The organism is Rheinheimera nanhaiensis E407-8 (assembly GCF_000296695.1).
Classification (GTDB): Bacteria; Pseudomonadota; Gammaproteobacteria; order Enterobacterales; family Alteromonadaceae; genus Alishewanella; species Alishewanella nanhaiensis.
In genome coordinates this window covers 1-115,343 of sequence record NZ_BAFK01000005.1, presented here as the reverse complement: position 1 = coordinate 115,343, position 115,343 = coordinate 1, and the positions used below count along the sequence as shown (strand labels likewise).

General features: G+C 51.1%; 90 protein-coding genes and 1 riboswitch (1 of these 91 running past the window's edge). Of the genes, 66 read left to right on the top strand and 24 right to left on the bottom strand.

Going from position 1 to position 115,343, the window contains the following annotated elements:
- The 15 genes from mgtE to RNAN_RS05625 all read left to right on the top strand — a co-directional run.
- Positions 1 to 580, top strand: the end of a protein-coding gene (mgtE, locus tag RNAN_RS05690) for a magnesium transporter (RefSeq protein WP_008219701.1). Its footprint begins 764 nt before the window's first position; only the last 580 of its 1,344 coding nucleotides appear in the window; its start codon lies beyond the left edge, outside the window; the stop codon is at positions 578 to 580.
- Positions 581 to 784: 204 nt separating this feature from the next.
- Positions 785 to 7,936, top strand: coding sequence for a toxin TcdB middle/N-terminal domain-containing protein (locus RNAN_RS05685; protein WP_008219699.1), 7,152 nt, complete (start codon positions 785 to 787; stop codon positions 7,934 to 7,936).
- Positions 7,933 to 8,496, top strand: coding sequence for a hypothetical protein (locus tag RNAN_RS19075; protein WP_008219697.1), 564 nt, complete (start codon positions 7,933 to 7,935; stop codon positions 8,494 to 8,496). Before RNAN_RS05685 ends, RNAN_RS19075 begins: the two co-directional genes overlap by 4 nt.
- Before the next feature lie 59 nt (positions 8,497 to 8,555).
- Positions 8,556 to 8,882 (top strand): hypothetical protein, encoded by a 327-nt coding sequence (locus RNAN_RS05680; protein ID WP_008219696.1) that lies wholly within the window; start codon positions 8,556 to 8,558, stop codon positions 8,880 to 8,882.
- A gap of 78 nt (positions 8,883 to 8,960) precedes the next feature.
- Positions 8,961 to 9,245, top strand: a complete 285-nt coding sequence (locus tag RNAN_RS05675) for a hypothetical protein (protein ID WP_148275661.1) — start codon at positions 8,961 to 8,963, stop codon at positions 9,243 to 9,245.
- 33 nt (positions 9,246 to 9,278) lie between these two features.
- Positions 9,279 to 9,620: a hypothetical protein gene (locus tag RNAN_RS05670; RefSeq protein ID WP_040551800.1), complete on the top strand. Its 342-nt coding sequence runs from the start codon at positions 9,279 to 9,281 to the stop codon at positions 9,618 to 9,620.
- Positions 9,621 to 9,690: 70 nt separating this feature from the next.
- Positions 9,691 to 10,017, top strand: a complete 327-nt coding sequence (locus tag RNAN_RS05665) for a hypothetical protein (protein WP_008219694.1) — start codon at positions 9,691 to 9,693, stop codon at positions 10,015 to 10,017.
- A gap of 76 nt (positions 10,018 to 10,093) precedes the next feature.
- Positions 10,094 to 10,450 (top strand): hypothetical protein, encoded by a 357-nt coding sequence (locus tag RNAN_RS05660; RefSeq protein WP_008219693.1) that lies wholly within the window; start codon positions 10,094 to 10,096, stop codon positions 10,448 to 10,450.
- A 158-nt stretch (positions 10,451 to 10,608) separates the two neighbouring features.
- On the top strand, positions 10,609 to 10,944 hold the full coding sequence (locus tag RNAN_RS18870; protein WP_081502270.1) for a hypothetical protein: 336 nt from the start codon (positions 10,609 to 10,611) through the stop codon (positions 10,942 to 10,944).
- Between the two features lie 106 nt (positions 10,945 to 11,050).
- Positions 11,051 to 11,413 (top strand): hypothetical protein, encoded by a 363-nt coding sequence (locus RNAN_RS05655; protein WP_008219692.1) that lies wholly within the window; start codon positions 11,051 to 11,053, stop codon positions 11,411 to 11,413.
- A 27-nt stretch (positions 11,414 to 11,440) separates the two neighbouring features.
- Positions 11,441 to 11,791 carry a hypothetical protein gene (locus tag RNAN_RS05650; RefSeq protein ID WP_040551799.1) on the top strand — a complete coding sequence of 117 codons (351 nt, stop codon included), beginning with the start codon at positions 11,441 to 11,443 and terminating at the stop codon, positions 11,789 to 11,791.
- Positions 11,792 to 11,804: 13 nt separating this feature from the next.
- On the top strand, positions 11,805 to 12,167 hold the full coding sequence (locus tag RNAN_RS05645; RefSeq protein ID WP_008219689.1) for a hypothetical protein: 363 nt from the start codon (positions 11,805 to 11,807) through the stop codon (positions 12,165 to 12,167).
- An 87-nt stretch (positions 12,168 to 12,254) separates the two neighbouring features.
- Entirely contained in the window at positions 12,255 to 12,575 is a 321-nt protein-coding gene (locus RNAN_RS05640) for a hypothetical protein (RefSeq protein WP_148275660.1), read from the top strand.
- Positions 12,576 to 13,006: 431 nt separating this feature from the next.
- Entirely contained in the window at positions 13,007 to 13,324 is a 318-nt protein-coding gene (locus tag RNAN_RS05630; protein ID WP_008219685.1) for a hypothetical protein, read from the top strand.
- A gap of 5 nt (positions 13,325 to 13,329) precedes the next feature.
- A complete protein-coding gene (locus RNAN_RS05625) occupies positions 13,330 to 13,647 on the top strand; it encodes a hypothetical protein (RefSeq protein ID WP_040551797.1) in 318 nt (105 codons plus the stop codon).
- A 98-nt stretch (positions 13,648 to 13,745) separates the two neighbouring features.
- Here RNAN_RS05625 and RNAN_RS05620 read toward each other — a convergent pair whose 3' ends face one another.
- The 7 genes from RNAN_RS05620 to RNAN_RS05590 all read right to left on the bottom strand — a co-directional run bounded on the left by RNAN_RS05620 (position 13,746) and on the right by RNAN_RS05590 (position 21,710).
- Positions 13,746 to 14,795, bottom strand: coding sequence for an HlyD family secretion protein (locus RNAN_RS05620; protein WP_008219682.1), 1,050 nt, complete (start codon positions 14,793 to 14,795; stop codon positions 13,746 to 13,748).
- Positions 14,795 to 16,123 (bottom strand): glycosyltransferase family 2 protein, encoded by a 1,329-nt coding sequence (locus RNAN_RS05615; RefSeq protein ID WP_008219679.1) that lies wholly within the window; start codon positions 16,121 to 16,123, stop codon positions 14,795 to 14,797. Before RNAN_RS05615 ends, RNAN_RS05620 begins: the two co-directional genes overlap by 1 nt.
- The gene (locus RNAN_RS05610) at positions 16,120 to 17,508 is read right to left on the bottom strand and encodes a TackOD1 domain-containing metal-binding protein (protein WP_008219677.1); all 1,389 of its coding nucleotides are present in this window, start codon (positions 17,506 to 17,508) and stop codon (positions 16,120 to 16,122) included. The genes RNAN_RS05615 and RNAN_RS05610 overlap by 4 nt, the downstream gene beginning before the upstream one ends.
- A 269-nt stretch (positions 17,509 to 17,777) precedes the next feature.
- The gene (locus tag RNAN_RS05605) at positions 17,778 to 18,647 is read right to left on the bottom strand and encodes a cation diffusion facilitator family transporter (RefSeq protein WP_008219676.1); all 870 of its coding nucleotides are present in this window, start codon (positions 18,645 to 18,647) and stop codon (positions 17,778 to 17,780) included.
- Positions 18,648 to 18,703: 56 nt separating this feature from the next.
- Positions 18,704 to 19,906, bottom strand: coding sequence for an organoarsenical effux MFS transporter ArsJ (gene arsJ / locus RNAN_RS05600; RefSeq protein ID WP_008219674.1), 1,203 nt, complete (start codon positions 19,904 to 19,906; stop codon positions 18,704 to 18,706).
- 2 nt (positions 19,907 to 19,908) lie between these two features.
- Positions 19,909 to 20,919 carry an ArsJ-associated glyceraldehyde-3-phosphate dehydrogenase gene (locus tag RNAN_RS05595; protein WP_008219672.1) on the bottom strand — a complete coding sequence of 337 codons (1,011 nt, stop codon included), beginning with the start codon at positions 20,917 to 20,919 and terminating at the stop codon, positions 19,909 to 19,911.
- 11 nt (positions 20,920 to 20,930) lie between these two features.
- Positions 20,931 to 21,710, bottom strand: a complete 780-nt coding sequence (locus RNAN_RS05590) for a metalloregulator ArsR/SmtB family transcription factor (protein WP_008219670.1) — start codon at positions 21,708 to 21,710, stop codon at positions 20,931 to 20,933.
- A gap of 137 nt (positions 21,711 to 21,847) precedes the next feature.
- On the opposite strand from RNAN_RS05590, the gene RNAN_RS05585 reads away from it, so the two are divergent.
- The 5 genes from RNAN_RS05585 to RNAN_RS05565 all read left to right on the top strand — a co-directional run bounded on the left by RNAN_RS05585 (position 21,848) and on the right by RNAN_RS05565 (position 27,517).
- Positions 21,848 to 23,482 carry a methyl-accepting chemotaxis protein gene (locus tag RNAN_RS05585; protein ID WP_008219669.1) on the top strand — a complete coding sequence of 545 codons (1,635 nt, stop codon included), beginning with the start codon at positions 21,848 to 21,850 and terminating at the stop codon, positions 23,480 to 23,482.
- Between the two features lie 91 nt (positions 23,483 to 23,573).
- A riboswitch (TPP riboswitch) is annotated at positions 23,574 to 23,670 on the top strand.
- A 38-nt stretch (positions 23,671 to 23,708) separates the two neighbouring features.
- Positions 23,709 to 25,796, top strand: a complete 2,088-nt coding sequence (locus tag RNAN_RS05580) for a TonB-dependent receptor (RefSeq protein ID WP_008219666.1) — start codon at positions 23,709 to 23,711, stop codon at positions 25,794 to 25,796.
- A 10-nt stretch (positions 25,797 to 25,806) separates the two neighbouring features.
- Positions 25,807 to 26,055: a YkoF family thiamine/hydroxymethylpyrimidine-binding protein gene (locus tag RNAN_RS05575; protein ID WP_008219664.1), complete on the top strand. Its 249-nt coding sequence runs from the start codon at positions 25,807 to 25,809 to the stop codon at positions 26,053 to 26,055.
- The gene (gene pnuC / locus RNAN_RS05570; RefSeq protein WP_008219661.1) at positions 26,052 to 26,681 is read left to right on the top strand and encodes a nicotinamide riboside transporter PnuC; all 630 of its coding nucleotides are present in this window, start codon (positions 26,052 to 26,054) and stop codon (positions 26,679 to 26,681) included. Before RNAN_RS05575 ends, pnuC begins: the two co-directional genes overlap by 4 nt.
- Positions 26,633 to 27,517 (top strand): phosphotransferase, encoded by an 885-nt coding sequence (locus RNAN_RS05565; RefSeq protein WP_008219659.1) that lies wholly within the window; start codon positions 26,633 to 26,635, stop codon positions 27,515 to 27,517. Before pnuC ends, RNAN_RS05565 begins: the two co-directional genes overlap by 49 nt.
- Here RNAN_RS05565 and RNAN_RS05560 read toward each other — a convergent pair.
- Positions 27,512 to 27,694, bottom strand: a complete 183-nt coding sequence (locus RNAN_RS05560) for a MerR family transcriptional regulator (protein ID WP_008219658.1) — start codon at positions 27,692 to 27,694, stop codon at positions 27,512 to 27,514. The two genes, RNAN_RS05565 and RNAN_RS05560, sit on opposite strands and share 6 nt — an antisense overlap.
- 199 nt (positions 27,695 to 27,893) lie before the next feature.
- Between RNAN_RS05560 and RNAN_RS05555 the strand changes: the two genes are divergently transcribed.
- The 3 genes from RNAN_RS05555 to RNAN_RS05545 all read left to right on the top strand — a co-directional run bounded on the left by RNAN_RS05555 (position 27,894) and on the right by RNAN_RS05545 (position 32,331).
- The gene (locus RNAN_RS05555; RefSeq protein ID WP_008219656.1) at positions 27,894 to 30,014 is read left to right on the top strand and encodes a S9 family peptidase; all 2,121 of its coding nucleotides are present in this window, start codon (positions 27,894 to 27,896) and stop codon (positions 30,012 to 30,014) included.
- Positions 30,015 to 30,195: 181 nt separating this feature from the next.
- Positions 30,196 to 31,293 carry an AI-2E family transporter gene (locus RNAN_RS05550; protein WP_008219655.1) on the top strand — a complete coding sequence of 366 codons (1,098 nt, stop codon included), beginning with the start codon at positions 30,196 to 30,198 and terminating at the stop codon, positions 31,291 to 31,293.
- Positions 31,294 to 31,332: 39 nt separating this feature from the next.
- Positions 31,333 to 32,331 carry a TerC family protein gene (locus RNAN_RS05545; protein WP_008219653.1) on the top strand — a complete coding sequence of 333 codons (999 nt, stop codon included), beginning with the start codon at positions 31,333 to 31,335 and terminating at the stop codon, positions 32,329 to 32,331.
- Positions 32,332 to 32,507: 176 nt separating this feature from the next.
- On the opposite strand, the gene RNAN_RS05540 is transcribed toward RNAN_RS05545, so the two are convergent.
- A complete protein-coding gene (locus RNAN_RS05540; RefSeq protein WP_008219651.1) occupies positions 32,508 to 34,010 on the bottom strand; it encodes a S10 family peptidase in 1,503 nt (500 codons plus the stop codon).
- A 254-nt stretch (positions 34,011 to 34,264) separates the two neighbouring features.
- On the opposite strand from RNAN_RS05540, the gene bfr (RNAN_RS05535) reads away from it, so the two are divergent.
- From bfr (RNAN_RS05535) to RNAN_RS05515, 5 genes are all read left to right on the top strand, one after another.
- Positions 34,265 to 34,738, top strand: a complete 474-nt coding sequence (bfr, locus tag RNAN_RS05535; RefSeq protein WP_008219647.1) for a bacterioferritin — start codon at positions 34,265 to 34,267, stop codon at positions 34,736 to 34,738.
- Complete coding sequence (gene bfr, locus RNAN_RS05530; protein ID WP_008219646.1) at positions 34,739 to 35,206, top strand: bacterioferritin; 468 nt, start codon at positions 34,739 to 34,741, stop codon at positions 35,204 to 35,206.
- A gap of 166 nt (positions 35,207 to 35,372) precedes the next feature.
- Positions 35,373 to 38,252, top strand: coding sequence for an insulinase family protein (locus tag RNAN_RS05525; protein ID WP_040551812.1), 2,880 nt, complete (start codon positions 35,373 to 35,375; stop codon positions 38,250 to 38,252).
- A 438-nt stretch (positions 38,253 to 38,690) separates the two neighbouring features.
- Entirely contained in the window at positions 38,691 to 39,740 is a 1,050-nt protein-coding gene (locus tag RNAN_RS05520) for a hypothetical protein (RefSeq protein ID WP_008219642.1), read from the top strand.
- Positions 39,741 to 39,850: 110 nt separating this feature from the next.
- Positions 39,851 to 40,789 (top strand): DUF4785 family immunoglobulin-like domain-containing protein, encoded by a 939-nt coding sequence (locus RNAN_RS05515; RefSeq protein WP_237739894.1) that lies wholly within the window; start codon positions 39,851 to 39,853, stop codon positions 40,787 to 40,789.
- Between the two features lie 22 nt (positions 40,790 to 40,811).
- On the opposite strand, the gene RNAN_RS05510 is transcribed toward RNAN_RS05515, so the two are convergent.
- Together RNAN_RS05510 and RNAN_RS05505 are read right to left on the bottom strand one after the other, a co-directional pair.
- A complete protein-coding gene (locus RNAN_RS05510) occupies positions 40,812 to 41,381 on the bottom strand; it encodes a DUF1826 domain-containing protein (RefSeq protein WP_008219638.1) in 570 nt (189 codons plus the stop codon).
- Positions 41,378 to 41,743: a MerC domain-containing protein gene (locus RNAN_RS05505; RefSeq protein ID WP_008219636.1), complete on the bottom strand. Its 366-nt coding sequence runs from the start codon at positions 41,741 to 41,743 to the stop codon at positions 41,378 to 41,380. Before RNAN_RS05505 ends, RNAN_RS05510 begins: the two co-directional genes overlap by 4 nt.
- A gap of 202 nt (positions 41,744 to 41,945) precedes the next feature.
- On the opposite strand from RNAN_RS05505, the gene RNAN_RS05500 reads away from it, so the two are divergent.
- From RNAN_RS05500 to RNAN_RS05480, 5 genes are all read left to right on the top strand, one after another.
- Entirely contained in the window at positions 41,946 to 44,360 is a 2,415-nt protein-coding gene (locus RNAN_RS05500; protein WP_008219634.1) for a TonB-dependent receptor, read from the top strand.
- A gap of 64 nt (positions 44,361 to 44,424) precedes the next feature.
- The gene (locus RNAN_RS05495) at positions 44,425 to 45,804 is read left to right on the top strand and encodes a hypothetical protein (RefSeq protein ID WP_008219632.1); all 1,380 of its coding nucleotides are present in this window, start codon (positions 44,425 to 44,427) and stop codon (positions 45,802 to 45,804) included.
- A gap of 147 nt (positions 45,805 to 45,951) precedes the next feature.
- Complete coding sequence (locus tag RNAN_RS05490; protein WP_008219629.1) at positions 45,952 to 46,974, top strand: Fe(3+) ABC transporter substrate-binding protein; 1,023 nt, start codon at positions 45,952 to 45,954, stop codon at positions 46,972 to 46,974.
- Positions 46,975 to 47,012: 38 nt separating this feature from the next.
- Positions 47,013 to 48,653, top strand: coding sequence for an ABC transporter permease (locus tag RNAN_RS05485; RefSeq protein WP_008219627.1), 1,641 nt, complete (start codon positions 47,013 to 47,015; stop codon positions 48,651 to 48,653).
- Complete coding sequence (locus RNAN_RS05480) at positions 48,653 to 49,690, top strand: ABC transporter ATP-binding protein (RefSeq protein ID WP_008219626.1); 1,038 nt, start codon at positions 48,653 to 48,655, stop codon at positions 49,688 to 49,690. The genes RNAN_RS05485 and RNAN_RS05480 overlap by 1 nt, the downstream gene beginning before the upstream one ends.
- 5 nt (positions 49,691 to 49,695) lie before the next feature.
- On the opposite strand, the gene RNAN_RS05475 is transcribed toward RNAN_RS05480, so the two are convergent.
- The 4 genes from RNAN_RS05475 to RNAN_RS05460 form a co-directional block, all read right to left on the bottom strand.
- On the bottom strand, positions 49,696 to 50,448 hold the full coding sequence (locus RNAN_RS05475; protein ID WP_008219625.1) for a substrate-binding periplasmic protein: 753 nt from the start codon (positions 50,446 to 50,448) through the stop codon (positions 49,696 to 49,698).
- A 135-nt stretch (positions 50,449 to 50,583) separates the two neighbouring features.
- On the bottom strand, positions 50,584 to 52,464 hold the full coding sequence (locus RNAN_RS05470) for a hypothetical protein (RefSeq protein ID WP_008219623.1): 1,881 nt from the start codon (positions 52,462 to 52,464) through the stop codon (positions 50,584 to 50,586).
- A 178-nt stretch (positions 52,465 to 52,642) separates the two neighbouring features.
- Complete coding sequence (locus tag RNAN_RS05465) at positions 52,643 to 53,800, bottom strand: E22 family MetX-like putative esterase (RefSeq protein ID WP_008219622.1); 1,158 nt, start codon at positions 53,798 to 53,800, stop codon at positions 52,643 to 52,645.
- 9 nt (positions 53,801 to 53,809) lie between these two features.
- Complete coding sequence (locus RNAN_RS05460; protein ID WP_008219621.1) at positions 53,810 to 55,111, bottom strand: GntP family permease; 1,302 nt, start codon at positions 55,109 to 55,111, stop codon at positions 53,810 to 53,812.
- 157 nt (positions 55,112 to 55,268) lie between these two features.
- Here RNAN_RS05460 and RNAN_RS05455 point away from each other — a divergent pair, with 157 nt between their 5' ends.
- From RNAN_RS05455 to RNAN_RS05430, 6 genes are all read left to right on the top strand, one after another.
- Entirely contained in the window at positions 55,269 to 57,581 is a 2,313-nt protein-coding gene (locus RNAN_RS05455; protein WP_008219618.1) for a TonB-dependent receptor, read from the top strand.
- A 66-nt stretch (positions 57,582 to 57,647) separates the two neighbouring features.
- Positions 57,648 to 58,289, top strand: coding sequence for a response regulator (locus RNAN_RS05450; protein ID WP_008219617.1), 642 nt, complete (start codon positions 57,648 to 57,650; stop codon positions 58,287 to 58,289).
- Between the two features lie 181 nt (positions 58,290 to 58,470).
- Positions 58,471 to 58,824: a hypothetical protein gene (locus RNAN_RS05445; RefSeq protein ID WP_008219615.1), complete on the top strand. Its 354-nt coding sequence runs from the start codon at positions 58,471 to 58,473 to the stop codon at positions 58,822 to 58,824.
- A gap of 2 nt (positions 58,825 to 58,826) precedes the next feature.
- Positions 58,827 to 59,909 carry a TolB family protein gene (locus RNAN_RS05440; protein WP_008219612.1) on the top strand — a complete coding sequence of 361 codons (1,083 nt, stop codon included), beginning with the start codon at positions 58,827 to 58,829 and terminating at the stop codon, positions 59,907 to 59,909.
- Positions 59,899 to 61,731 carry a hypothetical protein gene (locus tag RNAN_RS05435; RefSeq protein WP_008219610.1) on the top strand — a complete coding sequence of 611 codons (1,833 nt, stop codon included), beginning with the start codon at positions 59,899 to 59,901 and terminating at the stop codon, positions 61,729 to 61,731. The genes RNAN_RS05440 and RNAN_RS05435 overlap by 11 nt, the downstream gene beginning before the upstream one ends.
- A 29-nt stretch (positions 61,732 to 61,760) precedes the next feature.
- Positions 61,761 to 62,360, top strand: a complete 600-nt coding sequence (locus RNAN_RS05430) for a hypothetical protein (RefSeq protein ID WP_008219607.1) — start codon at positions 61,761 to 61,763, stop codon at positions 62,358 to 62,360.
- Positions 62,361 to 62,366: 6 nt separating this feature from the next.
- On the opposite strand, the gene RNAN_RS05425 is transcribed toward RNAN_RS05430, so the two are convergent.
- Together RNAN_RS05425 and RNAN_RS05420 are read right to left on the bottom strand one after the other, a co-directional pair.
- Positions 62,367 to 65,816: a hybrid sensor histidine kinase/response regulator gene (locus tag RNAN_RS05425; RefSeq protein ID WP_040551794.1), complete on the bottom strand. Its 3,450-nt coding sequence runs from the start codon at positions 65,814 to 65,816 to the stop codon at positions 62,367 to 62,369.
- Positions 65,817 to 65,861: 45 nt separating this feature from the next.
- Positions 65,862 to 66,611, bottom strand: a complete 750-nt coding sequence (locus RNAN_RS05420; RefSeq protein ID WP_008219602.1) for a 3-hydroxybutyrate dehydrogenase — start codon at positions 66,609 to 66,611, stop codon at positions 65,862 to 65,864.
- Positions 66,612 to 66,961: 350 nt separating this feature from the next.
- Between RNAN_RS05420 and RNAN_RS05415 the strand changes: the two genes are divergently transcribed.
- The gene (locus RNAN_RS05415) at positions 66,962 to 68,560 is read left to right on the top strand and encodes an AbgT family transporter (protein WP_008219600.1); all 1,599 of its coding nucleotides are present in this window, start codon (positions 66,962 to 66,964) and stop codon (positions 68,558 to 68,560) included.
- A gap of 89 nt (positions 68,561 to 68,649) precedes the next feature.
- On the opposite strand, the gene RNAN_RS05410 is transcribed toward RNAN_RS05415, so the two are convergent.
- The gene (locus tag RNAN_RS05410) at positions 68,650 to 69,675 is read right to left on the bottom strand and encodes a LacI family DNA-binding transcriptional regulator (protein WP_008219598.1); all 1,026 of its coding nucleotides are present in this window, start codon (positions 69,673 to 69,675) and stop codon (positions 68,650 to 68,652) included.
- 410 nt (positions 69,676 to 70,085) lie between these two features.
- On the opposite strand from RNAN_RS05410, the gene RNAN_RS05405 reads away from it, so the two are divergent.
- Both RNAN_RS05405 and RNAN_RS05400 read left to right on the top strand, forming a co-directional pair.
- Positions 70,086 to 72,761, top strand: coding sequence for a TonB-dependent receptor (locus tag RNAN_RS05405; RefSeq protein WP_040551792.1), 2,676 nt, complete (start codon positions 70,086 to 70,088; stop codon positions 72,759 to 72,761).
- 79 nt (positions 72,762 to 72,840) lie between these two features.
- Positions 72,841 to 73,854 (top strand): cupin-like domain-containing protein, encoded by a 1,014-nt coding sequence (locus tag RNAN_RS05400; RefSeq protein ID WP_040551790.1) that lies wholly within the window; start codon positions 72,841 to 72,843, stop codon positions 73,852 to 73,854.
- Here RNAN_RS05400 and RNAN_RS05395 read toward each other — a convergent pair whose 3' ends face one another.
- Positions 73,855 to 74,913: a sulfite exporter TauE/SafE family protein gene (locus RNAN_RS05395; protein WP_008219589.1), complete on the bottom strand. Its 1,059-nt coding sequence runs from the start codon at positions 74,911 to 74,913 to the stop codon at positions 73,855 to 73,857. It lies immediately after the preceding gene.
- Between the two features lie 259 nt (positions 74,914 to 75,172).
- Between RNAN_RS05395 and RNAN_RS05390 the strand changes: the two genes are divergently transcribed.
- Positions 75,173 to 75,880, top strand: a complete 708-nt coding sequence (locus tag RNAN_RS05390) for a SapC family protein (RefSeq protein WP_008219585.1) — start codon at positions 75,173 to 75,175, stop codon at positions 75,878 to 75,880.
- A 58-nt stretch (positions 75,881 to 75,938) separates the two neighbouring features.
- Here the strand turns inward: RNAN_RS05390 and RNAN_RS05385 are convergent, their stop codons facing one another.
- Positions 75,939 to 78,500: a family 20 glycosylhydrolase gene (locus tag RNAN_RS05385; RefSeq protein ID WP_008219583.1), complete on the bottom strand. Its 2,562-nt coding sequence runs from the start codon at positions 78,498 to 78,500 to the stop codon at positions 75,939 to 75,941.
- Between the two features lie 182 nt (positions 78,501 to 78,682).
- Between RNAN_RS05385 and nagK the strand changes: the two genes are divergently transcribed.
- The 4 genes from nagK to nagP are packed head-to-tail and all read left to right on the top strand — an operon-like array spanning position 78,683 to position 83,067.
- The gene (gene nagK, locus RNAN_RS05380; RefSeq protein WP_008219581.1) at positions 78,683 to 79,597 is read left to right on the top strand and encodes an N-acetylglucosamine kinase; all 915 of its coding nucleotides are present in this window, start codon (positions 78,683 to 78,685) and stop codon (positions 79,595 to 79,597) included.
- 12 nt (positions 79,598 to 79,609) lie between these two features.
- Positions 79,610 to 80,608: a glucosamine-6-phosphate deaminase NagB-II gene (gene nagB-II, locus RNAN_RS05375; protein WP_008219579.1), complete on the top strand. Its 999-nt coding sequence runs from the start codon at positions 79,610 to 79,612 to the stop codon at positions 80,606 to 80,608.
- Between the two features lie 15 nt (positions 80,609 to 80,623).
- Positions 80,624 to 81,745, top strand: coding sequence for an N-acetylglucosamine-6-phosphate deacetylase (gene nagA, locus RNAN_RS05370; protein WP_008219577.1), 1,122 nt, complete (start codon positions 80,624 to 80,626; stop codon positions 81,743 to 81,745).
- 26 nt (positions 81,746 to 81,771) lie between these two features.
- Positions 81,772 to 83,067: an N-acetylglucosamine MFS transporter NagP gene (gene nagP, locus RNAN_RS05365; protein WP_008219575.1), complete on the top strand. Its 1,296-nt coding sequence runs from the start codon at positions 81,772 to 81,774 to the stop codon at positions 83,065 to 83,067.
- Positions 83,068 to 83,093: 26 nt separating this feature from the next.
- Here the strand turns inward: nagP and coaD are convergent, their stop codons facing one another.
- Positions 83,094 to 83,576 (bottom strand): pantetheine-phosphate adenylyltransferase, encoded by a 483-nt coding sequence (coaD, locus tag RNAN_RS05360; RefSeq protein WP_008219573.1) that lies wholly within the window; start codon positions 83,574 to 83,576, stop codon positions 83,094 to 83,096.
- Between the two features lie 117 nt (positions 83,577 to 83,693).
- Here coaD and RNAN_RS05355 point away from each other — a divergent pair, with 117 nt between their 5' ends.
- The 5 genes from RNAN_RS05355 (at position 83,694) to RNAN_RS05335 (ending at position 90,856) form a co-directional block, all read left to right on the top strand.
- Positions 83,694 to 84,341 (top strand): TetR/AcrR family transcriptional regulator, encoded by a 648-nt coding sequence (locus tag RNAN_RS05355; RefSeq protein ID WP_008219571.1) that lies wholly within the window; start codon positions 83,694 to 83,696, stop codon positions 84,339 to 84,341.
- Between the two features lie 140 nt (positions 84,342 to 84,481).
- Positions 84,482 to 85,678 (top strand): glycine C-acetyltransferase, encoded by a 1,197-nt coding sequence (locus tag RNAN_RS05350; protein WP_040551784.1) that lies wholly within the window; start codon positions 84,482 to 84,484, stop codon positions 85,676 to 85,678.
- Positions 85,679 to 85,693: 15 nt separating this feature from the next.
- Positions 85,694 to 86,719 (top strand): L-threonine 3-dehydrogenase, encoded by a 1,026-nt coding sequence (gene tdh, locus RNAN_RS05345; RefSeq protein ID WP_008219567.1) that lies wholly within the window; start codon positions 85,694 to 85,696, stop codon positions 86,717 to 86,719.
- 211 nt (positions 86,720 to 86,930) lie between these two features.
- Complete coding sequence (locus RNAN_RS05340; protein WP_008219565.1) at positions 86,931 to 87,422, top strand: PEP-CTERM sorting domain-containing protein; 492 nt, start codon at positions 86,931 to 86,933, stop codon at positions 87,420 to 87,422.
- Between the two features lie 332 nt (positions 87,423 to 87,754).
- The gene (locus tag RNAN_RS05335) at positions 87,755 to 90,856 is read left to right on the top strand and encodes a S8 family serine peptidase (protein ID WP_008219562.1); all 3,102 of its coding nucleotides are present in this window, start codon (positions 87,755 to 87,757) and stop codon (positions 90,854 to 90,856) included.
- A gap of 256 nt (positions 90,857 to 91,112) precedes the next feature.
- Here the strand turns inward: RNAN_RS05335 and RNAN_RS05330 are convergent, their stop codons facing one another.
- Positions 91,113 to 93,689 carry a S8 family serine peptidase gene (locus tag RNAN_RS05330; RefSeq protein WP_008219561.1) on the bottom strand — a complete coding sequence of 859 codons (2,577 nt, stop codon included), beginning with the start codon at positions 93,687 to 93,689 and terminating at the stop codon, positions 91,113 to 91,115.
- A 455-nt stretch (positions 93,690 to 94,144) separates the two neighbouring features.
- Here RNAN_RS05330 and RNAN_RS05320 point away from each other — a divergent pair, with 455 nt between their 5' ends.
- The 11 genes from RNAN_RS05320 (at position 94,145) to RNAN_RS05270 (ending at position 106,453) form a co-directional block, all read left to right on the top strand.
- On the top strand, positions 94,145 to 95,680 hold the full coding sequence (locus RNAN_RS05320) for a GGDEF domain-containing protein (RefSeq protein WP_158467506.1): 1,536 nt from the start codon (positions 94,145 to 94,147) through the stop codon (positions 95,678 to 95,680).
- A gap of 105 nt (positions 95,681 to 95,785) precedes the next feature.
- Complete coding sequence (locus tag RNAN_RS05315; RefSeq protein ID WP_008219555.1) at positions 95,786 to 96,817, top strand: substrate-binding domain-containing protein; 1,032 nt, start codon at positions 95,786 to 95,788, stop codon at positions 96,815 to 96,817.
- A 142-nt stretch (positions 96,818 to 96,959) separates the two neighbouring features.
- A complete protein-coding gene (gene pstC, locus RNAN_RS05310; protein ID WP_008219551.1) occupies positions 96,960 to 98,339 on the top strand; it encodes a phosphate ABC transporter permease subunit PstC in 1,380 nt (459 codons plus the stop codon).
- A gap of 3 nt (positions 98,340 to 98,342) precedes the next feature.
- Entirely contained in the window at positions 98,343 to 99,713 is a 1,371-nt protein-coding gene (pstA, locus tag RNAN_RS05305; RefSeq protein ID WP_008219550.1) for a phosphate ABC transporter permease PstA, read from the top strand.
- Between the two features lie 57 nt (positions 99,714 to 99,770).
- Entirely contained in the window at positions 99,771 to 100,541 is a 771-nt protein-coding gene (gene pstB / locus RNAN_RS05300; protein WP_008219547.1) for a phosphate ABC transporter ATP-binding protein PstB, read from the top strand.
- A gap of 35 nt (positions 100,542 to 100,576) precedes the next feature.
- Positions 100,577 to 101,302 carry a phosphate signaling complex protein PhoU gene (phoU, locus tag RNAN_RS05295; protein WP_008219545.1) on the top strand — a complete coding sequence of 242 codons (726 nt, stop codon included), beginning with the start codon at positions 100,577 to 100,579 and terminating at the stop codon, positions 101,300 to 101,302.
- Between the two features lie 225 nt (positions 101,303 to 101,527).
- Entirely contained in the window at positions 101,528 to 102,634 is a 1,107-nt protein-coding gene (locus tag RNAN_RS05290) for an OprO/OprP family phosphate-selective porin (RefSeq protein WP_052027258.1), read from the top strand.
- Between the two features lie 103 nt (positions 102,635 to 102,737).
- Entirely contained in the window at positions 102,738 to 104,330 is a 1,593-nt protein-coding gene (locus tag RNAN_RS05285; protein ID WP_040551778.1) for a sensor histidine kinase, read from the top strand.
- Complete coding sequence (locus tag RNAN_RS05280; RefSeq protein WP_040551776.1) at positions 104,327 to 105,016, top strand: response regulator transcription factor; 690 nt, start codon at positions 104,327 to 104,329, stop codon at positions 105,014 to 105,016. The genes RNAN_RS05285 and RNAN_RS05280 overlap by 4 nt, the downstream gene beginning before the upstream one ends.
- A 119-nt stretch (positions 105,017 to 105,135) precedes the next feature.
- On the top strand, positions 105,136 to 105,696 hold the full coding sequence (locus RNAN_RS05275; protein ID WP_008219540.1) for a metal-independent carbonic anhydrase family protein: 561 nt from the start codon (positions 105,136 to 105,138) through the stop codon (positions 105,694 to 105,696).
- Between the two features lie 52 nt (positions 105,697 to 105,748).
- Positions 105,749 to 106,453, top strand: coding sequence for an OmpW/AlkL family protein (locus tag RNAN_RS05270; protein WP_008219539.1), 705 nt, complete (start codon positions 105,749 to 105,751; stop codon positions 106,451 to 106,453).
- Between the two features lie 105 nt (positions 106,454 to 106,558).
- On the opposite strand, the gene RNAN_RS05265 is transcribed toward RNAN_RS05270, so the two are convergent.
- Together RNAN_RS05265 and RNAN_RS05260 are read right to left on the bottom strand one after the other, a co-directional pair.
- Positions 106,559 to 109,219 carry a TonB-dependent receptor domain-containing protein gene (locus tag RNAN_RS05265; protein WP_008219538.1) on the bottom strand — a complete coding sequence of 887 codons (2,661 nt, stop codon included), beginning with the start codon at positions 109,217 to 109,219 and terminating at the stop codon, positions 106,559 to 106,561.
- Positions 109,220 to 109,340: 121 nt separating this feature from the next.
- Positions 109,341 to 112,022, bottom strand: coding sequence for a beta-helix domain-containing protein (locus RNAN_RS05260; protein ID WP_008219535.1), 2,682 nt, complete (start codon positions 112,020 to 112,022; stop codon positions 109,341 to 109,343).
- A 366-nt stretch (positions 112,023 to 112,388) separates the two neighbouring features.
- On the opposite strand from RNAN_RS05260, the gene phoB reads away from it, so the two are divergent.
- From phoB to RNAN_RS05245, 3 genes are all read left to right on the top strand, one after another.
- Positions 112,389 to 113,075, top strand: coding sequence for a phosphate regulon transcriptional regulator PhoB (gene phoB, locus RNAN_RS05255; RefSeq protein WP_008219534.1), 687 nt, complete (start codon positions 112,389 to 112,391; stop codon positions 113,073 to 113,075).
- Between the two features lie 17 nt (positions 113,076 to 113,092).
- The gene (gene phoR / locus RNAN_RS05250; RefSeq protein WP_008219533.1) at positions 113,093 to 114,418 is read left to right on the top strand and encodes a phosphate regulon sensor histidine kinase PhoR; all 1,326 of its coding nucleotides are present in this window, start codon (positions 113,093 to 113,095) and stop codon (positions 114,416 to 114,418) included.
- 190 nt (positions 114,419 to 114,608) lie between these two features.
- Complete coding sequence (locus RNAN_RS05245; RefSeq protein ID WP_008219532.1) at positions 114,609 to 115,331, top strand: Tle-like phospholipase domain-containing protein; 723 nt, start codon at positions 114,609 to 114,611, stop codon at positions 115,329 to 115,331.
- The last annotated feature ends 12 nt before the right edge of the window (positions 115,332 to 115,343 follow it).

The following is a 115,343-nucleotide window of genomic DNA, read 5'->3' as shown; positions in this document are numbered from 1 at the left end:
CGAAGACTTTCACAAAACCGCCACCATCGGCAAACTGGAAACCAGCGTTAAAGAGGCCGGCATAGGCTTGCTGTACCGTAAACGTGTGCTGTGGCTGGTGATTCTGGTGTTTGGCAATATCTTCTCTGGCGCTGGCATTGCCTACTTTGAAGGCACTATATCCAGCCATATTGCGCTATTGTTTTTTTTACCCTTGCTGATTGGCAGCAGCGGTAATGCCGGCGCCCAATCCGGCACCCTGATGGTGCGCGCCCTGGCCACCGGCGAAATTAAACTGCGCGACTGGGGCTATTTACTCGGTAAAGAGTGCCTGGTCGCCGGCTTGCTTGGCCTGACCATGGCCGCGGCGGTAGTAGGCTTAGGCTGGTGGCGCGGCGGTTATGATATTGCCGTAGTGGTCGCCCTTACCATGATGCTGGTGGTACTGGCCGGCAGTTTAATCGGCTTGTCGCTACCCTTTTTACTCAGCCGCTTTAAGCTCGACCCCGCTACCGCCAGCGGCCCGCTGATTACCTCTATCGCCGACGTCGCCGGCGTGGTGCTGTATTTTTCTATCGCCACCTGGTATTTGGGGTTATAGCCGGATTCCGGCTGCCTAATTGTATCTTTATTGTCATCAATCCGCGCTTTTTGTAATTAGTGGTTAATTTTATTTGTTGCAAAATTAACCACTATGAGTAAAATCTGCCAGTTTTTATTTTGTAACGATATTGTTCTCTTGTTTTATCGCGGAGAAACAATAAGTTTGCCTGCCAGATAATAAAAAGGCTTAAAAGGATTGCCCATGCTTGCTGTTGTTCGCTGTTTGTTGTTAACCGTTTTGGTGCTGGTTGGTTTTTCTGCCAAGGCTAATAGTGGTGGTTACGAGCTATTTAGTGACTATGCCGGGGATATATATCTAGCCGCGCCCAAACAATTTGTGCTGATACATGCTGAGGTTAGCGTGCCACTGGCGCTGACACCGGCAAATGGATTAATGCGGTTATTTCAGGGCGCAACGGGCTGGCAAGTTGAGTATCTGACGGAAGAGCAATGGCGGGCGTTACAGCTGCAGCAGGGGCATAGCAGTGTGCGCCAGCTTAGTTATGCCGATTACACCGGTAATGGTGTTGGCGATTTAAGGATCTTGTTTCACGAAGCCAATCTGCCTGTTATTACCTTGTCGAATCTTGACACTGAAGCCACGGTGTCAGCCGTTGGTGGCAACGTATATGACCCAATAGAACCCTTACCCACGTCTATAGTGGCAGGCTCGGTGGTTGGATTAACTGCCGGCGAGTTCCGCGTAGATGAGTCTGGTGCGGCAACTTATCAAATTCCGCTATCACTGCCTGCAGGTATCGCTGGCGTGCAGCCACAGTTAGCGTTCAGTTACAACAGCTCAGGTGGCGATGGTTATATGGGCGTGGGTTGGAGTTTTTCAGGCGCTTCAGCGGTAACCCGCTGTCCAAAAAATATTGCCGTTGACGGCGTGCAAGGCAATGTGGCTTTTAGCGCATCAGACAGATTATGTCTGGATGGACAACGACTGGTAACAAATGGTAAAGAGAATGATATTGGTGTTGCCGATAGCGCTTACTGGAACAACAGCACCTTATTGCATACCGAGATTGACAGTTTCAGTACTGTACGCCGACATGGTTCTGCTGCCCAAGGGCCTTTAGCCTTTACGGTAGAAACCAAGTCAGGTGAAATCCATTATTACGGTGATGTGTCTGCTGTAAGCGGTAGCGATACTATGGGTAATCCGCTGGCAATCAGTTTGCGCAATGCCGCAGGAGGTAGCGAAACCGGTACTGATGCCTTTTTTGATACCGCCAGTAATTCTGGTACAGCCAGGCTTTGGGCGTTAAAAGCCATCAAGGATGCAAAGGGCAACTATATTGTTTACAAATACCAGAAAGACCTTGCCAAAGGTGAACACTATTTAACTGAAGTGCATTATACCGGTAGAGCGGGTGGTGCAGCCCCGTTTGCCAAGGTGCAGTTAAATTACGCCAACAACCCAAAACGCGCTGCCGGATGGCAAGCGGGTTCCCGCGTGATGATGTCAAAATTATTATCGAACGTGTCGGTTTATCTGGATGGCAGCGCAGATAGTAATATTGTGCGGCATTATCAGCTCAATTATGTTTCATCAAATGTGCTGGAAGAAAAAAATCATCTGATTTCTGTGCAGGAATGTGCCGATAAGGGATTGCAACAATGTCTTCCCGCTACCCAGTTTGACTGGCAGAAACCAGCAGCAAAAACGACAACTTATCAAACTCGCTGTGAAACAGAACCTGGTGTACCACAGTTCTGTTGGCAAGAACCTGTTACCGAAAATTACGTACCTTTTTCCACAGCATCCGAGCTTAAGGGGAGTTCTTTTGATCGCTACAATCAGCAGTTTATCGATATAAATGGTGACGGTTATGTCGACATGCTGTATGTGCGCTCCAACCAGTGGAAACTGCGTTTGGGCGGTGGTCAGGTTACTTACCAGCAACGTTGTCAGAATATTCCTGGCGAACCAACATTTTGTTGGGAAGAGCCGGTAACCAACAATTACGTTAATGAAATTGGCTTGACGAATGTTGGTATCAACAAGAAACAGTTTGCCCAATCGATCGACTATAACGGTGATGGCCAGCGTGATCTACTGGTAGCTAACTCAGCGACCAGTAACTGGCATATCATTGCCTATACCCCGTCAACCACCAGTGCAACTCGATGTGAGCCGGAACCCTATGGCAGGCAGTTATGCGAAACCTATGATATCCAGTTAAACCACACGCTTATCAATACCAATCGGGTTGCCTATGGTCTCGAGGGGGGCGCTTTTGTCGCTGATATCGACGGCGATGGTCTGGAGGATATTGTCTATGTTCGCGATGGCCGCTTTCGCTGGTATCAAAATTTAGGCAGCGTGATAAATGGCAGCCCGTTTAGCAGCGAAAAAGATTTAGGCCCTATTGGGGAGAGTTCGGGAGGCGTATTTGATATGTACCCGGACCGCTTCACGGCAGATATGAAATCTGCATCAATGCTGGATATTAACGGTGATGGTAAAACGGATCTGATTGTTAAAGTAAGTCAAACAGTGTGGGAGCCTGATCCAGGCTCGGGATGCCAGATCCAAATTCAATCCGAGCCTGCATACAGCACACAAAGTGTTCAAACCAGTCCGACATCGGCATGCGGCCAATGGGTAACGACAAACAGTGTGAAGTTGTTTACATCGACCGGCAGCAGTCTGGTTGAACGACAAAACTTAGGCAATATTGCTGACGTGCGCGCAGTGGACTTAAATGGTGACGGTTACACCGACCTGATGTACCGCAGCAATACTCGCTGGTATTACCGGATGTCTAATGGCAACCTATTGTTAGCGGCACGCCAGGCGAGTTTGCCGGCGGTGTCTAATAGCTTGTTAGGGTTAACCTATTTTATTGATATTAATGGCGATGGCAGAACAGATGTATTGCTGCCTACCAGTAGCAGTAACTGGAGCATTTATTTATCCCGGCCAACCGATACTACCGAGCAGGTGTTGTTTGAACAGCGCGGCAGCAGAACCTTCGATAGTAACGCTGCAATTCAGTTTGCTGATATTAATGCTGATGGGAAATTAGACTTACTTACGGCAACCAATGATAACGGCTGGAAAATTTTTCATAGCTTACGGCCGCATATTAATGAATATGCCATTAACAAAATTACTAATGGCTGGGGAGTGGTCACCGACATTGAATATAAAAATATCACCAATAAGTCGGTCTATTTCCGTGATGCGTCAAGCAATAACACCAGTAGTGACTTCTTCTCGCCCCGTGCCGGCATGTATGTGGTGTCTAAGGTTAGTTCAGAGGTTAACCCGACGAAAAAGGTCAGTGTAACTTATCAGTACGGCGGTTTGCTGGTGCATAAAAAAGGCCGCGGTATGCTGGGTTTTGAAGTGCTTCGCACCAAAGACCAGCAAACTAACGTCGTTACTGAAACGGTTTACAACCAGCTGTGGCCCTATACTGGCATTCCTAAAACTACCACTCAGGTTATTACGGTAAATGGCACAGAACATCTATTATCCTTTGCCAAAAATACCGTTGCTAAACGTGCCACAAGCCAAGGTGGTGTGTATCCCTACATCAGCGCCAGTGAAGAGCACAGTTACCAGCTTGGCAGCAATAACCAGCATTATGCGCTGGCAAAAACCAGCAGCAGTTTTAGTTACGATACTTATGGCAACCTGTTAACCAATACAGTAGTGCAGAGCGACGCCAATACTACGAGCCAAAAGTTAACCACAACAACAGTAAACAGCTATGGCACTTCAGTGGTTCACCAGCGTTATGGCCGTCTGGCTACAACTAAGGTAACAAAAACACAAGGTAGTAAGAGTCTGGTTCGGGAAAGTCAGTTTGATTACTACGACAAAACCGGTGGCTTACTACTAAAAACAGAGATCCTGGCACCCAATAACAGCGCGCTGCGTACCAGCACGCAATACAGCTATGATGCAGCGGGTAATATTAGCCGTAAAGCCGTTACAGCGGGGACTAATGCAACTGGCAGTGTTACCGCCACCCGTGCAAGCGACAGCGTATATGACAGCCGTCTTCGCTATCTGAAAGAAAGTATTAACCCCTTGGGTTATAAAACGGTCTATACCTACAACGGCCTAAGCGCCGATACGGTTACCGGCCGGGTAAATTACATCAACACTGTTGATGCCAATAATCAAACCAGCCGGCAGTACTTAACGGCGCTGGGGCAAAGTTATCGCAGTTATATTAAAGGCCATAGCAGTAGCGATCCGGTAATTAACAGCTACACCGAGCGGCTTTATTGCAGCCAGATATCTGGTGGCTGTGGCGTGACAGGTGCTTATGCCCGTATCCGGCAGTATGCCGATGGCGGTGGTGAGCAGCTGCAGTTTTTAGATAAGTATGGCCGTGATATAGAAAGCCGCACTAAGTTGCTTACCGGTAGCTGGTCGGTTAGCCGCACAACTTATGATGCGCAGGGGCGGCCAGAGTATAGTTACGAGCCAGGCATAGGTGCAGCGTCAGGCCATGCCAGCCGCGTAGAGTATGACAGCCTGGGCCGGGCTTATAAAACTCACCTGGCCAGTGGCGGCGTTAGCGAAATCAGCTATCGTGGTTTCTTAACCATTACCACTGACCCAGAAGGTAAAACACAGCAAACATTAACCAATTACCTGGGCCAGACACAGCAGGTAAAAGATCACTTAAATAATATTCTCGATTACAGTTACGACCCGTTCGGTAACCTGGAAACGGTGCACGCCCAAAGTGTTACCGGGGTGCGCAGCTTACGTACGCAAAACTTCTATGACGCCTATGGCCGTAAGTACCGCATGAACGATCAGGACAAAGGTGTCTGGAACTATAGCTATAACGCCTTTGGTGAACTACTCAGCCAGACTGATGCGAAAAACCAAACCACAGCGTTTGACTATGACAGTATAGGGCGCATGACACGCCGTTATGACCCATCTGGCACCAGCTGCTGGGACTATGGTAACAGTGTAGCCAGCTACAACCGTGGTCAGTTAACCCGGGTGCGCAGCTTTGGCACTAACCAGCCATGTACTACCACCGCAACACCAGACTATGAAGAGCTGTACAGCTACAATAGCCGGGCACTACCAGCCAGTAAGCTTACCCGCACGGCCGGCAGCAGTTTTAGCGTTAGCAGCAGCTACGACAGCTTTAACCGTCTGCATTTACTGACTTACCCCAGCTGGACACTGAACCCGGCCGATGATCTGGTGATTAAACATGAGTATCAACATGGCAGCCTGGTTAAGCTGACCGATAACAAGTCAAACCGGGTATACCAGCATATTCAGGCCGTAAACGCGCGCGGCCAGGCCACTAAGGTGGTGTATGCCAATGGGGTAACCGAAGATCGCAGTTTTTACGGTGCCAGTGGCTGGTTAGATACCTTAACGGTGAAACGCGGTGCTACCCATGTACATAACATGGACTACAACTACGACTATGTGGGCAACGTTACCCAGCGCCAGCTGAACTTTGGCAATGTCGGTAGCCAGGCCGGTTTTACCGAAATATTTGGCTATGATGATTTACACCGCGTTACCTCGCGTACCATCAGTGCGGTAAGCGGCAGTGCTGGCTACAGCAGCCTGCCGGCGGCGCTTAAGATGAATGAAAGCTACCGCTTCGATCATTTTGGCAATATGACCTTTAAAACCAATGTTGGTAATTATTGCTATGACAGCAGTAAAACCAACCGTTTAACCGGCGTATGGTCAGGTAGCAATTGCACTGGCACCCGCCATTACAACTTTAGTTATGATAATAACGGCAATGTCACCAACGACGGTAAGCGCAGCTTGACCTATACCGCCTTTGATAAACCTGCCAGAGTAACCCAGGGCGCTAACCGCACCGATTTTGCTTACGGCCCCAACCGCGAGCTGTATCGCCGTACTGATGTGCGTGATAACAAAACCACCGATACCTTATATATTGGCGGCTTATACGAGCGGGTAAGTTTACCCACAGCGGTCACCGAGCATAAGTTTTATGTCGGCAATGCGGTAATTACCAAGCGCAGCAATAACGCGCATGACGAATATTACCTGCACAAAGACGGCCAGGGTTCTACCACCAGCATAACCAATGCTACTGGCAGCTTGTTGCAACAGTTTATCTACGACCCCTGGGGCAAGCAGTACAGCGTAAGCACTAACAGCGTGTTTACCACCTACAGCAACCCAGGTGACAGTAAAGGTTACACCGGCCATAAGATGATTAACGACTTTGACGTTATTCATATGGGCGGTCGGATCTACGATCCAACCTTGGGCCGATTCCTACAGGCCGATCCGTTCATTCAGGCACCGGAGAATAGTCAAAATTATAACCGCTACAGTTATGTAATAAATAATCCTCTTAGATATGTAGACCCAAGCGGCTATAACTTCTTAGAAAAGATAGCTAAGCCATTCAAAAAGCTAGGGCGAAGTATCCTTAAGGCGTTGGGGCCTAAGGTAAGTGGTTGGTTGGTTTCTATTGGTTCTGCTTGGTGCGGTCCATATTATGCCGCTTGTGTAGCCGCTGGAAACTATGAAATTGCCCGCTCTCAGGGAGCAAATTCCACAGGAGCATTGCGAGGAGCATTTACGGCAGGTGCAATGGCATATGTTGGGCAGCAGGCAAATACACAATGGGGACAAGGTTCATGGCAATCCGTAGCGACTCAGGCAACCGCAGGAGGAATTGCTGCTGACTTAAATGGAGGTAAATTTGGTCATGGCTTCTGGGCAGCAGGCTTTAATGCGTTCCAACAAGGGCCAAATTCTGGAGCTGGATACGGGCAAGATCTAAATAGTTGGGGCGACTATGCTAGTTCCTTTGGTAACTATATGGTTAGCTCATATACCAGAGATGAAATGGCAAGGTTTGCAAGAAAGAATGGAATGACGCTAACTGAACTAAATATTCTTTTAACTTTAAATTCTTTCGCAGGGAATTATATTGCAGGCTCCAGATATGACGCTAAAACGAATGAAATGACTGGTTTTACATCTCGTGAAGCGGGCGTATGGGGAGTACTTTGGGATGTAAATGACACATTATTGGGTTATCAAGGCTATTTAGATGCGTCCGGCTTCGACTATATTAATAGTGCAAATGCTGGTAGTCATATTTCATATTGCCATAGTTTAGGTACACTCACCTGTAACACACTAGTTGCAAAAGGTTTTGCACCTTCTGCGAGCCTAAACTCTTTGCCTTTTGGAAACGTGGCATATGGTGCAAACCAAAGAATGACTCAGTTAGGCAAATGGGACATTGTAAACGGATTTATATTCGGAAGAATGTTTAACTGGGGGGCAACTTCTACCAACTGTAGAAGTATTGACGATGCATTATGTCATGGCGGGAGTAACTATCGATGATTAAGTATATTTTAAAATTAACGGCTGTACTCTCTTTAAGTGCTTGCGCTTTCTCATCAAGTCTGGACTACACTGGAAGTTATACGGGAGATTGCTATCAGTTATTAAAACCAAGCGTGTTGTATAAAGGTTGGTGCGCAAACTTATCTTCATCAATATCGACAGCAGGCAGTTGCTTAGGTGTACAGTCTTTACCCATTCAGGCGTATGATAAAGAAAAAAGTATTTTGAATTCTTTTGCTCAATATCAAAGTGACAAAGAGTTTTGGAATGAAAAGTTATTTGGTACTTCATTATCCTCATCTAAATATGCCTTGGTAGATAAAATTTCTGCAAATACACAATTACAAATAACTAATGTAATAAAAAAACAATGGGGAACTGACGGCTATTTTTGGGCAGTTAGAGCCAAACTTTTAACTGGGGAATATAAGGGGAGTGTGGTTACATTACCAACGTATAAGTTTCACTTAGGGAATGCGTGGACAAAAAGGCCATCAACTGAAAACTTTTATTTAGATAGCTTTTATGTAAAGAGTTGTGATGCTGTGGTAGAGTAATTGATTTTATATTCAATGTGGTCAGGTCTTGCTTTTTGCAATATAGATAAAGGATTAAAATGAAAGCGTTTTTGGTTGCTTTCATAATATTATTCGCTAACGGTGTGCAGGCTGATACCACTGCCAAGATTGATAAGATACTAATGTATGAAGGCGGTAACCTGGTCTATATCTACCCGGTGGGTGGTGTACAGAATAAGCCTGCTTGCCATGGCTCTAACGGTGATTATTTATCATTTAGCATGGCCCGCCCAATGGCGAAAGACTATTTAAGCGTTTTGATGATGGCTTTTGCTATGCAAAAAACAGTGAGTTTTAGAACCTACCGGGATTGCGTGGACCAGCCAATGTCAGACACTGTTATGTATTTTACCGTACATGGTTAAAAGAGTTTTAGTTAATCTATTTGGGGTATAACAATAATGCAGGATGCGCTGAGAAAGTATATGAAAAGTTTGCTGGTTATGTTGGGGCTACTTCTGCCTGTGACTGCTATTGCCAATATTACTGTACATGGTGAAGTGGCGCGTATTTACCCATCAGGCAATGCCGTGCACTTTAAGTTAAAAAATGACCAGTGCGGTAATACCGGCCAATATTACTATTTTATGCTTGGCACTGAGGTAGAAAAAGCCTGGTATGCCCTGCTGCTGGCTGCGGCTAATACAGGTAAGCCGGTACGTGTATCGATACCAGTATGCCCGACAACGTCTTATGTACAGGTGAATTATATTTATCAGGATTATTAATCACACAAGTTACTTTAGCGAAGGAATAATTACATGCGTATTGTTTTAATATTTGTATTCTTGTTTGGCTTTGCATCTTCTGTGAGCGCTAATGGGCTGGAGGAATTAGCACATACAAAAGTCAGCGCCATTCAGGGGTATGCGGATTATGGTAACGGCGACTTTATTTTCACTGTTGAAGCTGTCGGGCAAGTTTGTAAAGGATATTGGTTGGCTAAATCCAGCCCTGGTACGGCTAATTTGATTGCGTTGATTATCGCGGCACAGAAGGCGAAGTCAACTATAAGCATCTGGGGGCACACAGACGCCGGCAATAAGTGGGCTGGCGCCAGCAAACATTACTGTAAAGTATATTCGGTTCTCGATGCAGGCTAAAAAAAGCTTTGGGGTCAAAAAAAGCTTTGTGGTCAGGTCTTGCCTTTTTCCTTATTGATAAAGGATTAAAATGAAAACGGTTTTAGTGGCTCTAATAATGCTATTCGCTATTGGTGTGCAGGCCGATACCACTGCCAAGATTGATAAGATACTAATGTATGAAGGCTGTAACCTGGTTTATATCTACCTGGTGGGTGGCGTGCAAAATAAACCGGCTTGTCATGGTTCTAACTGTGATTATTTATCATTTAGCATGGCCCGCCCCATGGCGAAAGACTATTTAAGCGTGTTGATGATGGCATTTGCTATGCAAAAAACGGTGAGTTTTAGAACCTACCGGGATTGTGTTGACCAGCCAATGTCAGACACTGTTATGTACTTTACCGTGCATGGTTAAAACAACTTAATATCAATTGACTTCTGGTGTAGCAAAAATATTAATCACCAATTGTTGTTTTGCATTGGAGTCTTAAATGGTTAAACGATTATCCGTTTTTGTGTTGGTTTTATTTATATCTGCCCCGGTTGCAGTTGCTGAGATTGTTACCGGCAAGGTGACCTCTTTACAGGTACCAACCAATGCTGATGTAACAACAATTTATTTTAAGATTGACCCTATGCCACAAGCCGTTAAAGAGTGGTTTTTTATCCGGGCGGGGTCTGGTGAATCTGCGGGGTGCAGTCTGACAGGAAACGAGAAAACGACAGACAGAGCTTATTCTGCACTGTTAACGGCGCAGGCGTCAGGTAAAACAGTTACTTTGGCATATTGCCCAGACACAAATGGCTATGGCTTGGTTAACGAGTTTGTAAGGATTAACAATCAGTAATTTACAGGCTTATTTATTGAAACTAGTTCAACTTAATGGTTCATAAACAGTGTTTTGGGGCGAGACCACAAAGCGGTTTTGAGTCGTGACAGTCTATAAAAATAAAGCTTAGTAAAGCACCTCTGCACATACTTTTAAATCGGGGATTTATAACAACGATGAGTCTTAAACAACGTTTGATCTGCCTAGCCTTCTTAGCACTGTCATCACCCAATGTTGTGGCATGGGACGGTATGACTACCGGGCATATTCGCACTATTGATGTTACAGGTGGTAATAATTATGGGTTTCGTGTCAGTCTGGAAGGGGGGCCGCTTCTTTGCGGCAATTCACATACTTGGGCATACATAAATGAAGCAGATAGTAACTACCAAACCTATGTAGCTGTTTTGCTCGCAGCGAAGGCCGCAAAACAAAGCGTAACCCTTTACACAAATAGACAAAATAATGCCTCTGATGGCTATTGCCATATAGGTTACATATCTGTGAATTAAGGATTGTCTGGGTTAAATGCTAGGTGTGTAGTTGGCTGTTTTTGTAGGTAAAAATCGTATTCCTGGCTGTTTAACCTGTTTATTAAACTGAAAGGAAATATAGGGCATGTTAAAAATAAAAAACCTAGCGGCAGGTTTGTTTTTGCTGCTGTTTAGCCTGCCAACATTACAAGCCGCAGAGTACTTTAGAGACCGTACCATTATCGGCGCTGGGGTATTTGCCTCTGCCGGTAAAAGCATTCTGCTGATTGATATTAGCGGTGATAAAAGCACAATGCCTGCTTGTGCGACTACAGGCCGCTTTGCTATCGACAGCAGCTCGCCTGCATTTAAAGATGTGGTCGCACTGGTTATGACAGCGTACGCCAAAGGTGAGACTAATGTTGATATCAATGCTACCTCTAGCTGCACCAGTTGGGCTAATGCACAGGATTTTATTGGCATTAAAGTGGGTACCATGCCGTGGTAGCTATCAGTTACTTAATAGGAAAACACGATGCTTGAAAATTTCATAAAATGCTGTTGTGTTGCGGCGGCATTATTCATTGCTGTCCCGGCCAGTGCAAACATCTGGTGCAGCGGCAAATTGGCTGGCGTGTATATCAACTCGTCTGGTGATGTGATTATAAACGGCAGTTGGCGCAACGACTGGACGCGTATTTGTAATCTGAACGAGGCAACGCCGGGCACGGTGACGTGTTCGTTATGGGCATCTTTTGCCACGACAGCCTGGCAGGGCAATCGTAGCGTGCGCTTAATGTATGGTGGGCAGGGTAGTTGCAGTGAAATTCCAAGTTATAACGGCGCGCCAACCCCGGCTTACGTTATGCTGGAAGGCCAGTCGTAAATAAGGATGTAAGATGAAAAAGCTAATAGTAGGAGCGCTGATGGCATGCAGCATTAGTGCTAACTCTGCTGAGCTGGTATGCAGTGGCACTGTAGATATGTTGGCATACCATGCTAACAACAAGTTGATGATTAAACTTAGCAATATGAATACAGCGGTGTTTTTTTGCAGCCCTGACAGCGAGTGGGTAGTAAGCGGCACGCCCTATAAAACCGGGCCGCAAACCTGCCAAACCATGTACAGCACCTTTTTAGCCGCTAAGTTAGCCGGCAAAACGCTAAGCAGCGTTTACTTCGATGGTGATCAAGTTCCTTCCAGTTGCAGTAGTTGGGGTAGCTGGTCGGTAGCCAATATTCGACATTTTGTCATTAATTAAAGTCTCATTCGCGTCAGAATTACCGAGTAAGTTCAGTTGTAATCAACTATGTCAATCTGCAAAAGCTCGAATAAAGAGGTAATAAAATTGAAAGGAATCATTTGCTTTTTTACATTATTGTTTGGCTTGCCGGTACAAGCGGCTGAGACATTGAGTGGTTTAACTGAGATAACCAAATTGTATCCAACCCAAGGCGGTTTAATATTTAATACCGTGTATAAAAATACCGAGTTAAGTAGTTGTGAGGGGGGGAGCCGGTTCGTTTTGGATATAAATGCCGCAGATTATAACACCCAAGTGTCAGTGTTGATCGCTGCGTTTATGGCTGGAAAGCGCGTTGAGCTGATTATCGAAAACCGACCTGTTACATGCTCTGCTGTGGTTAACCGCTTTAGAGTAGCTCGTTAAAGCTCGCTTCGTGGGCAATAACTTATGTGATTTGCATAACGGTATTGAAACCTTAACCCGGTTGGAAATGAAGTAAATGAATAAAGTTTTAATTATACTAGGCCTGTTGATTAGTTTTACAAGCCAAGCTGCCTATAACGCTAATATGCGCGGTGAGATACAAGGTATTTACGTATACACAGATGCAGACCATATCTACGTTATATTGAAGAACCAACCATCCAATCACCCTACTTGTAACCCCAATTATTTTGTCATACCTGCGAGTGTGCCCTACGAGCGCCGACAAATGCTGCTATCCCGTTTACTTACAGCATACGCGTCCAAAGAGGTTGTTAATATTGGTTATGATGCCACGGGTAGCTGTGCAAACGGTTATATTCAGATTCACCGGGTTGGGTAAATAAGTCTAAATAGAAAGGGAAGCCATTGTGAAAAAATCATCCTATTTAATGCTGGCAGTTGGTACCTTTGTCAGCTTTTCTGCACTAGCCAGAAAAGATTGCCCACCAGCAGTGGTGCAGAATATTCAGATCGAATCAAACCATGTGTTGTATCTGCAAAAGGGCTATCCCTGGCGTCGGCTGGGTGTGTTGGATGAGCCTGGTACGCGCGAGCGTTTGTCTGCATTACTTGCTGCGCAGATGGCCGGGAAGCGTGTCAGTATGGCCTATAAAGATGCAGCATATGACTGCTCCAGTACCAATTACAGTGTGAGCGCTTATCTACTCAGGACCTATAGCGATTAAAAGATATGAGAATTTTACCTGTTTTTAGCTTTATTTTATTGTCTGTAAGTGTTCAGAGTGAAGCTGCACGCTATTGGCCGGCAACCACTCTGTCTGATTGGTCTTTGTCTTTAAATAATGGCGTAGCATATATCGGTTCGCCGCAAATGGCGCCGCACTGTTCATATGCCAGAGCGCAAATTAATATGTCTGGTACTGAGTTCGATAAAGCGTTATATGCCTATGCGTTGTCAGCGAAAGCTAGGGGTAAAAAGTTACGCTATGTAGTAGATAACAGCCATACCACCTGCATTATTTCGGGGCTGTCAGAGGTTGATGAATAACAGTCCTGCTTACATGTACTAAAAATCACGCGGCTAGCGATGTGAGTTAAAGAGTATTAAGGCCTGATAATTCAGGCCTTTTTTGTCTTTAGTGTTTATCACAACCAATCAAAGCTGATTTCAACCGGCACCCCTTCAATGTCGGTAATCGGTTGCTCAGGCGTTAAGGTGAGTTTAAGTACTGCCTGTTCGCCATCGAACGGGCCGGCTAATTTCGCCGGCAGGCGCTCCAGCAGCTGGGCGGGCTCGGTAATAGTAGCGCGCACTTTATCACCGTTGGGCAGCCGTACCGTTGCGTTGCCGCCTACCTTGGCATAATCGAGGTACTTTGGCTCAAGATAGCCGAAAATCACCGGTGCAGGCCGGTTGGATAGCAGCAAAAGCGGCTGGTTTTGCTGGACAAATTCGCCGGCTTTTACCTGAATATCAATCACCCGGCCGGCCGATAAAGCGGTAATTGCCAGCTGCTGTTGTTGTGCTTGCAGCTGCGCCAGGGCTTGTTGTAGCTGGCGGCGGGCCTGGGCCACGCTGCCGGCCAGTTGTTGCATTTGTTGCTGCTGGCTGAGCTGCAAGGTATCGGTTTTAGCCTGCTCTAACGCCAGTTTGGCGTTGGTCAGCGTTTGCTGCACGGCGGCCATTTCATGGGTTAGCACTAAGCCCGAGCGCTTAAAATTCTGGTAGCTGCTCAGGTACTCGCTTTGCTGGGTAACGGCCTGCTCGGCAATGCTAATGCTGGCCTGCCGCTGCTGTAATATTGCCTGATCGGATACCGCTACCGGTTGCGCCAGTTGTGCCAGCTGCTGTTGCAGCTCAGTTATTTGCGCATCCAGTTGCGGGTCTTGCAACTGCAGTAGCAGGCTGCCGCTGTCTATGTTTTGGCCTTTGGTAACGGCAATACTGACTAAACGGGCATTGGCCGGCGAGCGCAGCTCCAGCGGCTCGGTGCTGATAAGGCCGGGCGCCAGGATCAGCAGTTGTGGCCTAAGCAGTACCCACAGTACCAGTAGCACTGGCAAGAGCACTAACGCCAGCAGCATATACCAACGCGCTTTATAGGCACCGCGTTTGGCTGCCGCGTAGTCGACTTTCAGCCCCTGCTCCACGGTGGGCTGGCTGGCTTTGCTGCTTGGCTGATAATTAATTTTCATTAAAACTTTCTTCCCCGTTTCAGCACCCACCAGGGCGCCATAGAACTTTCTTCGTGCGAGCGGCGCACCACTTCATTTAATAAGGCAAACATGCAGACCAAACGCATAAAAAAGGCGTAGAACGGGTACAGCGGTAAAAAGGGCAATAAGCGGATGTCCTGCCTGATCCGCTCGGAAATGGCGATAAGCACCAGCAAATAAAAGAAGCCCAGCGCTGCCAGATACAGCAAATAAATGGTTACGCCGATAGAGACTAAAAACTGCCACGGAAAGCTCAGTGCCAGGCCAACGCTATAACCGACAATCACAAAGGGCATTAACACGTTTTGCATAAAACCGTACAGCAGGGTAAAGACAAAGGTACTCATGCCAAGCAGGCGCGGGCTAAAGGCCGGCCAGTGCTTACGAAAGTATAAAAACAGCAGGTCGCCATCCCAGCGCAGCCGCTGCAGCACCAGCGTTTTTAAATCGGCCGGCGCATCGGTATGGCCAATGGCCAGGGTGGCAAAGGGTATGCGTAAATTAGGATGACGGCCAAAGTATTGCTTAATGCGTACCGTTAAATCTAAGTCTTCGGCGGTGTGGGTATCCCAGCCGCCAATTTGTTGCAAAAAGCTGCGGCGAAAGGCGCCGAAGGCGCCGCTGATGTTATTGAGCAAATTCCACTGCGCCAGACCGGTTTTGCCGCCCTGCATCGAGATCAGATATTCTATTGCCTGCATCCGGGTGAGCAGGCTGTCGCCGACATTACGCACCCGTAACGCACCGCCCAGCGCCGGTACATTGGGGTCGGCAAAGTAGGGCACCACTTCGCTTATCATATTGTTATCAAAGGAGGTGTCGGCATCGGCGTTCATCACAATCTCGCCGCTGGCTATACTTAAACCGGCATTAAGCGTTGATACCCGGCCGCCACGCTGCCATTTGGGTAACACGATGATGCGCCGGTTGGGTAAGTTACAGGCCGCTGCAGCGGCTTTCGCCGCCTGATAGGTATGGCTGTTTTGCACGGCGCCATCGACCACAGCAATAATTTCCACCTTGCCATCATAGGTTTGCTCGGCCAATGAGCTGATGGTGGCTGTTACCGCGTCACCTTCGCCATAGCAGGTAATAATGCAGCTGACATCGGGCAGGTACAGCGACTGGCGCGGTATCGTCATATAACGCTGCTGGTAAAACCGTACTATGCCGCTAACCACCAGCAGCATCAGCGGCAGCTCGTACAGCAGTACCAGTGGCAGCAGCCACACCAGTAACGGCAAATGCGTGCTGATGGCATGCCACATATCCAGCAGGATATAGCTTAGCGTATTGAACTGGCTCATGTCAGCGGCGTAGCCTTTACCAGCTCGTCGGTGAGCCAGTCGGCCACATTGTCACCAATGTTTGCCGGTAAGCTTACCACTTTAATGCAGAGTTCTAGTGCGGTGCCGGCTTGCTTCTGTTGCAGCTCTAACAGCTTGGCGTGCACCGGCTTAATTTGCTTAATGTCAGTCAGCGGCAACAGCATCAGTAAGCCGTCGCGGCTGTAGTTGCTGCAGGCATCGGTAACCCTTATCACATTGCGCAGCCGCTCTTGCAGCGCATCCAGCTGTGCCAGCCCTTTGCTTTCGCCGACACTGGCCAAAAACGGGTTTAAGTTAAGGATCTGCACCGACAAAATGCTGTGGGTTTGTTTGTGCCGTTTCGCCAGCTTATTTTGCCAGTCGATCAGCCAGTAAAACTGCGCTACCGGCATTTGTTCGCCCGGTGTCAGGCTAAATAACGAGTGCAGCCGGCCCTGACGCAGCAGAGTACGGCCAGCGGTGGCCAGTTTGTAGCTGTAAACATTGCGCACCTGCAAGTCTGACACCGCCGTGTGGCTGTGACAGTGCAGACACTCGGCCTGTACCAATGCATCGGTAAACAGCGTATCACAGCTGTTGCAGTGCTGGTTTTCTATCGGTCTGTCGTAGTCGACACCGATATGGCGTAGCTGCTGCAGGCAGTTCGGGCAGCTTAGGGTGGATAGCTTACGAAAGCTGCTCTGCTCGCCAACATGGCCACAGCTAAAACAGTGCAGGCTGCTTTGTGGCTGAGTGTCGATACTGTGACAACTGGGGCAGACATCAATATAGTTCAAATGGCCCGAGCGGCAGGACGGGCAAAACCTGACGCGATTGTGCAGTTTGTTGTCGTCCAGATAGCCCTGCTGTTTTAAGCCGGTTAACCAGCTAAAGCTGTCTTCTGCCGTCAGGCCCCAGGCTTTTAGCAGCGGGTACTGGTATAAAAAGGCTTTGGCCGGCACAGCATGCGGCAGCAGTATTTCGTCATGCAGCCATAAATAGGCCAGCAATTTATGGCTGACGTCATCCTGATAATCCAGCTTCAGTTGCTGTTTGCGTGCCTGATAAAACTGTACTTTTTCTTTGTAATTGCTGCTCCAGACACCGTTGGCTAAATAGGGCGACAGCGCGCTTTCATGCAGCACCAGGATCAGGCAATGTGAGGTAAGCGCACAGCGGCGCAGGTTTTGCAGCAGCGTATCCTGCTCTTCAGACTGCACCGCAAGCACAATCAGTTCGGGTGCCTTACCCGCCGCAGCAATGTCTTCGGCGCAGTTAACACTGTCAAACCACGGGTGCCAGGGTAGAGGATCGCGCTGGCCAATCCATAAATAATAAGGGTGGGGTAAACTAACAGTGTGGGAATGCGATGACACTTCAGACATGCTACAACCTGATCAACAACGGGTGAAGGGTTTACGTCCATTGTGGTTAACCGGGCGGCGTCATTGCATGCCTTGCTATATAAATGTTAATAAATAAAGCTTATAAATATAATTTAATAACATTATTAATTTATATTTAATTATTAAAGCCTTATTTACCTTTTTATATAGACATTGCGTATTATAACGGCAGTTTGCTGGTTTTTTAAGTTATTCTTTGGCGCGAAAGTGTAAAGATAGCTTCTTATTGAAAATAATGAGCAGCCAGATTATTTGCTGCAGGTTGTTTGCGGTTCAATATGCAGTACCAGTTCTACCCCCAGTTGCTTAACGGCCAGCTCTACCTTATCGGCCAACTGATGCGCCTGCGCTACACTCCAGTGGCCGGGGACCAACATTTTCGCTTCGGCAAACTTGAGTGTGGCTGCGGCGCGGCTGCGCAGCTCAGTAAACTGGATATGGTTGTTGCTAAAGCCGGCCAGCGTGTGCTCAATCTGTTGTAAGGTGGCATCGGGTAGGGCTTTATCCATCAGGCCATTAACAGCGCGGTATAAAATACCACCGCCTTCATGCAGTATGTGCAGCGCTACGGCAATGGCGACTAACGGGTCAAGCCAGCTGTAACCGCTCACAGCGGCCAGTGTTACGCCCAGCACGACGCCTGCCGTGGTCCAGACATCGGTCATTAAATGTTTGCCATCGCCTTCCAGCGCAGGGGAGCCATGCTGCTTACCGCCGCGTAGCAGCAACAGCGCTATGCTAAGGTTAATCAGGCTGGCCAGCACAGTAAGGGCGGTGCCTACACCTAGTGTGGCGATAGGTTGCGGGTTAATTAGCCGCTCTGTGGCGGTAATAAAAATGGCGATGGCAGCGATAAAAATAAGCCCACCTTCAAAGGCGGCTGAGAGGTATTCTGCTTTGCTGTGGCCATAAGGGTGGCTGTCATCAGCCGGGCGTCTTGCCAGGCTTACCATTGCCAGGGCAAAACCAGCACCGGCGACATTCACCAGTGATTCTATTGCATCAGACAAAAACCCCCCCGAGCCGGTAAGGTACCAGGCCAGGGTTTTTAGCGCCATGGTGATAAAGGCTGCCAGTAACGATAATAGCAACAGCTGACGCGGGCGCAGGTTAAGCATGGGTTTACCTTAAAAGCACGGCAACCACTGCAGTGTAGAGCATGCTTAACTGCTTGTCATGCCTGCTGTTTTGGCAATAAAGCCGAGACCAGCACGGTGGCGACTAACAAGGCGCTGGAAATCCATAAACAGGCGGCTAAACCGGCCTGCTGATACACCCAGCCAGACAACACGGTGCCAAGCAGCCGGCCCATCGCATTGGCCATATAGTAAAAGCCGACATCGAGCGAGACGCCATCGCTATTGGCAAAGCGCACTATCATATAGCTGTGCAAGGACGAGTTAACCGCAAACACCGCACCAAATAGCAACAAGCCAGCGAGCAATACAAGTTCGCTGTGCCAGTTTTGTTGCAAGGCTATCGCGATAGCGGCCGGTATGGCGCACAGCAGCAGTGCCCATAGGGTTAGGGTTCGGCCATCGGGCAGGCGGTTTTTGCTGCTAAGTGCCGGCGCGATACTTTGTACCGCGCCATAACCGATAACCCACAGCGCAAGAAAGCTACCCACTGCCCAGTGGCTCCAGCCAAACTGACTGGCCAGCGTGAGCGGCAGCGCAATAACAAACCAGACATCGCGGGCGGCAAATAGCAGCAGGCGGGCGCCAGAGAGCACATTAATGGCGCGGCTTTTTGACAGCAAATCCTTAAATTTGGCTTTGTGCTTCGCTTTGCCTAAATCCGTTTTTAGCCGCCACAGGCTAATGAGCCAGACGGCCAACAGCATCAGCAGCATCAGTAAAATTGCCCGTTGAAAACCGTACACACTTAGCAGCAAACCGCCAACAAAAAAGCCGATGCCTTTTAGTGCATTTTTCGAGCCGGTAAGCATCGCTACCCACTTAAACAGGGTGCTTTGGGCGCTGTCCGCCACCAACAGCTTGATGCTGCTTTTGGCGCTCATTTTATTTAAGTCTTTGGCAATGCCCGATAGCGCCTGGGCTGCCATTACCCAGGGTACAATTAAGTACTCGGCCGGTAGCAGCAACATACCCAGTGCCAGTATTTGCAGCAATAAGCCGATATTCATGGTGTTATTCAGGCCAATGCGGGCGCCTAACCAGCCGCCGACCAAATTGGTAATAACGCCAAAGATTTCATAAAACAAAAACAGCATAGCAATGGCCAGGCCACTGTAGCCCAGGCTGTAAAAATGCAGCACCACCAGCATGCGCAGTGCACCATCGGTTAAGGTAAAGGCCCAGTAGTTGCCCGTTACCAGCAGATACTGCCGCACCGGTGCGCTTAGGTTAGCAAGCATGTTTAGGCTTTATCCTGCAAACCAACCAGTTTGGCCAGCTCTACCGTGCGGTTGGCGTAACCCCATTCGTTATCGTACCAGGCATAAATTTTCACCTGGGTACCGTTAACTACCAGGGTCGAGAGCGCATCGATAATACTGGAGCGTGGATCGGTTTTATAATCCACCGACACCAGCGGCCGCGCTTCATAGCCGAGAATACCTTTAAGCTCCCCCTCTGCGGCCGCTTGCAGCAGGGCGTTAACTTCCCCGGCAGTGGTGGCGCGCTCAACTTCAAATACGCAGTCGGTTAGCGAGGCATTGGCCAGCGGTACCCGCACGGCATGGCCATTTAAACGGCCTTTTAACTCAGGGAAAATCTCGGTAATGGCGGTAGCCGAACCTGTGGTGGTCGGGATCAGGCTGCTGCCGCAAGCGCGGGCGCGGCGTAAGTCTTTGTGTGGCGTATCCAGAATGCTTTGGGTATTGGTTAAATCGTGAATAGTGGTAATGCTGCCATGCTTAATGCCCAGCTTTTCATGGATCACTTTTACTACCGGCGCCAAACAATTCGTGGTGCAGCTGGCGGCGGTGACTATGGGGTGTAACTCTTTGTTATACAGCTGCTGGTTCACGCCCATCACCACGTTTAATACACCGGGCTCTTTTACCGGTGCTGTTACTACCACCCGTTTTACGCCTTGCGCTAAGTAAGCCTGCAATACCGCCTGGCTTTTCATCTTGCCAGAGGCTTCAATGACTACGTCACAGCCCGACCAGTCGGTATCAGCAATGGTCTTGTTTTGGCTAACGCTAATACGTTTGCCGTTAACGAGTATGCTGTCGCCATCACTGGTGGCGTTATGGCGCCAGATGCCATGTACCGAGTCGAAGTTCAGTAAATGGGCAAAGGTCGCAGCATCGGCGGCCGGGTCGTTAATCTTAACAAAGTCAAACTCTGGCCAGTCAAAAGCTGCACGCAGTGCCAGCCGGCCAATACGGCCAAAGCCATTAATACCTATTTTAATTGTCATCTGAAGATCCTTTAATTAGCGTTACAGAGTGCGGCCCGTTGTGGCCGGTCGCCCATTTGGTTCAGTGCGCTGAGATTGGCGCTTATCAGTTGCGCGTTGCTCTGCGCGGTAAGGCGCAGTACCTCAACAGCCCAGGCTGGCAAGTTGTCGGCCAGGCGGTAGAACACCCATTGACCGTGACGGCGGTCTTGCAGGATGGCGGCTTTGCGTAGCTGGGCTAAATGACGCGAGATTTTCGGTTGCGTTTCGTTTAATGCCGTAGTCAGTTCACAGACACAGAGTTCCTGCTGTTGCTGAATAAGCAGCAGGGTTTTTAGCCGCGTATCGTCGGCCAGCGCTTTATAAAAGCTGAGCGCATCAGTTAATTGTTCGGTTGGGTTGCGGTACTTTTGGCTGAATAATAAAAAGTACTTAATTCTTTCACTTAGCTCGTTAAGTACTACATCAAAAGCTTTGACGCCGGCTGTCGGTTTAGGGTCAGCAAAGTCCCAGGCCAGGACCTGTGCGGCCTTTACCTGCGTTATACAGCTCTGACGCGCTTTATCGCACAGCGTAATCGCATAGTCAAAATACTTATCGCTCAGACTTGCCAGCTCCTTACTGTGCAGGCCATTGGTGCTGATGTGCCGGGCGGCCAGTACCTCAAATACCCGCGGGTCGACCGGTTCAGGGGCTGTGCCGGCACTGTATACATCAAAGCTATTACCGGCCATGTGTTTGAACAAGGCTTCCGCCAGCTGCGAGCGGGCTGAATTGCCGGTACAGATAAAGATCAGCGAAGGTGTGCTCATGGTTATGTGCCTGTTTGAATATGTGAAATATCATATATGCTAAGTTGGGTATGTCAATGGTTGATGTGAATTGTCATATAAATGTCATCTGCTCTGGCTAGACTGCGCAGCATCACTTCTTGCCAAACGGGCCTGTTATGTTGTCCAGGTTGTCTATCTCGTCACGTGTGTTACTACTGGGTATTATTCCGCTGCTGGTATTAGCGCTGGTGCTGGGGGCAGCGTTTTTCAGCATCCAACAAAAAGACAAATTGTTTAACAAGCTGTATGACGATCATCTGGCCATACTGTCGGATGTGATGGCGGTGCAGCAAATTCTGCAGCAAAGTGCACTGCAGGATATCCGCAAATACCGCACTGGCTGGGCATCAGCTGAGGCGACCGAGCAGGCAATTAAACAGCAGCTGGCTACCGCGCAGCAGCATTGGCAGGCCTTTATCGCAGCGCGTCCCTCTCACGCTGACGAGGCTTACTACGCAGAGCTGGATAGCGCTTTTAGTAAGGCAGCTAAGCATTATGAAGAGTGGATCAGTTATGCCGGCAGTGACGCCTTGCTGGTACGGATCCTGAATGAGTCTACGGTAAATAATGAAGTAGAGCTGCGCATTACCGGCTTTACCAAATTAGCTGAGGCTTTTATTCAACAACAGCTCGCCGCAGGCGCGACAGTGCGTGATGAGGCCAGCCACTTTACCGGGTTGCTGGTGCAGGGTTTTGTGGTGTCGGCACTGGGGTTATTTCTGCTAATAAGTTTGCTGATCTGGCGGGTACAGCGCTCTGTTTGCCGGCCGCTTTGGGCACTGCGTGACCTGCTACAGGCAGTGCAGCAACATTCAGATCTAAGCCTGCGCGCTAATGCGCAGGGCAGCGATGAAATTGCACAAGCGGCGCAGGCGCTAAACCAGATGATCAGTCACTTTGAACAGTTGGTAGCCAAGTTAGGCAGCAGTGCCAGTGCGTTAAATGAACAGGCATCAGCGGTATTTCAAAGTAGTGACACCGTAAGCCACAGCGCTGCAAATCAGGCCGGGCAGGCCGCGCAGCTGGCCACAGCAGTAGAGCAAATGAGTGCCAGCGTGCGGGATGTTACCGATAACGCCCGCGCAGCGGCGCAGGCGGCACAGCACGCCGAGCAGTTATGCTCATCCGGTCGTAGCGTTGCAGCAGACAGTGCCGGCGGCATTACGGCTTTAGCACAGCAACTGACACAAAGTGCGGCTGTGGTGCAAAAGCTGCAGCAGGAGTCTGGCCAAATCTCTGCGGTGGTGGATGTGATCCGCAAAATCTCTGAACAAACTAACTTGCTGGCGCTTAATGCGGCGATAGAGGCAGCACGGGCCGGCGAAGCAGGGCGTGGTTTCTCCGTAGTCGCCGATGAAGTGCGTACTTTATCAGCCAATACGCAGCAGGCGACAGAATCCATCAATACCATGGTGACCTTGCTGCAACAGCAGGCTGCCAGCGCGGTGCAGGTGATCCAGCAGGCACACCAGCAAGCCGACCATAGCGTTCAGCTGGCACAGGATACCGGCCAGCGTTTTGCACAGCTGGCCTCTGCCGTTGAGGGCATTCACAGTGCCAATCAGAGTATTTGTAGTGCTACGCTGCAGCAACAAGCGGTTACTGATGATATTGCCGATAATATTCACCGCTTAAACGACAATATCAGCCAGTTAAGTCATAGCGCCGGCATTGCTACCGGTGCCAGTGAGCAGTTAACGCAACTTGCCAATCAGCTTAACGCTGACTGGCAGGTGTTTGCCAGCCGATAATCCAGCCTTTTAAACCTCAAGCTTATGGACAAACACCCTGTTGCTACGGTGTTTGTCCATTGCATGTACAAATAAAACACTTTACACTTGCCGCGCAACCAAGGGGTGCAATAGCTGAGATGCCTTAAGGCGAACCCTTAGAACCTGATCCGGATTATACCGGCGGAGGGATGGTGCTAACTCCTCAAGCTGGTGTGATCTCTGAAGTTTGGAGATTCATACAACAATGCGTGTTTTACCTTCAATTTTATCCTTAGCCGTATGTAGCAGTTTTGCTGCGCTTGCCAGTTCGTCTGAAACCGCTATTGAACGCCTAACCGTGCAGGGCGATTTACGCCAGCAGTCGGTGCAGCAGCTGGCGGGTAGTATAGCGGTGGTGAGTGAGCAGGACGTCAAGCGCACCTCGGCGCAGCATCTGGATGATTTACTCAGCCAGTTTGCTAACGTCAATTTTGCTGCCGGCGCCTCGCGTGGCCGTTACATTCAAATTCGCGGTATTGGCGAGCGTAGTGAGTTTGTCGATACGATAAACCCTTCAGTCGGCATTTTAATCGACGGCATTGATTACTCCGGGTTAGGCATCAGCGGCATTAGCGATATTGCCCAGCTCGAGGTATTTCGCGGCCCGGAAGCCAGCCGTTTTGGCGCTAATGCGCTCGCTGGCATGCTAAATTTAACCAGCAAAGGCCCCACAGCAACCGCTGAGGGTAAAGTCAGTGCGACGCTGGCTAATTATGCTAGTCGTCAGTTGGCAGCGCAGTATAGCAACAGCCTCAATAGCAAGCTGGGTTACAGTCTGTCTTTAGAGCAGCAAAGCTCAGACGGCTTTATCGATAACGCCTTTTTAAACCGCGACGACACCAATAACATTGACGAGTTTACCGGCCGCGCTAAGTTGGCGTATCAGGCCACCGATGCGCTGGCGCTGACGTTAATTACTCATATTACCGATCAGGATAACGGCTATGATGCCTTTTCGCTGGACCGTAACCGCACCACCTTATCGGACGAGCCGGGTCAGGATCAAATTCGCAGCAAAGCGCTGGCAGTAAAAGCCGATTACAGCGGCCTGCCCTTTGCCACCTTTCAGGGCCAGCTAAGCTGGCTCAGTGCCGATGGCGATTATGGCTTTGATGAAGACTGGAGCTATGTCGGCATTCACCCGGATGAATACTCCACCACCGACCGTTACCTGCGCGCTCGTGACCAACTAACACTGGATTACCGTTTTGTTTCTACACCCGAAGGTAAACTTGACCAGAGTGACTGGGTGTTGGGGCTTTATGTTGCCAACAAAAGCTTTGATTTAACCCGTCAATTCTGGAACTGGGATTTATGGCAGGCCGACAGCTTTGTCAGCAGCCTAAACCGCACTAATGCTGCAGTGTATGGCGAGTTAACCACCCCGCTTAACAGTGGCTGGAGCCTGGTGTCTGGCCTGCGGCTGGAGCGCTATGACGATGACTACAGCGACAGCAGCGCCAATGCCATTAAAAACCATGACACCATGTGGGGCGCCAATATTAGCCTGAATTACCAGGTGAATAATCAGGCACTTATTTATTTGCTGGCCTCACGTGGTTACAAAGCTGGTGGCGTAAATGGCGATGCGCTGGCGAAAGCCGCCGACGGCAATTTAGCCGAGCTGAACAGCAAAGCCAGTTTTAAGCCGGAAACCCTGTATAACGCCGAGTTTGGTGTAAAGGGCAGTGCGCTGGATCAAAGCATCACCGCCCGGGTAGCAGCGTTTTATATGTGGCGCGACGATATGCAGGTAAAAGGCTGGCTAAACCCGGATAGCGGCCCGCAATTTGCCGGCTTTATTGATAATGCCGGCAGCGGCCGTAACTACGGTATTGAGATGGAAAACCGCCTGCAGCTGCACCCGCAACTGGCGCTGTTTGTATCGGCCAGCTGGCTTAAAACCAAATTAGGCCGCTATGTCACACTGGACGGTGATAACTTTAGCGGCCGCGAGCAGGCCCAGGCACCGCGCTTTCAATACAGCCTGGCCACCGACTGGTATATCACCGAGGCGCTAACCTTTAACCTGAGTTTACAGGGTAAAGACAGCTTCTTTTACTCTGATGGCCATAATGCCCGCTCCAGCCGCTATGAGCTGTTAGGTGCCCGCTTAAGTTACCAGCTGGCCAACTGGGAGCTGGCGCTGTGGACACGTAATGCACTGGATCAGGATATTGGTGTACGCGGTTTCTACTTTGGTAATGACCCGCGTGACGGCTACCAGCCGCATGTATACGAGCAATTCGCCGAGCCGCGCCGTTTTGGTGCCAGTGCCAGTTATCAATTCTAAGGAGACGCTAATGCAACTGTCTGTTGAAATTAGTAAGTACCCACTGGCAGAAGACTACATTACCCCGATTAAAGGCTTTATTGAGCAGCTAAACCAGTACCCGGATATTAAGGTGCTCACCAACACCATGAGTACCCAGCTGTTTGGTGAGTACGACAGCGTGATGCAGGCCCTGCAGGCTTGTATTAAGTGGTCGTTCGAGCGCTATGGCAAGGTGGTCTTTGTCGTGAAGTTTATTCATGGTGATTTGCGGCCATGAATCAGCTGTTAAGCCAGGCTATAGCGCAGTGGCAGCTGATGCACAGCATCGAGCTTATTGCGACTGTGCTGGCGCTGGCTTATGTGGTGCTGGCACTCAGGCAAAGCCTGTGGTGCTGGCCGGCAGCGCTGTTAAGCACCATTTTATTTACCCATGTGATGTGGCAGTCGGCCTTATTGTCTGACGCCTTGTTGCAGCTTTATTACGCCGCTATGGCGCTGTATGGCTGGTGGCGCTGGCGACAGCTGCAACAGTGCAGCGCAGCCGAGCGGGGCCCGGTGTATGAGTGGCGCTGGCAGCGCCATGCGGTGCTCATTGGTCTGACGGCCTTGGCGGGCCTGGCTTTGGGTGCCTTTATGGCGGGTTATACGCAGGCTGACTTTGCTTATATTGATGCGCAAACCACCATGTTCAGCGTGATGGCCACCTGGCTGGTAGCACGTAAACTGGTGTCGAACTGGTTGTACTGGGTGGTAATAGATGCGGTGTCGATTTATGTTTATGCGCAAAAACACCTGTATTTCTTAACCGGCTTGTTTATGCTGTATACCATTATTGCAATTGTTGGGTACTTTATTTGGCGCAGTCACTATCAGCAGCAACCGGCAGTGAGCTTGAGCACTTAAGGCGGCTGTGTCAGCAGCTGGAGTTTTTTGTTGACCAGCCCGTGCTGAAATTTGCCGCCTTATCGCATGGCGAGAGTAACCAAAGTTACTATGTAAAAACCGCCAGAGGCCACTATGTGCTGCGCTGCTATCCGGCCGACTCGGTTATCTGTCGCCAGCAGGAGCTGCGCTGTCAACATGCCGCCGCAGCCAGAGGTTTAGCACCGGCGCCGCTGTGTTTAAATAATCATTATCAGCTGATGTTAAGCGACTATATCGCTGATGGTGTGCCCTTTGATTATCAGCAGCATGGCCGCAGCGCTTTAGTGCGGGCCCTGGCGGCTTACCATCAGTTAGCGGTACAAAGTGCCGAGCTCGATTGTGGCCAATACCTGCAGCAACTGGTGCAGGCATTACCAGCAGCAGTAACGCCAGAGCCGGGCTTGGTGCGCCAGTTGCAGCAGGCGGCTGTGCAGTTACACCAGCTAAGCGCTGATACGGTATTGTGTCATCTGGATTTGCACGCCGGTAACTTACTGTATGCCAACCACAGACTGTGGTTGCTCGACTTTGAGTACAGTCAGCGCGCGGACAGCAGCCTGGATTTAGCCGCCATCAGTTTGCATTTCACGTTAACTGAGGTGGAGGCACAGGCACTGCTAGAAGAGTATGTAGCACAGCGCGGTGTACCGGAGCTTTTGCCAATGCTCGAGCAAAAACTGCCCTGGGCCAGGCAGTTATACAGTGGGTTTTGTTGGTTATGGTACCTGTCGCGGCCAGATACCACAGCGCAGGCGCTGCATTGGCAGCGCTGTTTAACCACGCTGATGCAGGCCAACGCAGCAAGGCCGTTATAAGCCGCCCAGCCGCTCTGCCAGGGTTTTGTAGCGCTTTACGTCCTCAGCATCAAACATCGGTTTGCCATTGCTGTCTTTATCTGCCGGTACCAGCAAGTTCTCCCGCGCCAGCCGCTCAACCCGTATTGCCTGCACGCCTAAAAATTCTGCTACCTGATCCACTGTCATTAATGCCATCTTGTTTTCCTTTATAAACTTAGCCTGATAGTAATAGCCCAGTTTGCGCCATTTGTGAATAGTGCCCGCTAAACAAGCGGTTAAAACCCACTTTGCACACACCCGCTTACACTTTTTTCCGCTGCTTTGCTGCGGCCAACATAGTGACACTGTAAGCTTTATGTTAATTTTGGTAAGACGTTTTTAGGAGAACAGAACAATGCAAAAACACGCAATAGCGCTACTGCTTTGCAGCAGCCTGTTTGGCAGTGCCTTATTAGCCGCTGATCTTAGCGCCCCGCTGGCGGTGCAACAACCTTATACTGTGAAATCACCGCACGGCGACCGGCAAGACCCTTACTATTGGCTGCGTGACGACAGCCGCAGCTCGCCAACTGTACTGGATTACCTGCACCGCGAAAACGCCTATGCCGACCAGTATGCCGCTGGCTATCAGGCGCTGACCGACAAACTGACCAGCGAAATTATCGGCCGTATTAAGCAGGATGACAGCTCAGTACCTTATACCAAGGGCGATTACAGCTATTACAGCCGGGTCGAAGCAGGTAAAGAGTACCCAATCTACTTACGCAAAGCGTTAAAAGACGGCACTGAGCAAGTGCTGCTGGATGTTAACGAGCTGGCTAAAGGCAAAAGCTACTATGCCGTGGCTAACTGGCAGGTGAGCCCGGATCAAAATCTGGTAGCTTACATGGAGGATGACAGTGGCCGGCGGCAGTACACACTGAAAGTCCGTGATTTGCGTACCGGCCAGGATTTACCTGATGTATTAACCGGTTTATCTGCCAGTATCGCCTGGGCGAAAGACAGCAAAACCCTGTATGCGGTGAAGAACGATCCGGTTACGCTGCTTAGTACCCAGGTGCTGCAACATCAGTTGGGGCAAACCCCTGCCAGCGCCAAAACGGTGTATGAAGAAAAAGACAACAGTTTTTATATGGGCGTGGGCAACACCACTGACGGCAACTATGTGGTGATCTACAGCAGCAGCACGGTCTCAAGCGAAATGCAGGTGCAGGATGCCTCCAGGCCCGACAGCCAGTTCCGTGTGCTGGCGCCGCGTCAACGCGACATCAAGTACAGTGCTGACCATGTTAATGGCCGCTGGATCATTCAAACCGACTGGCAGGCCCCGAACTACCGCATGATGAGCGTAGCGGCAGACAAGATCGGCGATCGCAATAACTGGCAGCCGCTTATTGCTCACAGCGACAGCGTATTTATTGAAAGCTTTAAAGCCTTTAGCGATTATCTGGCCATTAACGAGCGTAGCGACGGCCTGCGTCGCATTAAAATAATGCCCTGGGCGGCGCCGGATAACGCTTCCTACGTGGCCTCAGATGAAGCTGCCTATGTGGCGGGCTTTGAGGTAAACGTTGAGCAAAACACCAACCTGCTGCGTTACACTTACACCTCACTGACCACGCCCGCCAGTGTGTATCAGCTGAATATGCAAACCGGCGAGAAAACCCTGTTAAAGCAAACGGAAGTGCCGGGCGGCTTTGACAAGAATAACTACGCCACTGACCGGGTATGGGCCACAGCGCGTGATGGCGTAAAAGTGCCGGTGTCCTTGTTGTACAAAAAAGACTTTAAGCGCGATGGCACAGCGCCGCTATACCAGTATGCCTATGGCTCTTATGGGTTTTCTATGGACCCGTTTTTCCGCTCTACCGTGCTGTCATTGGTTGACCGTGGCTTTGTGTTTGCCATTGCCCATATTCGTGGTGGCCAGGAAATGGGCCGGCACTGGTATGAAGACGGCAAGCTGCTGAAAAAAATCAATACCTTTACCGACTACATTGATGTGACAGACTATCTGGTTGCCAACAACTATGCGGCGAAAGATAAAGTGTTTGGTATGGGTGGCAGTGCCGGCGGCTTGTTAATGGGCGCAGTAGCCAATATGGCACCAGAGAAATACCGAGGCCTGGTGGCGCATGTACCTTTTGTTGATGTGGTGACCACTATGCTGGATGAAAGCATACCGCTTACCACCAACGAGTTTGACGAATGGGGTAACCCGAAGCAAAAGGCTTATTATGACTATATGCTGTCGTACTCGCCTTATGATCAGATAAGCAAGCAGAACTACCCGGCCATGCTGGTGACTACCGGCCTGCATGACTCGCAAGTACAGTATTTCGAACCGGCCAAATGGGTTGCCAAACTGCGCACCCACAAAACCGACAATAACCCACTGCTGTTTAAAACCACCATGGAAGCCGGCCACGGCGGTAAATCCGGTCGTTTTGCCCGTCAGGCACAAATTGCTGAGGAATATGCTTTTATTCTGAACCTACTTGGTATTAACCAATAAGGCCTAACAGCCGCGCAGACTAAACCGGGCATCAAGCCCGGTTTTTTATATCCAACACTCTTGGTGCTTCTGTACACCTTATAAAAAAATCTGTGGCAGGCCGGCTTGATTAAACCGAGCGATAATGCAACCCTAAGCCAGTCTTTAAGGGCTGTGCCGTGTCGGCAGGAGCTGGGGCTTTATGTCACAAATTTTCAGCAACGTTGCTATCAGCCGCACCTTACTGCTGCTGATCCTGGCCGCTGGCGTGTTCTTTTTTATCGGCTTTCTGGTGCCCGTGCTGGCGGCACTGATCATTTGCTTTGCCAGCTGGCCCTTGTATCAACGTTTGTTGCGTCGCTGTCATGGCAGCAATACCTGGGCTGCCAGCCTGGCACTACTCACCATTATTATTGTTCTGGTGATCCCGCTGACACTGGTGTTTTCCTATGCCATACAAGAGGTAAAGGCCTGGGTGCAGTGGTTGGTGTGGGCAAATCAGCACGGTGCTGCGGTACCGCAGTGGATAGCTGATTTACCCGGCGCGGGCAACTGGCTGGCTGAGCAGTGGCAACAACATTTGAGCAAACCGAATGAGCTTGGCCATATTATCAGCGTAGTCAGCGGTGAGCACTTAAGTGGTATCTCGCGCTGGGCGCTGATGCTGGGTTGGCACACCATGGGTTTTGTCCTGACGTTACTGTTTATGCTTATCACGCTGTTTTTTCTGTACAAAGACGGCGATATCCTGGCGGCGCAGCTGGACAGCGTCGGCGAGCGTATTCTACCCAGCCGCTGGCAGCGGTTTTCCCGCGTGGTGCCGGCCACGGTGAGTGCAACCGTGATGGGCATGACAGTTATCGCTATTGGTGAAGGCATAGTGCTGGGCGTAGCCTACTGGATTGCCGGTGTGCCCTCGCCAGTGGCATTTGGCGTGTTAACCGCTTTTATGGCGCTGATCCCCGGCGGCGCCCCCCTGGCCTTTACGCTGATTTCACTGTATCTGGTCGGCACCGGTGATTTAACCGCCGGTATCGGTTTGTTTATCTGGGGCAGCACTGAGTTGTTTATTGTCGATAAAACCATTCGGCCAGCGCTGGTAGGCGGGCCGATTAAACTGCCATTTTTACCGACCTTTTTCGGCTTAATTGGCGGCGTAAAAACCATGGGGCTGGTTGGTTTGTTCGTGGGCCCGGTGCTGATGGCATTGTTGGTGGCCATGTGGCGTGAATGGCTGCGAGAGGAAATACGACAAGCCGAGCCACCGCCATCTGTGGCAGTACAGCAGGAACAAGCATAAAGCGCCGGCGCTAACGCCATGATCTAAGGGGACAGTTAAATGGATATGTTGTGGGCCTGGCTGGGGTTCAACCTGTTTGTGTTGGCGCTATTGGCATTCGACCTGGGCGTGTTGCACCGCAGCGCAAAAGAAATTTCGGTGCAAGAGGCGCTCTGGCTTAGTCTGGCTTATGTGGTGCTGGCTATGCTGTTTGCCGCCGGCGTCTTTCATTTTATGGGCGCCGAGAGCGGCTATCAGTTTGTTACCGGTTATCTGATTGAAAAAAGCCTCAGTGTCGATAACATCTTTGTGTTTTTATTGGTGTTTATGCACTTCTCCGTACCGCCAAAATACCAGTACAAGGTATTGTTCTGGGGCATTATTGGTGCGCTTATTATGCGCGGCAGCCTGATCTTTGTCGGGGCCAGCCTGATTGAAGCCTTCCACTGGATCATTTATCTGTTTGGTGCCTTCTTAATTATTACCGGCGCGAAAATGCTGATTGCGGTTGGGCAAGAACCCGATATGGAGAATAACCGCATAGTGCTGTTTATGCGCCGCCGCTTTCGCGTCACAGAGGGGTTTGAAGGAGATCGGTTTTTTGTCCGCCGCCAGGGTTTGCTCTATATGACACCACTGTTTATTGTGCTGGTGTTGGTTGAGCTGACCGATTTGGTGTTTGCGCTGGATTCTATCCCGGCCATCTTCGCCATCACGACCGATCCTTTTATTGTCTACACCGCTAATGTGTTTGCCATTCTGGGGCTGCGCGCCTTGTATTTTGCTCTGGTGGGGATTATTCACCGCTTCCATTATCTGAAATACGGCTTATCGCTGGTGCTGATGGTGGTAGGCAGCAAGATGATTTTGAACGCCTATTTTGGCCAGAAAGTGATCCCAACTGAAATTGCGTTATTGATAACCGCGGTGTTAATTGGTGGTTCAATGGCAATATCACTACTTAAAACCCGCGGCACGTCAGCCGGGCAGGCACCGGCAGAAACCAAGGCCTGGTGGGTACCGGGTAGCCCGGCTAAAGATAAACAGCAAAAAGATTAGCCTGTACAAGATAGCCGGCAGTGGGGCTAACCCTGCTGGCATTGCCGGCCTTTGCCGGTAACTCTGTGCTGCGCTTGCTTTTGCGGGTGGTATAACGGCGGCGCTACTGAAACTGCGCCGGATGGCGGGTAAAAAAATCCCCGGCTTGTCCGGGGATTTTTATCGGTAAACCAGGCTTAATACTTTGCCGCCACGCCCGCTGCCGGCAGGGCGCCTAAGATAAATTCGCGCAAATCGTCATTCGATTTTTGCAAATCTTCTGCGCGCAGGTACATCATATGGCCGCTACGGTAGCCTTTAAAACTTAAGCGGTGTTTCATTTTACCGCTCGGGTCTAACTGCCACATATTGTATTTGCCATCGAAGTAGTTAGTGGCACCATCATAATAGCCCGACTGCGTAAGCACCTTTAAATAGGGGTTTTGCGCCATGGCCTGGCGCAGGTTTTCGCCGGTGTTGTCATCAGATCTGTCCCACGGGTGTACCGGGCCAAACATATTGTATTTAATGTCGGTTTTATAGTTCAGCTCGTTGCGGATATAGTGGTTAATCGCTGGCGTGAACGAGTGCAGCCAGGAGGTCAGCTCTGCGTTGTAGTCGGGCCGCTCCCCGGCGTCGCGCTTATCAATACCTAAATAGCGTGAGTCTAAGCGGCCTACTGTCTGGCCGCGGTCACGCAATAGCTCTTTCCAAAAGTAACTGGTGGGAATATCCAGGTTGTTTTGCAGTACCGCTTCCAGCGATAAACCGGCATAGCTGGCCACCTGCTTGGCGATACGCTGCTTTTCCTCGCTACTGATGGCATTACCTTTAGCCAGGGCAGGTAGGTACTGATTTAACGTAAAGTCTTCTACTTGAGGCAGAATGTCGTATAAATCTTTTTGCTGCAGCTCACTGGCCAGTTTGTTGTGGTACCAGGCGGTAGCCGCAAAATACGGCAGGCGGTTAGCCGCTTTTACCGGGCCATCGCGTGAGATGCCTAAGTCTGTGGGCGACACCAGTACCACGCCGTTTAAGTACATCCACTGCTGGTTTTGCAGCGCCAGCGCCAGGCCGGAGACACGGGTGGTACCATAACTTTCACCGATTAAAAACTTCGGCGATTGCCAGCGCTCATTGCGGGTTACAAAGGTATTAATCCATTCGGCCAGGTATTTCACATCGGCATTGACACCGAAAAACATTTTTTGCTGCTGATCTTTGCCCGGCATTTTGCCATCTTTGCCCGGCAGTACCCGTGAGTAACCGGTATTTACCGGGTTAACAAACACGATGTCGGCCACGTCCAGCACCGAGTAAGGGTTGGTTTTTACACCATAAGGCTGCAGCGGGTAGCCCTCGTCATCAACATTCAGTACTTTAGGGCCGGTGTAGGCGACATGCATCCACACTGAGGCTGAGCCTGGGCCACCATTAAAGGAGATCAGCAAGGGGCGTTTGGCGCGATCTTTAATATCAGTGCGCTGATAATAGGTATAAAACAGCGTGGCGGTAGGGTTACCTTCATCATCCCACACCGGCTGGGTGCCGGTGGTGGCGCTGTAACTAAAGCGTTTACCCTTGACTTCCGTTTTATGTTCGGTCACCACCTTGCTGTCAATTTCAATCTGCCGCTCTGTTGCCTGCACCAGCGTGCAGCCAAGCAGAAGCAACACCGCAAAAGCTGTGCTGAATTTCATTATTCCCCCGATCTGACGTTATTGTTATGCTCAGTGCTCTGTGTAACGTAAAAAGCACAAAAATACAAAAGGCTTGCGGTCAGCCGCCAGAAAAACGCTGCGGTTCATACAGTGGTTAAAAGCTGACGCGAAACAGGTTAATAATGCGAATTGTTATCAGTGTTATGGTGTTGAATTTAAACATAATTTTGTCATTATGGCGGTTTTGGTCTACACTTAATGCCATCTTTTCGCCGCAGCTATAAGGTAGCATTATGAAAGGCCAGCCACAGGTACTGTCAAAATTAAACGAAGTACTAACCGCAGAACTTACCTCGATAAATCAGTATTTTTTACACGCCCGCATTTATAAAAACTGGGGCTTAAAAGCACTGAATGATGTCTGCTACAAGAAGTCGATTAAAGATATGAAGCAGGCCGATGAGCTGATTGAGCGTATTTTAATGCTGGAAGGCCTGCCCAATTTGCAGGCACTGGGCAAATTGCGCATCGGTGAAGATACACCGGAAATGCTGCAATGTGATATGGATTTTCAGACCGACCAGTTACCCTTACTGCGTGAGGCTATTGCGCTGTGTGAAGTCCAGCAGGATTACGTCAGCCGTGACATCCTTACCGAAATACTGGAATACGAAGAAGAACATTTAGACTGGCTGGAAACCCAGCAGCATCAGATTGGTGTGATGGGGCTGGGTAATTATCTGCAGGCACAGCTGGAGAGCGAATAAATGAAAGGCAATAAAACCATTATCGATGCACTGAATGTGCTGCTGGCCAATGAACTGGCGGCGATGGATCAGTATTTTATTCACTCGCGCATGTACCACGACTGGGGCTTGCATAAGCTGTTTGAGCGCATTGACCACGAGTTTGACGATGAAAAAGGCCACGCTTCTGCCTTAATTGAGCGCATTATCTTTTTAGAAGGTGTGCCGGATATGACCAAGCGTGATGCGATACAGGTTGGTCATGATGTGCCGACTATGTTGCAAAACGACTTAAACGTAGAGTACGCGGTACAGAAACTGCTAAAGCAAACCATGGCACTGTGCGAGCGTGAGCAGGACTATGTCACCCGTGCCATGCTGCAGCAACTGCTGGACGATACCGAGCAGGATCACGCCCACTGGCTGGAGCAGCAACTTAATCTGATTAAATTGTTAGGCTTACCCAACTATCTGCAGTCGCAGATGTAACTGCTGCTTTGACGTTTCTGTATCACAGTAAGGTTTAGCCTTACTGTGATGTCTGCCGACACACTTTATTACAATCCTTCTAGCTGCATTGCTGGTCACCGGCTGGCGCTTTCATTACATTGTCGGTAATAAAAACACAGCAAATTTGTATCTGCAGGTAGTCAAAATGAAAAAACTCTTTGTAATTAGTGCGGTAGCCCTGGCGGTGCTAACCGGTTGTGCCGCTGAGCGCAGTGGCAGTGTTGATAGCCCGGTCAGCGCGCAGCAACTGCAGGGGCAGGTGCTAACCAGCCCGAACGATAACCGGGCTTATAAAACCCTGGTGTTGCCGAACAAACTGGAAGTGATGCTGGTGTCAGACCCGCTGGCGGAAAAATCGGCCGCGGCATTAAGTGTCGGTGTTGGCTTGCTGCAAGACCCGATGAGCCAGCAGGGCATGGCGCACTATTTAGAGCATATGCTGTTTTTAGGCACCGAGCGTTACCCGGATACCAACGAATACAGTGCCTTTATGACGGCCAATGGTGGCGCGCAAAACGCCTACACCTGGCTTGATATTACCAACTACATGTTCAAAGTGAACAACAATGCCTTTGATGAGGCGCTGGATAGGTTCTCTGACTTTTTTAAAGCGCCCAAGCTTTACCCCGAGTACACCGAAAAAGAGAAAAATGCGGTAAATGCCGAGTGGTCAATGCGCCGCGAAATGGACTTTTTCGGCCAGTACAACTTGTCGCGCAGCATGATGGGCAGCCACCCGGCCAATCGCTTTTTAATTGGTAACCTGGAAACCTTAGGCGATAAAGAGGGCAGCCAGTTACACGCTGAAACCGTGGCGTTTTATAACCGGTATTACTCAGCCAATATTATGAAGGCGGTGTTGCTAAGCAACTTGCCACTGGCTGAGATGGAACAGCTGGCGGTGAAACACTTTGCCAGTATTGAAAACAAAAACATCGCAAAACCGGCTGTGGCCGACACGCTGGATTTTAGCCAGCTAGGCGCCAAGCGCATTCATTATGTGCCAAACCAGGATGTAAAACAGTTAAAGCTGGATTTTACCATCAGCAATAACAGCGACCAGTTTGCGGTAAAACCAAACGAATTTATCAGCTATCTGCTCGGCTCAGAAATGCCCGGTACACCGGCCTACCAGCTAAAAGCCATGGGGTTAATTTCTAAACTGAATGCCAGCGCCGCGCCGGATTTATACGGCAACTACGGCTCGCTAAGTATTGATATTGAGCTGACCGATGCCGGCATGCAGGCGCGCGAGGGCATAGTCGCCACACTGATGCAGTACATCGAGCTGGTAAAACAGCAAGGTGTAGACAGTAAGTATTTTAGTGAAATACAAACCAGCTTAAACAACCAGTTCCGCTTTTTAGAAAAAAGCGATGAATTTGGCTATGTGTCAAACCTGGCCGATGCCATGCAAAAGGTGCCATCGGCTAATGCGATCAATGCGCCTTACTATTACCAGCGTTTTGACGCCGGGGCCATTAAGCAGGTGCTGGCACAGTTAACGCCAGAGCGCTTACGGGTGTGGTATATCAGCAAACAGGAACCGCATGATTCGGCACTGCATTTCTACGACGGTAAATACAAAATTACTAACATCAGCCTGGAAGAGCAGCAAAGCTGGCAACAAAGCCCGCAATTGGCACTGAGTTTACCGGCAGTAAACCGCATGCTGCCAGAGAATTTCGAACTTAAAGCGCCGCAAGCGCAGGCAAAGCCTGAGCTCGTGGTACAGCGCGACGGCATCAGTGCCTGGCTTTACCCCAGCCAGCAGTTTGCCAACCAGCCACGCGGCGTGCTGGAGATCTTAATTAACAGTGACAGCGCACAGCAACAGATTAAGGCCCGGGTAGCGCAGGCGCTATGGCGTGATTTATACAACCTGCAGCAAGGTGCCTTGGTTACCGAGGCTGACATTGCCGGTATGCAGTTAAGCCTGCGTGACAACAATGGCCTGGCGCTGATGGTGGCGGGGTTTACCGACAAGCAGCCACAGTTGCTACAGCAAGCTTTAGCCGGTTTACGTATTAGCACTGATGAGCAAGGTTTTGCTCAGGCGAAAGACCGCTTTATCCGCGGTGTACAAAACCAGAGTAAGCAGTTCCCGTTCCAGCAGGCGTTTATGGCTTACAACAATCTGGTACGCAGTGGCAACTATGAAGCCGATGCCTTGGTTGCCGCAGCGCAAAGCCTGACGCTGGGCGAGCTTAATGCGATGGTTGATAGCTTACTGGCCAATAACCAGTTGCGGATTTTTGCCTTTGGTAATTACGACAAAGCTGCATTGGAACAGGTGGTCAGCACTGTAGCAGGAAGTCTGCCGGCAACGCGCACTGAACTGCCTTACAGCCGCACGGCGTTCTGGCAGCCAACACCGGGTAAAACGCTGGTGCTACAAAAAGACATTGCTGTCGCCGATGTGGCGCTGGTGGATGTGCATGTGCATGCTGAGCCCGGCTATACCCAGTTAGCACGCGCTACCGTGCTGCGCAGCCACTTTAGCAATATCGCTTTTGACAAGCTGCGTACCGAAGAGCAACTGGCTTATGCGGTGGGTGGTACCTCGATGCAGCTGGACAACTATGTTGGCTTTGCCATGTATATTCAAACGCCGGTAAAAGGCGTGGCCGAAATGCAGGCGCGATTTGACAGCTTTAAACAGCAGTATGCTGCCGAGCTGGATAAACTGAGCGAAGAGGAGTTCGCTAAACTAAAAGCCAGCACCTTAATTACGCTAAAAGAGCCGGCGAAAAACCTCAATGATGAAGTGGCGCCTCTGATCACTGACTGGTATCGCGAGCGCTTTAGTTTTGACAGCAAGCAACAGCTGATCGCCGCGGTAGAGCAGGTTACGCTGGCTGATGTAAAAGCCTTTTACCGGGAAACCATGCTAAACGACAAGGCTGCGCGTATTTCAGTGCAAATGCGTGGCACGAAATTTACCGAGCAGCCATTTGCCGAGCTGCCAGGCCAGACTAAGGTCACTGACGTTGCCGCCTTTCACCGTCAGATGAAACGGCAATAGCCTTATCTAAGATGGATAAAACGCAGCTTCGGCTGCGTTTTTTTATGCTGCTGAAAAATTCTGAAAATAGTTCGAGTAATCACTTTAAACGTCACTCCCAACGCGCCGGGCTGGTCAATTTGCCAGCAGGCGTCTAATTGCCGTCCATTGCTGCTTTTACATTTTTTGCACTATTAGGAAATTAAAACAGCCTGCTGGTTTTTTCGCCATTTTACAGCGATTTTGGGCTAAGCAGCTGTATTGCAATCAATTTGAAACGGGCTATTTTGTTGTTGGAGTTGTTTACCCGTCCTGCTTAACACTGTAGTAAAGGTGGACCAGTCAGTTGTCTGCAGCGCAAGTAGTTTGGGTACAGTCGCATGGAAGAGACAAACAATAATAATTAAAACATCTCAGCAAGAACCCTGATTCAGCAGAGAAAAAGACGAGGACAACCCAATGAAAAAATCTACCCTGCTGCTACTGGCAGGCCTGTTAAGCTTTGGTGCGCAGGCGGCTGTTGGCGGTTACCCTGTGGTACTGGTACATGGCTTTCAACCCGACAATTTGGCCAGCCGGCCTACCGGCAGCCAGGTGACAGCTAATGGTTCGGAATACTGGGCGCAGTACTGGCGCGACCGCGCCGATGTGCGTATTGACTGGCCTTCACAAGAGCGTGTCGCCGGCAAAATCGCCAGCGATTATGTTTGGCCCAAGCTGCAGCAAATGTCGCGCAATGGCACTTGTGCCAGTGGCTGTATTTTTGTTTCGCACTCTACCGGTGATTTAGTCACCCGCTACATTATTGACAACCAGGCGCTGTGGCTGCAAAACGCCGGTCTGCAACCGTTAAATATCGTCGCCAGTTTTGACTTTGCCGGCGCCGGTGGTGGGGTAGAGCTGGCCGACTTAGCCGTAAACGTGGCCGGAGGCTCAGGTTTAATTGACGCCACCTTACGCTTAGCCTTGTCGTTATGGCTGGGGCAAATTCCCTCGCCGTCTAACATTGGTGTATTAAACGACTTACGGGTTAACACCGCCCGCCAGCTCGCGGCTTTTCCCGATGAGCGGGTACCGCGTTTACGCTTTGTCGGTGCCGGGTCCGATTTCCTGGGGGCCACCGGCGCCTTTTTACCCGGCGAGGATGATGGCGTAGTAGCCAGTCACTCCAGCTGTGGCGCCTCCAGTGCCGCCAGCTTTAACAGCTGCTCACGCAGTGTCGCCTTTGACGGTAAGCTGACGTCGGTAAGTGGCCCGGCCAGCTTTATGCCGTATCATTATCCGATGTTAATGAGCGAGGGCTACAGCCACAGTGACGTGATAGCCAACAGCGCCGCCGATGAAATTACCTCGGCTAATAGCGGCGCCAATTACCTAAATGGTGATCGTTTGCAGTTTAGTACCTATGACGAAACCCGTGGCTGGTGGATCTTTAGCTCGCGCTACCGGGTGGTGCGTAACTCGAATAACACCAGTATGTCGGCGCTGGTGTATCAGGCGGCGAACTAACTTTGATGCGAAAAGTGTTGTTAATACTAAGCCTGTCAGCCTTGCTGGCAGGCTTATGGTTGCTCTGGCCCAGGCAGACGCCTGTTTTACCACCAAAGCCAGCACCTGCAGTGGTCGCACCTGAACCACAAGCAGCTAAGCCTAAGCCTGGCCTAGCTGCTAAGCCTGCTGTTAGCGTAACTGAGAAAATTCCCGAGCCGGTCACTGAAAGCTTTAAGCTACTGGCCCGTGCCTATGCCGCTGAGCTTGAATTACCGCCCTACTCGCGGCCACTGAGTGTTGATGACGAGCATTTGCTTAACCCCAACCGTTATATCCCCCAAGCTGTGCCGCTTGAGGGCGGGGCCAGTGCCAGCATAGTGCTGCCCAAGTACCGCTTTAGTTACCCCGAAACTGTACCGGTGACGCTGGAGATTAATGGCTTACAGGTGTTTGATGTCAGTGTGCAGCTAGTGGCAGAGGGCGCAGCCGGAAGCAGCGAAACGGCCGAAATGCGTGGTACACCACAGCGGTATACTGCCACACTGTCCCCAGAGCAAGGCTGGAATGGCGCCTTTGAAGTGCAGGTAAGTTTTAGCGCCAATGGCACGACACAGGTGCTAAAAACCGGTATTGAATACCATAACCCGGTGGCCACTATTGTTGGCGTTGCCGATAGCCGTGGCGTTGGCGCTGATATGCAGATCCCGGTGCAGCTAGAGGTGAAACAAGCCGGCTTTTACCGGCTGCGGGCGAATTTATACACCGAACAGCGCCAGCCACTGGCCTTACTAACGACAACAGAAAAACTGGGCAGCGGCAAGCAAGAGCTGACCCTGCGCGCCTTTAAAGCCGTGCTGCGTAACAACAGCGGGCCTTATCTTCTTGGCAGCTTTATCCTGGAAAAGCGCCCGGCGGTACCCGGCGAGCTAACCCGCTATGGTGACAGCGCACAAGCCGAATATAGGCTAGAGCCGTTTTCACTTGGCCAGTTAAGTGATGACCCCTGGCAACCGGATGAGCAGGAGCTACAGCGGCTGCAGTTTTTACAGCAGATGGCCGGGCAGTAATAGTGAGTTCACCTAGTTGGGTCTACATTGGATCAAGTGTCAGCAGTACTCTTGGCAGATCCGATGCGGGTGAGCGGTGTACTATTGCCTGCTGCTCGTTGCCTTCCCACCCCGAGCCTTTAAGCAAAGTAACGGCAAAGGGCGCGGCTCGAACTGTTATGCCTGTGCTATCGAGCCATTCAGTCGCTGGGCCCAAATAAGTGCAAACCAGCCGGCATACCAGATGATCAGTGTGAAATTTTGGGCACATTGGCTTGTGCAGCGTTTCCAGCCGCAGCCCCAGCTGCTGACAATCCATTAAGCAGGCAAACATCTGGCATTGCAGAGCAATATCGGCCAGTAACGCTGCTTTACCCGGCGCATCGGGTAGGGCAAAGCCAATATCCTGTTGCACTGTGTCGATGCCAACAATACGTTTTAGCGGCATGGTTAAACGTAGCGAGCGGCAATACTCAGTGATAGTAGCATCTTGCTGGCGTTGCCAACTGACCAAATTCACATCATCAGTAAAAATACTGGTAAGTACCCCGGCGTTATCCGCCTGCAACTGACGGCTTGCCAGGCGAAAGCCTGTAAAGGCTAACGCAGTCATGCCAGTTGCTCCTGCAACCGCGTTAGCAACTTACGGTTATACAAATGCGCGCTCACCAGCAGCAAGCCACCGCTAACGGATAGTGCCGTTTCGGCTTCATGCGGCGCAAACAGCGCCGCAACTAACAGCAGAAAACCGCTTAAGCCCAGTACAAAAGGCGCTTTACGCCGGTGTGCACACCAGCCGCCCGGCAAGCTCCACACCAGTAACACACTGATCGGTAACAGCATCAGATAATGAAACCACTCAGAGCTGGCAAGCCCAAGCAATACGCCGGAACTGCCCAATGCCAGTAGCAGCGGCGTGGTCAGACAATGCACAACACAGATACCGGACAAAACAGCCGCCAACAGATCTTTCATACAACCTCGCTTAGTACCGCACGGTGAGCAGCTATGCCGTTTATGTTATTCACCGCGCACAGTCGTTTTGTTGTCGTAAGCATTGCAGCTCACCATAAAAATGTTATAACATCACAATATTCAAAATATGTTATAACGTAACACTTGAGCCGTCAAATTGACTGATCAGGTTGTGACCGCAAATGGCTAACATGGAGTGACAATGTTTAAACCGACTCTGTTAACCGCAGCAGTGTTTGCTGCTTTAACGTCAACGGCCTATGCCGACAGTATTACTGGCACAGTAACCGACGCCGCCGGTAAACCGGTAGCGAATGCCCGGGTACAGCTGATGGGCGCCAGTGGTGAAACCCGCACTGATGATAATGGCCGCTTTGTGCTGGCTAACGTTAATGCCGGTGAAGCGGAGCTGCATATCGAAGCGAGCCGCTTTGCCCACCGTAATGTGCATGTTGATGTACCTGCAGCAGGGTTGGATAACCTCAGCGTAGTATTACTTGCTACTACTATTGAAACCATCGATGTAAAAGCCAGCCCATTTCATGCCTCAGCGACCGAATCTTCGCTGCCGGTGAATGTGCTGGCGGGTGATAAGCTGAAAATGCGCCAGGCCGCTACGCTTGGCGATACGCTAAAAAATGAAGTGGGTGTGCATTCTAACTTTTATGGCGGTGTGACCAGCAGCCCGATTATCCGTGGCTTAGATGGTCCGCGCGTGCTTATTACACAAAATGGCCTGGATGCCGGCGATGCGTCGCGCGTAGGACCGGATCACAGCGTGGCAAGCGAAGCCAGCACCGCAACCCAGATTGAAGTGCTGCGCGGCCCGGCTACCTTGTTTTATGGCAGTGGTGCCATTGGCGGTGTGGTGAATGTGGTGGATGAACGGGTGCCTACTGACAACAATACCCGTGTTGAATGGATATTGCAGCGTGAGTCGGTTAACAACGAAAAGCTGGCCGCGGGTTCTATCGTCACTGGTGCAGACAATATTGCCGTCTATGCTGATGCGTTCTGGCGTGACAATAACGACTACAGTATTAATGGTTTTGCCGAAGCAGAGCCGGAAGCCGATGCGTTAACAGGCAAGGTGGCTAACACCGCAGCTACTGCTAAAGGCTTTACGCTGGGCGGCAGCTACTTGCTGGATAATGGCTATGTTGGTGTATCTTATGGTCGCTTAGAGCGTGAATATGGTATTCCGGGGCACTCTCATGGCGGTCACGACGAACACGACGACCATGCTGACGAGCACAGCGCTGAAGAAGCGGTGTTTGCTGATCTGACTCAGCACCGGGTGCAGCTGTTAAGTGAACTGAATTTTTCCTCTGGGGTAATCCGCGCCATTAACAGCCGGTTTGCCTTTACCGACTATGAACATGCTGAGATTGAAGACGGTGTGGTCGGTACCACCTTCAGCAACCAAAGCACAGAGGCCCGCATCGAAATACTGCACCGGCCTTATCAGGAATGGCGCGGTGGTTTAAGCCTGCATTATAAGCACAGCGACTTTGATGCCATAGGCGAAGAAGCTTTTACGCCACCATCAGAAACCGAAAAACTGGCGCTGGCCTGGGTGGAGGAACGTCACTTTGGTCATTGGCTGGTACAGTTAGGTGCCCGCATCGAAAGAGTAACGATTGACGCCAGCGACGTATTGCTGCCGGATATCGGTGCCCACGGCGATGAAGCGGACGAGCATGACCATGAACACGAGCACAGCGAGGGAAGCGATTTTATCCGTGTGTTTGATGTCAGCCATAAGTTCACGCCTTACAGCTTATCAGCCGGCGCGGTATGGGATTTTGCCGAAGGTTATAACTTAGGGGTTTCACTGTCCCGTTCACAACGGGCACCCGCAGCCTCAGAGTTGCTATCCTTTGGCCCGCATATTGGTACTGCGTCTTATGAAGTCGGCGCGTTATTTACGCTGGATGATAACGAGTTTGTATTGAATACCCAACCGATAGAACTGGAAACCGCCAATAACCTGGATATTACGCTGCGTAAATTCAGTGGCAACACCGGTTTTGTGCTTAATGCCTTTTATAACCGGGTAGATAACTACTATTACCAGCAAAATACCGGTTTATACGCTGGCGATGGCCATGACCATGGCGATGAGCATAGCAACGGTGGTGAGGGGGCTGACGAGCATGCTGGCGAGTTGCCGGTGTATCTGTTTACCGCCGCCGATGTGACCTTGCATGGTTTTGAAGCCCAGTATGTCTGGCAGCTTAACGACCCGTTTAAATTAACGCTGCAGGGTGATTATATCCGTGCCCGCTTAAATGGCGGTGGTGATTTACCCCGCACGCCGCCGCTGCGCTTTGCCGCCGAACTGGCGTATGAGCAGGATGCTGTCAGTGCCGATCTGCGAGCCACCCGTTACATGAAACAAGATAGAACCGCTGAGCTGGAAACGGCCACCGCCGGCTACACCCTGCTTGATGCCAGTGTCAGCTATCGGTTTGATGTTGGCTCATCACAGCTAACGGCTTATCTGAAGGGGCAGAACCTGACGGACGAGCTGGTGCGGGTACATACCTCATTTTTAAAAGATATTGCGCCACTACCTGGCCGCTCTGTCGCATTGGGCGTGCGCGGCAGCTTCTGATTTTTTTGCCGCAGGTACGCCGGTTCCTGACCTGCGGCAACTTTTTATTTGATATGGAGATGTTATGTTACAAGCGCAAGTAAAAACAAAATTAAGCCTGGTGGCGCTGCTTATTGCCTCGTCGATGCTGGCGGCCTGTGGCGATAGTACCACTAATATCGTCGAGAAAGACCCGATCGCGGTCGATGATGACCATGATCACGATGATGATCACGACCACGATCATGGTGGTATCAGCACCGCCGGCCGGCTGGTGATCTCAGCCAAAGACTCCAACCTGGTATCAGTGTACGAGCTGCAAGATGGCAGCCTGCTAGACACCTTTGCTGTAGCCGATACCCCTTCTGCGCTAGCTGCCTCTGCCGGTAAGCGCTACGCGTTGGTGGTGCAGCGCACTACCGACAGAGTCGAATTTATCGACGGTGGTTTATTCCAGGAAGATCATGTTGATCATCTGCATGATTACCAGCAGGCGCCTGCGCTGAGTAGTTTTGTCTTGTCAGAAAGCCGGCCAACTCACATTAGCAGCAATGGCAGCCAGAGCGCCGTATTTTTTGACGGCGATGTGAATAGCAGCACACCAGCGGCAGTGGCGGTCATTACCGATGCGGATATTACTACCGACAGTAATGGCTTTCCGGTGCTGCATTACAGCATTCATATGCACGGTGCAGCCCAGCCGCGTGGCGAGTACTTAGTGTCTACCGTGCGCGATGCCGACAGTGCCACCACCTTGCCAGATAAGGTAGCCCTGTATCATGCGCATGGTGATCACTTTGATGAAGAGCTGGTATTTGCCGAAACTTGCCCGGGGTTACATGGCAGTGCGCAAAACGCGCACGTGATTGCCTTTGGTTGTACTGACGGTGTGTTAGTGATTACACAAGAAGGCGAAACTTTTACCGCCAGCAAAATTACCAACACCGACGATTTTACCGGCACCATGCGCATTGGTACCCTGGTGGGGGCTGAGCATGCCGAGCATCTGGTAGGCTTTGCCGGCAGCAGCATGTTTGCTATTCATGCTGAAGATGGCGAAATGGCGCTGGTAGACTGGCAGGGCGGCGAAGGCGCCGGCATTATTGGCTACGGCTTTGCCGATAAGGGCGAAAAATTTGTCCTGCTGGATAATCAGGGTTATTTAACCATTCTGAATTATCACGGCCATGAGCATGAAGGGGCAGCAGAAGAACCCGCCTTTGAGTTTGCCGCTAAAGTGCAACTAACCACCGCTGATATCAGCACTATGCCAAGTGGCAGCCGTTTTGAACTGGCGGTCTCGGCCAGTGATGACAAAGTTTATGTGACTAACCCCATCGACAGCACACTACTGACAATCGATATTGCTGATGCTGAAGTGGTGGCCACTAAGCAGCTGAACTTTATGCCGCACAAGCTGGTGTGGTTAGGTATAGCGCAAGCGGCTGACGCGCACGCTCACTAAAACGCTGCCCGCTTTTTACTGATCAAAGCCGTTAAGTAAGATTAACGGCTTTTTTATTTGTTTAAGCGAAATCTCGTTGAGAATTATTCGTATTTATGCTTAGATAGCCTATCTTTTGCGTTTCCCCTTTCCTTCAGGAGTTTGGTGATGAAATCAGTTAAGGCATTAAGTTTAGTGGGCGCAGCCGTGTTAACGGCATTGTTTAATCTGTCTACAGCGCAGGCCAGCGAAGTGAATATCTACTCAGCGCGGCAGGAAGAGCTGATAAAACCTCTGCTGGATAAATTCAGCAGCGAAACCGGTATTAAAGTTAATCTGATCACCGGTAAGCCGGATGAATTGATTAGCCGCATGGCAAGCGAAGGCCGTAACAGCCCAGCCGATGTACTAATTAGCACCGATGTCGGCCGGTTATACCGTGCCAAACAGCAAGGCGTGCTACAGGCCATTGAATCAGCGGTATTAACCGGCACCATTCCGGTGGAAATGCGCGACCCGGCAGGCCAATGGTTTGGTTTAACCATGCGGGCGCGGCCGATTTTATATGTGCCGGGAAAAGTCGACCCGAAACAGCTGTCAACCTACGAAGATTTAGCGAGCCCGAAGTGGAAGGGTAAAATTTGTGTGCGTTCATCAGACAATATTTATAACCAGTCAATGACCGCTAGCATGATAGCGCATGATGGTGCTGCGGCAGCAGAACAGTGGGCACGGGGTTTTGCAGCGAATTTTGCCATGCCACCCAAAGGCGGCGACCGTGACCAGATCAAAGCCGCTGCGGCCGGTGTCTGTGATCTTGCTATCGCCAATACCTATTACCTAGGCGGCATGCTGGCCGACCCTAAAGACAAAGCCGCAGCAGAAAAAGTAAAGGTGTTCTGGCCAAATCAGGCTGGCCGCGGTGCGCATATTAATATCTCCGGCGCCGGTGTGGCGAAATATGCGCCCAACAAAGCTGAAGCGGTTAAGCTGCTGGAGTATATGACGACCGCAGAAGCCCAGCAGTGGTATGCCGAAACTAACCACGAATATCCGGTGCGTGCGGGTGTGCAGGTAAGTACTATCTTACAGGGCTTTGGAGAATTTAAAGCAGACCAGTTACAATTGGGCAAATTGGGTGAATTAAACGCCGAGGCGATCCGTGTAATGGACCGCGCTGGCTGGAAGTAATATTTGAAATCAGTATGTTGTAACAAGGTAAGCACCAGATGTTGACAGGCTGGCGCGATATCTGGCGCTGGGCAGTGCTGCTGCCAGCGCTGCTGTTAGCCTTACCGCTGCTGGTGATTTTTGCCAGTCTGTTACAGCCAGAAACTGAGATTTGGCAGCATTTACGCCAGACGGTACTGGCCGACTATGTACTCAATTCGCTGTTGTTAGCCGGCGGAACCGGGCTGGGCGCTTTATTGCTCGGCACTGGCAGTGCCTGGCTTATCAGCCAGTATCAGTTTGTTGGCCGGCGGCTGTTGCAGTGGATGTTGCTGCTGCCACTGGCCATGCCGGCCTATATTATTGCTTATACCTACACCGGGCTGCTGGACTTTGCCGGCCCATTGCAAAGCTATATCCGTGAGTTGACCGGTTGGCGCTATGGCGACTACTGGTTTCCCGAGATCCGCTCGTTGGGCGGCGCCATTATTATGCTGTCACTGGTACTGTATCCTTATGTGTATATGCTGGCGCGCACCGCCTTTAGTGAACAGTCTGCCTCCCTGTTTGAAGCCAGCCGCACGCTGGGGTTAACACCCCGGCAGCACTTCTGGCGGGTGGCGTTGACACTGGCGCGGCCGGCTATTTTAACCGGCACCGCGCTGGCGATGATGGAGGCCTTCGCCGACTACGGCACTGTGCAATACTTTGGCGTAACAACCTTTACCACCGGTATTTTCCGCACCTGGTTTGGTATGGGTAGCCAGGCTGGCGCGGCGCAACTGGCCGCTTTGCTGACTGGCTTTGTGTTAGTGTTGCTGCTGCTGGAGCAGTGGTCGCGGCGTAAAATCCGCTATTATCATCAGGGCCAGCGCAGCCAACCGGTAAGCCTGAGAACCGTGAGTCTGAGCCGGCAAATGTTGTTATTACTGCTATGTTGCCTGCCGGTGTTGTTTGGCTTTGTGGTGCCGGCACTGCAGCTTAGCAGTTGGGCACTAAGTAACTATCAGGTTACCTTTAATCAGCAGTTTATTACTCTGGTGTGGAACAGCTTCTCGCTGGCGGCGCTGGCCGCTGTGGTAGCGGTACTGTTGGCACTGTTGTTTGCTTATGGCAAACGGCTAAGACGCGACGTACTGGTGCAGGCGCCGGTGCGTGTAGCGGCGCTGGGCTATGCTGTACCCGGCACTGTGATTGCCATTGGTGTAATGATACCGCTGGCTTATCTGGATGGGCGTATTGATGCGCTGGCCGAACACTGGTTTGGTGTACGCACCGGGCTGATTTTCTCCGGTACCTTATTTGCCTTAGTGCTGGCCTACAGTGTGCGCTTTTTAGCCGTGTCGCTGCACAGTGTTGAGGCCGGGCTGCAGCGGATTAAACCCAGTATGGATAATGCCGCCCGCTCGCTGGGTTTCAGCCCGCTTGGCGTGCTGAAAAAAGTGCATGTGCCACTGCTGCGTTCCAGCGTGCTAACGGCGCTGCTGCTGGTATTTGTGGACGTACTTAAAGAATTGCCGGCTACGCTGATCTTACGCCCGTTTAATTTTAATACGCTGGCGGTGCGTACTTACGAGCTGGCGTCAGACGAGCGGTTAGCGGATGCAGCCTTACCAGCGCTGGCGATAGTACTGGTCAGTTTGCTGCCGGTTATGCTGCTGGCCCGCTCGGTGAAAGCGGTAAATGGAGAGGCTTCCTAATGCTGGAATTACAACAGGTTGCCGTTGCCTACGGCGGCCACACCGTGGTTAAAGAGGTTAGCCTGTCGTTAGCGCAGGGCCAGATTGGCTGTTTAGTCGGGCCGTCCGGTTGCGGTAAAACTACCTTATTACGTGCTATTGCCGGCTTTGAACCGGTGGCTTCCGGCGTGATTAGCCTGCAGCGGCAGCCGGTCAGTAGCAGTGAGCTGCAATTAGCGCCGGAGCTGCGTCAGGTCGGCATGGTGTTTCAGGACTTTGCGCTGTTTCCGCATTTAAATGTGGCGGACAACATTGCTTTTGGGCTGGGCAAACTGAGCAAAGCCGACAAGGCGGCGCAGGTAAAGCAACTGCTGCAATTAGTCGGGTTGCCGGATCTGGGCCAGCGCTATATCCATCAGTTATCCGGCGGCCAGCAACAGCGGGTGGCGCTGGCACGGGCACTGGCACCCAAGCCGCGGGTGCTATTGTTGGACGAGCCATTCTCCAGCCTGGATACCGAGCTGCGTGAAGGTTTGGCGCGTGAGATCCGGCAGATTTTGCAACAGCTGCGCATCACCGCCATTATGGTTACGCACGATCAAAACGAAGCCTTTGCCATGGCCGATATGATAGGGGTGATGGAGTTTGGCCGTCTGCAGCAATGGGCCACGCCATACGAGCTGTACCATAAACCAGCTAACCGCTTCGTGGCCGACTTTATTGGCCGCGGCGTGCTGATCCCCGGCACTATGCTCGACAGCCAGCAGGTACAGACCAATCTGGGCACCTTTACCCAGCGTTATGTCAGCACCGTGCAGGCCGGCGATCAGGTGGATGTGCTGATCCGGCCCGACGACATTGTGCACGACGATGCCAGCGGTATTACCGCGCAGGTGGTAGACAAAGCCTTTCGCGGCTCGCATATTTTGTATCAGCTAAAGCTGCGCACTGGCGAGCTGGTGCAATGTCTGGCGTTAAGCCATCACAACCATGCGGTGGGTGAGCAAATCGGCATCCGGCTGGATTTAGATCACTTAGTGCTGTTTCCCCGCTGTTAACGGTGTCAAGGCTCGCTGTGCTGTGGTAGTAAGGCGTGCAATATGCGTTGATACTGGCCACTCTGTCTAAGCTCAGCCAGGCCCTGATTAAACTGTTGCATCAGCTGCTCCGAGCGTGGATCCCGCTTAGACAGCAGCAGATACATCGGCCTGAGTTCAAGCGCCGGCGTTAACCAATCCAGAGTATCAGCATACTGAGGCAATTTATGCTGTAACAGGTAAAGGCCATTCAGTTTGTCAGCAGGTACCAAATCAACCCGGCTGCGGGCCAGCATCTGAAAGGCTTGTTCGTCCAGTGCCACACTTACCATATTAGGTGTACTTTCAACCAAACCGGGCGGTTGTAAATAGCCCTGCACCAACGCCAGCCTTAGCCGCTGCCGGGCAATATCGGCATAATCGCTGTACTGAATTTGCATGCCTTTGCGTTTAAAAAACACAATATGATTAGCGTACAGTGGCTGTGAGTAATAAAAATGCTGTGCGCGTTCATCATCATACCAGGCGGCAATCAGGCCGATATAGTTAGCTTGCAGGCTTTCACGGTACGCGCGGGCAAAAGGCATAAAGGCTATTTCTATATCGATACCCTGCAATATAAACGCCTGACGCACCAGTTCACTCACGGCACCTTGCTTGGGTAAGTCTTCAGCATAATGCGGGTAATAATTGCTGCTGGCCAGTAATAAGGTTTCGCTTTGGCTATACAAAGGGGTAACGGCGAATAGCAACCATGCTAAGCTGAGCAATAACTTCATTTGTCCACCTGAATTAACTTTGTTGCTAACCAGTGTGGCATAGTGTTACTAAATTGCTAACTTTAACGGCGCAAAACACGTATTTAAAATGGGGTCAGAGAGCTCTGACCCCATTTTCGCGTTATTCTAAAGGCACTAGTCTTTACTTTGCTCGTGCGGCAGGTTGGTGCTGGCCTCGGCGTCTTGCTGCGGGCTGGCTAACGTGGCCTGATCGCCGGTCACCGGCATAGCGCGCGATTGCTGGTTAATCTGATAAATTTGCTCGGTGTTAGATAGATCCTGCGCGTTCTTAATATTGGCAATGGTTTCGCGCTCGGACAGGAAGCTTTGAATATCATCCAGTATCGCCTGCATCTCTTGCGGGTTGTCCTGCATTTCCAGAATATGCCGCGGGTGTTCCACGTTTTTCGCGCCGCTGTCGGCAAAGGTGCTGCTCATAATGCGTGAGCTGATGATCCAGGGCGTTAATGATGAGCGCATCACGTAGTTTTCGGACGAGGTAGAGTCGTAAATGCCTTTACCTGTGGTCAGTTTACTTTGGGTGTAGGTGCCTTCGCATTTTAAGTACACCAGTAAGGAGTCAAAATTCAGCTCGGCCCAAAAAGTGTGGCTGTAGTTTTCCAGCAAGCGGCCAAAGCTGTGACAAATAAACCAGCTAAAAATCAGGCTTAAAATAAACTGGCTTTCATTAAACATATTCACCACAAAGCCTTGTGTCAGCGCATCGCTGGGGCGTGCCAAGGCGGTGTATTCGCGAATAAGCGTTAGCATCGTCTGCGCTTCAAACAGCAGATAAAACAGAATAAAGGGGCCAATCAGCAGTAATAGCTGGCCGCAAATTGTGGCCCACAGCCGCAGCTGTTTAAACAGGGCACTATGTTGCAGCGGCGCATAAGCCGGCTGGGTTTCAATCATCACTTCGCCGCTAAAATCGCCTTTGCTTTCAGATTGTTCGTTCAGGCTGGGGTTAAGCTCGCGGTACACCCGGTTCGGGATCTCTTTATAACGGCGGTTTGCCATCACGATATTGTCGATATTAACAAACAGCTCACGCGGGTGAATATTCTCCTGCCAGTTGGCGCGGTACTCCGACACTTTGGTTTGCGCCTGCACCTGGGCAGTACGCTGTTTTAGCAGCAGGAAGATAAAGGCGCCGCTTAAGGCAGCAAACAGCAGTACTAACAACAATTGCGGTGTAACAGCAAAGCTTTGCAGCTCGGATTGTTGCAGCTCGGTGACAAACTGGCGCACCTCTGGTTGCTGCAGCAGATAATTAATGCCCAGCCCCAGCAGTACCGGTGCCAGAATAGCGAACGCCATAATTTTGGCCAGCTTCAGGTTGCCCTGGGTTTCAATGCTTTTCTCCGCCTGCCGGTACACGGTGCTGGCCGCGCGCCAGGTTAAAATAAGGTACACCACCAGCACAAAAGAAAAGAACGGCAGCAGGATATCGCCGGTGTCACCGGCCAGCCCTGTCAGGCAGACAAAGGCGGTTAATGCATAGGCCACCAGCGCTATCGCAGTGGCAATCAGCGCGCCGGCAAAGCGCTGCGCCAGGTTACGCAGTGGGTAGGGTAGAAAAATCAGCTTGGGCACCAGGGTGTGCACCAGGCGGGAGATAAAGCCTACCGGCTCGACAAAGGTTTTGTTTTTCCGCCCCATCAGCATCTCTTCTAAATCGATGCTTTTATAATGCGGTTGTTCCAGTTTAGCGCTTTCACGCTCAGACTTACTGTAATTAGGTGCCAGCGAGGTGGGTACGCTGCGGCCAACAAAAAAACGCAGCATCTGAAAAATACCGCCACCCAGCGCCCGCAGGCCACCGGCCAGCAACATAAAACCGACTGCGGCATAAATCCAGGCCAAGGTTTTATCCTGCTGCACCAGACTCACCACCTGCAGCAGTGGGTAAATACCCAGTAAGCTTACCAGCAGGCCGCGAATGGCGCGCAATAAGCCTTCAGCTTTAAACGGGTTACGGATGCCAAGCGATTCACTGCCGTAATCATAGGCCATGGTTACTTCCTTTTAAAAATCAGTTTGTTGTAAAACTGCTATCTTGCCTGACTGCCATGCTTTTGCAAGGCACTGCCCGATAGTTTTAGCGGATAATTAGCCGGTTAGCGAAATTTTTTATCGGCAAAGAAAAAAGGCGCCCAAAACCAGCAGCGCCTACCAGGAAATGGCACTGTCGTTATTTTAAAAAATCACTGATTTGGCTGGCCACAGTGCTGATGCCCAGTACGCCGTCTAAATGACCAAAGCTGCCGGGGATCTCGCCATATTGTGCGCTGTTACCGGCTGCCTGCATTACCTTGACGCTGTGCTGGCTTAATGCCGGTGGTAGCAGTAAATCACCGCTGGCGGGCAAAAACAGCGTTTTGGCTTTCACCCGGCCCAGTGCCTGCTGCCAGTTATCGCCCATGCCGGCTCGCCACAGCTGCGAGGCCCGCACTAAATACAAAATATGGTTGGCGTCTTGTTTTGCTGCCCGTTGCCGGGCTTGTGCCAGCAGTTGCTGCCAGGCTTGTGGCAGGGCGCGGATATCCTGATGTAAGGCTTTATCGGTGCTAAAGGCCGCATAGCGTGGGTTGAAGCCGTCCGGGTGCAAGGCATCCTGGGTAATGTAAGCCAGTGCCGTGCTTAAGCCCTGCCAGGGCTGGCCTTTATCGTAGTAGTCGCCGCCCTGCCAGGCCGGATCTTGTAAAATCGGGTAGGCCCAGCGCTGCAGTTTAATTGCACTGTAGTTGTCCATATAGGCGCTGCCAATCACTGGCAGCAGCCGTTCAACCTTGTCGGGGTAACGCACTGCCCATTCAATGGCCTGAAACGAGCCCATCGATGGCCCTATTACCGCATGCAGCTTGTCAATGCCTAAACTGTCGAGCAGCGCTTTTTGCACTTCAACAAAGTCACCAATGGTCACCACCGGAAAAGCTAAACCATAGGGTTTGCTTGTCGCCGGGTTAATCGTTGCCGGGCCCGTGGTAATCACCTTGGGGTCAAACACATTGGCGTTTACTAAGGTATCGCTGCTGATAACATAAAACTTATTGGTGTCTATCGCTTTATCCGGGCCGATAATGGCATCCCAATAGCCAGCGGCGGCATCCTCGGTGTGGTATTTACCGGCAGCATGGCTGCTGCCAGAGAAAAAATGGGTAATTAAGATCGCATTAGATTTATCGCTATTAAGTGTGCCATAGGCTTCCCAGCCGATATTAACCGGGGCAATAGTCTGGCCATTTTCGGTAGTAAACTTGTCCAGCGTAAAGCGCTGCTTTGCTACCAGTAAGGGGTCGGCCGATACAGCGACACTAAAGCAAAGTATGAGGGCGGTAAGCCAGCGCATTATCGCTCCTTAAAACCACTGAAATAATAAGATAGCCAGCGCTGTGCCAAGCACCGGTACTAATACGCTGACAACGGCGACCGGCCAATAGGCGTTTTGATGGCTTTCACCACAGATAGCACGGATAGTGGTCACCACATAGCCATTATGCGGCAGGGAATCCAGTGCACCGGACGAGATGGCCACCACGCGGTGCAGCTGCTCGGCATCGACACCACGCTCTAAATAGTGCGGTGCCAGCTCGGGCAGCGCAATCACCTGGCCGCCGGAAGCTGAGCCGGTAAGGCCAGCAATGGCACTTACCGCTACCGCAGCGCCTAAAAGCTCAGGCCCCGGCAAGTGTGTCATGGTGTTAACCACGCTGTTGAACGCCGGGGTAAGTTTCGCCACTGAGCCAAACCCCACCACGGCGGCAGTGTTGCCTATCGCCAACAGTGCCCCTAGCACGCCTTCATTGGTGGCTGCTGCCGGGTTACGTAAAAAACGAAAGTTAAGCAGGTACAGGCTGACCACACCACCGGAGAGCGCGACAATTAATGCTGCTTGTTGCAGACTGTCGTGCAGTAAAAAAGATAACAGCAGCACCACACCTAACGGAATTATGCCCGTCAGCGGGTGGGGTAAGGCGCGGTCGGTAATTTCCGGATCGCTGCTGCGCTGCACAAAGTGTTCGCCAGCAGCCTGCGCCCGTTTAATCATCCACATCAGCGCAGCGTAACCGGCAACGGCCATAAAGATGGCAACCACTATACTGACCTGCCAGCCGGCATAGGGCGTGGTGCCCAGATAAGGAATAGGGATCCAGTTTTGAATTTCCGGCGAGCCGGCCGAGGTCATGGTAAAGGTGACTGAGCCCAGCGCCAGTGCGGCCGGAATAAAACGCCGCGGCAGGTTAGCGCCTTTAAACAAGCTGACCGCCATTGGGTAGGCCGAGAATGCCACCACAAACACGCTGACACCGCCGTAAGTAAGCACGGCACAGGCCAGCACTACGGCTAACACCGCTTTGCCGTGACCAAGTTTTTTCACAATCGCCAGCGCCACCGCATCGGCCGCGCCAGTGTGCTCCATTAATTTGCCAAACAGCGAGCCTAATAAAAACATTAAAAACCAGGCGGCAACAAAGCCGGAAAAGCCGCTCATATAACCGTGGACAAAGTCGAGCTTGTCACTGACCTGCCAAAACGGAATGCCGTTGGTGATAGCCACCAGCAAAGCGCACAGTGGTGCCGTGATAAACAGGTTAAAGCCGCGCATCGTTAGCGTAATCAGCAAGCCGAGCCCGGCCAGCAACCCTATAAGACTCAACATCTTGTTATCCTTGTGCTCATTTTCGTTTAGTCTGATACAGGACAGCAGGCATCACCATAGTACTAAGGTACAGGTTAAAAAATCTGCGTTTGCGCCTACAGTAAGGCTACACAAATAACAACAAGATCATGTGAAATCAAACAGCAGGAGAGCCAAGATGGCCCATAACCATAATAAAGATGCACAGCACAAGTTTAGTCGTACCCTGTTAAAACCCAGCCTTATTGCTTTAGCCATCAGCAGTAGTTTTGCCCTGCCTGCGCTGGCGCAGGAAAGCGCAAAAGACGATGAAGAAGTTAAGCTGGAGCGGATTGAGGTGACCGCCCGGCGCACAGTGGAAAACCTGCAGGAAGTGCCGGTTGCCGTGACATCTATTGGTGCCGCCGATATTGCTGAGCGTGGCCTGGAGTCAGTGGTGGAAATTCAGCAGTTCTCACCTAATACCACCCTGCAGCAAAGCCGTGGTACTAACTCGACGCTGACGGCGTTTATCCGTGGTGTCGGCCAGGAAGACCCGTTATGGGGTTATGAGCCTGGCGTAGGTATTTACATTGACGATGTCTATGTCGCGCGGCCACAAGGCGCGGTGCTGGATATCCTCAACGTAGAACGCATTGAAGTACTGCGTGGCCCGCAAGGCACGCTTTATGGCAAAAACACCATTGGTGGCGCAGTGAAATACGTCACTAAAGAGATGAGCGGCGACACTGAATTTGCGGTAAACCTGACCGCCGGCAGCTATAAACAGGGCGATGTGAAATTAACCGGTCAGATCCCGCTGATTGACAACCAGCTGTATTTTGGCTTCGGTTATGCCAACTTACAGCGTGACGGTTATGGTAATTTTTTAACCTCAGCGTTGCCCAATCAGGATGGGGAAAACTACAACAAAGACTTACAAGCCTACCGTATGACGCTGGAATACCGCCCGACTGATGCGGTGTTTATGCGGCTGAACTATGACAAAACCGACGATAAATCGAATGCCAAAGGCGGCTTTCGTTTACTGCCAAGCCTACTGACTGATGCGCCGGTGCCTGACAGTGTATTCGACTCGTACACCAGCTTACCAACAAAAAATAAAGTGGAAACCGAAGGCTTAAGCCTGACGGTTAACTGGGACATCAACGATAACTGGACGTTAAAGTCGATTACCGCCCAGCGCGAGAGTTACTCGCCAACCAATATTGATTTTGATAATACCTCTTTGCCTATTTTTGACGTGCCTGCCATTTATGACGATGAGCAGTTCACGCAGGAGTTCCAGCTTAACTACCAGACTGATGGCTTTAAGATGGTATCAGGTGCTTACTATTACACAGCTGATTCCTGTGGTGTGTTCGATGCCATTCTGGGGGTATTGGGACAATCCTTGGGGGCGCCGGGGCTTACCCGTGAAGTGGGAGGTTGCAGTAACGGTGACAGCACTGCGCTATATGCTCAGGGGACTTACGATATTGATGATAAATGGTCGGTAACAGCAGGCTTACGCTACACCAAAGATGAAAAAGAAGCGGTGGTGCGCAATGGGCTGATTTTTGACATTGTGTATCCGGAGTCGGGTTGGATCCCAGGCTATGTGCGGCCAGATGGTTTAACCACGCCAGTGGTGCTGGATGACAGCGAAAGCTGGTCTAAGGTAACGCCAAAAATTGGTGTGGAATATCAGCACAGTAATGATCTGATGTTGTTTGCCAGTTACAGCCAGGGCTTTAAGTCCGGTACCTTTAACCCAAGGGCGACGGTGGCGGAGCCTGCCGCTGATCCTGAAGATGTTAACTCGTTTGAAATTGGTATGAAAAGCGACTGGAATGACCGGCTGCGCATTAATGCCACCTTATTCATGCTGGACCACAAGGACCGCCAATATATCGCCGTGATCCCTGATGAAAATGATGCAACGGCATTGAACCAGCGGTTAGGTAACGTTGGCCGTTCAGAAGCGACAGGCCTGGAGCTGGAAGTGACCTGGAAAGCCAGTCGTGAGCTGGAAATTTACGGTAATCTGGGCCTGATAGATGCCAGTTTTGAAGAGGCGCTAACCTTTGTGCCGGGCACCGGCGCGGTGGATATTTCCGATCGCTTCTCGGTAACCAATACACCGGAGACGACGGCGAATGTTGGCTTCAGTTACAACCTGCTGACAGACTTTGGTGATGTAATTGTTAATGGTAACTACAACTATCGCAGCAGCTACTCACTGGTAGAGCTGGACAACCTGTTGACACAAGACAGCTATGGGTTGTTAAACCTGGGGGTAACCTGGTTTAGTAATGATGGCCACTGGAGCATAGCACTGCATGGTAAAAACCTGACTGATGAAGAGTATCTGGTAGGTAACTATGCGTTTATTGCGCCGGACCCGGCTAACCCTGGCCAGTATATTCCAGGCCTGGGCGGTGACAATACGCTGATTGGTTATTACGGTGCGCCACGCACAGTAAGCCTGAGTGTCGGTTACCGTTTCTAAACACAAAACCCTTGCCGGGGCGCAAGCCCCGGTACATGATGGGCAAAAAAGCCCAGAAGTTAGCTTATGATTGCCTTAATTGCTGATGATCACCCACTGTTTCGGGTGGCCCTGTCCCAAGCCTGTGCCAATATTCTTGGCAGCGATGCATTACTGCTGCAAGCGGAAAATATGCAACAGGTGTGGCCTTTACTGCGAGCCCACCCCGACACCCACTTTATTTTTCTCGATTTAAAAATGCCAGGCAGTGAAGGCTTTACCGGCTTAACCGCGCTGCGCACCGAATACCCGGACGTGCCGGTGATTATGGTATCGGCGGAGGAAGACCCGGTCGTGATAAAGCAAGCGTTGGCACTTGGCGCTGCCGCCTATATTCCTAAGTCAGCGCCGCTTGAGCTACTGTCGCAAGCCATCAGTGCCGTGTTAAATGGCGACAGTTGGTTGCCGGCCGCGCTGGCGCAAGACGTGCACAACGCCAAGGCACTGATCGATGAAGACTTTGCCAGCCGGTTGGAGCAGCTGACACCACAGCAGTTTCGCGTGCTGAAGATGATTGCCGATGGCCTGCTCAATAAGCAAATTGCCTATGAAATGCAGGTGCAGGAAACCACGGTAAAACAACATGTCTCGGCCATACTGCGCAAGTTAAATGTCAATAACCGTACCCTGGCCGGCATCTTATTTGAAAAGCTAAGGCTGCCGTCCTAGCAATACCAGCGTCAGGCAGCTTTACAAAGCCTCCTCAGCGTGCGAAAGCAACCTATATTAATGTCAGATAAAACAGTACCTTCTAATGTTGGCTTGCACTATGCATTGTGCTGCACTGTAGTGCGTCCTGCATATTAAGGTGTGATGCGGGTTTCGACTTTTTTCAAAGGAGAAGCTAGCAATGGAAAACCTTGTTTCAATCAGGGGCCTTGGCACCCTATCTTTATATTTGCTCTGTTGTCTGAGTTTTGGCGCGCTGGCGGGGGCAAAAGCAGTACTGTCCGGGCCATCGCATGCTGCAGCCGGTGATATCGTCACCTTGCAAGGCCAGCATTTTAGCGCTGGCGAAAGTTACAGCATTAAGACCATTATGGGCAAGAAAAGTAGCCAACAGCTGGTGACGGCTGACGAGTCCGGCAGCTTGAGCTTTCAACTGGTTACCGGCAGTGCGGGCCAGTATCAGCTGCAGGTGCGTGACAGCAAAAAACGCCTGGTAGCAACCACTGCTGTGCTGGTACGGCCGGCAGGAGACTAGCGATGAACCTGCAACGATATGTTGTCACCGGTTTGGCGCTGGTGTTAGCCAGCTTTGGCCTGTGCGCTACACCGCAGCAGCAGGGGCTGGCCTTTGTCTCTATCCGTGATGGTCATGCCCATATCTACCTGCGTCAGGGCAGTAGCGAACAGGCGCTTACCAGCGGCAGCTCAGTGAATACCCAGCCAGCCTGGTCTGCCGATGGCAGTGAACTGGCATTTAGTTCAGTGCGCGACGGCCAGTCTGCTATCTATCTGATGCAAGCCGATGGCAGTCAGCTGCGCCGGTTAACACCAAGCCCGCTATGGCAAACGGCGCCAGCCTGGTCGCCGGATGGCACTGCCATTGCCTATCTGGCCAGAGATAACAGTAAAACGGGTGTGGAACTGCATCTGGTACAACTGGCCACTGGCGAGACCAAAGTGCTGGTAGCGGATGGCCTGGAGAAAGGGCCCGATGCGCCAGTGTGGTCGGCCGATGGTAAACAGTTAGTGTTTTTGGGCGCTAATGCCGATGGCAAGGCCGATGTCTGGCTGGTGCAGCGCGATGGTAGTGGCCTGAAAAATATCAGTGAGCAGACATCAAAACGTAATAAAGCGCACCCGGCTATTTCGCCAGATGGCCGTTATGTTGCCTATGTTGCTGACATGCGAGGGCATTTAGCACTGTTTCGCACCGACCTGCAAACCGGTGAGTCCGTTAACCTGACGGCCGATAAACCGGCGGCTTATGAAACGCCGCGCTGGTCTGCCGATGGCCGTCAGTTACTGTTTGCCAGTAGCCGGGATGATCCCGGTCTGACGCGGATGGATATTTTCGTGATGAATGCCGATGGTTCTGCGGTCACTAACCTAAGCCAGCACCCACACGAAGATTACAACCCACATTGGTCTGCCGATGGCAAGCAGGTGCTGTTTACCAGTTTACGCACCGGCACGGCACAAATTTACCGCTATGACATGGCTAAACAACGGGCCGAACGGCTTAGCGTGAACCAGTCACATGATATGGATCAGGTGCCACGTCCTGCCAATGGGCAGCATGCGGCGTCTGCGACAAAAGGAGACCTGTCGTATGAAAAATAGCACCAGCAGTTTTATATACCAAGCAGCATGGCGGCAGTTGGCGGTCGCTAGTCTGTGTTGTGTCAGCAGCCTGGCCTGGGCCGCCGGCAAAACCTACACCCTGGATGCCGATTTCGCCCTGGGCGTGCTTGACGGCGTCAATTATGACGCACCCAATAGTGATCAATTACAGCTAAATGCAGTAGGCACAACCTTTCCGGTGGCCTGGATAGCCAACGCCGGGGAAGATACCGTATCAAAGTTTGATACTAACCTGAACAAAGAAGTGGCGCGCTATCGTACCTGGTTTGGTCCGGCCGGCCAGCCCGGATATTTCAACCATTTGGGTAATGCCTATGCCGGGCCGGCGCCATCACGCACAGCTGTTGATATTAATGGTAACGCCTATGTACTTAACCGGCATTTTAGCCAGGGCACCAGTAGTGCCGGTGTGGTGCTAAAAATTCTGGCTGAGGGCTTTATCGACCGTAATGGTAATGGCGTGATGGACACCTCCGCTGACAGTGATGATGATGGCATCATCGATAACACTGAAATGATGCCGCTGGCAGATACCAACGGTAATGGCATTATTGACGAAAGTGAAATTCAGGATGAACGTATTGCCTGGGTTAAGCGCGTACCTGATGGCATAGCGGCGCCTTTGCGGCCAACAGGTGTATTAGGCCGTGCCATGTGCATTGGCACCGACGGCAACTTGTGGGTCGGGCTGTTCAATGACCGTACTTATTACAAGATCAGCTCAGCCGACGGTTCGACCATAACAGGCCCGGTATCGACAACACCTACTGCCGGCCAGCCTAATGCGGGGTCCTGGACACCCTATGGCTGTCTGATCGATGCCAGCGGCACGCTGTGGAGTGCGTCGTTATCTGGCGTATTGGGCAAAATTACTAATACGCAGAGCGACACTGGGCCTTATACCGTCTCATCTTTTGCTTCCAGTTTTAACTATGGTATCGCACTGGGCAACGGCAAAGTTTACCTGGGTAGTGCCAATCAACAGTTTGATCCGGCCACCAATACCTACAGTGCTATTCCGAATATGAATGTGGGTAGCTCCGGTATCGTTGTCGATGGTGGCGGCAATATTATTGCCGGCAGCTCAACAGTGCGTAAAGTGGCACCGGATGGCACCTTGTTATGGCAGGCACCGTTGCAGGCAGGTGGCAGCAGCTCGGTGGGGATACAGGTAGACGCCAACAATGACGTGTTGCAAATTGGCTTTACCAGTGCCGGTCGTATTCAAAAATACCGTGGTACAGACGGTGCACCGCTTGGCGTGTTCCCGGTAGGCAATATGCCTTATACCTACAGTGATGCCACCGGTCTGGTCGCACGTAATGTGACCAACCCCACCGGCACCTGGACAGTAGTGTATGACAGTGGCAACAGTGGCACTGCCTGGGACAATATTAACTGGAATGATCTGACTCCGGCAGATACCTCGGTTCAGGTGGCGTTCCGTGCGGCAGAAACCCAAGCCGGACTGGCATTAGTTAGTTATCAGCCAACCACTAAAGGCAGTGCATTGGCCAGCAGTGGCCGCTTTATTCAGGTGCAAAGCCGGTTAAATGGTAATGAGCAAGGCCAATCGCCAATACTGTTTGACCTGACCATTAATGCGGTCGATGCCGGTTGTGATGTGGATGGCAATGGCGCCACCGATTCGGTTGATGTTGCCCTGGTGCGGGCCGGCATTGGTCAGACACCGCTACCGGGTGATGTGCGTGACCAGAACGGCGATGGCAAAATTACCGTCAATGACGCCCGGTTATGCGCGCTGAAATGTAGCTTACCGCGCTGTGCAGTTGCGCCTTAAACAGGAAAGTTAATAAGAAGGATATTATTATGCGTATGTTATTGCTATGTGGTCTGCTTGCTTTGACGCTGATGTTTCCGGTAAAAGCGGCGGTGATCTATTTGTCGCCGGCGCAGCAACAGGTTGCAGTGTCTGACAGTGTAGCGGTTGATGTGTTCGTCACCGGATTAGCCGGCGAGGTAGTCTCTGGCTGGGACTTAAATTTGCTGTTTGATGACAGCATCTTACAATTCAGCGATGTATTTTTTGACCTGGCCAATTTTGCTGATGATCCTATGCTGGACGTGCTGTATGACAGCAGTGCAGTGGGCGGAAATATTAACAGTTTTCTGGTGTCTTTTTTAAGCGATGCTGACTTGCTATTAAAGCAGACAGAGCCGGTGCGGCTGATGTCGATCAGTTTTTTAGCACTAACCGATGGCATAAGCTTAATTAACTTTGGCACTGATCCGGATTATGAGCTGAATGTTACCGGGCTGGACGGCCTGAGCCTGCAACTGGCTGCCCGCGGTGCCTGTATTGGCGTTGGTCAGGGCCAGTGTGGTACTGATATACCCGCGCCGTCTACCCTGTGGCTGCTGGGGCTGGCGTTGTTATTACCACTGCAGCGCCGCTTCGCGCTACGTTGAAATAGCCTAGCGTAACAGGCGCTGAAACAGCCGTTTCAGCGCCGGCGCTTTTAGCGGTTTTAGCAAAAAGTAGTAGCCAGCGTTAAGGGCCTGTTCGCGGATATGCTCGCTGTGGTCGGCCGAGTGAATTATTACCGGCAGTTGCACGGCTAAGTGTGCTGCCAACTGGCTGGCGACTTCCACACCGGTGGCGCCGTTATCCAGGTGATAGTCAAACAGCAGTAGATCGGCTTTCAGGCCCTGTGCCAGTGCTTGTAGGGCCTCGGCCGGCTGGCCAACAGCCAGCACAGTAATGTGCCAGCTGCGTAATAGCTCTGCTACCGCACTGCGCAGCTGTGGCTCGTTATCCAGCAGCAGCACGGTTTTACCGGCAAAGCTGGCCGCAGCTTCGGTTACCTTTACCGGTGCGGCTGCGGCTGCAGTTACGCCACTTAGCGGAACCCTCAGGCTAAAACAACTGCCTCTGCCCGGTGTTGAACGCACCTTAAGCGGATGCGCCAGAATGGTGCTGATGCGCCTGGCTATCGCCAGCCCTAAGCCTAAACCTTTCTGGCTTTGTTGCTCGCCTTGCTGAAATTCGTCAAAGATGCGCTGCTGATCTTCAGCTTTAATGCCAATACCGGTATCCAGCACACAAATATCAATGTGCTGGCCACAGCGTTTTACCCCCAGCAGCACCTTGCCAGCTGGCGTGTAACGAATAGCATTGGCCAGCAGGTTTTGTATCACCCGCTTTAGCAATTTACGATCGCTGTAAATGCTGAGCTTACTGGCACGGTAGTGCAGCTGCAGGCCTTTTTCACTGGCCAGAATGGCGGCGTCGCGGGCAATATCGTCCAGTACACTGTTAAGGCTAACCGGCTGTGGATTGGCCGTTATCACACCTGAGTCGAGTTTAGTCAGCTCTAAAATAGCGCCTAACAGCTCTTCAGCGGAGTTAAGCGAACTGATTAAATTATGGCTGAGCTGCTTAAGTTCGGTATTAGGTTGTTTGTCGCGCAGCAAGCTGGCAAACAGCACCGCGGCGTTAAACGGCTGCATTAAATCATGGCTGGCGGCAGCGAAAAAACGGGTTTTTGCCTGGGTGCTTTGCTCCAGCTGTTGCTGGGCCAGCTGCAGTTGGCCATTTAGCTGCTGCAAGGCGGCAGTGCGCTCGGCGACCCGTTGCTCCAGCTGCTGTTGGGTATCGATAAAGGCGCTCACGTCACTGTAGGTTGTCACAAAGCCGCCGCCGGGCAAGGGGTTTCCTTGCATTTCCAGAACCCGGCCGTCCTGCTGGCGGCGCTGAAACTTGTAGGCGCTACCCTGACGCAGGTAACTTAAGCGCTTGTCGATTTCGCTTTGCACATCATCACTGTCAATTAAGCCGCGCTCAAGGTTAAAGCGAATAAGCTCGGCTACCGGTTTGCCGACTTCTACCAAGCCCGGCGGATAGTGAAACATGTCGATATAACGCTGGTTCCAGGCAATTAAGCGCAGGTCGGCGTCTACCACGCTGATGCCCTGGCTGATATTGTCGATGGTAGCGCGCAGCAGCGCCTGATTAAACTGAAATACCTGGCTGGCTTCATCAACAAAGCGGGCTACCGACTCCAACGGCAGGCTAGCATGGCGGCCACTGGCATCCATAATAAGCCGCATGGAGGCACCGCCCACCACGGCAGCCAGGCTACGCTCGGCAGCTTGCACCAGATTTGCCGGGGCTAATTGTTGCAGTTCGTGAGCTTGCTTTAAATTACGTTGCAGCAAGCGGCTGGCTTCTTTTTCGCCGGCAAACCGCTTTACCAGCAGGTAACAGTCCTGCACCGTTAAATGCAGTGGCCGCTTTAGCGGGCTGCTGAGCTGGGTGCGCAAAAAGCGGCCGCTTTCCAACCATTCACCGACCCGGGTGGTGCTTAGCCGGCTAACCAGCAAAATCAGTGCGCAGTTCAGGCTCAGGCTTACCAGTACGCCTATGCTTATCACATCCGCATTGATGCCAAACAGCTGCTGCGGTGCCAGCAGTTGCCAGCCAAACGGGCCTTCGCTAAGCCAGCGGTTGCCGATTAAACCGGCACGGCTTAACTCAGGCAGCAAAATAATATAAGCCCAGGCCAGGGCACCGCCACATAAGCCGGCAATGGCACCCTGGCGGTTAATGTTGCGGCTTAATAAGCCTAACATCAGCGCCGGTGCCAGCTGCGCCACCAGTGCAAAGGCCATCAAGCCCAGCTGGGCCAGACCGGTTTCGGTACCAATCCAGCGGTAATACAAATAGCCCAGCGCCATCACGCTTAGCATGGCAATACGGCGCAAGGTGGCCACTTTAATATGGCCTTTGTCGCTGGCTGTAGCGCTACGGTACAACAAAGGGGCCAGCAGCTCGTTGGTGATCATAATGCCCAGCACCACAGTCGCCACCACCACCATACTGGTCGCGGCAGAAAAGCCACCTAAGTACGCCAGCAGCGCCATATCGGTACGCTGTGCCGCCAGCGGCAGCTGCAGCACTACTAAATCAATATTGGCGTCGCTGCCCAGCAGCATCACGCCGGCCAGCGCCAGTGGCAGGGTAAACATGCCCATCAGCAGCAGGTAAAGCGGGAAGATCCAGCGGGCAGCGCGTAAATGGCCTAAATGCTGGTTCTCGACAAAGGTGACATGAAACTGCCGCGGTAAGCACAGGGTGGCAGCAAAGCCCAGTAATACATGCAGCCAGTAAGTATGAGATGGCAGGGCCTGCTGCTGCAGCTGGCTGACCGCCGGGCTTAGTGCCGCCAGCTGAAAAATCTGCCCTATGCCGTCATACATGCCCCAAAACACAAAGGCGCCAATGGCTAACAGGGCCAGCAGCTTAACCAGCGACTCAAAGGCGATGGCGGTCATCAGGCCGGGGTTGGGCTGGTGGGCTTTAGCGCCTTTACTGACAAACAACAGCGCAAATACCGCCATCCACAAGCTGACATATAAGCCGGTGTCGCTGTACCAGGCGCTGCCCGGCGCGGTGGCAACCAGGGTATTAATGCTGGTGGCTACCGCATGCAGTTGCAGCGCAACGTAGGGGATAACCGACATTAGCAAAATAAGCGTGGTAATAACCGCCAGGCTACGGGAATGGCCGAAGCGGGTGGCGATAAAGTCGGCAATAGAGGTAATGCGGTAGCGGCGGCAGGCAATAGCAATGCGGGCCACCAGTTTAAAGCCAAACCAAAACAAAATAAACGAGCCGATATAGGTGGGCGGCATCCACCAGCCGTTTACGGCGGCCTGCGCCGTGACGCCATAAAAGGCCCAGGAGGTGCAGTAAATAGACAAGGCAAAACTGAACACCCAGGGCGCCAGTGGGTGTTTGCTGTTAATGCGTTTGCCGAAATGGCCAACACTAAACAGCACCAGCAGGTAGAGCAACGAGAGGGCGGCAATGCTACCCAGGCCAATACTGCTGCCGTTTAGGATCATCTGTTCTGCTGTTGTCATCCACTTATCACAGAAGCCGATTGTGCCTGAGTTTTCACCGCCCGGCTAGCGGGCTGTCCAGCCGCCATCCAGCACCAGAGTTTGCGCGCTGATATGCTTCGCTGCCGGGCTGCATAAAAACAGCGCAGTTGCCGCAATTTCCTCTACACCAATAAAGGCTTTTTGTGGCATGGGCGCCAGCATAATTTGCTCTATCACCTGTTGCTCGGTCAGGTTATGCTCTTTGGCCTGAGCGGCAATTTGCTGCTCGACCAGCGGCGTTTTCACATAGGCCGGGCAAATGGTGTTAATGGTGAAGTTGATGTCGGCATTTTCCAGCGCCACCACCTTGCTAAAGCCCAGCAGGCCATGCTTAGCTGCCACATAGGCCGATTTAAACGGCGACGCCACCAGGGCGTGAATAGAGCCGATATTGATAATACGGCCAAAGTTACGCGCGCGCATGCCAGGCAGCACTGCGCGGCTTAGCATAGCCGGGCCGGTTAGCATCACGTTGAGCAGTTGCTGCCACTTTTGCGGTGGAAAATCCTCCAGCCGCGCCACATGTTGTATGCCGGCATTATTAATTAGCACGTCAATGTCAAACTGACTGGTGCAGCGGGCAATATCAGCTTCGTTAGTCACATCCAACTGGATGGCGCTGGCGTTAAAACCCTGCGCGGTTAACCGGGCGGCTTTTTGTTCTGCTTGCGCTAATTGTAAGTCGGCCAGAATGACACTGTGCCCCGCGCTGGCAAACTGACTGGCGATTTCAAAGCCGATACCACCGGTAGCGCCGGTAACCAGAACCTGCATAGCTGTTACTCCAAACTGTAGTGATGGCCTTATGCTAGAAGCGTAGCGGCCAGCCGGCAACGCTACTTTAGTGCTATGAGGTATCAGCTTGTGGGAAAAACGCAGTAGAGGTGGCTACACGGCTAAAATCAATAAATAGCGGGCAATATTTGGTGCTCAAAGCGCCTTGTGGTACATTCTGCCAGCTTAAATAAATAATAAACTTGCTGCAGCCGGCCGGTTTTATCAGAAAAATTATAATATTTCAGCGCTTTAGTGCTGTTTTACCCTGCAACGCAGTGTAAAGGCCTATTATCTTGTTGCGACCGGCGTAAAAAGCAGCCCAACCAAGACTTCACAGAGGACACCCTATGTCAGCGCCTGACAATACAGCCGTGGTAGACAGTGGCAAACGCGGCTGGTTTACCCGTTTTCTTGATACGGTAGAGTTTCTCGGTAACTTATTGCCGCACCCGGTAACCTTATTTGCCTGCTTCGCCCTGGCGGTAGTGCTGGGCAGTGGTATTGCTGCTTATTTTGATGTCAGCGCCATTGATCCGCGGCCAGAGGGCACGGCGGGGCGCGCCGCCGATGGCGTGATCCGGGTGGTCAACCTGGTTAGTGTCGAAGGTTTACAGCGCATAGTGTCGAACCTGGTGACGAATTTCACCAGTTTTCCACCGCTGGGTGTGGTGTTGGTGGCGCTGCTGGGCGTGAGTATTGCTGAGCACTCCGGGCTTATCTCTGCCGCGATGCGCGGTTTAGTGATGGGCGCCTCCAAGCGCATGGTTACCGTCACTATCGTGTTTGCCGGTATCGTGTCTAACACCGCATCGGAGCTGGGCTATGTGGTGCTGATTCCGATGGCGGCAGTGATCTTTCATTCGCTTGGCCGCCATCCACTGGCAGGGCTGGCGGCGGCTTTTGCCGGCGTGTCTGGTGGCTACAGTGCTAACTTGCTGATTGGCACTGTTGACCCTTTACTGGCGGGGTTTACCCAGTCGGCGGCCAACTTAATCGATCCGAATTACACCGTTAGCCCAGATGCAAACTGGTTTTTTATGTTTATCAGTACGTTTTTTATTGCCGGCTTAGGGGCTTTTGTTACCGAGAAAATCGTCGAGCCCAAGTTGGGTAAGTACGACCCAAATGAGGCCAGCATCGATTTGGGCAAACAGCAACTGGATAAATTAACTCAGCATGAAAAGCGCGGCCTGGCCTGGGCTGGCGTTGCGTTTGTGGCTATTGCTGTGTTACTGGCGTTGAGTGTGGTACCAGAGTGGGGGCCGCTGCGCCATCCGCAAACTGGTTTAATTGATGGCTCACCGTTTTTAAAAGGCATAGTCGTGTTTATCTTTATCGGTTTCGCCATACCGGGTTTTGTTTATGGCCGTATTGTTGGCAGCATGAAAACCGACCGTGATGTTATTAACGCCATGTCCAAAAGCATCAGCTCTATGGGCTTGTATATCGTACTGGTATTTTTCGCGGCCCAGTTTGTTGCCTTTTTTGGCTGGTCGAATTTAGGCTCCATTTTGGCGGTAAAAGGTGCAACCTTACTGCAGGATATTGGTTTAACCGGTCCTATGCTGTTTGTGTTCTTTATTGCCATGTGTGCGCTGGTGAATTTATCGCTGGGCTCGGCCTCGGCGCAGTGGGCCATTTTCGCACCGATATTTGTCCCCATGCTGATGATTGTCGGCTACTCGCCGGAAGTGATCCAGGCTGCCTACCGTATCGGTGACTCGGTAACGAACCTGATTACGCCGATGATGAGCTACTTTGGCTTAATACTGGCCGTGGCGGCACGCTACAAGAAAGATCTCGGTATCGGTACGCTGATTGCCACTATGTTGCCGTATACGCTGGTGTTTTTTGTCGGCTGGGTAACGCTGTTCTACCTGTGGGTATTTGTATTTGGCTTGCCGGTTGGCCCCGGCGCACCGACCTACTATCAGTTTGGTGGCTAGGCAGTTTAGCGGCTAGGTAGCGTGGTGTTCAGGCAGTTTGACTGCCGAGCTATAAAGAATAAAAAACCGCAGTTAACTGCGGTTTTTTATTAACTACTGACAGCGGTAGACTCGCGTACCAGCAATTCCGGAATAAACACCGGTTGCTTGTCTGGCAGGTTTTTACTGGCATTGGGTTTGGTATGGCGAAACAGCAATTCAGCGGCCTGTTGGGCAATGGTGACGTTGGGCTGGTGTGCTGTCGTCAACGGCGGCCAGGTCTGGCGCGAGAAGGGGCTGTTCTCAAAACCGGCGATAGCCAGTTGCTGCGGAATAGCAATATTCATTAGCCTGGCACTAAACAAAGCACCGGCGGCAATCTCATCGTTACAGGCAAAAATGGCGGTCGGCCTTTTGCTTAACTGCAGCAATTTCTCCGCCCCCTTTACGCCAGACTCAAATGAGTAGCTGCCCGGCACGATAAATTTCGGATTAGTTGCGATACCGCGTTTTGCCAGTGCGGCCTGATAGCCCGCTAAACGCTCACCGCTAGAGCTGTGCTCATCGTCACCACATAAAAAAGCAATCTCAGTATGGCCCAGCTCCAGCAGGTGATTAGTAATTTTAAAGGCGGCGGTAAAGTCATCTACCAACACACAATTGCTGAGTTTAGGTGAAGGGGTAGACCCCGAAATAATACGGATAAACGGCAGACCAATTTTTTCCAGTGCCTGGGCAATCTCGGGCATCTCGGAAAATGGCGGGGTCAGCACTAAACCTGCCAGGCGTGAATGCTGCACTAAATCTAACACTTCCTGCACTATACCGGCAGATTTGGCATTCGTCGGATGGATTATCAGCTCATAGCCATGTTTACGACAGGCATCCAACATACCTCTTTGCATGTCGATAACATAGTAGGCATTGGGGTTATCATAGATATAGCCAATGCTGAATGAACGGCTACTGGCCAGATTGCGGGCGGCAGCGTTTGGCTGATACTGCAGTTCGTTGATGGCCGCCATCACTTTATCATAGGTGTCTTTGCGAACGGAGGGTTCGTTGTTCATCACCCTGGACACCGTTTTTATTGAGACACCGGCCTGACGGGCGACATCATTTATGGTTACTTTCATGCTGAGATCCCGGCTCTTTATAGAGTTAATGACAGCGCTGGTCATTTATTAGATCAAATTGAACTAATGGATACCTCTTTTTTGCCGAAACGGCAAACATTTCTTGCTTATTTTTGCTACGACTTTTGGCAAGAATAAGAGAATTTTAAAAAATAAATGCTTAACATGCTGTATAAAAACAAAAAAATATTTTGGCTTGGTCTGTCATTTTCTTACTGTCTGTTGTCAGCCGCTAAGGTTGGTGTTGTTTTACCCTTGTTCAAACGCGCCAATAGCGTTTAAAAAATCATCGAATTCGGTTTGCAAAGGCGATTTTTTTTGTGTATGTTAAATTTCAATGACAGCGTTGTCATGGTTTGTCCGGGAAGTAAAACAGCAATACAACAAGAGAACAGGAACTGGAGAAGGTTATGCAGCACACAAAAATAACGAAATGTGCGATAGCAGTGAAGCTTGGATTAATGGTCGGCAGCGCCGCCTTAACAATGCCGGCATTTGCTGAAACTGAAGTCGCCAAAGAGCAGCAGGTAGAAGTGATTCAGGTGCGCGGTATCCGTGCATCGCAAGAAGCCAACTTAAATGCGAAACGGTTTTCAAACTCTATTGTCGATGTAGTGACAGCGGAAGACATTGGCAAATTTCCGGATAAGAACGTCGCAGAGTCGCTGTCACGTATTACCGGTGTGGGTGTAAGCCGTGAATTTGGTGAAGGCGAAAAGATTACCGTGCGCGGCGCCAGCTCTTCGACTAACCGTACCCTGTTAAATGGCCAGACGGTAGCCACAGCCGACTGGTTTATTCTGGATAACCCGGGTCGCAGTTTCAACTACACGATGTTGCCATCGGCGCTGGTGTCTGATTTAGAAGTGTACAAGTCACCTCAGGCCAGTATTGATGAAGGTTCTATCGGCGGTACGGTGATTCTGCGCACCCGTCAGCCATTAGCGATGGAGGCAAACAGCATTAACCTGTCACTGGAAGGGCAGTATTCTGATGCGGCTGAAAAGTGGGACCCGCAGGTGTCAGGCATGTATTCGTGGAAAAACGACGCAGAAAGTTTCGGTGTGCTGGTGTCGGCCATTAAGCAAGACCGTAAAGTAGTGCGCCAGGGGTTTGAAGTACTGGGCTGGCCAACCAATGCCGATTTAGATGCCAAGGTGCCAAGCCATATCGGTGTGCCACGCTTTGAGCAGGATCGTGAGCGCGAAACGCTGTTTTTATCGCTACAATCACGGCCAAATGCACAGTTAGACATGGTGCTGAACGTGCTGGACTCAAAAGTGGATGCCAATAACCACAACCAGAACTGGCTGATTTTTGTTAACAACAATGCTGATGTTTTAAGCAATACAGTGCTGCAAAATGGCAGTGTTGTGGCTGGCGAAGTGGCTGCCGCCGGCACTGCTGCCTATAACTTTATTAACCGGGTGTCGTCTACCGAAACCCGTGCTATCGACTTTGACCTGACCTATAGCGGCGAGACCTACGAGCTGCATACCCAGGTTGGCCATACCGAGGCTAAAGGCGGTACTTACCGCGAAACGTCGTGGGAGTATGTGCCGGCAGGGGGCACCGGCTACAGTTTTGATTTACGTGGCGGCACGCCATCGGCAAGCACAGATGTCGATGCGACTGATCCGACGCAGTTCCGTCCGGGCTGGATTTGGGGTGGTGATAAACCGACTACTGACGAAGAAAGCTATGCGCAGTTTGACTTCACCATCCCGGTACAAAAAGGCGCCTTTACTGCAATTAAAACCGGTGCCAAGTACCGTATGGCAGAACGCACACAAGACCGTACAGCTTACAGCTGGCATGGCCCACAAACTATGGCGGGTAACGAGGATATTGCCGGCGATTACTTAAGCCATATTTTCGCTACTTGTTATGATTGGGCGCAGTGTGGTTTGTTTAACGGCACTGTCAGTGTGGATGCGGTTGTAAACGGCAATATGACACAGCAAATGGCGCACAACCGTGCAGCGATGGAGCGTATAGCCTTTGAAGGGTTGGAAGGTGTGCCGGCTGATTTTGCCCGCTCAAAGAACCTGGCCGAAATCTGGGCGGTAGAAGAGGACATTCTGGCGTTATATGTGCAGGGCGAGTTTGAAGGCGAAGGCTTTCGCGGCAATATCGGTGTGCGCTATGTCGACACCCGGCAAACCTCAGGCGGTTATGAGTTCTCCGGTGATTCCTGGGGGCTTTGGACCATTGACCGTGAGTGGTTAACGCCGGAGGTGCTGGAGTGGGTAGAGACGGATAACGACTACAGCGAAGTGCTACCGAGTTTAAACATAGCCTTTGATTTAGATGATGATCAGATCCTGCGTTTTGGCGCTGCCCGCGTGATGGCGCGACAAGACTGGAATAATATTTCCTCGTCTATTACCTATGGGTCATTAAACGTAGCCCAACCTACCGGCAGTGCCAGTAATCCGCATCTGATGCCGCAAATTGCTGACCAGTTTGATCTGTCGTGGGAGTGGTATTTCGATGCATCATCGTTATTGGCAGTAACTTATTTCCACAAAGATATTAAGAGCTACCGCAGTTTCTCTACCTTTGTCGACCAGCGTTACTGGGAAGAAGGTGAAGAATGGGTAGATGTAACCTTTACCCGGCCAGAAAACGGCCCGGGTGGCAAAACTGACGGTATTGAGCTGAGCTATCAGCAGGCCTTTGGTGATTTTGGTGTCAGTGCCAACTACACCTACACCAATGCGCAGCGCGATGAAGAACGCGACTTAACCAAGCCGGGTTCAGGCCTGGTTGAGGGGACGTCGCGCCATATGATGAACGCCAGTGTGTATTATGAAACCGACAGCTTAAGTGCGCGTCTGATGTATAACTACCGCACCGAGTGGTACAAAGGCCTGCATTTCAATGGTGATGAGCTGTGGAACGACAGCTATGGGCAGTTAGACGCCAGCTTTGGCTATAACCTGACTGATAACATTACCCTGTCATTTGAAGCCATTAACCTGACCGATGAGGAAGTGGTGGAGTACAACACTGAGCCAGCCCGGTTGTTCTCCATTTACCAGAATGGTCGCCGTTTTGTTGCCGGGATCCGGATGAACTTCTGATTAAGGCGACAACGCTAACGACAAGGTTGATACTGTTCTGGCAGTATCAACCTTTGTGTTTTTCTGGCAGGGGCAAAATATGCAAAGTATAACCGAGTGGCATAACGTGGATGCCGACAGCTTTTTGCAACAGATACTGCCTTTGCAACAACCTGCGCTATTACGCCAGGCTGTGCGCCACTGGCCGGCAGTGCAGGCGGCGTTAACCTCAGATCGTGCACTACGCGACTATATTGCTGCGTTAGACAACAAGGCTGAGGTCAATACGGTACTGGCGCACCCTGATACCGGTGGCAGGCTAAGCTATAACGCAGATTTAAGCGGGCTTAATTTTGAGCGGCAAAAGGCGCCGTTGACGGCGGTATTTGACGAATTACAACGTATCGCAAACCAGCCGGACGCGTTACATATCGCCGTACAAAGTGCACGGGCAGATGCTTGCTTGCCGCAATTTAGCCGTTACAACGCCATGCCACTGTTAAATGCGGCAGCGGTGCCACGTATTTGGCTGGGCAACCGCATTGTGGTGCCGGCACATTTTGATGATGCGCACAACCTGGCTTGTGTCGTAGCGGGGCAGCGGCGCTTTACCTTATTTGCCCCTGAGCAGGTGGCCAATTTATATCCCGGACCGCTGGATTTTACCCCAGCCGGCGCGCCGGTCAGTCTGGTTGACGTCATGCAGCCTGATCTACAGCGTTACCCGAAGTTTGCTACGGCACTTAAGCAGGCGCAGTATGCTGAGCTGGAGCCGGGGGATGTGCTCTACATACCCGCCTTGTGGTGGCACCATGTGCAATCGTTGCAGCCGCTGAATATGTTAGTAAATTACTGGTGGGGCGGCTCTATTGCGGATGATGCCAGCCCGGTATCACCGTTTGACAGCTTGCTGCATAGTTTACTGACGCTGCAAAAGGTAACGCCAGCGCAGCGCCAGCACTGGCAGGCGCTATTTAACCATTGGGTGTTTCATGCTAATGGCGATCCGGCGGCGCATTTGCCTGCACAGGTTGATGGCAAACGCAGCCTGTTTAGCGGGAAACGCAAACCCCAGCTGTTGCAATGGCTGGCGAAACAATTGCAACTGATGTAATTAAGATGCGCTGAGCTCTTTTACCGCAGGTTGCGATGTCGTGGTGCTGGTGTGCACCAAGGCTGCGTTACGCTCGCCTACCAGTTTGGCACCCCAGCGCCTCAGGTGCTCAAAGCCTAGCAAGCATGCGCCTATGGCAAGCGTAGAGAGTAAGATACCCGTTACTCCCAGGCTGGCCTGTTCACAATGCATAGTCCAGACAAATTGCAGTACACACAACAGTGCAACGACTAACAAGGTCGGTTTGCGGCCAATCAGCGCGACAATAAACACGCCCAGCGGCGCGCCAAGCGCCACCACAGGTGCGGCTGCCAGCCAGTTTTCAAACACGCCGGGCTGCATACCGGTAGTGAGGTTTTTAACGATCACGCCCAGTACTGAGGTAAACGCCATAATAATCACAGAAGTGGGAATAGCGATTTTCAGATCTGTCCGGCACAGTAACACCAGTGCGGTATACAGCACCATATCAATACCGACACCGGTAACAGAGGCTACGGCCGCGCCGGACAGCAGGCCAATCCAGCAGCCGACTTTAAAATCCCAGCGCTCGTTAAATTCGGTCATGCCGGTATGGCCGGCGATTTCATTCAGCCGATACAGATGCAGCAAGCCGAAACTGGCCCAAACTACGGCAAACACTAATTTTATCCACAGGCCGGGAATATAGGGCGCAATAAACCAGATCCCCAGTGGCGTGCCAATTAAGCTGCCCAGCATAGCCCCCTTTAACATGGCCCAGGCCACTGGCTGGCGGCGGGCCAAAATAAAAATACTGGCGCTGGTCATGCCGATGGCCTGTACCGCAAAGCTAAAATCGCGCCCCAGCGTAGCGGGTAGCTCAAACAGTAATACTAAAACCGGAAAGCCGACTGTGCCGCCACCCATAGGGGTTGAGCCTGCGGCGTAGCTGCCAATCGCCATCGCCACCGCGATGGGCCAGTGTGCTTTGGCCTCTGGCCAGTACCCCAGGCCAATAACCAGATAAAGCCAGACGGCATAAAAGCCGGCTAACCAGAGTAGCCAAACCCAAAGATATTGCGTTAATTTTTGCTGCATAGTGTGCTGTTATTGAATGAGCGCTACCTTGTTATACTCTGATGCCGTTTGTTCCGCCAGTTGCAAACGTATGCAAGAAAAAATCTTATCGGGCTAACCAATTAGCCTGCTTTAAGCTGTTTGTCGCTGCGGCGCAGTTGATCGCAGTGCTAACTTAGCGCATGATAAGGCGGCACTGCTGGTAGCCTGCAGCGCTATGATGATAATAATTTTTGCTATCAGCACTTCTCAAATCCAAGAACAGACTAAAGAGTAGTTTATGACTTCAACACCAAAGATTGTGCCGTTAAATAAAGACCAGCACAGTGCAACCAAGATTAACAATACCAATGCGTTTTCTCATATCAGTGGCGAGCATATGCTGCCGGTGGTGGTGCATGAGTTTGTGGTGGCCGGCGCAGAATTCCCGATTGTTTTTGTTAAAGCCAATGACGGCTTTCAGCCGGTGGCGATGTTGGGTTTAGCCGCACAGCAAAACCTGTTTATGCAGGGTAATGAATGGCAGGCGCTGTACGTGCCGCGCGCCGTACGCAACTACCCGCTGGTGCTGGTGAAAGATAAGCCGGATGGCGATCGTTTAATGGTGGCATTAGATGAAGCCTCTGAGCGCGTAAGCCAGGCCGAAGGTAACCCGTTATTTAATGAAGATGGCAGCGAAAGCGAGTTTTTAACCCAGCGTAAACAACAAATGGCCGAATACCTGGATATGGGGGTTATTACGCGTAATTTCGTCGAGAAACTGCAAAGCCTGGAGCTGATTAAAGAGCAAACCCTGACGTTGAATATCAACGGCACTGAGCGGCGCATTAACGGCATTTTCTTAATTGATGAGAAAAAGCTGAATGAATTAAGCGATGAAACCTTCATTGAACTGCGTAAAAACGGTTATTTAACTGCGATTTATGCCCAGCTAATGTCACTGCAGCATACGCAAAAACTGGTTAAGCGCATCGCTGAAGCTGGCTAAGCCTGTTGCTTGTCAAAAGTGCAGGCAACAAGCACATTTGTTGCCTGCGTTTATCCTGCTATAACCCCTCTAGTTTTACCAACCGGCTCACCTGCTGCTGATGACGGCTACGCCACCATATATCCTTGTGGGTTGAAGACAATGGCTGCTGGTATTGCTGCCAGCTGGCACCCTGATCCAGACTGTACTCAATAACTAAGCCCGGCCAGGCCACATTCGCACTGATAACGCCTTGCTGCTGGTTAACCCCGGGCGGTGGCAGATAAAAGCCACTACCGTTCGCCGTAAGGCGTGTCAGCTCGACCTCGGCAACACGTTTGGCAAAAGCAGAAAAGTCTTGTTGGCGTGCTGCAGTATCGCCTGTGTGTTCCCAAGCGGCTTTATGCCAGGCGCGTTCGGCCAGTGCCAGTAACCTGGGGTAAATCATCTGCTCTAACTGGGCGCTGGTGCGTATGGTTTCGCTCCACACCTGGCCCTGAATACCAAGGATATTTTCCGGCCGTTGCAACTTAGGCAGTGCCCGGCCCAGCAGCTTTTCCAGATCGGCAATCGGCTCGCCACGGCGGGTGCTGTCGGCGTTGGCATACAAATTATCTGGCCTAAAACCAAAAACTTTGTCCAGGCTGCTAAAGCGGGTAGCCCAGTAATAGCCGCGCTCCTCTGGATGGGCTTCGTGTGGGTGGTCAAAATACAAATGGGTACCCGGCGACAACACCACCTGATAACCATTATTGGCCAGCCGGTAAGCGCGGTCGGCTACGCCCCATTCCCAGATATTGTCCCAGGCATTGGCTATTACTGCGCTGTTGGCAAATTGGCTGCGATCAAAGGTATTTTGCCGGTCATACATTAAACCGTCTTCCCAGCCGGCCAGTTGCAGGCCCCGTGCTGCGCTCAGTTTGGCCACCCGACGGACAAAATACGGTTTTAAATCGGCAACACCGGCGATACCATTATCTGGTTGGCTAAACAAGGCCTGACAGGCCGGTGACCCTAACCAGGCGCCGTCGGCGACTTCATCACCGCCCATATGAAATACCCGCAAACTGCTGCCTGCCTGGCGATACAATTGTTGCAGCTCGTACAGCACTTTATCGACAAAAGCATAGGTAGAGTCCAGGCAGACATTAGCGGCGTTGTCGGTGTAATTCTGCACGCTTAAATAACGTGAGCTGTCTTCTGGGTCGGACAATAAGTACTGCTTGGCTGCTTCGTTCCGGCCTGCCGCCATTAAGCGCTGATAGCGGGCTTGCATGGCCACAATAGCGGCGCGGGCATGGCCGGGCAGGTCAATCTCCGGGATCACTTCGATATGACGCGCTTTGGCGTATTGCAGTATTTCAACAAAATCTGCCGTGCTGTAATAGCCGTTACCCGAGCCATCAGCATGCGGGCCAGTTCCCAGTTGTGTAAGCAGGCAGCGCTGCTCGGTTAAATCAAAACAGCGGGTGGCACCGATGGCGGTAAGCTCTGGCAAGCCGGGTATTTGCAAACGCCAGCCTTCATCTTCGGTTAAATGCAGGTGCAGTTTGTTGAGTTTATAGCGCGCCATAGTGTCTATCAGGCGCAAGGTCACGTCTTGGCCGTGAAAATTGCGCCCCATATCATAATGCATACCGCGCCAGCCGGCGCGCGGCGCATCACTGATACTGGCTTTATTGAGCAATAAGCTGTTGTTATCACGCTGCGCCAGTGCCAGTAAGGTCTGAATGCCGTAAAACACACCGGCATTATCGGCGGCGACAATGCGAATGGCGTTATCACTGATGTTTAGCTGATAGCCTTCCGGCGATATGGCATTGTCAGCAGCGATACGCAGGCTAAGTTCAGCCGCTTTGTACTGTGCACCGTCTTTGTTGTTGGTTAACTGAACGCCGTAAGCCAATAATTGCGCCTGCAGATACTGCGCCTCGTTGCTTAAACGGCCATCAAAGCTCAGCTGCCATTGGCTATTAAGTTTTACCTGGCCTTTGTTAAAGCGCACTTGTTTTGGCGTTGGAATAACCCGTAAGTGGCTTGGTAGCTTAGCCGAGTCTGTTCGTAGCGTCTGGTTATGCGCAAAGCGGCTGGCTGCGTTCACCACCGGCACTAAATCGTCACCCTCGTCGAAATGGCGTTTCAGCTGCGCCGGCGCGGTTAACGGCAACACGAAGTCGGCGAGCTGTTCGCTATCGGTGTTGGCAATGATTTCAGCCGTTAAACCTTCGGCCACGATAAAAGCGCGCGGCATAAAGTCACTGTAGCTCACCATCCATGGCGCCGAGCTAAACGGCAGTACCAGCTGTTGCTGTGGCAGCAAGCCGGAAAAGCTACTGAGTGGGCGCACCCGGTGCAAATCGCCCTGCACATGCTCAATCAGCAGGCCTTGCTGCTCCAGCGTGTCGATACGGCGAATAAGATGAAAATACAGCTGCCAGTTGTGCTCGCCGGCAGGCAGGGCGATGTTGGAGCCATTGCGCAGCACCAGCGCCGCGTTAAAGCGCATGGGTTCAGGCAGTTGATTGCTTAGCAGCTGATAATGCAGGCTGCTGTTGGCGGCAAAGTCGGCCAGTTGCGACTGGGTAAAACCGGCGGCAGAGGGCAGGTAACAACAGAGCAAAACAAGCAGTAACTTACGCATTGGCATTCCCTTTAAGTGTATTTTTTAAACAAGGCACTTGTTATTTGTCAGATTTATTATATGCTGATTTGTAAAAATGACAACGCTGTCAATTTTATCGCGCAGTAACAAGTGTAAGGTAAAAAGCGGCAATAAGCGAAACGCGCAGCGTATTTCAGCAAAGAGTGCAAGGGGTGGACAGGATGAGTGTAGCGCACGGTGGTGATACGCCGTTATATCTGGGGATTGATGGTGGTGGCAGCAAATGCCGGGTGGTAATTGTCTCCGCCGATCAGCAGGTATTAGGAGAAGGGTTGTCCGGGCCGGCCAACCCGCTGCGCGGCATGAAAACGGCGACTGACTCCATTATCAGTGCCACCCAGCAGGCACTAACCTGTGCGGGACTGGCGTTTAATGACATGGCACGGCTAACGGTAGGCGCTGGCCTGGCCGGCTTAAATGTACCGCAGTACTTTAAAATGTTCAGCGACTGGCAGCACCCGTTTAAAGCTTTGCACCTGACCAGTGACTTGCACATTGCCTGTATGGGCGCGCATCAGGGCCAGGATGGCGCGGTAATTATTATTGGCACTGGTTCCTGTGGTTTGGCGGCCGTTAACGGCCAGCTGATTGAAGTAGGCGGCCACGGTTTTCCTTACGGTGATAATGGCAGCGGCGCCTGGTTTGGCATGCAGCTGCTGCATAAGGTGCTGCTGAGCCTGGATCAGCTGGCACCGGCCACACTGATGACCGAGTTGCTGCAGCAGCAGTTAGCGGTGCAGGATACGATGGCGCTGGTATCGCACTTTATGCATGCCACGCCTACCACTTATGCCCGTTTTGCCCCGCTGGTATTTACGGCAGCCGAAGCGGGCGATGACACTGCCCTGCAGCTAGTTACGCAAGGCGCTGGTTTTATCACTGCGATTGCCCGGCGACTGTTAAACGCCAGACCGCCGAGATTGTCATTAATTGGCGGCCTGGCGCCGAAGTTACTGCCTTATCTGCCCGCCGATATTCAACAACAGGTTACTCCGGCCCTGCAAACGCCGGAGCTTGGCGCTATCTGGTTTGCCCGGCAAAGCAGTTCGGCGCAGTCTATCGCACTCTCGTTATAGGTAAATAAAGTTATGTACAACAGTATCATGGCGCAGGAAGCCGCAGAAGCGCCAACGCGCATTGCAGAACAATTAACGGCTAACGCCGGTGTTGTCGCCGAGGTAGTGGCGCAAATTCAGGCACGTAAACCGCGTTTTGTGTACATGGTGGGTCGTGGCTCTTCTGATCATGCCGGTGTGTTTGCCAAATACCTGATTGAGATTGAGCTGGGCTTGCCGGTGGCTGCCGCCGCGCCGTCTATCGCCAGTGTGTATAACAAAGGGCTGCAACTGGCCGATGCGCTGGTGCTGGTGATCTCACAATCTGGCCGCAGCCCGGATATTCTAGCGCAGGTTGAGATGGCCAAACGCAGTGGCGCTATGGTGGTCGCGCTGGTCAATGACACCAGCTCGCCGCTGGCGGAGCAGGCGCACTTTGTGCTGCCGTTGCATGTCGGTGCAGAAAAAGCCGTCGCAGCAACCAAAAGTTACCTGGCAACCTTAAGTGCGATTTTGCAACTGGTGTCGGTGTGGTCGGCTAACCGTGAACTGCAGCAAGCCTTAGCGCAGTTGCCGCAAAGCCTGCAGGCGGCCATTGCACTGCCGTCACAGCTTAAAGCCGAGGCACTTGGTACTGTGGCGCATTTAGTGGTGCTGGGCCGTGGCCTGGGCTATGCCATTTCGCGTGAAATTGCGCTGAAGTTAAAAGAAGTGTGCGGTATTCATGCCGAGGCCTTTTCCAGCGCCGAGTTTTTACATGGCCCGGTTACGCTGGTAAAAAATCAGTTTGCTATTGTCGATGTGACTGTAGAAGATGAAAGCTTAAGCGCACACCAGGCACAAATTGCCGAGGTTACCCGGCGCGGCGCTGCTGTGGTGCAGCTGCATCATCGTGGTATTAGTGCTCACCCGCGCTTGTTGCCGCTGTTGGTGTTACAGCGGTTTTATCTTGATGTGGAAGTGGTCGCACACCGGCGCGGCATTAACCCGGATGCGCCGCCGGGGCTGAATAAAGTCACGAAAACGGTTTAAAGAAGGTTGTAAATTATGCAGCAACTGAATGTCAGCCGGCTGTTTGACGGCCATCACTGGCGGGAAAATGTTAGCGTTGTCATCGACAACGGCCTGGTGCAGGCCATCACCCCTGCCAGCGGCGACATCATATCCGGCATGCTGGTGCCGGGTTTTATCGACATCCAGGTTAACGGTGGCGGCGGGGTGCTGTTTAATAGCACGCCCAATCTACACAGCCTGCAGACGATGCTTAGCGCGCATGCCCGGTTTGGCACCACCGCCATGCTGCCGACTGTGATTACCGATAGCATCGAGGTGATGCACCAGGCAGCCGATGCGATAGCCGGGGCCATTGCAGCCAATGAGCCCGGCATTATCGGTGTGCATTTTGAAGGGCCGCATTTATCGCTGCCGAAAAAAGGCGTGCATCCGCCCCGGCATATCCGCGAGCTCAGTGAGCAGGAGTTGGCATTATATGGCCGTACCGATTTAGGCATTAAACTGCTTACGGTGGCGCCGGAGAACGTCAGTCCGGCCCAGATCAAACAGCTGACCGCGTTAAAGGTGATTGTCTGCCTGGGGCACTCCAACGCGGATGCGGCTACTGTGCAGGCGGCGTTAGACGCCGGTGCCACCGGTTTTACGCATTTATACAACGCTATGTCGCCGTTAACCTCGCGTGAGCCGGGTATGGTTGGCGTGGCGCTGGCCGATGCCGACAGCTGGTGCGGCGTGATTTTTGATGGCCACCATATGCACCCACTGGCCGCCAAAGTCGCGCTGGCGGCGAAGCCTAAAGGTAAGTTGCTGATAGTCACTGATGCGATGTCACCGGTAGGCACTGACGCGACAGAGTTTGACTTGTTCGACGGCAAGGTAATACGCCAGGGTAACCGGCTTACCGACGCAGAGGGCCGGCTGGCCGGCTCAGTGCTGGACATGGCCGGCGCGGTGCGTTATGCCATTGAGTCCCTGGGGGTTGTGCCGGATGAAGCGCTACGGATGGCCTCGTTGTATCCGGCACAATTTTTAGGCTTGTCTGCTGGCGGCCAAATCAGGGTAGGGGCCGCTGCCGATCTGGTGTTGCTCGACACTGACTTTCAGGTACAAGGCTGTTGGATACAAGGCCAACAGCAGCTGATAGAGACAAAATAATAATTACATAAAAACGGGGAACCTTAATGGATACAACAGCAACACAGGCGCCAACACGCAGCAGCCTGATCCCGATGGTGATAGTGGCCATCTTATTTTTCGTGCTGGGTTTTGCGACCTGGCTTAATGGCTCTTTAATGCCGTACTTAAAACAAATGCTGCAACTGACGCCGTTGCAGGCCTCCTTAGTGCTGTTCTCATTCTATATCGCAGTAACCTTTACCGCACTGCCCTCGGCCTGGCTGATCCGTAAAGTGGGTTATAAAAATGGTATGGCGCTGGGTATGGCCACCATGATGCTGGCCGGTTTGCTGTATATTCCTGCCGCCCAAACGCAAACCTTTGTGCTGTTTCTGTTAGCGCAGTTGGTCATAGGTGCCGGCCAGACACTGCTGCAAACGGCGGTAAACCCTTATGTGGTAAAAATTGGCCCTGAAGAAACTGCCGCGGTGCGCATCAGCATTATGGGCATTTTAAACAAAACCGCCGGTGTGGTTGCCCCTATAGTGTTTACCGCTTTGATGGCGCAAGGGTTTGTCGCCAATAACGACAGCGTAATGACTCAAGCGCAAATCGACACCATGGCTGGCAGTCTGGTACTGCCTTATCTGGGCCTGGCGGCCTTTTTAGGCTTGTTGGCACTGGCGGTAAAATATGCGCCGCTGCCCGAGCTGGTAAAAGAGGCTGACAGCGACAACCGCGGTCAGGTTAAAGCTGCGCTGGCCCGGCCCAGCCTGGCGCTTGGTGTGTTGGCGCTGTTTGTTTATGTGGCGGTAGAGGTCATTGCCGGTGACACCATCGGCTTATTTGCTTTGTCACTGGGGGTCGAGCGCTATACGGTGATGACCTCTTATACCATGGCCTGTATGGTGCTGGGTTATGTACTGGGTATCGCGCTTATTCCCAGAGTGCTGTCGCAACAGGCAGCCCTGGCGGTCTCTGCGGTGCTGGGTGTGCTGCTTACCTTAGCCATTACGCTGGGGGATACCGGCTCTTATGCTATTGCCAATACGCTGCTGGTGCCCTTTGGCGGCACGGCGCTGCCTGACACCTTGCTATATATAGCGGTGCTGGGGCTGGCTAATGCCATTGTCTGGCCGGCGGTGTGGCCGCTGGCGCTATCTGGCCTTGGTGCGTTAACCAGTGTCGGCGCAGCGCTGCTCATTATGGGTATAGCCGGTGGTGCTTTTGGCCCGCTGGCCTGGGGCTTGTTAAGTAGTAGTGGCCTGGGGCAGCAAGGTGCTTATATTGTCATGCTGCCGTGCTACCTGTTTATTCTGTTTTACGCGGTAAAAGGCCACAAGCTGACACGCTGGCGTTAAGCCAGCAGTATTAGGTAAGTTTGCTGTTATAAGTTCAGTTTACTTTTTAGCGCCTGTTCAACATGGGTGGGTACAAAACTGGAGATATCGCCGCCGTGGCGGCACACTTCTTTTACCAGTGTCGAGGAGATAAAGGTGTTTTTTTCAGACGGCGTCATAAAAATACTGTCCAGCGCCGGGTTAAGTTGCCGGTTCATGCTGGCCAGCTGAAATTCGTACTCAAAATCGGCCACCGCCCTGACGCCACGGATCAGCACCTGCGCGTTTTGCTGCTCGGCAAATTTGGCCAGTAAGCCGGAAAAACCAATCACCCGCACATTGCTTATGTTGCTAAAAGCCTGCTGCGCCAGTGCGACGCGCTCGTCCAGACTAAACAGCGGCTGTTTGCTGGGGTTGGCGGCTACGCCTACGATAACCTGGTCAAACATACGGGCGGCCCGTTGCACCAGGTCGGCATGGCCGTTAGTGAGGGGATCAAAGGTGCCTGGGTAAATTGCATTTATTTTCATTATGTTATTAGCATTCCATTATCAGGTTAGCGCGCTAAAACGGCCCGACTAGAGTTTTTAGTCAATTTGGCGTTACTATAGCAAATTAATTTCGCCAACTATAAGCCTGTTTCGCAGATGGAAAAAAAGCTCAGAACCAAAGATAAAATTCTGCAGGCCAGCATCGAGCTGTTTAATCAGGTGGGAGAGCGCCAGGTCACCACCAACCATATTGCCGCCCATTTGGGCATCAGCCCTGGCAACCTGTATTACCATTTTCGTAATAAAGAAGACATCGTACGGCACATTTTTAAAGAATACGCCAAGCTGTTGGAAACCCGGATTAAACCACCGTCAGATAAAGCTGAAGCCTTAGATGCACTGGCCTGTTATTTGGATGCGGTGTTTGAACTGATGTGGCGCTTTCACTTTTTTTACGCCAACCTGCCAGATATTTTATCGCGCGACCCGGCGCTGCAGCAGGATTATCAGCACGTGCAGCAGGGCGTGCTGGTGCGGGTAACAGCGGTACTCAAAGCGCTGAAACAGTCCGACATAATTGATATTGATGATGATGATATTACTGATCTGGCGCACAGCATTAAGCTGCTGGTAACCTTTTGGATCAGCTATTTAAAAACCCAGGCACCGCAGCAAGCGATAGACAAAGCCAGTGTGTATCAGGGCGTGTTAAAGGTGCTGTTGCTGTTTAAACCCTACGCTACCGCCGAGGCTAAACCACGCATTGCCCGCCTGCAGCAACATTACGAGGCACTGGCAAGCTAACCTTGCTGAAATTGTAGGCTAATCTTTACAACAGCAGGTCTGAGCAGCGCTTGAGTAAGTACAAAAGCGCTGCGCCGGCCGGCCATAAGCATTACAATGGCGCCGTTTTTACTATCCTCACCCCCTACACAGGAGGCTTTATGCGCAACAGCGCTTTTCTGCAGCATCTACAACAACAACTAGACGATGTGACCGCAGAAGGTTTATACAAAGCAGAACGTATTATTACCTCGCAGCAGCAGGCCGATGTCACCGTTGGCGGCCAGCAGGTACTGAATTTTTGCGCCAATAACTATCTGGGCCTGGCCAATCACCCTGACCTTATCGCCGCCGCGCAACAGGGGCTTGCCAGCCACGGTTTTGGTGTAGCGTCGGTGCGCTTTATTTGCGGCACGCAGGATATCCACAAACAGCTGGAAGCCAAAATTAGCGCCTTTTTAGGCACTGAAGATACCATTCTGTATTCCTCTTGCTTTGATGCTAACGGCGGTTTGTTCGAAACTATTCTGGGCGCGGAAGACGCGGTGATTTCCGATGCACTAAACCACGCCTCTATTATCGACGGCGTGCGTCTGTGCAAAGCCAAGCGCTACCGCTACGCCAACAACGATATGGCCGAGCTGGAAGCCCAGTTAAAGCAGGCCGATGCCGAGGGTGCCCGCTTTAAGCTGATTGCCACTGATGGTGTGTTCTCGATGGACGGTGTGATAGCCGATCTGAAAGCTATCTGTGATCTGGCCGACAAATACAACGCCATGGTGATGGTCGATGACAGCCATGCGGTGGGTTTTGTTGGTAAAAATGGCCGCGGCACGCACGAATACTGCGACGTGATGGACAGAGTAGATATTATTACCGGCACTTTGGGCAAGGCGCTGGGCGGTGCATCCGGTGGTTATACTTCGGGCAAAAAAGAAGTGATTGACTGGCTGCGCCAGCGCTCACGGCCTTATTTGTTCTCAAACTCGCTGGCGCCGTCTATCGTAACTGCGTCAATTAAAGTGCTGGATATGCTGGCGCAGGGTGATGCACTGCGGGCTAAACTGTGGGACAACGCCAATTATTTCCGCGAAAAAATGTCAGCGGCCGGTTTTACCCTGGCCGGTAAAGACCATGCCATTATTCCGGTGATGTTAGGCGATGCCAAGGTAGCGGCTGAGATGGCCAAACGTATGTTGGCTGAAGGCATTTATGTGGTCGGTTTCTCGTTCCCGGTGGTACCTAAAGGCCAGGCGCGTATTCGTACCCAAATTTCAGCAGCACACAGCAAAGCACAACTGGATAAGGCGATAGACGCCTTCATCCGTATTGGTAAAGACATGGGCGTGATTGCCTAACGGCGGGGCGTGAAAATGAAAGCATTAGCAAAGTTAAAAGCAGAACCGGGCATTTGGCAAACCGAGGTAGCAAAGCCGGAAGTGGGCCCGAACGATGTACTGATCCGCATTAAAAAAACTGCCATTTGCGGCACCGACGTGCACATTTACAAGTGGGACGAATGGGCGCAAAACACCATTCCACACGGTATGGTAGTGGGGCATGAATATGTCGGCGTTATTGAAGGCATGGGCTCTGAAGTGCGCGGTTTCAAAGTGGGCGACCGGGTGTCGGGCGAAGGCCACATCACCTGTGGTTATTGCCGTAACTGCCGTGCTGGCCGCGTGCATTTGTGCCGTAATACTATTGGTGTGGGGGTAAACCGCGCCGGCTCTTTTGCCGAATATCTGGTGATTCCGGCCTATAACGCTTTTAAACTGCCGGACAATATTCCGGATAACATCGCCGCTATTTTCGACCCGTTCGGTAATGCGGTACACACCGCACTGTCATTTGATTTGGTCGGTGAAGACGTGCTTATCACCGGTGCTGGCCCTATCGGCATTATGGCAGCCGCGGTAGCGCGCCATGTGGGCGCCCGCCATGTAGTGATTACTGATGTGAACCCCTACCGGCTGGAGCTGGCGCTGAAAATGGGCGCCACCCGCGCGGTGGATGTTAGCCAGCAAAACCTAAAAGATGTGATGAAAGAGCTGGGCATGACAGAGGGCTTTGATGTGGGCCTGGAAATGTCAGGCGTGCCGGCGGCGTTTCGCAGCATGCTGGATACCATGAACCACGGCGGCAAAATTGCCATGCTGGGTATTCCGCCATCAGATATGGCGGTTGATTGGAACAAGGTTATCTTTAAAGGTCTGGTGATCAAAGGCATTTACGGCCGTGAGATGTTTGAAACCTGGTACAAAATGGCCAGCTTAATTCAGTCCGGTCTGGATCTCACGCCGATGGTTACGCACGAGCTGCCGATGGAACGCTTTCAGGAAGGCTTCGACATTATGTGCTCAGGCCAGTCCGGTAAAGTGGTGCTTAACTGGTCGTAAATATCCCCATCATAAAAAAAGCGAACTTCGGTTCGCTTTTTTTTATGTCTGCTTTTTTAGCATCGGCAGATTTTTCCTGCAAAAACGCCAACAATAAAATCTTAACTAATTGTTCTTTAACAAAATATTTAGTTGGATTGTTTTATGCATTGCCCGTGCGGCAAGCCGTAATCTTGCACAATAATAAATAACAACATTCAGAGGTATATCCATGTTGAAGTCGATCGTTTTTGCATTATCCACCCTATTACTTAGCGCACTGCCACTGGCTCAATCAGCACAGGCAGCGCCAATCATGACGCAAGAGTTTCTGTTTGAAGATGGCAGCAGCTTTGGTGTGTTATCCATCGATTTAGATAATATCGATGAGTCTGGCAATGTGTTGGAATGGGAGTTATTTGAACTGTTTGGTCTCACCATCGGTGAAAGCTTCCTGTTCATTGTTGACTATGACCCACTGGACTTAGCGGCCGGTTTCACTTTCTTCAATTTCGACGTAAATGACCTTAGCAATACTTTTGCCTTCCAGGGCTTCTGGGACGCGGAGTTTGGCGAAGGCTTTATGGATATTTTCAGCACTGATGGCCAATTTATTGATGCCGGCAGCTTCGCCTTGGGGCGCGCAACCCTGGTATCAGCGCCGGCAACAGCGCTCCTGATGCTGGCAGCGATGGGCGGCTTATTGTTACGTCGTCGGCGCTGAAACGACCGATTACGACATTCTAAGTGTCAGCTTTTTTAGCAGCTTACGCATGGCGTCTTTACAAGTGTTATTGCCATTAACATTTCAAATACGCTGGGCGCAGCCCTATCTGAATAAATTGTTACATCAGGTATGGCTTGCTGGGGGGTCGGAATTTTATACAGCCAGGGTATCGCATCTTGGTTAGTGTACAGGCTATTTGTTGTACAGACTAAAAGATGCGCCAAAAAAGATATTGCTGAATAAAAAAATGCCAGCGCACGCCGAACATCATGGCCTACAACAGTAGCAAGTGTTGAGGCCTGGCGCAGCGGCATAAACGGAGAAAACACATGCAATTTAATAAAATGGTATCCAAAACCGCGGTCGCCGTGGCGATGGCGGTAGGCACAGTAAGTGCACAACAGGCAAATAGCCCTTATCAGATAAACGTCGATGCTGGTCAGTTAACCCTGGCCGCCGCTGACACTGCGCCGGCACCTTATATCGTGCAAGTTAAAGGCAAGAGTGGTATTGAAAAAGCACAGGAGCTGGGTGAGCTGTTACCTGCCAGGCAGTCTGTGACTAAGGCACTAAACCGCTATAACGCCAGCTCAGCCCGGATGCAAAACTACACCAGTTCACTTAAAGCGTTTCACCAACATCTGGCCAGTAGCACAGGCGCAGCTGAGGTGATGTACTCTTACACGCATACCTTTAATGGTTTTGCCGCCAGATTAACCCCGGCACAAGCCGAAGCGCTGCGTAACCATCCCAATGTTGCCGGTGTCTGGCGCGATGAAGCCCAGCAAATGACTACCTCTAACACGCCGGCGTTTTTAGGCTTAACGCAAAGCCCTGAAGGCCTGCATACGCTGGGGGTGAAAGGCGAAGATGTGGTGATAGGTGTGGTCGACAGCGGTATTTGGCCTGAGCACCCAAGCTTTGCCGATGACGGCTCTTATGCACCGCTACCAGGCTGGGCAGGTAGTTGTGATGTCGGCGAAGACACCGAATTTAGTTGTAACAATAAATTGATTGGTGCGCGTTATTACAAAAACACCTTTGAAAGCGTGTACGACTTACAGCCCGGTGAGTTTGTTTCGCCGCGGGATGCCGACAACCATGGTACCCATGTTGCCTCAACTGCCGGCGGTAATGAGGGGGTCACAGCAGTATTTAACGGCACGCCAGTGGCAACCGTATCCGGTATAGCGCCGCGCGCCCGTATTGCTATGTATAAGGCCTGTTGGAACAGCAGCTATGTTAGCCCTGAGGGCGTTGCCGAGCGTGGCTGTTTCTATGGTGATACCATGGCGGCTATCGATCAGGCAGTGGCTGATGGTGTGGACGTCATTAACTACTCTATTGGTGGCAGTTTAACGGATCTCACCACTATGGCGGCAGCAGCTAAGCTACGCGCAGCTCAGGCGGGTGTTTTCGTTGCCGTCTCTGCAGGTAACAGCGGCCCGGCGGCAGGCACCGTTGGTACGCCGGCGCCCTGGGTAACCACAGTCGCCGCCTCTACCTATGATGGCACCAGTATTGCCAATGGTATCGAGGTAACTGCCGGGCCATTGCAAGGCACCTACATTGCGGTAGAAGGTGGAACCTCATTACCGCTGAGCGTTACCGGTGAAATCAGCGCTGATCTGGCGGTTGCTATGCCGTTAGAAGCTTGTGCGCCACTGAGTAATGCTGCTGAGGTAGCAGGTAAGTTTGTGCTGATTCAGCGTGGTACCTGTGCTTTTGATATTAAACTGGGTCAAGCCGAGGCTGCAGGAGCCGCAGGCGTGGTAATGTACAACAATTCACCTGCTGCACCCATCGTGATGGGCGGCTCCGGTAGTTTTGGCATTCCGGCAGTAATGACCACCTTAGCTGCTGGTAGTGCATTCAATGCCGAAGTAACCGCTGGCGGTGTAGTGAATATCAAAATGAGCCCGTCGGTGTTTGTCGATAACGTAGTCGAAGTGGGCAACCTGATGGCCGGGTTCTCATCACGCGGGCCTAACCTGGCCAGTTTTGATGTGATTAAACCTGATATTACCGCGCCGGGGGTAAAAATTCTGGCCGGTGCGTCGTCACAGCCTATGTTAACGCCTGCCGGTGTCAGCTTCACTTACCTGCAGGGTACTTCTATGTCCAGCCCACATATTGCGGGTATGGCAGCACTGGTTAAAGAAAGCCATCCGAACTGGACACCGGCGATGATCAAGTCAGCGCTGATGACCACTGCCCGGCAGAATTTAACCAAAGAGAATGGTATTACGCCAGCTGATGCCTTTGATTTTGGTGCCGGCCATGCGGTGCCGAATAAGTCAATTAATCCGGGTTTAACCTATGATATTGACAACCTTGATTATTTCGCCTTCCTTTGCGGCGTTGGTAATGCAAACTTTGTGCTTAACACTACCGGAGCTAGCTGTGCGCAGTTTGAAGCCGCGGGCTACAACACTGATCCTAGTCAGTTAAACCTGCCTTCAATCGCTATTGCTGAATTAACCGGTGCTGAGACGATAGTGCGTCAGGTGACGGATGTATCTGGCAGTGCCTCGGTGTACAGCGCAACAGTGGAAGCGCCGGCGGGTGTTGATGTTGAACTCATTACCGATGATGGTGGCAACCAAATGTCGGTAGCCGCGAATGGCTCAGCAAGCTATGGCATTACATTTACACCCAATGCCAACGCCACTATTGGCAGCTGGAGCTTTGGTGCTATTACCTGGTCAAATGGGGTACATAGTGTACGTAGCCCGATTGCGATTAAAGTAGAATCACCCCAGCTGATTGTTGCGCCTGAGTCTATTAACGCGACCATAAAAGCGAAAGCTGGCCGGGTGAGCTTCCCGGTAGAAATGAACTACAGCGGTACCACCAGTGCGGCTATTGTTGGCGTAAGTGCGCCCTTTGGCTCTTCCGATGTGGTCGCACAAGATGCTGACAGAAACTTTGTCTTTAACGAGCCAGGCTTGGGCTTCCACGCTTTATTGGTGCCAGCAGGCACTAAAGTCGCGCGTTTTAGCCTGTATGAAGCCTTGGCCTCTGTGCCCGGTGCCGATCTGGATCTTTATGTCTATCGCTGCATTGCATACAGCTGCACTGCTGTTGGCTCATCAGCCGCAGCAGGTGGGAACGAAGTGGTGACTATAATGAACCCAGAGCCAGCCAATAATGGTGCCGCAGGCGATTTCTATCTGGCGTTTGTACATGGCTATGATTTAGGTGGTGCAGCAGAAGCCAGCTACACTATGCCGTTCTGGATAGTGAATGCCAAAGAAGCGTCAACCCGAATTGCGGCCAGCCCGCGCGCTATTATGGGACGGTTTAATAATGTGACGGTTACGACCACTAACCTCGCTGCAAGCCCGTTCCCTTATTTGGGTGTGGCGATGTTTTATGATGCCGATGGGGTAGAGCAGGACAGTACCTTACTGGAAATTACTGCCAACTAACCTGTGTTAGAAAAGGTGAGGCCCGGCGCTGTTTGCCGGGCTCAGCAAGCTGACAAAGTCCTGTACGTTGATGTGGGACTTTAATCCTATTACGTCTGTGCCACGGCATAAAACCTAACAGCGGTTGCATAGCGTTAAGAAAACTAACGTCGGCAGAACTAAAATCACAACCAAAAAACAAACCCCGGCGTTAAAAACCGGGGTTTGTCATTGAGCTGAGGCGAACCTAAGTTCGCCTTCTCATTGCTGCTAACGCTTAGCGGGCAATAGTAATCACCGGTGAGGTCCAAGTTTCCCAGTGCGCCGGATTGCTTTCATCACCTAAAGCTTTCAGTACTTTTAACTGCAGTACATAAGCACCGTTTGGTACTACTTTGGTTTTGCCTTTGCCGCCATTGCTGTGAATGCGAGTGCCATCCCAGCTAAAGGTAAAGAAACCAGTTGCAGTACTGTTACGTGGCAGATAGTCAAACACATTGGTTTTATGGAATACCGGATGTACCGGCTGCATTGAACCAGCATGCAGAATGTTCATTTCCATATAACGCGCGTGGTGGTCAAAGTGGATCAGGAACCAGGGTATATCGTCGCCCTGCATGGTGTAACTGCAAGCCATTGTGCAATTGTTGAAGAAACCGTCTTCAAGTTTTGCCAGCCAGGGGAAGCCATTACCGGTTGGGGCCAATACCTGTATACCCTGATAGTCGCCAACAAAACCGGCAAAGGGCACGCGATAAACCTGGCCGCCATCTTCTGGTGTAAACACGATATAGCCGCCGTACTGACCATTAACCGGTTGCGACGCCGGAGTAATGGTTGCGTCTACCATTGCGCTACTACCTGGCGCTACCGTCAGCGTATCACTGCTGAAGCTGACACTGGCGTCGCTGGCAAAGAAACTTGGCGTAATAATGCCGCCGGTGGATAACGCATTAATGGATGAGAGCTGGTAAGTTACCACCTCAGTGCCTTTATTGTGCACCGTTAGGGTTTGTGTAAAGGAGCCGCTCTCACCTTCGCCGGTGGCAATTTTACCCGGCGTAATATAGGTGTTGGCAGTAATGCTGCCCGCCACGTCTACCATACCTGCGCCCTGGCGATGCACGTTATCCAGGAAGCCAATATTGGGGTTGCCCCACCAGTTTTTCGGATCAGCACTGTTTTGCAGTACTGAGCGTACCGCCATCGCCGGCGTGTCTGGTTTGGCTTGCAGCAATAAGGCTGCAGCACCGGCAACATGTGGCGACGACATCGAGGTGCCACCCAGGGTAGCAAAACCACCGCTTTCCAGTGGATAAGTGGAGTAAATTACCCCGCCTGGCGCACCTATATCCGGTTTTAACGCCAGATCAGGTGACAGGCCATAGGAGCTAAAGCTGGAGATTAAGCCACCAGTTGGTAGCGCAACCTGCATAGTGCGATCAGTCCAGCTTAACACTGGCGTAGCTTGCGCCCGGATAAATAAGCCATCAGCCTGAGAAATGCTTATCACAGGGACAGATCCATCGCCAATTTGACCACCCAGGGTACCGCTAAAAATACCGGGCGCGTTGTTATGGATCACCACGGCACTGGCACCGGCATTAATGGCATTGGCTGCTTTTTCACCAAAGGGACACACTCCACGCACGGCAAGGGCAATTTTACCGGCGGGGCTGACTAATAACGGGTCAGTGTTACATGCCTGGCCAATAAACACGACATCGCCAGAGCCTGCTGTTGGCACTGGTCCGCTAAAGGTCATGGTGTTATAGGCAATATCCTGCCCGTTAACTTCCACTACTGCTGAGGTACTGGCCACATTATCAAAAGAGGCTACACCAATAACATGCTCACCCAAGCCGGGTGCACCGGCGGAATATAAGCCGTTGGCACCACTGTTACCGATAGAAGCTACTACCACCATGCCTTTGTCGACTAAACGGTCGGCAGCTTGTGCTGTCGGATATTGTGGCCATTGGAAAGCCGAGCCTATGCTCATATTCAGAATGTGCATACCATCATTATAAGCCTGCTCCATTGCGGCAATCATAATGTCGGCGGTAGTGCTGCCATTACAGCCAAACACCCGGTACGCACCAAAAGTAACATCCGGCGCAACGCCTTTCACTGTCCCGTTTGCGCCAACAATACCGGCTACATGGGTGCCGTGGCCGCCACAATCGTCTGGGTTGTTGTCCGGTGTGGCTATAGGGTTATAGCTTGGACTGGAAGGGTCAGCATTAAAGGCATCACCGACAAAGTCGTAGCCATAGGCAATGCGTGCAGTGGGGAAGCTGGTGCTGCCATTACTGCCATTGCCGCCAAAGTCGGGATGGTCAATATCAATACCGGTATCCATTACTGCCACTTTTATGCCGCTACCGGTATAACCCAGCACATTCTGGGCAATATCAGCACCTGTCATGCCGATAGCACTGGCCATATCGGCAGCAGAACCAGCCATACTGACATCTGCCGTTGGTGCCTGAATAAGTTCAACCGGGTAAATGGCTTTAACGCCAGGCAATTGCATCAACTTAGCGCGCTGTGCCGGGCTGACTTCGATAGAGAAACCGTTAAACAGGGTACTGAACTGGCGTCGCTCAGTGAATGTCACACCGGCATCCCTGGCAGCTAAACGAAATTGTTGTTGTGCTGCGGTGACATTTTTTCTGGAATTGCCGTCCGCAACTGGCTTATCCGTCAGTTCAACAAACCAGAGGTTGCCGCCCTCGGCAGCGCTAACAGCAAGTTGTTGCTGAGCAACTGCAGCGTGGATACTGGCTGCCAGCAAGCAAACTGAAGCTACATGGACACTAAGATTGGCTTTGCTTTTTTTCTTCGAAAACATAAATGAAGACTCCTTTTCTTATTTTACATCGCCTTAACAGTACAGCCCATGCCTGCCTGGCGACCGTTTTCCCGAGTGGCAAAAATACTCAGGGTATGGCTCAACGCATAAATTAAGCCGTACTTAGCAAAGACGATTTTGTGCCGGTTAACAAAAATAAGCTGAAAATGTACACAGGCATGACCAGTTAAAATTGTAAACAAAGCTGACATTTATTGGTGTGTCGCCGTATGTTGTTAATATGTTGCATTTTTTTAATTGATGTAGCGGGCCAATTCATAGCTCTCTGTCGTGGCAGACTAGCCTATACTGAAGCAGCTACTTCAGTTTTATTTTTTAGGAACAGAGCAGTGCAGCGTCACACTACATGCCTTTACCAGTGTTTGATGGTGTTGTTAAGTTGCTGCGTCTTCGTCGGCCAGGCAGCAGCACAGACCAACACGGTTCGCTTACAATTGCGCTGGCACCATCAGTTTCAGTTTGCCGGCTATTATATGGCGCTGGAGCAAGGCTATTATCATTCAGCCGGGCTGGATGTGCAGATTATGCCCGGAGCCCCCGGTATCGCGGCGCTGGACCAGGTGCTAAAGCGTGAAGCCGAGTTTGCCGTATCAGCATCCGGTGCGCTGTTAACTTATCTGCAAGGCCAGCCAGTGGTGGCGCTGGCGGCGATTATGCAAAAATCACCCAGCGTCTGGCTGGTACGCGCCGACTCCGGCATTTACACGCTGCAGGATCTGGCGCAAAAACGGCTGGAGCTGACACTGTCACAGGAAAATACTGAGCTTTTGGCTGTATTTGCCAAAGAAGGTATTGATATCAGTAAGCTCAAGCTGAGCAGCTCTTCGATGAAGCTGGACAATTTACTCAGTGGTCAGTCGGATGCCTTTAACGCTTACCTGTCAAACGAGCCTTATCTGCTCGAGCAGATGGACGTACCGTACCGGGTGATCCAGCCCATCGAATATGGTGTGAACTTTTATCAGGATATTTTGGTTGGGCATGCTGATTGGCTGGCACAGCACCCTGTTGCCGCCGAGGCCTTTTTGCAGGCCAGTTTACGTGGCTGGCGCTTTGCGCTGGATAATATCGATTACACTGTAGCGCATATTCATCAGCGCTATGCGCCGGAAAAAAGCATCGCACACTTGCAGTATGAGGCCAGAGTACTGCGCCAGTTAATCATGCCCGAACTGGTGGAAATTGGTCATATGAACGCCGGGCGCTGGCAGCAAATTGCCGCTATGTATTTGCAGCTGGGCATGATTGACCAGCTAAAACCGTTGGACGGCTTTATTTATCAGTCGGCGACAGAGGCCGTGGTGGATTACCGCTTGTTACTTAAGTCGGTATTACTGATGCTGTTGTTAATGTCGCTGCTAAGCTTTTTTACCTTGCGTTACCGCCGGCTGGCCAGAGCCTTGCAAGCGGAAATTGCCCGTCATGCACAGACCGAACAGCAACTGATAGAGCGCAATCAGGAATTGTTGCAGCTAGCCAGCACCGATATTTTAACCGGGCTGGCGAACCGCCGGGTCATCATGCAACAGGCGCAGGCAGAAATTCGCCGGGCTAATCGTTATCAGAAAAATTTAGCTGTGCTAATGCTGGATATCGATCATTTTAAGAAAATTAATGACCAGCACGGCCATGCTGCCGGCGATAAGGTGCTGGCCGAGTTCGCTGCATTGTGTCTGCGCAATATCCGCGACACGGATTTAGCCGGCCGCTATGGCGGCGAAGAGTTTTTTATCCTGTTACCCGAAGTTGACCTGCAAACCGCCATTTTGTCTGCCGAGCGTTTGCGCCTCGCTGTGGCTGAGCACCCCTTTACCCTAAGCTGTGGTGAGCAATTGCAGGTAACCTGCAGTATCGGCATTGCCATGTACCTGCCACAGCAGGATAACCTGGACAAATTACTGTTACGCGCCGATCAGGCGCTGTATCAGGCAAAACACCTGGGGCGCAATCGCTGCGCCGTCATGTATTAACGCTGTTTTTCTGCTGTCGGCAATTTAATTGCCGGTTGTCATATTACTGCAATAAAAATGCAGCAAAATGCCGTCATACCCAGTTCGGATAACCGAGGAATTGATATGAAGCTGAATAAACTGTCTAACCTGTTGCTGGCTGCCAGCATGACTTTTGCCGTAACGGGTGTGGCGCAAGCACAAAGCCGTGACACTATCCAAATTGCCGGCTCGTCTACCGTGTTGCCGTTCTCCTCTATCGTAGCGGAAGAGTTTGGTAATAACTTTGCCCAGTTTCGCACGCCGGTGGTAGGCTCTGGCGGTTCATCTGGCGGCCTGCGTCAGTTCTGCCAGGGTGTGGGGGCCAATACTATTGATGTGGCGAACTCATCACGCAAAATTCGCCCCAATGAAGTTGAAGCTTGTAAAGCTAATGGCGTTCAGGAAATCATTGAAGTGAAAATTGGTTACGACGGCATTGTGTTTGCCTCTCGTACCGATGCTGCGGTGTTTAAACTGGAGCCGGTGCATGTGTTTTTAGCTCAGGCAGCGCAAGTGCCACAAAATGGCAAAATGGTGGCTAACCCATACAGCCGTTGGAACCAGATTGACAAATCCCTGCCAGATCAGGAAATTTTGCTGGCCATTCCGGGCTCTAATCACGGTACCCGTGAAGTCTATGAAGAAAAAGTGGTAGTACCCGGTTGTGAGACTTTGACTGAAGTGAACGCCATGGATAAAGACGCGGGTAAAAAGTTCTGTACTGCCATGCGCACCGATGGTCGCGTAGTGGAGATCGCGGGTGATTACACTGAAACCCTGGCGCGTTTAACCGCGCAAAAGGATGCTATTGGTGTGTTTGGTTTGAGCTTCTATGAAGCCAACCGTGACCGCATTAAGGTCGCGACGGTATCGGGTGTCGAGCCTAACCTGGATACTATTATCTCTGGTGAGTATCCGGTATCCCGCCCACTGTACATCTACATTAAAGGCGCCCATATCGGCGTGATCCCGGGCTTACAGGAATACGCGATGTTCCATGTCAGTGAGGGTATGTCGGGCTTTGGTAGCGTGCTGGAAAGTGCCGGCTTAATTCCGCTGTCAGATGACGAGCGTGCTGCGATCAGTGAAAACATCCGGCTGAAAAAGTCGCTGTAAGCACTATACTAATGCAGCCTGGTAAAGAGAACCTGTAATGGGTTCTCTTTTTTTGCCTGCCAGCTGTCATAAAACTGAAATATAAGCCGCTTACACTGCGCAGCTAATTTAGCGCTAAGGTTAGGCTGTTTACGGAGCAATTATGAGTAATCTTTCGTTAATTGTGGTGCTGCTGGTATTGCTGGCACTGGGCTACCAGCTCGGGATGGTGCGCAGCCGCAAAGTAGCAACAATTAACGCCGATGTGCGAATGCACTCGCGGCCACATCATTACGGCATGATGGTGGGGTTATGGGCGGTGTTGCCGGCGTTCTTTATTCTGTTGCTGTGGCTGTGGTTAGCTCCAGCCGTAATCAATTCGATGATGCTGACTCAGCTACCGGCAGATATCGCCAGCCAAAGCGCCGAACAATTGCGTGTTGTCAGCCAGCGCATTAACAACCTGGCCAGTAATTTTGGTGTGGTGGCCGATGCGTCTGAGTGGGAGCTGGCTGCGGCTGAGCACTTACGCCAGCTAAAGGCGAACAGCGCTATAGTGTTAACTGCGCTGATGGCCGTTATTGCTGCTGTGGGTATGCTGATTAGCCTGCTGAAAATTACCCCGCGCTTAAAGGCCCGGCATCAGGTTGAGCGGGTGGTAAAGGCGCTGTTAGTACTGTGCTCTACCGTGGCCATTCTAACGACTATTGGCATAGTGTTGTCGATGGTGGGCGAAACCTTAAAGTTTTTTAGCTTTATTCCGCCATCAGAGTTCTTCTTTGGTACTACCTGGAACCCGCGCTTTTCTACTGTCGGTGTCGGTGAGCAAGGGGATTTTGGTTTAATACCCTTGTTGTCCGGTACTGTGCTGATTGCCGGTATTGCTATGCTGGTGGCTATTCCGCTTGGCTTAATGGTAGCGGTGTACCTGGCCGAATATGCGCCGCTTAAACTGCGTAACACCGCCAAGCCGGTGATCGAAGTGCTGGCAGGTATTCCTACTATAGTGTACGGCTTCTTTGCCCTGGTTACCGTGGGCCCTTTCTTACGTGACTTAGGTGCGGCTTTGGGCCTGGATATTAACGCCACTTCGGCACTTACCGCCGGTGTGGTAATGGGTATTATGATAATCCCGTTTATCTCATCCTTGTCTGATGACATTATTACTCAGGTGCCTAAATCAATGCGTGATGGCTCGCTAGGCCTTGGCGCAACCAAGTCTGAAACCATTTTAAAAGTAGTGCTGCCGGCTGCCTTGCCCGGCATCGTCGGCGCCATTTTGTTAGCCGTTAGCCGGGCCATCGGTGAAACCATGATAGTCGTGCTGGCGGCAGGCAACAGCCCGGCGCTGACGGCCAACCCGTTTGAGGCCGTATCAACCGTTACCGTAACCATTGTTAATCAGCTAACCGGCGACAATGATTTTTCCAGCCCGCAGTCGTTAGTGGCTTTTGCACTGGGCTTAACCCTGTTTGTTATTACCCTGCTGTTAAACGTGATGGCGCTGGTGATAGTGCGTAAATACCGTGAGCAATACGAGTAAGTTATGACGATTCTTGCAGAAAACCCGATAAAAACCGTGGTGCACCCAAGCCAGGTGCAGCAAAAGGTAATCGCATCGCTAAACCGCCGTCACCGTAAAGAGGCCTGGTTTCGCCGCACTGGCCTGTTGGCAGTGTTGATTAGCTTGTCACTGGTCGCCTTATTATTTATTAATATTTTCTCCAAAGGGCTGCCAGCGTTCTGGCAGTCGGCCATTACACTGGAGATCTATTTTGACCCGCAGATCATCAAGATCCCGGCAAAACCAGAGCAAGCAGCGGATGAGAGTGACAACGATTTTCGTCAGCGTTATCTGGATTGGCAGACACAGGTTGGCTTTGTTAACTTTAACCGCCTGATCACCGACAGCCTGCAAAAAATACTGCCTGACGCCAGCAAGCACCGGCGCGATCTGGGCCGCATCGTCACTTCAGGCGAGCGCTTTGCCCTGCGTGACATGGTGATTGCCGACCCGTCTATTATTGGTCAGACCCGCAGCCTGCACCTGCTTACCGATGCCAACATCGATGTTTGGTTAAAAGGCAATATTGACCGCAGCCTGCCCGATGCGCAGCAGCAGCTAAGCCCGAAAATGCGAGAATGGATAGATAAGCTGTCAGCCGAGGGGGTAATTCAAAACCGTTTTAGTCTGGCACTGTTTATGAACCCGGACTCGCGCAGCTCGCTGGCTTCAGCCGGTTTGGCCGGTGCCTTTATGGGCTCGTTCTATATGATGCTGGTGGTGATTTTATTGGCAGTACCCATGGGTGTAGCCGCCGCGATTTACTTAGAAGAATTTGCTCCGCGCAACAAGCTGACCGACCTGGTCGAAGTGAATATTAATAACCTGGCGGCGGTGCCCTCTATCGTGTTTGGTCTGCTGGGCGCTTCGGTACTGATTGGCTGGTTTAATTTACCAATGTCGGCGCCTATTGTCGGCGGTTTAGTGTTGTCGTTAATGACACTGCCAACGGTGATTATTGCCACCCGCTCGACGTTAAAAGCCATACCGCCATCAATCCGCCAGGCGGCATTGGGGCTTGGCGCGTCAAAAATGCAGGCGATTTTCCATCATGTACTGCCGCTGGCTATTCCGGGTATTTTAACCGGCGCCATCTTGGGCGTGGCGCAAGCGCTGGGCGAAACCGCGCCACTGCTGTTAATCGGCATGAAATCTTTTGTGGCGTCCATCCCGGCATCGCCTTTTGAACAAGCATCAGCCTTGCCGGTACAAATTTACTTGTGGCAGGGCAATGAGCTGCGTAATTTCTTTGAAGCCCGTACCTCAGCGGCCATTATTGTGCTGCTACTGATGATGATAAGCCTGAATGGGCTGGCCATCTGGCTGCGTAAAAAATATGAGAAGCGCTGGTAACGGCGCTTTGTCCGGCCAGGCTTTCACAACGTTTAAATTTAGCGAACGGAAAAACAGATGAGTAATTCAGCTGCGGTAAAAATCAGTGCCAAAGATGTCAAAGTGTTTTATGGCGAAAATGAGGCATTACATGGTATCAGCATGGATGTCTACGAAAACGAAGTGATCTCGTTTATCGGCCCGTCGGGCTGCGGTAAATCTACCTTTTTACGCTGTATGAACCGGATGAACGACACCATAGAACATTGCCGGGTAACCGGCAGCATTACACTGGATGGCCGCGACATTCATGATCCGTCTTTGGATGTGGTGCAGTTAAGAGCACAGGTAGGCATGGTGTTTCAAAAGCCGAACCCGTTCCCGAAGTCTATCTATGAAAACATTGCTTATGGCCCGAAATTGCATGGCCTGGCTGAACGCAAAGCCGACTTAGATGACATTGTCGAGTCCAGCCTGCGCCGGGCCGGTTTATGGAATGAAGTAAAAGACCGGCTGGATCAGCCTGGCACGGGCTTGTCCGGTGGTCAGCAGCAGCGTCTGTGCATTGCCCGCAGCATAGCGGTAAGCCCGGAAGTGATCCTAATGGACGAGCCCTGCTCGGCACTGGATCCCATCGCCACCTCTATTATTGAAGAGCTGATCGACGAGCTGAAGCAAAATTTCACCATCGTCATCGTGACCCACAATATGCAGCAAGCAGCACGGGTGTCAGACAGAACCGCGTTTTTCCATCTGGGTAATTTAATTGAAATTGGTAACACCAATGATCTCTTTACCAACCCACAGCAAAAACGTACCGAAGATTACATTACCGGCCGCTACGGTTAATACCGGCATAGCAGCGTTAGCAGGAGACAGGCGTTATGCTCAATAACAAGATCGGTGGCCACTATTCACAGGCCTATGATGACGAATTACGCCAGGCGGTAGAGCGGCTGTTGGCCATGGCCACATTGGCACAGCAGCAGCTTAGCGATGCGATGACGGCTTTTATTAATGCCGATCGTGCTTTGGCAAAGCAAGTAAAGCAAGGCGATCGCACGGTAAATAACTTTGAAGTAGATATCGATGAACATTGCCTGGATATCTTGGCGCGGCGTCAGCCGGCGGCGACCGATCTGCGCTTGGTGCTCTCGGTACTAAAAAGTGTCAATGATATTGAGCGTATCGGCGATTTGGCCAAACGTATTGCCAAAGCCCTGCTAAAAGATGAAAGCGGCAACCGGCCAACAGAGGCTCAACTGGCACAGCTGAATACCATGGGCGCCAAAGTGCAGCAAATGCTGGCGCGGGCTATCACCGCCTTTGAACAAATGGATGCTGATACCGCCCTTGCTGTGCTGCGTGAAGATAAAGCCATTGATGATGATTACGCCCAGATTATGCAGCATAGCTTAAGCAGTATGATGGACGATGCCAGTCAAATTGGTGTTAGCCTGCAAATTTCTCAGGTGGCCAAAGCACTGGAGCGGGTGGGCGACCATGCGCGTAATATTTGCCAGCACACTATTTTTCTCTGCAAAGGCCGCAATGTCGCGCATTTAACTGACGATGAACTGCAGCAGGTCGTGGAAAAGCGGCGTGACTAATCATGTTAGCCAATAAGAAGGAGCTTCGGCTCCTTTTTTTCTGCCTGCAGACTTAAAACGCTGGCTATCTGCTTAATTTGATTAATACTTCTTCATTAAGGTGCGGTACGTAGTCTAGTTTTTATTGTCATCTTTAAGTCATAAAACTGTCATTGTGTCACGCAAATGTCATATAAGTGACATATGATGCCTGGGTCAAAACTAGAGATTGGGATAGGATTAATCATGAAGACAAATAGCAAAGTTTTAGTTGCCCTAGCCGTTGGTGCTTTCACTGGTAGCGCACTTGCCGAAGTGGAAATCACGCCTCGTGGTAGAATGCATCTTGATGCGGGTATGTACAAAGACGATGTTACGGAAATTGGTAACGGTTTTAATGTGCGTCGTGGGCGTCTTGGTATGCAGGGCAATTTATCGCCTGATTGGCGTTTTGTTATTGAGTATGACTTCGCTGAAGGTGGCGATGCCTCAGCAGCTGATGTAAATATTCGCACTAAACTGGCTGGTGGCAATGTGACTATCGGCCACCAGCGCGTGCCGTTTAGTCTAAACACCCTAACCAGCTCCAACTCTATTACTTTTATGGAGCGCTCAAGCGGCTCTACGGTTATTACCCCTGACCGTAAGTTAGGCGTGCGGTTTGATAAAACCTTCGGTAACTTAACATCAGAATCTATGTTGTTCGGCCGCACCATGAATACAGAGGGCGATGCTGGCAAAGACGACAGTATGGGGCTTGCTCAGCGGATTATTTACCATCCAAAAGTTGATGATGTTCAGTATCATTTTGCTGGTGCTTTCGTGTATCAGGACATGGGTGACTATAACACGCTTAGATTGCGAGACCGTCCTGAGCTACGTATTGACTCTGGTGTGCGTTTAATCGATACCGGTACTCTGGAAGGCATAAATTCCATCAATCGTTTTGGTTTGGAGGCTGCCTTAATTAATGGTGCCTGGTCAGCCGAAGCTGAAGCGATGACACTAAGCACTTCGTCAACAGTTGAAGATGTTTCCTTCTCTGGATATCACTTTCAATTAAGTTATGTGTTAACTGGCGAGAGCCGTTCGTACAAGAATGGTTTGTTTAGCGGCGTTAAGCCATCAAAAGAGTCTGGCGCTATTGAGGTTGCTGCACGGTACTCTGTCACCGATTTGAATGACGGTACTGTTTTTGGTGGTGAGCAGAAAAATCTTACATTGGGCGTTAACTATTACTTGTTAAATAACCTTCGGTTTATGGGCAACATTGTGTTTAGCGATATTGATACACCGTCAGGGGTAACCGAGGAGCCTATTGGCTTTGGGGTTCGGGCTCAGTACCATTTCTAACATAGATTAAACCCGGTTTACCGGGTTTTTTTTCATCCGTAGTGCTGTAGTCAGCGTATTTCACGCATTAATTAGTGTGATCTTGTTATCGGGTTAAATTGATATGTACCGAAATCGTTTGCTCTTATCATTTGGTTTGCTGGTTATGTTCTGTATTGTTCAGGCCGTAGCCGCATTTTGGACATCAGGGATAGCCGCCTATCATGTTGAGCGAGGTAGGGTATCTAATCAGATGCTGGCCGAATTTATCGCGCTAGGTGCCGACAAACAACGACTGAAGGTTTGGCTAGCGCAGTATTTGTTAACCAATGACGCGCCATTGAGTGAGCGGGATAGATTGTTAGTGCAGATGGAGCACATTCTCAGTAACTTACAGTCACTGCTGGTTAATGATCAGCTGCTATCAGATGATGAACAGGATTATCAGGAAGTAAATCGTCAGATAAGGGCGCTCTCCATTCTTGAAACCAATATTTTTGCGCTAAAGCGCAGTTTGTTGGACAAGGAATCGATAACGCTTAGTGAAGCAGAGATTTGGCGACTTCTAATACAAACGTTCGATAAACTAGAGGGGCTTGATTTAAAAAGCCTAATTGCAGAGGCGATCGAACTTCAACGGCAGCGCGCATCAAAAGCTGAATCAGCAGCGGTCGATGCATTGTCAAAGGTTAGAACAATAGTATTGTCCTTAGCCGTATTCGGTAGCATAACTGCGGTGTTGTTGGCTGTACTTTTGCTGCGGGCACTATATTCCCCTATTACCCGTTTGCTGGAGGGAACTTCAGCGGTGGCGTCAGGTAATTTTACCCACCGTATCGCTGAGTTAGACGATAAAGAATTTAGAAACGTTGCGACGAGTTTCAATACCATGTCTGCAGCTTTGGAAGAGGCACGCCAAGCTGAGTTACGCCATACGCTTGAAATAGAGCAAGAGGTATCGTCGCGCACGGCACAGCTTAAACACGCGCTTGAACAGCTTAAGCAGGCCGAAGCACAACAAAAACAATTTTTTGCTGATGTCAGTCATGAGCTACGCACCCCAGCTACCGCTATACGGGGAGAGGCCGAAATTGGGCTTAGAGGAAAAGATAAAACAGCTGAAGAATACAAAGAAACGTTAAAACGTATTTTGGATGCCAGTGCTGCGCTTTCGGGAAGGATTGATGATTTATTACTACTCATTCGTGGTGAGAACAGTATGGCATTGCTTGATGTGCAGTCAGTGCCACTGGTTGAAGTTGCAACAGAGTTAGTCAGCAAAGCGCAAAGAGAGGCTAAGGTACAGGGTAGGGAGCTTAGATTACATTTCGACGATGCTGTCGAAATGTCTGAGCACTGCATCAGGGTTGATATGGGTAAGTTGTTACAAGCTTGGCAAATATTGTTCGATAACGCTGTGCGTTACTCGCCGGCAACTACTGCACTGGATATGGTGGTAAGCATTAGTAATAACCAGTTCGAGGTTAGCATCACAGACTATGGCATTGGTATCGCGGATTATGAGCTAAATAGCGTTTTTGATCGTTACTATCGTGGTGACAATGCCAGAAAGCTGAGGCCTGACGGTTTAGGTATCGGTTTGTCATTAGCAAAATACCTGATAGAGCAGCATCGCGGTTTTATTCAGCTAAAAAGTCGTTTACACCAGGGTACAACTGTCATGTTTAGAATTGGCTTAGAGGGTTTTCTGCCATGAGTATCGTAATTATTGAAGATGATCTGCGTGTGTCCGGTTTCCTTGAGCGGGGCCTAAAAAGCGAAGGTTTTCTTGTTCAATGTTGCTCAGACGGTAAAGACGCTGTCGATTTGGTGCTTCAAGTTCAGCCTGCTCTGATCATTCTTGACAGAATGTTGCCAAATATTGATGGCATTGAGCTGTGCTCGCGAATGCGGGCAAAAGGTATTACAGCAAAAATTCTGATGTTATCTGCCTTAAATGAAGTACCCGACAGAGTATTGGGTTTAAATCGTGGAGCTGATGATTACCTTGGAAAGCCCTTTGCTTTTGAGGAGCTGCTTGCGCGTATTCAGGCATTATTAAAACGCAACAGTGCTCCAAGCGCAGAGCAGCTGATTAAACTGGGTGAACTGGAATATGACAAGTCGGCCTTGAAGGTTAACAGGGCGGGCGTTGCTATAAAGCTGACAGCTAAAGAGCTACAAGTACTCGATTTGCTATTGTCTCAACCTGGAAAAGTCTTTAGTCGTGAGCGAATTTTAGCCAATGTGTGGGGAATGAATACAGATCCGTTAACTAACGTAGTCGATGTTTACGTCAGGCGGTTAAGAAGAAAAATTGATGATGATTTTAACGCTAAGTATATTCAAACGTTTCGTGGTATAGGCTACAGCATATCTGCTGATGCTATGCAGGTGTCTTAAATGGCGAAGCTGTCATGTTCTGTTCATGTTTATTAGCAGCTATTGTTAATCTCTCCGTCAGGATTAGTTATGCCCCGATGAGTCATTATTACCTCGCTGATTAATAAAGTGAGGTGTTTATGAAACTAGCTCTGAATAAAGTAACATTATGTGCGGCGGCAGTGTTGTTCTCGTCTGCTGCATTTGCTGAAAAAGTTGTAAATAACACTATTACGCTGGCAGAAGTCAAAGCCGCGCAACAAGCTTGGGGTGAGGCACTGATAAATATCAGTAACACGCACGAGCAAAAAGGTGCTGCGGCTGCTAAGGCAGTAGCAAAACAAGTACTGGATGCTGCTTATGGTTATAACATGGGCGCAGTGTTGTTTAAGCCGACTCTGGCTAACGGCGAGCAAACCTTCCGCACCACCTACGATGGCGCCTTGTCATACTTTGTAGCAGGCGACAAAAACTTTGCCCAAGATGGTGGCTTCGCCTTAAAGGGTTGGAAGAAATATGAATATGAAAACGCAGGGGTTTACCTGAACGGCGACCTTGCACTGACCATGGGGCATGTTCATGTAACTGACAAGTCAGGCAAAACCACCACTGTTGATAAGACCTGGGGTTTTAAAAAGGATGCAGAAGGTAAGCTTCGTATAGTTCTCCATCACTCGTCATTGCCTTACGCGGCAAACTGACTGGTATCCCCCTTCGTTTGAAGGGGGATTTTTTTAACGATAGGGGAATGCTATGCAAATGTTCAAGTTTAAAAAAATTATCGTAGGTGCTTTAGGTTTGAGTTGCTTCAGCGCTATGGCGCAGTGGTCAATCAATGTTGGTCCTATCACAGTAGCGCCGGAAGAGAGCAGTGGCAATTTGAACGTAGTTGAACAGGTTGCTCAGCTGCCTGATGGGTCTACACGCGTTGCCGTGAATGACAATACGCAGCTTGGTATTGTCCTTGATTATGCCTTCAATGATTATTGGTCTGCCAGTGTGGTAGCTGCTACACCATTTAGTCACAGAGCCAGGGTGTCAGGCTCTGCTATTGATGGCTTAGCAATAGGTGAAACAAAACACTTACCACCCACAGTGTTTGCCCGTTATTACCCACTAAAATCTAGCTCAGACTTTGCGCCCTTTATCGGTGTCGGCGCCAACTACACGCACTTTTTTAGCGAAAAGGCCTCAGACGATTTAAAGCAGGCTTTGATTGGTTTTGGCGTTGCAACTGCTCAGGACAGTGTCGGGTTAAACCTTGATGGTAGCTTTGGTCTGGCTTATCAAGCGGGCTTTGACTGGCGGCTCAACAGCAATTGGGGTATCCATGCAATGATAAGTAAAATTGACATTGATACCGATGCAGACGTTCGTTTAAATGGCGCAAGCATCCAAAGTGTCAACATTCAAATCGACCCAATTGTTAGTATGTTTGGTGTGAAGTACTACTTCTAACATCGTATTGAATGGGCTTATCTAACCAGATGTAACGATGAAGCTGAAGTGAGTCAAGCCTGGATTATAGTTTGAATAAAAAGGCCCCTTACGGGGCCTTTTACGTTAGTATTTATACGAGAAACTTAAGCTATAGCTTTGGCCTTCAACACGTTTTTGCAGAATTTCGCCTTGTTGCAAAATTTCTACGTCTTCATCCAGCAGGTTTTTTAGCCCCAGTTTCACCGTCATGCTCTCGGTGGGGGTATAGCTGTAGGTGAAGTCTAGCGAGTTAAACGGTTGCTCGAAGGCGTCGTCTTTGTCGTTTACGCCGGCAAACGCAATCCGTTTACCAAACACGTTGTAGGTCAGGGTAGCATTGTGCTGGTTGTTGTCTGAGTCAAAGCCCAACTGCAGGTTAGCCACGTACTTAGAGTGGCCGCTTAAACCACGTTTAAGATTGGTTAAATCAGCGCCCGGGAACGGCTGAATGGTAATTTCAGACTCACTGACGGTCAGGTTACCGGCAACGAAGAAGTTATTCAGCCATTGTCCTGCGTCGCCGCCAAACATGTCTAACTGTTGTAAAAACTCAGCTTCAGCGCCATACACTTCGCCGCTTTGCGCGTTACGGAACGACATCAGCAGGTTGCCATCAGAACCTGATAACTCGATTGCTTCAATCGGGTTGTCTAAGTCTTTATAGAACAGGCCAATACTGTAGTTACTGGTATCAAAGTACCACTCTAACCGCACATCAGCACTGTTGATGTCGGTACTTTTCAGGCCGGCAAAACCGGTTACTTTAAAGTCGGTCAATGGGTCAACATACAGCACCGGTGTTACTTCGCGTAAATCCGGCCGCACTACGGTTTTACTGTAACCAAAACGTGCCTGTAAATCGTCATTGATAAACCAGGTCAGCGACAGCGCCGGGTAGAAGCCATCTTCTAACAGCACCGAATCGGTCAGGTTGCCGCTGATATCGCCATCCGCCCCAATCGGCAGCGAAATTTGCTTAAAATCTTCATAGCGCACACCCAGATTTAGGCGGAACTTATAATCGTAGTTCAGCTCGAGCGCACCATAACCGGCATCGATCATTTGCGCGGCCAGGTAATCGTCGGCCTGTGTTGTCACGTTAGAAATTTTAAAGCCGTTATCCGGGTTTAAAATGTTGTCGTCAGAGAATATCTCAGAGAAGCTGCCAGAGAGCTGCTGCAAGCTATACCCTACGGTATCAAAGTTAAAGCGATCGGTTTGGGCGTTGCGGCTGCGTTCAAAATAACTGTAACCGCCGCTGAATGTCATTTCCGCTTTGCCCAGAGTCAGTGGGAGCTTAGCATTCCAACTGAAGTTTTCAGTGTTATCTTTCATATCACCAAAACTGTAATTGACTGCGTTTTGGTTACGGCGCAAAAACGAAAACACTGAGCCATCGGCCTGGGTTTCATTTAAGCGGCGATATTCTACCTCGCCCGGGGCATAGCGGCGCGCTTTGGCGTCGGTATACTGCCAGTCAACCGCTAAGTCCATCAGGTACGGGAAGTTATGCCGGCCACGCAGCTGGTTGCTTAGCATGCTGCGCTCTTCATATAAAATGCTGGTATCGGTGTTAGAACGGTTAGCCTCGTTGATGGTTTCGATACTGTCACCGTTCTTAATTTTTATCTCATCTTTGGTATCGCGCAGATAAATAGTGGCAGTCTCCAGCCGGTGGTCTACCCCCAGCTCTAAACCAAAGTTCAGCATGCCAGACAGCTTAACCTGATGCTCGGTGCCTTTAATGTCGTCATAACGGTTTAGCGGTAGCAAATTATCACCCGATACCGAGTAATAACGTTCCTGCTCTTCAATATTTTGCGTCGCGCGGTCATAACTGACACCACTCATGACGCCAAATACCACGTTTTTCGCCAAATCAAAACGCGAGCCCAAAGACACGCTGCCATCAAAATCAGGCTTTACGCTGGTAGGCTTTACATCAATATCGCGGTTGAACGCAGTGCCAAGCTCACGCACTATGGTTTCAGCCTGAGCCAGGTTAGTGGCATTAATACCGCCTAAGGCTTCGGCAATATTCACCGGAGTCAGGGTGCCATATTGGGCTTGTGCCGCAGACAAGGCCGGCGATATACCACGCAAGCCATCATCTTTGCCACGCCAGTCATCACTGCCGCCGGCATAACTAAAGCCATCGTTACTGTTCAGGCTGTTGTAGCCAGTGCCAACAGAGGTGCTAAAGGTGGTTTGCAGCGGAATCGCTGTGGTGCGGATATTAACATTACCACCGCCAAAGGCGGCCGGCAGCTCAGGTGAGTAGGCTTTTTGCACCACCAGGCTTTCAATGATGCCGGCCGGGAACATATCCAGCGGTATCACGTTACGCGTTGGGTCCGGGCTTGGCACCTGAGCGCCATTTAGCAGGGTGCTGGAGTAACGCTCGCCCAAACCCCGTACATAAATAAACTTGTCTTTTACCAGCGTTAAACCGGTTACCCGACGCAGCGCAGTAGCAGCGTTGCTATCGCCGGCGCGGGAGATTTGCTCCATACCTAATAATTCGGCGACGTACGGTTGCTCGCGCCGCTCTGCGGCCGCAGAGGCGGCTGAGCTCATCAGGCGACCGGAAACAGAAATACGTTCAACATCTTCTTCAGCAGTTGCCGGTTGCGTCTGGTTATCTTGCGCCAGGGCGTTTAATGAAACCAGGGCGGTTGCTGTGCTTAGCGCCAGCAGCACACTGCGGCCAACACGACTGAAATTAAACTTTTGCATGCTGCTCATCTGAACTTTGTCCTATCAGCGTTTAGGGTTACAACGTGCCTGCACAAACAAAAACCTTGTCGGTGCAATGCAGTGGAATAAAAAAACACTGCCAGGCAAAACCCGGCAGTGTTTATTGCTGTTAGTCGTCTAAGCCAACCGTCCAGCCAGCAGTCCAGTCATTTGCTGCTTCAACCGCACCGATGAAGTCGACGGCTTCAAAGAAGCTGTCTACTGCGGTCATATCTTTAGGTGCAGTGGCGTCGATAGTGAAGATACCATCCAGCACCGCAGCCTGGTTAGCCGCTACGCTGTTGCCGGTCTGGCCAAGGAACCACTGCTCTGTGCTGGTGCCGTTACCCAAATCACCGGTGAATGGCTCAGCACAAGCGATAACCGAGTGCGTCATTTCTAATGAGCCATCGATAGCAAAGGCTTTCGTTTCTGTGGATGCCAACTCTAAACATTCGCCCATACCGGCCGGGCCAGTGATAACAAAGTTATGCAACTTGGCGTTAGTACCGGCACGCAGCAGCACGCCTTCTGAGTCATCATCGCCATCGAAGTTGTTACCGATAATGGTCATGTTGGCAACGATAGGGTTAGATACCGGAGTCGCAGTCAGGTTGTCTGCCTGGTTATCGGCTTCAATACCGCGGTTAGCTTTAGCGTCATCGGCAGCGTGTTTTACCAATACAAATTGCAGCTTACCGCGATAGCCGTCAGCCCAGTCTACCGAGTCATCACCGTTAGCGGTCAGTACCACGTTCTTACAGTTAACCGCGCCACCGAAAAACTCAACACCATCATCAACGTTCTGATGCACCTGAATGTTGCTGCACTGAGTGCCAGAGCCAACACCGGCAAAGGTAATACCGTTTAACTCGTTATCCGGGATAACTTCAAAGCCGGCATGTTTTACTACCACATAGTTTAAGCGGCCGCTGTTGTCTGCCCAATCGGCACCACCGTAGGGGCCGGCTTCGCCTTCAGCCTGAATTTCACAGCTGGCTAAGTCAGCCTGGTCACACTTGGTGCTTGGCGCCTTACCCAGTAATACCAAGCCGCCCCATTGGCCGGCTGCAGTCGGTGAGCCTATGATGTCTTGTACTGAGGTCATCACAATAGGGTTGGCCGCAGTACCGTTGGCATCAATTTTTGAGCCGCGGGTAATTACCAGAAAGTCGGCACCGGATTTACCATAAATGCGTACGCCAGGCTGAATAGTTAAGGTAGCGGCAGTGGTATTATCTATACCAACACGCACCCGGCCGCTCAGCACATAGTCAGCACCAGCTGCCAGCGTGATGTTAGAGGTAATGTCACCGGATAACTGACAGTTTAACCGGCCAGACAGGCTGTTTACTTCAGTGGTGCCAGCCGGGCAAGCGGCTAAGTCATCTTCCGGGTGAATACCAACAGTCCAGCCCAGGGTCCAGTCGGTTTCGCCGTCAAAAGCGCCAATGTAATCTACGTTATCAAACCAGGGATCAACATTGTTTGCTACGTTATAGCCATTGCCAAGCGCTGGTGAGTTAGGGGCTGGGATATAGCCACCTAATAACGCATCGCCAACAATGTTACCCGGCTGTGCGCGGAACCAGGCTTCAGCATCCAGCGTGACGTTGCCATTGCTATCTACAGAGTTTTTAAACGGTTCAGTACAGTCGATAATTGAGTTGCGGAAAATAATTTCGCTGTTTTGCGCATTGGCGACTGACTCATCAGAGTTAATCTCAAAGCACTCGCCCATACCCGCCGGGCCAGTAACAATAACGTTATACAACTCACCTGCAGTACCTGCACGCAGCAAAATGCCTTCTGAGTCATCTTCGCCATCAAAGTTATTGCCAATAATGGTCATATTGGCGATACGCGGTTTAGATACTGGCTCGGCGGTAAAGTTATCTGACTGGTTATCTGCTTCAATACCGCGGTTGGCTTTAGTGTCGTTCGGGTTGTGGCGAATAAGCACATGCTGCATACGACCTTGCCACCCGTCAGCCCAATCTAAGGAATCATCACGGTTGCCGGTTAGCACCACGTATTTGGCATCGACTGTACCGCCGAAGAATTCCACACCGTCATCCAAGTTGTTATGCACCTGAATATATTCCACTTCGGTGCCGCGACCAACACCGGCAAAGGTAATGCCGTTTAATTCGTTATCCGGCAGTACTTCAAAACCGGCATAACGTACCTGCACATAACGCAGAGCACCGCTGTCATCGTCAGGATCGGCACCGCCGTAAGGGCCGGCTTCACCTTCAGCCTCTACCTGGCAATTTTCCAGATTCGCCTGATCACATTTGGTGGTAGGGGCATTACCCAACAACACCAAGCCGCCCCATTCTGCGGTGGACTCGTCATCTGACAGGCCCAGCATATCGTTTACTGATGTCATGATAATGGGCGCGTTTGCAGTGCCCACTGCCTGAATTTTCGAGCCGCGGGCAACTACCAGATAGTCGGCGCCACTTTTACCAAATACGGTGGTACCGGGTTCAATGGTCAGCGTAGCGCTGTTGGCATTGTCATTACCTACGGTAACTTTGCCGCTTAAAGACCAGGCGATATCTGCTGTTAAACGGGTGTCGCTGGTAATAGTGCCGCTAATTTCGCACACCGTTTTGTTTACGCCCGCCAGGCTTTGACCTTCAGTAGCAAAGGCTGGGCAATCACTGGTTGCCGGCGGTGGGTTACCGCCACCATTGTTACCACCTGAATCATTGCCGCCTGCGTTAACCACTAAGTCGCCGCCACAACCAGCCAGCATAAGTGCTGATGCGATAGCGCTCAGTTTAATCAGTTTGCCTAAAGCCATTACCTTTTCTCCGTTGTGTTATTTTGGGTGTTGCCAAAAAAGTTGCTGGCACCCTACACAAACGAAGTGACGCTTTTATTACACTAATGCGTCGCTAATGTGACGCTGTGGCCGCGCCTTGTTTAGTGCGGTTTTCACCTTCGACTGTCAAAAAAAATTCATCTTGCTGTCACTTTATATGCGTTGCATAAATGTTGTTATTTTGTTTTTTGTGTGAACTTGCAAGGTGGCGTGGCAAAGTGCTTACACGCAACGCGGATTAACCTTTAGTTTTCATAAAAATGTCATAAACTGCAGCAATACTATGCGGCATAACGAGTTACAACAGCCCGGCAGCAAGCCGGTAACCAAAGTGTGGTGGACCCTATGGCAAGAAAGATCCTGGTGGTGGAAGATGAAGCCCCAATCCGCGATATGTTGTGTTTTGTGCTGGAGCAAAATGGCTATCAGGCCGCGACCGCAGAGGACTTTGACTCTGCCATTAATGCGCTGGTGGAGCCTTACCCTGATTTAGTGCTGTTAGACTGGATGCTGCCCGGTGGCAGCGGCATTCAGATCGCAAAAAAAATGAAGCAACACGAGCTGACCCGCACCATTCCCATCATTATGATCACCGCCCGTGGCGAGGAAGAAGATAAAGTACGCGGCCTGGAAGTAGGCGCTGACGACTACGTGACCAAACCCTTCTCACCCAAGGAGCTGATGGCACGCATTAAAGCGGTGATCCGCCGTGTGGCACCGACCAGCCTGGATGAAGTGATAGAAGTGCAGGGCTTAAAACTGGATCCGGTGTCACACCGGGTGATGGCGCAGGATACGCCACTGGATATGGGCCCAACCGAGTTTCGCTTGTTACACTTTTTTATGACCCACCCGGAGCGGGTGTACAGCCGTGAACAGCTGCTGGACCATGTCTGGGGCACCAATGTCTATGTGGAAGACCGCACTGTCGATGTACATATCCGCCGCTTACGTAAGGCGATTTCTATCGCCGGCCATGATAGATTAGTGCAAACCGTGCGGGGCTCTGGCTACCGCTTCTCTGCCAAATAAAGGTAACCACTGCCGCTATGCGCCAACTGCTGTCGAAAAGGAAGGTGTACACCAAGCTGTTCCTTTTTTATTGTTTTATTGCACTGGTTGGCCTTATTTCCAACAGCCTGCTGCTGGCGCTGCTGATTTTTACCGTAGCGCTGCTGCTGTGGCATTACCATCATTTGTTTTTAATGGATAAATGGCTGTGGCGTGACCGCAAACTATCACCACCTATTAGTGAAGGGCTTTGGGGGCATTTATTCGAGGGGATTTATTACCTGCAGCGGCGCGATCGTCGCAAAAGACGTGAGCTTCGCAACGTCGTACGCCGTTTTCGTGACGGTGCCGAAGCATTACCGGAAGCCGTGGTGGTACTGCGCGATGACTGGAGCATTATCTGGTGTAATCAGCTGGCGCAAATATTAGTGGGGTTGCATTGGCCGGCCGATGAAGGCCAGCGTTTGGACAATCTTATTCGCCACCCTGACTTTCTGCAGTATTTAAAGGCAGCAAAATTCGACCAGCCACTAGAGCTAACCTCGCCGGTGAATGATGCCCTGACGCTCGAATTTAACATTATGCCGTACGGTGTTGAGCAATATTTACTCATTGTGCGCGACATTACCCAGCTAAAGCAACTGGAGCAAATCCGCAAAGACTTTGTCGCTAACGTATCGCACGAACTACGCACACCGCTTACTGTGCTGCAAGGTTATCTGGAAGTGATGGATGATGAACATCTGCCGGATAAAGCCATGTGGAAAAAGGCGCATAACGTGATGCTGGACCAAACCAAACGCATGGATGCTTTAGTGCAGCAGCTACTGACCTTATCGCGCATTGAAGCTTCGGCCCGGGTACAGTTTGACGCCGAAGTAGACGTACCTGCCATGTTATTGCAGCTGGAGCAGGAAGCGCAAACCGTCAACCGCGATAAGCAGCATACGTTGGTCTTTGATATTGACCCAACGCTAAAAGTGACCGGTGTCACCGAAGAGCTACGCAGCGCCTTTTCTAACCTGGTGATTAACGCCATTAAATACACTCAGGAGGGCGGCTATATTCAGGTGAGCTGGCAGCGCCAGCACGTAAAAGCCGTGTTCTCGGTAAACGACAATGGCCCCGGTATAGCGCCGCAACATGTTAAACGCTTAACCGAGCGGTTTTACCGGGTAGATGAAGCCCGCGCCCGCAATACCGGCGGCACTGGTTTGGGTCTGGCTATTGTTAAACACGTATTGTCACGGCATAACAGCCGCTTAATGATCTTTAGCGAGCCGGGCAAAGGCAGCAGTTTTTCCTTTACCCTACCGCCAGAGTTGGTGCTGGGTAATACAAAAAAACGTTCACGCCCGCTCTAAGCTAACATTACTTCTGCTAAGCTGCTGTTTCGCAGGCAGCGCACAGGCAAACGATAAAGAGCAAATCCTGATAATCGCCTTATAGTACCCCACAAACAACGCCTCATTTTTTAATACAATAAATTAATAAATTGACAACAAAACCAAAGAAAAATACCATTCGCTAAATTTCACCTTACAAGGAATAGTAATGGCCTCGGTACTAGATTTAGCAAAATGTTGTAGCGCTGTTTATGAAATTGCCCCTTCAGTACTTGATTTGCGGTTAATCGAAGAATATAACCGAATTTCGCATGGTTTTTACGCTGCATTGTTTAAAAAAGGCGATACAGCTATCTTTGCTGTGCGCGGCACGGATGATGTTCGCTACGATATCCCCAACGATATTGCAATTTTTTCCGGGTCTATGCCGACCCAATATCGTCCTGCACGTGACGCTCTTCGCCTCGCCATTGCACAAGCAAAAGTTACAAATGAGAATTTCATTGTTACCGGTCATTCATTGGGCGGTGGCTTGGCTGCGTTATTGTCGGCCAAACATAATACACCCTTACCGCTGGTTACCTTTAATGCGCCAGGTATGTTAAGGGCCGCTACCGCTTCTAACTTTGGCTTAATAGGTAATTTAATTAACCGCGTCCGTTTAAGTGGTTACCGCAATGATTTTAAAAAAGTGCTGCATATCCGTAGTGAGCACGATGCCGTATCAGTGGGAACTGGTGCACGCATTGCCGGCAGCACCCGCACACTTGCTAATAACCAATGCGGCAATATCAGCCTGGCAGGCCGGGTATCGCCGGCATTAGGTGTTACTCAAGCAGGGCAACGCGCTTTGTGCGCCCATAGCATGGAAGGTTTAGTTAAGTTAATAGCAGCAGAGCCCGAATTTACCCAACCGATTAGCTGGGGTTAACGTATGCGTATT

Coding starts and splice junctions, on each gene's coding strand:
- RNAN_RS05350 (WP_040551784.1), top strand. CDS start 84,482: ATGCGCAACAGCGCTTTTCTGCAGCATCTACAACAACAACTAGACGAT.
- RNAN_RS05585 (WP_008219669.1), top strand. CDS start 21,848: ATGTTGTCCAGGTTGTCTATCTCGTCACGTGTGTTACTACTGGGTATT.
- RNAN_RS05260 (WP_008219535.1), bottom strand. CDS start 112,022: ATGGCTTTAGGCAAACTGATTAAACTGAGCGCTATCGCATCAGCACTT.
- pnuC (WP_008219661.1), top strand. CDS start 26,052: ATGAATCAGCTGTTAAGCCAGGCTATAGCGCAGTGGCAGCTGATGCAC.
- RNAN_RS05660 (WP_008219693.1), top strand. CDS start 10,094: ATGGTTAAACGATTATCCGTTTTTGTGTTGGTTTTATTTATATCTGCC.
- RNAN_RS05285 (WP_040551778.1), top strand. CDS start 102,738: ATGTACCGAAATCGTTTGCTCTTATCATTTGGTTTGCTGGTTATGTTC.
- RNAN_RS05400 (WP_040551790.1), top strand. CDS start 72,841: ATGCAAAGTATAACCGAGTGGCATAACGTGGATGCCGACAGCTTTTTG.
- RNAN_RS05330 (WP_008219561.1), bottom strand. CDS start 93,689: ATGTTTTCGAAGAAAAAAAGCAAAGCCAATCTTAGTGTCCATGTAGCT.
- RNAN_RS05510 (WP_008219638.1), bottom strand. CDS start 41,381: ATGACTGCGTTAGCCTTTACAGGCTTTCGCCTGGCAAGCCGTCAGTTG.
- RNAN_RS05580 (WP_008219666.1), top strand. CDS start 23,709: ATGCGTGTTTTACCTTCAATTTTATCCTTAGCCGTATGTAGCAGTTTT.
- RNAN_RS05560 (WP_008219658.1), bottom strand. CDS start 27,694: ATGGCATTAATGACAGTGGATCAGGTAGCAGAATTTTTAGGCGTGCAG.
- phoU (WP_008219545.1), top strand. CDS start 100,577: ATGCTCAATAACAAGATCGGTGGCCACTATTCACAGGCCTATGATGAC.
- RNAN_RS05545 (WP_008219653.1), top strand. CDS start 31,333: ATGGATATGTTGTGGGCCTGGCTGGGGTTCAACCTGTTTGTGTTGGCG.
- RNAN_RS05455 (WP_008219618.1), top strand. CDS start 55,269: ATGGCCCATAACCATAATAAAGATGCACAGCACAAGTTTAGTCGTACC.
- coaD (WP_008219573.1), bottom strand. CDS start 83,576: ATGAAAATAAATGCAATTTACCCAGGCACCTTTGATCCCCTCACTAAC.
- arsJ (WP_008219674.1), bottom strand. CDS start 19,906: ATGCTTGCTAACCTAAGCGCACCGGTGCGGCAGTATCTGCTGGTAACG.
- RNAN_RS05605 (WP_008219676.1), bottom strand. CDS start 18,647: ATGCTTAACCTGCGCCCGCGTCAGCTGTTGCTATTATCGTTACTGGCA.
- phoB (WP_008219534.1), top strand. CDS start 112,389: ATGGCAAGAAAGATCCTGGTGGTGGAAGATGAAGCCCCAATCCGCGAT.
- RNAN_RS05405 (WP_040551792.1), top strand. CDS start 70,086: ATGCAGCACACAAAAATAACGAAATGTGCGATAGCAGTGAAGCTTGGA.
- RNAN_RS05650 (WP_040551799.1), top strand. CDS start 11,441: ATGCTTGAAAATTTCATAAAATGCTGTTGTGTTGCGGCGGCATTATTC.
- RNAN_RS05685 (WP_008219699.1), top strand. CDS start 785: ATGCTTGCTGTTGTTCGCTGTTTGTTGTTAACCGTTTTGGTGCTGGTT.
- RNAN_RS05670 (WP_040551800.1), top strand. CDS start 9,279: ATGCGTATTGTTTTAATATTTGTATTCTTGTTTGGCTTTGCATCTTCT.
- RNAN_RS05480 (WP_008219626.1), top strand. CDS start 48,653: ATGCTGGAATTACAACAGGTTGCCGTTGCCTACGGCGGCCACACCGTG.
- RNAN_RS05540 (WP_008219651.1), bottom strand. CDS start 34,010: ATGAAATTCAGCACAGCTTTTGCGGTGTTGCTTCTGCTTGGCTGCACG.
- RNAN_RS05315 (WP_008219555.1), top strand. CDS start 95,786: ATGAAGCTGAATAAACTGTCTAACCTGTTGCTGGCTGCCAGCATGACT.
- RNAN_RS05395 (WP_008219589.1), bottom strand. CDS start 74,913: ATGCAGCAAAAATTAACGCAATATCTTTGGGTTTGGCTACTCTGGTTA.
- RNAN_RS05335 (WP_008219562.1), top strand. CDS start 87,755: ATGCAATTTAATAAAATGGTATCCAAAACCGCGGTCGCCGTGGCGATG.
- RNAN_RS05645 (WP_008219689.1), top strand. CDS start 11,805: ATGAAAAAGCTAATAGTAGGAGCGCTGATGGCATGCAGCATTAGTGCT.
- RNAN_RS18870 (WP_081502270.1), top strand. CDS start 10,609: ATGAGTCTTAAACAACGTTTGATCTGCCTAGCCTTCTTAGCACTGTCA.
- RNAN_RS05495 (WP_008219632.1), top strand. CDS start 44,425: ATGTTACAAGCGCAAGTAAAAACAAAATTAAGCCTGGTGGCGCTGCTT.
- RNAN_RS05610 (WP_008219677.1), bottom strand. CDS start 17,508: ATGTCTGAAGTGTCATCGCATTCCCACACTGTTAGTTTACCCCACCCT.
- RNAN_RS05265 (WP_008219538.1), bottom strand. CDS start 109,219: ATGAGCAGCATGCAAAAGTTTAATTTCAGTCGTGTTGGCCGCAGTGTG.
- RNAN_RS05665 (WP_008219694.1), top strand. CDS start 9,691: ATGAAAACGGTTTTAGTGGCTCTAATAATGCTATTCGCTATTGGTGTG.
- RNAN_RS05460 (WP_008219621.1), bottom strand. CDS start 55,111: ATGTTGAGTCTTATAGGGTTGCTGGCCGGGCTCGGCTTGCTGATTACG.
- nagB-II (WP_008219579.1), top strand. CDS start 79,610: ATGTACAACAGTATCATGGCGCAGGAAGCCGCAGAAGCGCCAACGCGC.
- RNAN_RS05550 (WP_008219655.1), top strand. CDS start 30,196: ATGTCACAAATTTTCAGCAACGTTGCTATCAGCCGCACCTTACTGCTG.
- RNAN_RS05620 (WP_008219682.1), bottom strand. CDS start 14,795: ATGAAAATTAATTATCAGCCAAGCAGCAAAGCCAGCCAGCCCACCGTG.
- RNAN_RS05425 (WP_040551794.1), bottom strand. CDS start 65,816: ATGACAACAGCAGAACAGATGATCCTAAACGGCAGCAGTATTGGCCTG.
- nagK (WP_008219581.1), top strand. CDS start 78,683: ATGAGTGTAGCGCACGGTGGTGATACGCCGTTATATCTGGGGATTGAT.
- RNAN_RS19075 (WP_008219697.1), top strand. CDS start 7,933: ATGATTAAGTATATTTTAAAATTAACGGCTGTACTCTCTTTAAGTGCT.
- RNAN_RS05470 (WP_008219623.1), bottom strand. CDS start 52,464: ATGGCCTATGATTACGGCAGTGAATCGCTTGGCATCCGTAACCCGTTT.
- RNAN_RS05275 (WP_008219540.1), top strand. CDS start 105,136: ATGAAACTAGCTCTGAATAAAGTAACATTATGTGCGGCGGCAGTGTTG.
- RNAN_RS05675 (WP_148275661.1), top strand. CDS start 8,961: ATGTTGGGGCTACTTCTGCCTGTGACTGCTATTGCCAATATTACTGTA.
- RNAN_RS05420 (WP_008219602.1), bottom strand. CDS start 66,611: ATGCAGGTTCTGGTTACCGGCGCTACCGGTGGTATCGGCTTTGAAATC.
- RNAN_RS05505 (WP_008219636.1), bottom strand. CDS start 41,743: ATGAAAGATCTGTTGGCGGCTGTTTTGTCCGGTATCTGTGTTGTGCAT.
- pstC (WP_008219551.1), top strand. CDS start 96,960: ATGAGTAATCTTTCGTTAATTGTGGTGCTGCTGGTATTGCTGGCACTG.
- pstB (WP_008219547.1), top strand. CDS start 99,771: ATGAGTAATTCAGCTGCGGTAAAAATCAGTGCCAAAGATGTCAAAGTG.
- RNAN_RS05415 (WP_008219600.1), top strand. CDS start 66,962: ATGTCAGCGCCTGACAATACAGCCGTGGTAGACAGTGGCAAACGCGGC.
- RNAN_RS05485 (WP_008219627.1), top strand. CDS start 47,013: ATGTTGACAGGCTGGCGCGATATCTGGCGCTGGGCAGTGCTGCTGCCA.
- RNAN_RS05410 (WP_008219598.1), bottom strand. CDS start 69,675: ATGAAAGTAACCATAAATGATGTCGCCCGTCAGGCCGGTGTCTCAATA.
- RNAN_RS05280 (WP_040551776.1), top strand. CDS start 104,327: ATGAGTATCGTAATTATTGAAGATGATCTGCGTGTGTCCGGTTTCCTT.
- RNAN_RS05525 (WP_040551812.1), top strand. CDS start 35,373: ATGAAAAAACTCTTTGTAATTAGTGCGGTAGCCCTGGCGGTGCTAACC.
- RNAN_RS05655 (WP_008219692.1), top strand. CDS start 11,051: ATGTTAAAAATAAAAAACCTAGCGGCAGGTTTGTTTTTGCTGCTGTTT.
- RNAN_RS05440 (WP_008219612.1), top strand. CDS start 58,827: ATGAACCTGCAACGATATGTTGTCACCGGTTTGGCGCTGGTGTTAGCC.
- RNAN_RS05245 (WP_008219532.1), top strand. CDS start 114,609: ATGGCCTCGGTACTAGATTTAGCAAAATGTTGTAGCGCTGTTTATGAA.
- pstA (WP_008219550.1), top strand. CDS start 98,343: ATGACGATTCTTGCAGAAAACCCGATAAAAACCGTGGTGCACCCAAGC.
- RNAN_RS05435 (WP_008219610.1), top strand. CDS start 59,899: ATGAAAAATAGCACCAGCAGTTTTATATACCAAGCAGCATGGCGGCAG.
- RNAN_RS05385 (WP_008219583.1), bottom strand. CDS start 78,500: ATGCGTAAGTTACTGCTTGTTTTGCTCTGTTGTTACCTGCCCTCTGCC.
- bfr (WP_008219647.1), top strand. CDS start 34,265: ATGAAAGGCCAGCCACAGGTACTGTCAAAATTAAACGAAGTACTAACC.
- RNAN_RS05520 (WP_008219642.1), top strand. CDS start 38,691: ATGAAAAAATCTACCCTGCTGCTACTGGCAGGCCTGTTAAGCTTTGGT.
- RNAN_RS05500 (WP_008219634.1), top strand. CDS start 41,946: ATGTTTAAACCGACTCTGTTAACCGCAGCAGTGTTTGCTGCTTTAACG.
- RNAN_RS05555 (WP_008219656.1), top strand. CDS start 27,894: ATGCAAAAACACGCAATAGCGCTACTGCTTTGCAGCAGCCTGTTTGGC.
- RNAN_RS05575 (WP_008219664.1), top strand. CDS start 25,807: ATGCAACTGTCTGTTGAAATTAGTAAGTACCCACTGGCAGAAGACTAC.
- RNAN_RS05590 (WP_008219670.1), bottom strand. CDS start 21,710: ATGAGCACACCTTCGCTGATCTTTATCTGTACCGGCAATTCAGCCCGC.
- RNAN_RS05465 (WP_008219622.1), bottom strand. CDS start 53,800: ATGCGCTGGCTTACCGCCCTCATACTTTGCTTTAGTGTCGCTGTATCG.
- RNAN_RS05355 (WP_008219571.1), top strand. CDS start 83,694: ATGGAAAAAAAGCTCAGAACCAAAGATAAAATTCTGCAGGCCAGCATC.
- RNAN_RS05595 (WP_008219672.1), bottom strand. CDS start 20,919: ATGACAATTAAAATAGGTATTAATGGCTTTGGCCGTATTGGCCGGCTG.
- RNAN_RS05430 (WP_008219607.1), top strand. CDS start 61,761: ATGCGTATGTTATTGCTATGTGGTCTGCTTGCTTTGACGCTGATGTTT.
- RNAN_RS05615 (WP_008219679.1), bottom strand. CDS start 16,123: ATGAGCCAGTTCAATACGCTAAGCTATATCCTGCTGGATATGTGGCAT.
- RNAN_RS05340 (WP_008219565.1), top strand. CDS start 86,931: ATGTTGAAGTCGATCGTTTTTGCATTATCCACCCTATTACTTAGCGCA.
- RNAN_RS05490 (WP_008219629.1), top strand. CDS start 45,952: ATGAAATCAGTTAAGGCATTAAGTTTAGTGGGCGCAGCCGTGTTAACG.
- RNAN_RS05445 (WP_008219615.1), top strand. CDS start 58,471: ATGGAAAACCTTGTTTCAATCAGGGGCCTTGGCACCCTATCTTTATAT.
- RNAN_RS05450 (WP_008219617.1), top strand. CDS start 57,648: ATGATTGCCTTAATTGCTGATGATCACCCACTGTTTCGGGTGGCCCTG.
- nagP (WP_008219575.1), top strand. CDS start 81,772: ATGGATACAACAGCAACACAGGCGCCAACACGCAGCAGCCTGATCCCG.
- RNAN_RS05290 (WP_052027258.1), top strand. CDS start 101,528: ATGAAGACAAATAGCAAAGTTTTAGTTGCCCTAGCCGTTGGTGCTTTC.
- RNAN_RS05270 (WP_008219539.1), top strand. CDS start 105,749: ATGCAAATGTTCAAGTTTAAAAAAATTATCGTAGGTGCTTTAGGTTTG.
- bfr (WP_008219646.1), top strand. CDS start 34,739: ATGAAAGGCAATAAAACCATTATCGATGCACTGAATGTGCTGCTGGCC.
- RNAN_RS05625 (WP_040551797.1), top strand. CDS start 13,330: ATGAGAATTTTACCTGTTTTTAGCTTTATTTTATTGTCTGTAAGTGTT.
- RNAN_RS05475 (WP_008219625.1), bottom strand. CDS start 50,448: ATGAAGTTATTGCTCAGCTTAGCATGGTTGCTATTCGCCGTTACCCCT.
- phoR (WP_008219533.1), top strand. CDS start 113,093: ATGCGCCAACTGCTGTCGAAAAGGAAGGTGTACACCAAGCTGTTCCTT.
- nagA (WP_008219577.1), top strand. CDS start 80,624: ATGCAGCAACTGAATGTCAGCCGGCTGTTTGACGGCCATCACTGGCGG.
- RNAN_RS05390 (WP_008219585.1), top strand. CDS start 75,173: ATGACTTCAACACCAAAGATTGTGCCGTTAAATAAAGACCAGCACAGT.
- tdh (WP_008219567.1), top strand. CDS start 85,694: ATGAAAGCATTAGCAAAGTTAAAAGCAGAACCGGGCATTTGGCAAACC.
- RNAN_RS05680 (WP_008219696.1), top strand. CDS start 8,556: ATGAAAGCGTTTTTGGTTGCTTTCATAATATTATTCGCTAACGGTGTG.